102 protein-coding genes, 2 pseudogenes and 1 riboswitch (1 of these 105 running past the window's edge) are annotated in these 111,230 nt (G+C 67.3%); of the genes and pseudogenes, 44 read left to right on the top strand and 60 right to left on the bottom strand.

Annotated elements, in window-relative coordinates:
- Both maiA and AC5P99_RS14285 read right to left on the bottom strand, forming a co-directional pair.
- Nucleotides 1-165, bottom strand: partial view of a maleylacetoacetate isomerase gene (gene maiA, locus AC5P99_RS14290; RefSeq protein WP_005412156.1) — the 5' end (the start) only. It extends 504 nt beyond the left edge of the window; only the first 165 of its 669 coding nucleotides appear in the window; it begins with the start codon at nt 163-165; the stop codon falls past the left edge of the window.
- Between the two features lie 14 nt (nt 166-179).
- Nucleotides 180-1,169 carry a fumarylacetoacetate hydrolase family protein gene (locus AC5P99_RS14285; protein WP_043033907.1) on the bottom strand — a complete coding sequence of 330 codons (990 nt, stop codon included), beginning with the start codon at nt 1,167-1,169 and terminating at the stop codon, nt 180-182.
- A gap of 858 nt (nt 1,170-2,027) precedes the next feature.
- On the opposite strand from AC5P99_RS14285, the gene AC5P99_RS14280 reads away from it, so the two are divergent.
- Complete coding sequence (locus tag AC5P99_RS14280) at nt 2,028-3,443, top strand: DEAD/DEAH box helicase (protein WP_049450933.1); 1,416 nt, start codon at nt 2,028-2,030, stop codon at nt 3,441-3,443.
- A 530-nt stretch (nt 3,444-3,973) separates the two neighbouring features.
- Here AC5P99_RS14280 and AC5P99_RS14275 read toward each other — a convergent pair.
- Both AC5P99_RS14275 and AC5P99_RS14270 read right to left on the bottom strand, forming a co-directional pair.
- On the bottom strand, nt 3,974-6,568 hold the full coding sequence (locus tag AC5P99_RS14275) for a M14 family zinc carboxypeptidase (RefSeq protein ID WP_123958197.1): 2,595 nt from the start codon (nt 6,566-6,568) through the stop codon (nt 3,974-3,976).
- 73 nt (nt 6,569-6,641) lie between these two features.
- Nucleotides 6,642-9,281 (bottom strand): TonB-dependent receptor plug domain-containing protein, encoded by a 2,640-nt coding sequence (locus AC5P99_RS14270; protein WP_024957081.1) that lies wholly within the window; start codon nt 9,279-9,281, stop codon nt 6,642-6,644.
- A gap of 192 nt (nt 9,282-9,473) precedes the next feature.
- Between AC5P99_RS14270 and queD the strand changes: the two genes are divergently transcribed.
- Together queD and AC5P99_RS14260 are read left to right on the top strand one after the other, a co-directional pair.
- Nucleotides 9,474-9,836: a 6-carboxytetrahydropterin synthase QueD gene (gene queD / locus AC5P99_RS14265; RefSeq protein ID WP_005407953.1), complete on the top strand. Its 363-nt coding sequence runs from the start codon at nt 9,474-9,476 to the stop codon at nt 9,834-9,836.
- Nucleotides 9,837-9,953: 117 nt separating this feature from the next.
- Nucleotides 9,954-10,301, top strand: a complete 348-nt coding sequence (locus AC5P99_RS14260) for a phasin family protein (RefSeq protein WP_049450929.1) — start codon at nt 9,954-9,956, stop codon at nt 10,299-10,301.
- A gap of 766 nt (nt 10,302-11,067) precedes the next feature.
- Here AC5P99_RS14260 and asnB read toward each other — a convergent pair.
- Entirely contained in the window at nt 11,068-12,969 is a 1,902-nt protein-coding gene (asnB, locus tag AC5P99_RS14255) for an asparagine synthase (glutamine-hydrolyzing) (protein ID WP_088436423.1), read from the bottom strand.
- A gap of 350 nt (nt 12,970-13,319) precedes the next feature.
- On the opposite strand from asnB, the gene AC5P99_RS14250 reads away from it, so the two are divergent.
- On the top strand, nt 13,320-14,009 hold the full coding sequence (locus tag AC5P99_RS14250) for a winged helix-turn-helix domain-containing protein (protein WP_005407950.1): 690 nt from the start codon (nt 13,320-13,322) through the stop codon (nt 14,007-14,009).
- Nucleotides 14,006-15,353: pseudogene (locus AC5P99_RS14245) on the top strand (ATP-binding protein). The gene AC5P99_RS14250 and the pseudogene AC5P99_RS14245 overlap by 4 nt, the downstream one beginning before the upstream one ends.
- On the opposite strand, the gene AC5P99_RS14240 reads toward AC5P99_RS14245, so the two are convergent.
- Both AC5P99_RS14240 and AC5P99_RS14235 read right to left on the bottom strand, forming a co-directional pair.
- Nucleotides 15,350-16,819 (bottom strand): sensor histidine kinase, encoded by a 1,470-nt coding sequence (locus AC5P99_RS14240; protein ID WP_495213263.1) that lies wholly within the window; start codon nt 16,817-16,819, stop codon nt 15,350-15,352. The pseudogene AC5P99_RS14245 and the gene AC5P99_RS14240 overlap by 4 nt on opposite strands.
- Complete coding sequence (locus tag AC5P99_RS14235) at nt 16,816-17,535, bottom strand: response regulator transcription factor (RefSeq protein ID WP_005407947.1); 720 nt, start codon at nt 17,533-17,535, stop codon at nt 16,816-16,818. Before AC5P99_RS14235 ends, AC5P99_RS14240 begins: the two co-directional genes overlap by 4 nt.
- A gap of 144 nt (nt 17,536-17,679) precedes the next feature.
- Between AC5P99_RS14235 and msrB (AC5P99_RS14230) the strand changes: the two genes are divergently transcribed.
- The 4 genes from msrB (AC5P99_RS14230) to AC5P99_RS14215 all read left to right on the top strand — a co-directional run bounded on the left by msrB (AC5P99_RS14230) (nt 17,680) and on the right by AC5P99_RS14215 (nt 22,480).
- Nucleotides 17,680-18,255 carry a peptide-methionine (R)-S-oxide reductase MsrB gene (gene msrB / locus AC5P99_RS14230; protein ID WP_005407946.1) on the top strand — a complete coding sequence of 192 codons (576 nt, stop codon included), beginning with the start codon at nt 17,680-17,682 and terminating at the stop codon, nt 18,253-18,255.
- Nucleotides 18,256-18,257: 2 nt separating this feature from the next.
- Nucleotides 18,258-20,024: a cytochrome c biogenesis protein DipZ gene (locus AC5P99_RS14225; protein ID WP_242900192.1), complete on the top strand. Its 1,767-nt coding sequence runs from the start codon at nt 18,258-18,260 to the stop codon at nt 20,022-20,024.
- Nucleotides 20,025-20,038: 14 nt separating this feature from the next.
- Complete coding sequence (gene msrA, locus AC5P99_RS14220; RefSeq protein WP_005407944.1) at nt 20,039-20,776, top strand: peptide-methionine (S)-S-oxide reductase MsrA; 738 nt, start codon at nt 20,039-20,041, stop codon at nt 20,774-20,776.
- Nucleotides 20,777-21,031: 255 nt separating this feature from the next.
- Nucleotides 21,032-22,480, top strand: coding sequence for an aminotransferase-like domain-containing protein (locus tag AC5P99_RS14215; RefSeq protein ID WP_049448896.1), 1,449 nt, complete (start codon nt 21,032-21,034; stop codon nt 22,478-22,480).
- A gap of 74 nt (nt 22,481-22,554) precedes the next feature.
- Here AC5P99_RS14215 and bioD read toward each other — a convergent pair whose 3' ends face one another.
- On the bottom strand, nt 22,555-23,238 hold the full coding sequence (bioD, locus tag AC5P99_RS14210) for a dethiobiotin synthase (RefSeq protein WP_049448894.1): 684 nt from the start codon (nt 23,236-23,238) through the stop codon (nt 22,555-22,557).
- A 68-nt stretch (nt 23,239-23,306) separates the two neighbouring features.
- Between bioD and AC5P99_RS14205 the strand changes: the two genes are divergently transcribed.
- Nucleotides 23,307-23,789, top strand: a complete 483-nt coding sequence (locus AC5P99_RS14205; protein ID WP_049448892.1) for a GAF domain-containing protein — start codon at nt 23,307-23,309, stop codon at nt 23,787-23,789.
- Entirely contained in the window at nt 23,786-24,148 is a 363-nt protein-coding gene (locus AC5P99_RS14200) for a TfoX/Sxy family protein (RefSeq protein WP_049418785.1), read from the top strand. The genes AC5P99_RS14205 and AC5P99_RS14200 overlap by 4 nt, the downstream gene beginning before the upstream one ends.
- Nucleotides 24,149-24,239: 91 nt before the next feature.
- Here the strand turns inward: AC5P99_RS14200 and AC5P99_RS14195 are convergent, their stop codons facing one another.
- Nucleotides 24,240-24,818, bottom strand: coding sequence for a histidine phosphatase family protein (locus tag AC5P99_RS14195; RefSeq protein WP_049448888.1), 579 nt, complete (start codon nt 24,816-24,818; stop codon nt 24,240-24,242).
- A gap of 143 nt (nt 24,819-24,961) precedes the next feature.
- Nucleotides 24,962-25,184, top strand: a riboswitch (cobalamin riboswitch).
- Between the two features lie 115 nt (nt 25,185-25,299).
- Between AC5P99_RS14195 and btuB the strand changes: the two genes are divergently transcribed.
- Nucleotides 25,300-27,141, top strand: a complete 1,842-nt coding sequence (gene btuB, locus AC5P99_RS14190) for a TonB-dependent vitamin B12 receptor (RefSeq protein ID WP_088436419.1) — start codon at nt 25,300-25,302, stop codon at nt 27,139-27,141.
- Nucleotides 27,142-27,241: 100 nt separating this feature from the next.
- Here the strand turns inward: btuB and gph are convergent, their stop codons facing one another.
- The 3 genes from gph to AC5P99_RS14175 all read right to left on the bottom strand — a co-directional run bounded on the left by gph (nt 27,242) and on the right by AC5P99_RS14175 (nt 29,681).
- Complete coding sequence (gene gph / locus AC5P99_RS14185; protein ID WP_049448884.1) at nt 27,242-27,898, bottom strand: phosphoglycolate phosphatase; 657 nt, start codon at nt 27,896-27,898, stop codon at nt 27,242-27,244.
- A gap of 65 nt (nt 27,899-27,963) precedes the next feature.
- Nucleotides 27,964-28,755, bottom strand: a complete 792-nt coding sequence (locus AC5P99_RS14180) for a class I SAM-dependent methyltransferase (RefSeq protein WP_024957093.1) — start codon at nt 28,753-28,755, stop codon at nt 27,964-27,966.
- Complete coding sequence (locus AC5P99_RS14175; protein WP_005407934.1) at nt 28,752-29,681, bottom strand: LysR family transcriptional regulator; 930 nt, start codon at nt 29,679-29,681, stop codon at nt 28,752-28,754. Before AC5P99_RS14175 ends, AC5P99_RS14180 begins: the two co-directional genes overlap by 4 nt.
- 108 nt (nt 29,682-29,789) lie before the next feature.
- Between AC5P99_RS14175 and AC5P99_RS14170 the strand changes: the two genes are divergently transcribed.
- Both AC5P99_RS14170 and AC5P99_RS14165 read left to right on the top strand, forming a co-directional pair.
- Nucleotides 29,790-30,428 (top strand): NAD(P)-dependent oxidoreductase, encoded by a 639-nt coding sequence (locus AC5P99_RS14170; RefSeq protein ID WP_049448882.1) that lies wholly within the window; start codon nt 29,790-29,792, stop codon nt 30,426-30,428.
- A gap of 138 nt (nt 30,429-30,566) precedes the next feature.
- Entirely contained in the window at nt 30,567-31,478 is a 912-nt protein-coding gene (locus tag AC5P99_RS14165; protein WP_049448880.1) for an MBL fold metallo-hydrolase, read from the top strand.
- Between the two features lie 330 nt (nt 31,479-31,808).
- Here the strand turns inward: AC5P99_RS14165 and dinB are convergent, their stop codons facing one another.
- Nucleotides 31,809-32,879: a DNA polymerase IV gene (gene dinB / locus AC5P99_RS14160; RefSeq protein WP_049449763.1), complete on the bottom strand. Its 1,071-nt coding sequence runs from the start codon at nt 32,877-32,879 to the stop codon at nt 31,809-31,811.
- A 190-nt stretch (nt 32,880-33,069) separates the two neighbouring features.
- On the opposite strand from dinB, the gene fabA reads away from it, so the two are divergent.
- A complete protein-coding gene (gene fabA, locus AC5P99_RS14155; protein WP_005412134.1) occupies nt 33,070-33,585 on the top strand; it encodes a 3-hydroxyacyl-[acyl-carrier-protein] dehydratase FabA in 516 nt (171 codons plus the stop codon).
- On the top strand, nt 33,585-34,793 hold the full coding sequence (fabB, locus tag AC5P99_RS14150) for a beta-ketoacyl-ACP synthase I (RefSeq protein WP_049402681.1): 1,209 nt from the start codon (nt 33,585-33,587) through the stop codon (nt 34,791-34,793). Before fabA ends, fabB begins: the two co-directional genes overlap by 1 nt.
- Before the next feature lie 116 nt (nt 34,794-34,909).
- On the opposite strand, the gene AC5P99_RS14145 is transcribed toward fabB, so the two are convergent.
- From AC5P99_RS14145 to AC5P99_RS14135, 3 genes are read right to left on the bottom strand one after another with little or no spacing between them, the layout of a single operon-like run.
- Nucleotides 34,910-35,593, bottom strand: a complete 684-nt coding sequence (locus AC5P99_RS14145; protein WP_049449764.1) for an HAD family hydrolase — start codon at nt 35,591-35,593, stop codon at nt 34,910-34,912.
- Nucleotides 35,590-36,291, bottom strand: coding sequence for a pseudouridine synthase (locus tag AC5P99_RS14140; protein ID WP_005407927.1), 702 nt, complete (start codon nt 36,289-36,291; stop codon nt 35,590-35,592). The genes AC5P99_RS14145 and AC5P99_RS14140 overlap by 4 nt, the downstream gene beginning before the upstream one ends.
- Nucleotides 36,288-37,352, bottom strand: a complete 1,065-nt coding sequence (locus tag AC5P99_RS14135; protein ID WP_033833714.1) for a class I SAM-dependent methyltransferase — start codon at nt 37,350-37,352, stop codon at nt 36,288-36,290. Before AC5P99_RS14135 ends, AC5P99_RS14140 begins: the two co-directional genes overlap by 4 nt.
- Nucleotides 37,353-37,508: 156 nt before the next feature.
- On the opposite strand from AC5P99_RS14135, the gene AC5P99_RS14130 reads away from it, so the two are divergent.
- Nucleotides 37,509-37,772 carry a hypothetical protein gene (locus AC5P99_RS14130; protein ID WP_005407925.1) on the top strand — a complete coding sequence of 88 codons (264 nt, stop codon included), beginning with the start codon at nt 37,509-37,511 and terminating at the stop codon, nt 37,770-37,772.
- An 82-nt stretch (nt 37,773-37,854) separates the two neighbouring features.
- On the opposite strand, the gene AC5P99_RS14125 is transcribed toward AC5P99_RS14130, so the two are convergent.
- Together AC5P99_RS14125 and AC5P99_RS14120 are read right to left on the bottom strand one after the other, a co-directional pair.
- A complete protein-coding gene (locus tag AC5P99_RS14125; RefSeq protein ID WP_049449766.1) occupies nt 37,855-38,145 on the bottom strand; it encodes a DUF3247 family protein in 291 nt (96 codons plus the stop codon).
- A 43-nt stretch (nt 38,146-38,188) separates the two neighbouring features.
- Nucleotides 38,189-40,177, bottom strand: coding sequence for a hybrid sensor histidine kinase/response regulator (locus tag AC5P99_RS14120; RefSeq protein ID WP_049442177.1), 1,989 nt, complete (start codon nt 40,175-40,177; stop codon nt 38,189-38,191).
- 244 nt (nt 40,178-40,421) lie between these two features.
- Between AC5P99_RS14120 and AC5P99_RS14115 the strand changes: the two genes are divergently transcribed.
- Nucleotides 40,422-40,985: a DUF3016 domain-containing protein gene (locus tag AC5P99_RS14115; RefSeq protein ID WP_043033923.1), complete on the top strand. Its 564-nt coding sequence runs from the start codon at nt 40,422-40,424 to the stop codon at nt 40,983-40,985.
- A 180-nt stretch (nt 40,986-41,165) separates the two neighbouring features.
- Here AC5P99_RS14115 and alr read toward each other — a convergent pair whose 3' ends face one another.
- Both alr and AC5P99_RS14105 read right to left on the bottom strand, forming a co-directional pair.
- Nucleotides 41,166-42,233, bottom strand: coding sequence for an alanine racemase (alr, locus tag AC5P99_RS14110; protein WP_005412128.1), 1,068 nt, complete (start codon nt 42,231-42,233; stop codon nt 41,166-41,168).
- Nucleotides 42,212-43,516 (bottom strand): D-amino acid dehydrogenase, encoded by a 1,305-nt coding sequence (locus tag AC5P99_RS14105; RefSeq protein WP_005412127.1) that lies wholly within the window; start codon nt 43,514-43,516, stop codon nt 42,212-42,214. The genes alr and AC5P99_RS14105 overlap by 22 nt, the downstream gene beginning before the upstream one ends.
- Nucleotides 43,517-43,665: 149 nt before the next feature.
- On the opposite strand from AC5P99_RS14105, the gene AC5P99_RS14100 reads away from it, so the two are divergent.
- Nucleotides 43,666-44,145: an Lrp/AsnC ligand binding domain-containing protein gene (locus tag AC5P99_RS14100; protein WP_005407919.1), complete on the top strand. Its 480-nt coding sequence runs from the start codon at nt 43,666-43,668 to the stop codon at nt 44,143-44,145.
- A gap of 110 nt (nt 44,146-44,255) precedes the next feature.
- On the opposite strand, the gene AC5P99_RS14095 is transcribed toward AC5P99_RS14100, so the two are convergent.
- Nucleotides 44,256-44,432, bottom strand: coding sequence for a hypothetical protein (locus tag AC5P99_RS14095; protein ID WP_033833709.1), 177 nt, complete (start codon nt 44,430-44,432; stop codon nt 44,256-44,258).
- A 144-nt stretch (nt 44,433-44,576) separates the two neighbouring features.
- On the bottom strand, nt 44,577-44,954 hold the full coding sequence (locus AC5P99_RS14090; protein ID WP_049449767.1) for a hypothetical protein: 378 nt from the start codon (nt 44,952-44,954) through the stop codon (nt 44,577-44,579).
- Nucleotides 44,955-45,094: 140 nt separating this feature from the next.
- Between AC5P99_RS14090 and msrB (AC5P99_RS14085) the strand changes: the two genes are divergently transcribed.
- From msrB (AC5P99_RS14085) to AC5P99_RS14065, 5 genes are all read left to right on the top strand, one after another.
- Complete coding sequence (gene msrB, locus AC5P99_RS14085) at nt 45,095-45,562, top strand: peptide-methionine (R)-S-oxide reductase MsrB (RefSeq protein WP_049449768.1); 468 nt, start codon at nt 45,095-45,097, stop codon at nt 45,560-45,562.
- Between the two features lie 91 nt (nt 45,563-45,653).
- Nucleotides 45,654-46,508, top strand: coding sequence for a flagellar motor stator protein MotA (gene motA / locus AC5P99_RS14080; RefSeq protein ID WP_495213262.1), 855 nt, complete (start codon nt 45,654-45,656; stop codon nt 46,506-46,508).
- A 3-nt stretch (nt 46,509-46,511) separates the two neighbouring features.
- Nucleotides 46,512-47,450: a flagellar motor protein MotB gene (gene motB / locus AC5P99_RS14075; RefSeq protein ID WP_123958192.1), complete on the top strand. Its 939-nt coding sequence runs from the start codon at nt 46,512-46,514 to the stop codon at nt 47,448-47,450.
- Between the two features lie 127 nt (nt 47,451-47,577).
- A complete protein-coding gene (locus AC5P99_RS14070; RefSeq protein WP_049449770.1) occupies nt 47,578-48,066 on the top strand; it encodes a hypothetical protein in 489 nt (162 codons plus the stop codon).
- A 13-nt stretch (nt 48,067-48,079) separates the two neighbouring features.
- A complete protein-coding gene (locus AC5P99_RS14065; protein ID WP_005412122.1) occupies nt 48,080-48,355 on the top strand; it encodes a DUF4031 domain-containing protein in 276 nt (91 codons plus the stop codon).
- A gap of 219 nt (nt 48,356-48,574) precedes the next feature.
- Here the strand turns inward: AC5P99_RS14065 and AC5P99_RS14060 are convergent, their stop codons facing one another.
- Nucleotides 48,575-49,117 carry a DUF6630 family protein gene (locus tag AC5P99_RS14060; RefSeq protein ID WP_005407911.1) on the bottom strand — a complete coding sequence of 181 codons (543 nt, stop codon included), beginning with the start codon at nt 49,115-49,117 and terminating at the stop codon, nt 48,575-48,577.
- 90 nt (nt 49,118-49,207) lie between these two features.
- On the opposite strand from AC5P99_RS14060, the gene AC5P99_RS14055 reads away from it, so the two are divergent.
- Nucleotides 49,208-49,456, top strand: a complete 249-nt coding sequence (locus AC5P99_RS14055) for a DUF3297 family protein (RefSeq protein WP_005415112.1) — start codon at nt 49,208-49,210, stop codon at nt 49,454-49,456.
- Between the two features lie 99 nt (nt 49,457-49,555).
- On the opposite strand, the gene AC5P99_RS14050 is transcribed toward AC5P99_RS14055, so the two are convergent.
- The 3 genes from AC5P99_RS14050 to AC5P99_RS14040 form a co-directional block, all read right to left on the bottom strand.
- Nucleotides 49,556-51,205, bottom strand: coding sequence for a Na+/H+ antiporter (locus AC5P99_RS14050; protein ID WP_005407909.1), 1,650 nt, complete (start codon nt 51,203-51,205; stop codon nt 49,556-49,558).
- A 117-nt stretch (nt 51,206-51,322) separates the two neighbouring features.
- On the bottom strand, nt 51,323-52,111 hold the full coding sequence (locus tag AC5P99_RS14045; RefSeq protein ID WP_495213261.1) for a dioxygenase family protein: 789 nt from the start codon (nt 52,109-52,111) through the stop codon (nt 51,323-51,325).
- A 31-nt stretch (nt 52,112-52,142) separates the two neighbouring features.
- Complete coding sequence (locus tag AC5P99_RS14040) at nt 52,143-52,553, bottom strand: DoxX family protein (protein WP_005412120.1); 411 nt, start codon at nt 52,551-52,553, stop codon at nt 52,143-52,145.
- 96 nt (nt 52,554-52,649) lie between these two features.
- Between AC5P99_RS14040 and AC5P99_RS14035 the strand changes: the two genes are divergently transcribed.
- Complete coding sequence (locus tag AC5P99_RS14035) at nt 52,650-53,531, top strand: LysR family transcriptional regulator (protein ID WP_005412119.1); 882 nt, start codon at nt 52,650-52,652, stop codon at nt 53,529-53,531.
- A 94-nt stretch (nt 53,532-53,625) separates the two neighbouring features.
- Here AC5P99_RS14035 and AC5P99_RS14030 read toward each other — a convergent pair whose 3' ends face one another.
- Nucleotides 53,626-56,688, bottom strand: a complete 3,063-nt coding sequence (locus AC5P99_RS14030) for a bifunctional diguanylate cyclase/phosphodiesterase (RefSeq protein WP_049449774.1) — start codon at nt 56,686-56,688, stop codon at nt 53,626-53,628.
- Between the two features lie 176 nt (nt 56,689-56,864).
- Between AC5P99_RS14030 and AC5P99_RS14025 the strand changes: the two genes are divergently transcribed.
- On the top strand, nt 56,865-58,976 hold the full coding sequence (locus AC5P99_RS14025) for a M13 family metallopeptidase (protein ID WP_088435535.1): 2,112 nt from the start codon (nt 56,865-56,867) through the stop codon (nt 58,974-58,976).
- Between the two features lie 150 nt (nt 58,977-59,126).
- Here the strand turns inward: AC5P99_RS14025 and AC5P99_RS14020 are convergent, their stop codons facing one another.
- A complete protein-coding gene (locus AC5P99_RS14020) occupies nt 59,127-60,299 on the bottom strand; it encodes an MFS transporter (protein WP_495213260.1) in 1,173 nt (390 codons plus the stop codon).
- Nucleotides 60,296-61,510: an MFS transporter gene (locus AC5P99_RS14015; RefSeq protein WP_495213259.1), complete on the bottom strand. Its 1,215-nt coding sequence runs from the start codon at nt 61,508-61,510 to the stop codon at nt 60,296-60,298. The genes AC5P99_RS14020 and AC5P99_RS14015 overlap by 4 nt, the downstream gene beginning before the upstream one ends.
- Nucleotides 61,511-61,643: 133 nt before the next feature.
- Here AC5P99_RS14015 and AC5P99_RS14010 point away from each other — a divergent pair, with 133 nt between their 5' ends.
- Complete coding sequence (locus AC5P99_RS14010; protein WP_005407901.1) at nt 61,644-62,231, top strand: TetR/AcrR family transcriptional regulator; 588 nt, start codon at nt 61,644-61,646, stop codon at nt 62,229-62,231.
- 178 nt (nt 62,232-62,409) lie between these two features.
- Here the strand turns inward: AC5P99_RS14010 and AC5P99_RS14005 are convergent, their stop codons facing one another.
- Nucleotides 62,410-63,339 carry an oxygenase MpaB family protein gene (locus tag AC5P99_RS14005; RefSeq protein ID WP_495213258.1) on the bottom strand — a complete coding sequence of 310 codons (930 nt, stop codon included), beginning with the start codon at nt 63,337-63,339 and terminating at the stop codon, nt 62,410-62,412.
- 309 nt (nt 63,340-63,648) lie between these two features.
- Here AC5P99_RS14005 and AC5P99_RS14000 point away from each other — a divergent pair, with 309 nt between their 5' ends.
- Nucleotides 63,649-64,263, top strand: coding sequence for a hypothetical protein (locus tag AC5P99_RS14000; protein WP_005407899.1), 615 nt, complete (start codon nt 63,649-63,651; stop codon nt 64,261-64,263).
- 39 nt (nt 64,264-64,302) lie between these two features.
- On the opposite strand, the gene AC5P99_RS13995 is transcribed toward AC5P99_RS14000, so the two are convergent.
- The 13 genes from AC5P99_RS13995 to AC5P99_RS13935 all read right to left on the bottom strand — a co-directional run bounded on the left by AC5P99_RS13995 (nt 64,303) and on the right by AC5P99_RS13935 (nt 76,774).
- Entirely contained in the window at nt 64,303-64,647 is a 345-nt protein-coding gene (locus AC5P99_RS13995) for a hypothetical protein (protein ID WP_049449780.1), read from the bottom strand.
- A 34-nt stretch (nt 64,648-64,681) separates the two neighbouring features.
- Complete coding sequence (locus AC5P99_RS13990; RefSeq protein WP_049449781.1) at nt 64,682-65,452, bottom strand: LytR/AlgR family response regulator transcription factor; 771 nt, start codon at nt 65,450-65,452, stop codon at nt 64,682-64,684.
- Nucleotides 65,442-66,701 carry a sensor histidine kinase gene (locus AC5P99_RS13985; RefSeq protein WP_005407896.1) on the bottom strand — a complete coding sequence of 420 codons (1,260 nt, stop codon included), beginning with the start codon at nt 66,699-66,701 and terminating at the stop codon, nt 65,442-65,444. Before AC5P99_RS13985 ends, AC5P99_RS13990 begins: the two co-directional genes overlap by 11 nt.
- Nucleotides 66,702-66,913: 212 nt before the next feature.
- Nucleotides 66,914-68,563 (bottom strand): M28 family metallopeptidase, encoded by a 1,650-nt coding sequence (locus AC5P99_RS13980; protein WP_049449782.1) that lies wholly within the window; start codon nt 68,561-68,563, stop codon nt 66,914-66,916.
- 336 nt (nt 68,564-68,899) lie between these two features.
- A complete protein-coding gene (locus AC5P99_RS13975) occupies nt 68,900-70,546 on the bottom strand; it encodes a CsgG/HfaB family protein (RefSeq protein WP_495213257.1) in 1,647 nt (548 codons plus the stop codon).
- A gap of 16 nt (nt 70,547-70,562) precedes the next feature.
- Complete coding sequence (locus tag AC5P99_RS13970; protein WP_012479008.1) at nt 70,563-71,240, bottom strand: hypothetical protein; 678 nt, start codon at nt 71,238-71,240, stop codon at nt 70,563-70,565.
- A gap of 97 nt (nt 71,241-71,337) precedes the next feature.
- Nucleotides 71,338-72,438 (bottom strand): hypothetical protein, encoded by a 1,101-nt coding sequence (locus AC5P99_RS13965; RefSeq protein WP_005407892.1) that lies wholly within the window; start codon nt 72,436-72,438, stop codon nt 71,338-71,340.
- Nucleotides 72,429-73,625: a hypothetical protein gene (locus AC5P99_RS13960; protein WP_033833696.1), complete on the bottom strand. Its 1,197-nt coding sequence runs from the start codon at nt 73,623-73,625 to the stop codon at nt 72,429-72,431. Before AC5P99_RS13960 ends, AC5P99_RS13965 begins: the two co-directional genes overlap by 10 nt.
- Nucleotides 73,626-73,732: 107 nt before the next feature.
- Nucleotides 73,733-74,995, bottom strand: coding sequence for an RNA polymerase sigma factor (locus AC5P99_RS13955; protein ID WP_049449783.1), 1,263 nt, complete (start codon nt 74,993-74,995; stop codon nt 73,733-73,735).
- A 45-nt stretch (nt 74,996-75,040) separates the two neighbouring features.
- Nucleotides 75,041-75,397 (bottom strand): DUF1428 domain-containing protein, encoded by a 357-nt coding sequence (locus AC5P99_RS13950; protein WP_005407889.1) that lies wholly within the window; start codon nt 75,395-75,397, stop codon nt 75,041-75,043.
- 24 nt (nt 75,398-75,421) lie between these two features.
- Nucleotides 75,422-75,832, bottom strand: coding sequence for a VOC family protein (locus AC5P99_RS13945; RefSeq protein WP_049395630.1), 411 nt, complete (start codon nt 75,830-75,832; stop codon nt 75,422-75,424).
- Nucleotides 75,833-75,870: 38 nt separating this feature from the next.
- Nucleotides 75,871-76,293, bottom strand: a complete 423-nt coding sequence (locus AC5P99_RS13940; protein WP_005407887.1) for a VOC family protein — start codon at nt 76,291-76,293, stop codon at nt 75,871-75,873.
- 67 nt (nt 76,294-76,360) lie between these two features.
- Nucleotides 76,361-76,774 (bottom strand): YciI family protein, encoded by a 414-nt coding sequence (locus AC5P99_RS13935; protein WP_049449785.1) that lies wholly within the window; start codon nt 76,772-76,774, stop codon nt 76,361-76,363.
- A 716-nt stretch (nt 76,775-77,490) separates the two neighbouring features.
- On the opposite strand from AC5P99_RS13935, the gene AC5P99_RS13930 reads away from it, so the two are divergent.
- A complete protein-coding gene (locus AC5P99_RS13930) occupies nt 77,491-77,898 on the top strand; it encodes a YciI family protein (protein ID WP_010484148.1) in 408 nt (135 codons plus the stop codon).
- Here the strand turns inward: AC5P99_RS13930 and AC5P99_RS13925 are convergent.
- Entirely contained in the window at nt 77,876-79,957 is a 2,082-nt protein-coding gene (locus tag AC5P99_RS13925) for an NHL repeat-containing protein (RefSeq protein ID WP_123958186.1), read from the bottom strand. The genes AC5P99_RS13930 and AC5P99_RS13925 overlap by 23 nt on opposite strands.
- Nucleotides 79,958-80,122: 165 nt before the next feature.
- Between AC5P99_RS13925 and AC5P99_RS13920 the strand changes: the two genes are divergently transcribed.
- Entirely contained in the window at nt 80,123-81,643 is a 1,521-nt protein-coding gene (locus tag AC5P99_RS13920) for a tetratricopeptide repeat protein (RefSeq protein ID WP_108270576.1), read from the top strand.
- 48 nt (nt 81,644-81,691) lie between these two features.
- Here AC5P99_RS13920 and AC5P99_RS13915 read toward each other — a convergent pair whose 3' ends face one another.
- On the bottom strand, nt 81,692-82,468 hold the full coding sequence (locus AC5P99_RS13915) for a lytic transglycosylase domain-containing protein (protein ID WP_005407882.1): 777 nt from the start codon (nt 82,466-82,468) through the stop codon (nt 81,692-81,694).
- Nucleotides 82,469-82,680: 212 nt separating this feature from the next.
- Complete coding sequence (gene cycA / locus AC5P99_RS13910; protein WP_495213256.1) at nt 82,681-84,054, bottom strand: D-serine/D-alanine/glycine transporter; 1,374 nt, start codon at nt 84,052-84,054, stop codon at nt 82,681-82,683.
- Between the two features lie 230 nt (nt 84,055-84,284).
- Between cycA and AC5P99_RS13905 the strand changes: the two genes are divergently transcribed.
- The gene (locus tag AC5P99_RS13905; protein WP_005412097.1) at nt 84,285-85,901 is read left to right on the top strand and encodes an EAL domain-containing protein; all 1,617 of its coding nucleotides are present in this window, start codon (nt 84,285-84,287) and stop codon (nt 85,899-85,901) included.
- Nucleotides 85,902-86,222: 321 nt separating this feature from the next.
- Here AC5P99_RS13905 and AC5P99_RS13900 read toward each other — a convergent pair whose 3' ends face one another.
- Entirely contained in the window at nt 86,223-87,407 is a 1,185-nt protein-coding gene (locus tag AC5P99_RS13900; RefSeq protein ID WP_088435669.1) for an MFS transporter, read from the bottom strand.
- Nucleotides 87,404-88,582, bottom strand: a complete 1,179-nt coding sequence (locus tag AC5P99_RS13895) for a serine hydrolase domain-containing protein (RefSeq protein ID WP_262091229.1) — start codon at nt 88,580-88,582, stop codon at nt 87,404-87,406. The genes AC5P99_RS13900 and AC5P99_RS13895 overlap by 4 nt, the downstream gene beginning before the upstream one ends.
- 229 nt (nt 88,583-88,811) lie before the next feature.
- On the opposite strand from AC5P99_RS13895, the gene AC5P99_RS13890 reads away from it, so the two are divergent.
- Nucleotides 88,812-89,711 carry a LysR family transcriptional regulator gene (locus AC5P99_RS13890; RefSeq protein ID WP_005407877.1) on the top strand — a complete coding sequence of 300 codons (900 nt, stop codon included), beginning with the start codon at nt 88,812-88,814 and terminating at the stop codon, nt 89,709-89,711.
- 225 nt (nt 89,712-89,936) lie between these two features.
- The gene (locus AC5P99_RS13885; RefSeq protein ID WP_495213255.1) at nt 89,937-91,544 is read left to right on the top strand and encodes an ATP-binding cassette domain-containing protein; all 1,608 of its coding nucleotides are present in this window, start codon (nt 89,937-89,939) and stop codon (nt 91,542-91,544) included.
- A gap of 104 nt (nt 91,545-91,648) precedes the next feature.
- On the opposite strand, the gene AC5P99_RS13880 is transcribed toward AC5P99_RS13885, so the two are convergent.
- Entirely contained in the window at nt 91,649-92,974 is a 1,326-nt protein-coding gene (locus AC5P99_RS13880) for a GTP-binding protein (protein ID WP_495213254.1), read from the bottom strand.
- Between the two features lie 69 nt (nt 92,975-93,043).
- On the opposite strand from AC5P99_RS13880, the gene AC5P99_RS13875 reads away from it, so the two are divergent.
- Entirely contained in the window at nt 93,044-93,418 is a 375-nt protein-coding gene (locus AC5P99_RS13875; protein WP_049448807.1) for a MerC domain-containing protein, read from the top strand.
- Nucleotides 93,419-93,513: 95 nt separating this feature from the next.
- Here the strand turns inward: AC5P99_RS13875 and AC5P99_RS13870 are convergent, their stop codons facing one another.
- A complete protein-coding gene (locus tag AC5P99_RS13870) occupies nt 93,514-93,798 on the bottom strand; it encodes a metal-sensing transcriptional repressor (RefSeq protein WP_049448809.1) in 285 nt (94 codons plus the stop codon).
- Between the two features lie 48 nt (nt 93,799-93,846).
- Between AC5P99_RS13870 and dmeF the strand changes: the two genes are divergently transcribed.
- The gene (gene dmeF, locus AC5P99_RS13865; protein ID WP_099490180.1) at nt 93,847-94,821 is read left to right on the top strand and encodes a CDF family Co(II)/Ni(II) efflux transporter DmeF; all 975 of its coding nucleotides are present in this window, start codon (nt 93,847-93,849) and stop codon (nt 94,819-94,821) included.
- A gap of 88 nt (nt 94,822-94,909) precedes the next feature.
- Here the strand turns inward: dmeF and AC5P99_RS13860 are convergent, their stop codons facing one another.
- Nucleotides 94,910-95,194, bottom strand: coding sequence for a hypothetical protein (locus AC5P99_RS13860; protein ID WP_012478993.1), 285 nt, complete (start codon nt 95,192-95,194; stop codon nt 94,910-94,912).
- Nucleotides 95,195-95,284: 90 nt separating this feature from the next.
- Here AC5P99_RS13860 and AC5P99_RS13855 point away from each other — a divergent pair, with 90 nt between their 5' ends.
- The 3 genes from AC5P99_RS13855 (at nt 95,285) to AC5P99_RS13845 (ending at nt 97,064) form a co-directional block, all read left to right on the top strand.
- Nucleotides 95,285-95,701: a hypothetical protein gene (locus tag AC5P99_RS13855; protein ID WP_049448813.1), complete on the top strand. Its 417-nt coding sequence runs from the start codon at nt 95,285-95,287 to the stop codon at nt 95,699-95,701.
- Between the two features lie 69 nt (nt 95,702-95,770).
- On the top strand, nt 95,771-96,094 hold the full coding sequence (locus tag AC5P99_RS13850; RefSeq protein WP_495213253.1) for a hypothetical protein: 324 nt from the start codon (nt 95,771-95,773) through the stop codon (nt 96,092-96,094).
- 127 nt (nt 96,095-96,221) lie between these two features.
- Complete coding sequence (locus AC5P99_RS13845; protein WP_495213252.1) at nt 96,222-97,064, top strand: class I SAM-dependent methyltransferase; 843 nt, start codon at nt 96,222-96,224, stop codon at nt 97,062-97,064.
- A 3-nt stretch (nt 97,065-97,067) separates the two neighbouring features.
- Here the strand turns inward: AC5P99_RS13845 and AC5P99_RS13840 are convergent, their stop codons facing one another.
- Together AC5P99_RS13840 and AC5P99_RS13835 are read right to left on the bottom strand one after the other, a co-directional pair.
- Nucleotides 97,068-98,036, bottom strand: a complete 969-nt coding sequence (locus AC5P99_RS13840; protein WP_495213251.1) for a polysaccharide deacetylase family protein — start codon at nt 98,034-98,036, stop codon at nt 97,068-97,070.
- Between the two features lie 70 nt (nt 98,037-98,106).
- The gene (locus tag AC5P99_RS13835; RefSeq protein WP_043033956.1) at nt 98,107-98,766 is read right to left on the bottom strand and encodes a hypothetical protein; all 660 of its coding nucleotides are present in this window, start codon (nt 98,764-98,766) and stop codon (nt 98,107-98,109) included.
- Nucleotides 98,767-98,899: 133 nt separating this feature from the next.
- On the opposite strand from AC5P99_RS13835, the gene AC5P99_RS13830 reads away from it, so the two are divergent.
- Nucleotides 98,900-99,580, top strand: a complete 681-nt coding sequence (locus AC5P99_RS13830) for a hypothetical protein (protein WP_495213250.1) — start codon at nt 98,900-98,902, stop codon at nt 99,578-99,580.
- A gap of 91 nt (nt 99,581-99,671) precedes the next feature.
- On the opposite strand, the gene AC5P99_RS13825 is transcribed toward AC5P99_RS13830, so the two are convergent.
- Together AC5P99_RS13825 and AC5P99_RS13820 are read right to left on the bottom strand one after the other, a co-directional pair.
- Nucleotides 99,672-99,845, bottom strand: coding sequence for a hypothetical protein (locus tag AC5P99_RS13825; protein ID WP_187757522.1), 174 nt, complete (start codon nt 99,843-99,845; stop codon nt 99,672-99,674).
- 9 nt (nt 99,846-99,854) lie between these two features.
- Nucleotides 99,855-100,667 carry an alpha/beta fold hydrolase gene (locus AC5P99_RS13820; RefSeq protein ID WP_476471083.1) on the bottom strand — a complete coding sequence of 271 codons (813 nt, stop codon included), beginning with the start codon at nt 100,665-100,667 and terminating at the stop codon, nt 99,855-99,857.
- Between the two features lie 227 nt (nt 100,668-100,894).
- On the opposite strand from AC5P99_RS13820, the gene AC5P99_RS13815 reads away from it, so the two are divergent.
- On the top strand, nt 100,895-101,374 hold the full coding sequence (locus AC5P99_RS13815; protein WP_049448825.1) for a DUF4440 domain-containing protein: 480 nt from the start codon (nt 100,895-100,897) through the stop codon (nt 101,372-101,374).
- A 76-nt stretch (nt 101,375-101,450) separates the two neighbouring features.
- Nucleotides 101,451-101,843: an XVIPCD domain-containing protein gene (locus tag AC5P99_RS13810; RefSeq protein WP_049448862.1), complete on the top strand. Its 393-nt coding sequence runs from the start codon at nt 101,451-101,453 to the stop codon at nt 101,841-101,843.
- A 65-nt stretch (nt 101,844-101,908) separates the two neighbouring features.
- Here AC5P99_RS13810 and AC5P99_RS13805 read toward each other — a convergent pair whose 3' ends face one another.
- On the bottom strand, nt 101,909-103,054 hold the full coding sequence (locus AC5P99_RS13805) for a YncE family protein (protein ID WP_495213249.1): 1,146 nt from the start codon (nt 103,052-103,054) through the stop codon (nt 101,909-101,911).
- A 166-nt stretch (nt 103,055-103,220) separates the two neighbouring features.
- Entirely contained in the window at nt 103,221-104,147 is a 927-nt protein-coding gene (locus tag AC5P99_RS13800; protein WP_313208588.1) for an XVIPCD domain-containing protein, read from the bottom strand.
- 214 nt (nt 104,148-104,361) lie between these two features.
- Between AC5P99_RS13800 and AC5P99_RS13795 the strand changes: the two genes are divergently transcribed.
- Together AC5P99_RS13795 and AC5P99_RS13790 are read left to right on the top strand one after the other, a co-directional pair.
- On the top strand, nt 104,362-105,231 hold the full coding sequence (locus tag AC5P99_RS13795) for a hypothetical protein (protein WP_123958177.1): 870 nt from the start codon (nt 104,362-104,364) through the stop codon (nt 105,229-105,231).
- A 21-nt stretch (nt 105,232-105,252) separates the two neighbouring features.
- A complete protein-coding gene (locus AC5P99_RS13790) occupies nt 105,253-106,578 on the top strand; it encodes an XVIPCD domain-containing protein (protein ID WP_495213248.1) in 1,326 nt (441 codons plus the stop codon).
- Between the two features lie 120 nt (nt 106,579-106,698).
- On the opposite strand, the gene AC5P99_RS13785 is transcribed toward AC5P99_RS13790, so the two are convergent.
- The 3 genes and pseudogenes from AC5P99_RS13785 to AC5P99_RS13775 all read right to left on the bottom strand — a co-directional run.
- Nucleotides 106,699-110,115: an XVIPCD domain-containing protein gene (locus tag AC5P99_RS13785; protein ID WP_495213247.1), complete on the bottom strand. Its 3,417-nt coding sequence runs from the start codon at nt 110,113-110,115 to the stop codon at nt 106,699-106,701.
- Between the two features lie 38 nt (nt 110,116-110,153).
- Nucleotides 110,154-110,798: an imm11 family protein gene (locus AC5P99_RS13780; RefSeq protein WP_495213246.1), complete on the bottom strand. Its 645-nt coding sequence runs from the start codon at nt 110,796-110,798 to the stop codon at nt 110,154-110,156.
- Nucleotides 110,799-111,096: 298 nt separating this feature from the next.
- Nucleotides 111,097-111,230: pseudogene (locus AC5P99_RS13775) on the bottom strand (IS3 family transposase); the annotation flags it as partial.

Genomic DNA, 111,230 nt, shown 5'->3' with positions numbered 1-111,230 from the left:
CCTGCGATAGGCGTCCAGGTGTTGTTCGCCGCCGTCGCGCACCAGATGCACCGGCCGCGCCTCCCAGGCCAAGCCCTTCAGCTCCAGACCGATGCGCACGCGGTAGGCGGCGCTGGATCGCCAGTAGGTGTACAGCACGATGCCGTCGTCGACCGGAATCTCCATGGCCGCCTCCATGCTCAGGGCTTGGCGGCCTGTTCGATGCGCTGCTCGATCGCACCGAAGATGCTGTTACCGGCGGCATCGAGCATCTCGATGCGGACCACGTCGCCGAACGACATGAAGGGCGTGCTCGGCTTGCCGTCGCGCAGGGTTTCGACCACGCGCTGCTCGGCGAAGCACGACGCACCCTTGCTGGTGTCTTCATTGGCGATGGTGCCCGAGCCGACGATGGTGCCGGCGCCCAACGGACGGGTCTTGGCCGCATGCGCGACCAACTGGGCGAAATTGAACTGCATGTCCACGCCCGCTTCCGGTGCACCGAACCACTTGCCGTTGATGTGGGTCAGCAGCGGCAGGTGCACCTTGCTGTCCTGCCACGCAGCGCCCAGTTCGTCGGGGGTGACGAACACCGGCGACAGCGCCGAGCGCGGCTTGGACTGCAGGAAGCCGAAGCCCTTGGCCAGCTCGCCCGGAATCAGGTTGCGCAGCGAGACATCGTTGACCAGGCCGACCAGCTGGATGTGGCCCGCCGCCTGTTCCGGGGTGGCCGCCATCGGCACGTCGTCGGTGATCACCACGATCTCCGCTTCCAGGTCGATACCGTACTCCTCGCTGACCACCTTGACCGCATCGCGCGGGCCGTAGAAGCCGGCACTGGTGGCCTGGTACATCAGCGGATCGGTGTAGAAGCTCTCCGGCACCTCGGCGCCACGGGCGCGGCGCACGCGCTCGACGTGCGGCAGGTAGGCACTGCCGTCGACGAATTCATAGGCGCGCGGCATCGGCGCGGCCAGGGCCTGCGGGTCGAGGTCGAACACGCCGTCGGCGTCGCCGGCATTGAGCGATTCGTACAGGGCGTTCAGGCGCGGCGCGATGTGGCTCCAGTCTTCCAGAGCCTGCTGCAGGGTGGCGGCAATGCCGGTGGCGCGCACGCCGTGGCGCAGGTCACGCGAGACGACGATCAGGGTGCCGTCGCGGCCGCCTTCCTTCAAAGAACCAAGCTTCATGGGTGGGTGTCCGGAGTCGTGGGCAAACAAGTTTCAAGTGTAATCAAATCTGCGGCGACGCCAAGCTGCAGCGCGGCATCGGCCCACCCTACCGTAGTGGGGGGTTCGGCAGGGCTTGCAGCCCTGCACCTGCTCAATGCAACAGCAACGGCAACGTCAAAAGCGGCTCTGGCTTTCTGCTGGTTGGGCGGGGCGGTGTGGGCCGGCAGGACACGCCGTAAACCCGTCCATGGGGGCTCGATGGCGCCATCCATGGCGCCAACGGTCCTGCCCACCCACACCGCCCCACCCCCGACAGGTTCCCAATGACTGATCGAACATCCACATCATTCATCGTCGAGATCCGTCAGACACCGAAATTGATCGAATGAGATTCGACAGATCGCGGAAAACTGTCGAAGGCGGTGTGGGTCCGGTGACAGGGGCGTGAGCCGCATGGATGCGGCGACCGAGCTTACATGGACGTACTTGCAGCGCCCCCTGCCACCGGACCCACCCCGCCTCCCACAGGAACCCGGCCTTTGACGTTGCTTCAGCCTCTGCGGGTGCAGGGCGCAGCCCTGCAGAGAGAACCCCTACCTGAACAGGTCTTTTTGCGTGAAGTCTCAAACATCGTTTAGACTTGCACGGTCTGCAGCGGCCGTCCGTTTCCCTCCGGGATCGCCGGCGACCAGGGTCCGCCCTCTTCGCCCGCCCCCACTCCGACGCCGTTCGTCACGCATTCCAGCCTGCGCTTCGTGCCGGCTGCACCCAATTCTCGCAGCGCGGTTCACGGGAACGCTCCGAGTCAGCCGATCAGTTTGATCTGCCCCCGTCTGTCCGTTCGGACAGGCGTTTCTTGTACTTGGAGCAAACTCAATGTCTTTTGAATCGCTGGGCCTGGCGCCCTTCCTGCTGCGTGCGCTTGCCGAGCAGGGCTACGAAAACCCGACCCCGATCCAGCAGCAGGCGATCCCGCTGGCACTGGCCGGTCGTGACCTGCTGGCCGGCGCACAGACCGGCACCGGCAAGACCGCCGCCTTCGGCCTGCCGCTGCTGCAGCACCTGGGCACCGCCTCGCAGGAAGTGCGCAGCGGCCCGCGCAAGCCGCGCGCGCTGATCCTGGCCCCGACCCGCGAACTGGCCACCCAGGTGCACGACAGCCTGCGCGGCTACAGCAAGTACCTGCGCATTCCCAGCGCCTGTATCTACGGCGGCGTCGGCATGGGCAACCAGCTGGACATCCTGCGCCGTGGCGTGGACCTGCTGGTGGCCTGCCCGGGCCGCCTGATCGACCACCTGGAGCGCCGCAGCATCGACCTGTCCGGCATTGAACTGCTGGTGCTGGACGAAGCCGACCGCATGCTCGACATGGGCTTCCTGCCGTCGATCAAGCGCATCCTGGCCAAGCTGCCGAAGCAGAACCGGCAGACCCTGCTGTTCTCGGCCACGTTCGAGGACAACATCCGCCAGCTGGCGCTGGAGTTCATGCGCAACCCGGAACAGATCCAGGTGACGCCGAAGAACACCGTGGCCGAAACCATCACCCACCGCGTGCACCCGGTCGATGCCGGTCGCAAGCGCGACCTGCTGCTGCACCTGCTGGCGCAGGACAGCCGCGAGCAGACCCTGGTGTTCGCCCGCACCAAGCACGGCAGCGACAAGCTGGCCTCGTTCCTGGAAAAGTCGGGCATCAAGACCGCGGCGATCCACGGCAACAAGAGCCAGGGGCAGCGCCTGCGTGCACTGGGTGACTTCAAGGCCGGCCGCGTGACCGTGCTGGTGGCGACCGATATCGCTGCGCGCGGCATCGACATCAACGAGCTGCCGAAGGTGATCAACTTCGACCTGCCGATGGTGGCCGAGGACTACGTGCACCGCATCGGCCGTACCGGCCGCAACGGCGCGACCGGCCAGGCGATTTCGCTGGTGGCACAGGATGAAGTGAAGCTGCTGCGTGCCATCGTGCGCCTGCTGGGCCGCGACATGGACATCCGCGATGTACCGGGCTTCGAGCTGCAGGTGCCGATCCGCTGGGGCAACAGTGCACCGGGCAAGGCCGAGCACGATACTGGCGAGCGCGCACCGCGCAAGAGCCATGCGCGCCGTCCGCACGGTGATACGCCGCGCCACGCGCACGCAGGCCCGAAGAAGGCCGGCGGTGGCCGCCGCGAAGGCGGTGGCAATGGCCAGCAGCGTGCAGGTGCCGGCCAGGGCCAGCGCCGTGGTGGTGGCGGCAATGGTGGCGGCCGCGGTCGTGGCCAGGGTGGCAACGGCGGCGGTCGCGCCGGCTGATCCCAGCTGACATGGAGGGTGCTTCCCGCTGCGCGGGGGCTATCGAGGGACGGCGCTGACGCGCCGTCCTTTTTTGTTGCGGGCTACCGGGTGATAAAGCACGCGGTGGCAGTACCGAGGGCGAATGGGCATGGGGGCAGCGCAGAACACGCTGTAAATACGTCCATGTAAGCTCGATGGCGCCATCCATGGCGCCAACGGTTCTGCGCTGCCCCCATGCCCATCCGCTTCAAGCATTGCCTGCGCCTTCTTCTCCCGCCGGGTAGCCGGGAGAAGAAAAATCAAATTCAAATTCAAAGGCAAAAGCCGAAGTCGCAATTCCTGGCTTTGCTTTTGCTTTTGCCCTCGCTCCCGCCTTGGGGTCTGACGCGTCCGCGCCCGCTGGAATCTGTCTTGGGGAGGCCGGGCGGGCTGCGCAGGACCGTTGGCGCCATGGATGGCGCCATCGAGCCCCCAAGGACGGGTTTACGGCGTGTCCTGCGCAGCCCACCCGGCCTCCCCCACACGCATCAATCAAGGCGCGCAAACCCTCAACCCCGCGCTTTACTCGGATTCACCAGATTCCCGAAGAAGATCGCGTTGATCAGCAGTCGGTCCGTTCCGTGCCAGTACTTGCGGTGTGCCGGGTCATCGGCAAACAGCACCACGTTGCCCTGCCCCTGCGCCGACACCAGCAGCCACGCACTACCCGCCACCCGCGTGCGGTTGCGCTCGGACAAGTAACCGTTCACCCGCGGCGGCGTGTCGATGCGCACCACCGTGGAAAACGGGTTCGCGCTCGGCTGCAGCGTCACCGTGTTCTCCTTGTTGATCGCCAGCTGCCGGCGCGGCACGCCGAATGCCAGCGGATGGCTGGTATCCACGTCGGCACTGAGAATGTTGCCGCTGACCCGCTCGATCGCAGCGATGTCGCGCTGGTCGCCAAACGCGCGGCGGCTTGCATCAGCAGCGTCTTCTTCCTTGCCGAGCTTTTCGCCGTCGGCCAGCTTCTGCTCGATCGCCCACTTCGAGGCACTGCCGTAGGTCACCAGTGAACCTCCGGCCTGCACCCAGCGCTTCAGTGCAGCCACCGTCGTGGCATCGACGCCCGTGTAGGTGCCACCGGACAGCACGATCGTGGTGTAGCGGTCCAGCGGTACCTTGCCCAGCTGCTGCGGATCCAGCTTGCTGGCTGGCAACTGCAGCTGCTGGTCGAGCAGGAACCACGCCGATCCGATTTCGGTGGCGGCCACGCCCTCGCCCATCACCAGTGCCACCGCAGGCTTGCGCAGCGCCTTGACGCCGTCACTGCCGAGGTCGATGCCTTCGCGGCTGCGGCCGCTGGACAGCGCGTGGACCTGTACGCCCGCCTCGCGCGCGGCGGATGTCACTGTCTCGAGCAGCGCCGCGCCCTGCAGCGATTGCCCGGCAACCGGAATGACCAGGCTGCCGGCGGCGAAGCTGATGTCGCCCTGCGCGGTCGCGGTGGTGAACGGCTGGAATGCCGCGCGTGCATTCACGCCCTTGCCCTGCAGCGCGGCCAGCGCACGCCCGGCGTTGTAGTCGCGCCAGTCGATGGCGTAGGCGAATCCGGCCTCGCCGCCCAGCACCGCGCCCTGCTCCACCGGCAGCGCGGCCACGCGTGCGCCGCCTTCGATACGGCTGCGGCTGCCCGCAAAGGCCACGCCGTAGGCCGGTGCGATCGCATAGCTGGTGCTGCCGTAGAACACATCACCCTTGATCGGCGGCGTCTCGGCAAAGATCGAATGCACCAGCCGGAACTGCGCCTGCTGCACCGGCACCACGTAGGCGCTGCCGGCATCGAAGCGCTGCCCATCGACAGTGACGGCACGGTCCAGTGCGCGCACCTCGATCCGGTGCAACAGCAGCAGTTCCAGCAGGCGACGGGTCAGGGCCGGGTCATGCGCATCGCCGAACACGAAGCTCTTCACCGGCTGCTGCGCAGCCTGCTTCAGCGCGCTCTGGAAGAACTGCTTCTGCAGGTCGAACAGGCCGCTGCGCTCGGTCACCGCGCCACGCACCGTGCCCAGCCCGGTGGCGACCTGGTTGCGGATGGTGAAGGGGAAGGTCAGCAGGCCATTCACCGATTCCTGCACGCGGCCGCGCGAGCTGGCCTGCTCGACGGTAACGCCGACAGCGCCATGGAAGTCCGGATAGGTGGAACCGTACACCGGCGAGAAGTTGTCGAAATTCTCGCCGGTGTAGTACAGCGACCCCAGCGCATCCAGCGCCTGCGCGTGGTACTTGGCGAGGGTCTTGTTGAATTCATACGACGCCGCCGGAATCAGCGGACTGTGCATGCTCTTCGGCGAGGGCTCGAAGTAGTAGGTGCTGTCCTTGCCCATTTCGTGGAAGTCGATCTGCACGTTCGGGTACCACTGGTGGAACACCTCCACCTTCGGCCGTGAGTCCTGCTGGGTGAGGGCCAGCCAGTCGCGGTTGAGATCGGTGAAGTAGTGGTTGGTACGACCCTGCGGGAACGGCTCGACGTGTTCCTTGTCGGCGGGGTCGGCAGAAGCTGGGTCGGAGGCCCAGGCGTTGTGCCAGTTGGCAGCACGGTCACGACCATCCGGATTCTGCGCCGGATCGAACAGCACCACCGCCTGCTGCAGCCATTGCTGGGTTTCTGCGCTGTGGTTGGCCACCAGGTAGTACGCCGTCAGCATCGCTGCCTCGGCACTGGAGGTCTCGTTGCCGTGGACGCTGTAGCCCAGCCACACCACCACCGGGCTGTCACCGGCGGCGCTGCGCGGCTGCGCCGGATCGGCCAGGGTCGCGTGCTGCTGGCGGATCTGTTCCAGCCGCGCATGATTGCCTGCAGCGGTGACGGTGGCGATCAACAGCGGGCGGCCTTCATAGCTGCGGCCGATCTCGCGCACGCTGATCTTGTCCGAGCGTTTCGCCAGTTCCTGGAAGTACGCCACCAGCTGGTCGTGCCGGGTGTAACGGCTGCCGATCGGGTAGCCGAGGAACTGCTCCGGCGTCGGCACCGCTGCATCAAACGCCGCTGCGTCGGTGACCTGCGGAAAGAAGTACGCGCTCTGTGCCTGCGCCGGCTGCGGCGAGGACAGTGCGGTGGCGGTGGCAAGCAGCAACGGAAGAACGGCACGGCGATGCAAGGACACGGTGACTCCCTGGAACACAACGGCAGACGATCGCGCGACCGGTCCCCTCAGGTGACCGGCCGCGGCGGATGGATCAGAAGCGGTAATCGAAGCCCAGCGTGAAGTAGCGGCCACGCAGGTCGTACTGGCTGAAGTCGTACGGCGCGCGGATGCCCGGGAACGAGGCGTCATACGGCGGCGTCTTGTCGGCCAGGTTCTGCACCTTGGCATACACGGTCAGCTTGTCGATGCCGGTGTAGGCCAGGTACAGGTCGTACTGGCTGTAGCTGCCGACGCGCTGCTGCACGGCTTTGGCGGCGGTGCTGGCCTCCTGGCGGTAGCTGCTGGTGTAGTACCAGGTCACGGCTGCGTTGAAATCACCGTACTTCCAGTCCAGCGTGGTGGTGGCCTTGTCCTTGGGCAGGGTCGCGCCCAGGTTGCTGCCGGCGTAGTCGACCAGCGGCCCACCGACCACGGTCGGGCGACGGTAGTCGCGCACGTGGGTGTAGGCCGAGGACACGGTGAAGTCACCCAGTGCCGCGGTCGGGATGCGCTGGCGCAGCTCGACATCGATGCCCGAGGTCTTCAGCTCGCTCAGGTTCTGGTAGCGGTTGTAGACCGCCTGCAGCTTGCCACGCTCATCGCGCTGCACGGCGCCGGCCACGTTGTCGTTGACCAGGGTCTGGGTGTTGTTGGTGCCGACCAGGTTGTCCAGCTGGATGCGGTAGTAGTCCACGCTCAGGTTGGTGTTGGCCCACGGCGACAGCACCACACCGAAGTTGACGCTCCTGGTGCGCTCCGGCTTCAGTTCGTTGTTGCCGACGGTGAAGAAGGTGGGGTTCTGGCGCGAGCCCGGCACGTCCGGATCACGCGGGTCGACCACGCTGCCGTAGGCGATGCTGGTGCTGTTGGAGTTTTCCGACAGCGACGGTGCACGGAAGCCCTTCGACGCCGACGCACGCACCAGCAGGACATCCAGCGGCTGCCAGCGCAGGCCGATCTTCGGCGAGAACGCATCGCCGAAATCATCGTAGTGATCAGCGCGCGCGGCGGCGGACAGCTCCAGCGTCGAGGCCAGCGGCACGTTCACTTCGGCGTAGGCCGCGCTGACCTGGCGCTTGCCGTGCACTTCAGCAATGGCCGGGCGCACCTGCAGGCCGGCATCGATCTGCCACGGGTTGTTGGAGTCGAGCTTTTCGCGGCGCCACTCGGCACCCGCAGCGAAGCCGATCTCGCCGGCCCAGGTATGGCCCAGGCTGCCGGAAATCTTCGCATCGATGCCCTGCAGCTTGGATTCGGCCGGACGCAGCGTGGCGATGTTGATCGAATCACGCACCGACTGCGGCGTGGCTGCCGGGTTGAGCAGGTTGTAGCTGCCCGTGGCCAGCGCATCGGCCAGCGCCCAGCGGTTGGCGAAGCCACCGGACACGCTCTCGCGCTCGCTGCTGCGTGCACCGAACGCGGCCACTTCCCAGTCCCACGACGCGGTGGTGCCACGCAGGCCGAACACGCCGCGGTAGGCGGTGGAACGGTTGGTCTTGATCGTGCCGCCCAGGTCGAAGAAGGTGTACTCGATCGGGATCGCGCGGCCGTACGGGTTGTACGGATTGTTGGCCGGCAGCAGCGACGACACCGGCTCGGCCAGTCCGCTGTTCGCGTTCAGTGCGAAGCGGCCGCTCTCCAGGGTGAAGAACGGGCTGCTGCCGAACCACGCAGCACTCTTGATCTGGCTGTACAGCACTTCGCCGAACGCTTCGACGTTGTCGTTCAGGCGGAAGGTACCGTTGGCGTAGGCCTGGTAGCGCTTGGTCGAGGGGATCAGCGTGGTGAACGGTGCCTGGTTGAAGCCGCAGGTGTCGCCGGCCAGGCCGTCGATCGGTGCGCTGGCCACGCGGGTGGTGCCGGTCGGGCAGTTACCGTTGGCATCGAGCATCGGCACCGAGACGCCGTTGACCAGGTAGCGCGCGCCCTTGGCCGACCAGCCGTTCCAGCGGCCACCCGGCTTGTCGGTGTAGATGCCGCTCCTGGTCAGGTTGCGTTCGTCCTGGTCCAGGCGCTCGCGGTTGTACCCCTGCAGGCTGAAGAGGATGTTGTAGCCATCGGTGTCGAGATCACCCAGGCCGCCGACGAACTTCAGGTTCTGCTCGTGCAGGCCGCCCTGGTCGGCACCGCCGAAGCTGCCGCCGATCTCGGCGCCTTCGAAGTTCTGCCGGGTGATGATGTTGACCACGCCGGCCACGGCGTCGGAGCCGTACACCGCCGAGGCGCCGTCCTTGAGCACCTCAATGCGCTCGACCGCGACCAGCGGCAGCGCATTGAGATCGACGAAGGTGTCGGACAGGCCACCGGCCGGGAAGCCGTAGTTGGCCAGGCGACGGCCGTTGAGCAGCACCAGCGTGTTTTTCTGCGACAGGCCACGCAGGCCGATGCCGGCCGAGCCGGACGCCCAACCATTGTTGGTGGTTTCGTTGCTGGCGTTGCCGGTGTTGGCCGAGATCGAACGCAGCACATCGGCCACGGTGGCCTTGCCGGTCTGTTCCAACTGTTGGCGGCCGATCACCTGCACCGGGTTGGAGGCCTCGGTATCGGTGCGCTTGATGTTGGAACCGGTGACGCGCACGGCGGCCAGGGTACTGGCTTCGCCACTGGCATCGGCGGAGGTTTCGGCGGCGGCGGACAAAGGCGCGGCCAGAGCGACGGCCAGGGCCGCCACGAGCAGGGTGTGCTTGGGCATGACGATGTGGGGGAGGTGGAAAGGGCGACGTAGTTCCGCAGTAGTCCATGCCTGGCCGGGGTCCGGCCAATAACATCTCTTCATACGGATATAAGAGAAACTATCATCTCTTCATCCGGATGGAAAGAGTTACTTCACGAAAGCCCAACATCCGCTCAGGATGGCCGGCCACCTGCGGCGTACAATCGCGCCATGGAAATCTTCAAAGTCTTCATGCTCGAGGCGGCGCACCGCCTCCCCAACGTGCCGCCGGGGCACAAGTGCGCGCGCCTGCATGGCCACTCGTTCCGGGTGGAACTGAAGGTCGAGGGCGAGCCGGGGGCGCAGACCGGCTGGATCATGGACTTCGGCGACGTGAAGGCGGCCTTCCAGCCGATCTACGACCGCCTGGACCATCACTACCTCAATGACATCCCCGGCCTGGAGAACCCGACCAGCGAGAACCTGGCGGTGTGGATCTGGAACGAACTCAAGCCCAGCCTGCCGGCGCTGAGCGAGATCACCGTGCACGAAACCTGCACCTCCGGCTGCCGCTACCGCGGCCCGACGGCCTGATCAACCCATTGATCTGAAAGGTGTTTCAAAGGCGCCTTGGGCGCCTTTGTTATTTTTGTTGCATTGCCGCATCAACGGCGTATGCTGCAATGCATCAAGCCACTCCCTGATGCCCCCATGGCCGCCGCCTTCAGCGATCGCTTCAGTGATGCCACCCGCCAGCTCGCCGCCGCGGCAACGCGCGCGAACCGGTTGGCGTTGGAGAACGCGGAAAGCATGTTCGGCGTGCAGCTGAAGGCGATGGAGCGCAACCTGACCGCGACCGGCGGCTGGTTGGGTGAACTGGCCCGTAGTGACGACACGGCCGGGATGCTCAACAAGGGCGCACTGCTGTGGCAGGACAACCTGCAGCGGCTGGGCCAGGCCCATCAGGACGTGGTCGGTCTCGGCCTGCAGGCCGGCAAGGCCTGGTCCGAACTGGTGCAGGGCTACAACGAATCAACGGCGGACGCGAACAACCACTGACGCGACGCAACGCTCATTGCGTGGGTCCCTCCCCCCACGCAATCCGGACCCGGCAGATCCCTCCCTCTGCCGGGTCTTTTTTTGCCTCGCGTTTGGCTACCGAAGTGCGTCTTCGCCCGACGTCTCTGCGAGCTGAAGGGCCCCGTCGGGGCAGGCAGGGGCTTGGGCAAATGTCCCCCGGCGCCGGCCGTTGGCCGTCACCTCCTCCTTTACTTTGCCCAAACCCCTGCCCGCCCCGACGAGGCTCGGCCTGCGGTGAGGAAAGCGCAGCACGCGCGGCCGCCTTTCAAGGAAGCGCCGACAAACTCCGAACGCCGGGCGTAGGCCCTTGCGTACGAAGTAAAGGGGGAGGTGACGGCCAACGACCGGCGCCGGAGGACATTCGTACGCAAGGGCATCCGCCCGGCGCCACGCAGAATGAATCCGCCACACGCGTGTCTTCGTCCGATTCCCCGCGAACTGACGGGCCCCGCCGAGACAGGCATGGGCCTGGGCAAATGTCCCCCGGCGCCGGCCGTTGGCCGTCACCTCCTCCTTTACTTTGCCCAAACCCCTGCCCGCCCCGACGAGGCTCGGCTTGCGGCAGGAAAGGAAAAGCGCAGCGCTCGCGGCGCCTTTCAACGAGGCGTCGACGAACTCCGAACGCAGGGCGTAGGCCCTTGCGTACGAAGTAAAGGGGGAGGTGACGGCCAACGGCCGGCGCCGGAGGACATTCGTACGCAAGGGCCTACGCCCTGCGCCACGCAGAACAAACCGCGAAGGAATCTCAACGCCCGCGATTGACGTGCCAGTGCTGGTGCCACGCCTGGAACATCAGCACGTTCCACAGGTGCGTGTGCCACTTGCGTTCGCCACGCAGGAACGCTTCCCAGATGCCGCGCACGCGTGCCGCATCGAAGCAGCCCTGGTTGCGCAGCAGCTGCGGGTCCAGCAGTGCCTCCGCCCAATCGCGCAGCGGGCCCGCCAACCAGCGCGCCATCGGCGGTCCGAAGCCGCGCTTGGGGCGATACACCAGCGGCTCCGGCAGATAGCGTGCCAGCAGATGCTTGAGGATCCGCTTGTGCTCCCCATCGTGGTACTTCAGGTGCTGCGGCAGGCGCCAGGCCAACCGCACCACCTCCATGTCCAGCAGCGGCGCGCGCGTCTCCACGCCCGCCGCCATGCCCGCACGATCGACCTTGGCGAGAATGCCTTCGGCCAGGTCCATGCGGAAATCCAGCAGCTGGATGCGGGCCTCGGCCGGCAGCGCCGTGTCCTGCTGCTGGAAGATCGTCATCGGCTCGCGTGCACCCAGCACCACCTGCGCCGGCTGCCGCCAGCGCGTCACGCGCTGCAGGTAGTGACCTTCCACGTCGTTGGCGGCGACTTCCGCCACCAGTGCGCGCCAGCCGCCCAGGCGGCCGCGCTCGACATTCATGCGGTTGCCGCTGCGCCGCGCCAGATCACGCACCCAGTCCGGCAGGCCACCGCACAGGCGCGCATTGCGCAGCGCGCGGCCATAGCTGGGGTGGCCGAAGAACAGTTCATCGCCACCGTCGCCGGTGAGGGCCACCGGCTTGCGCGCGCCCAGCAGTTCACTGGCCAGCAGGGTCGGCAGCTGCGAGGCATCGGCGAACGGTTCGCACCAGACCTGCGGCAGCCGCTGCAGCAGATCCAGGCCTTGTCGCGCGTCCATCCGGTGCAGGTGGTGTTGCACGCCCAGATGCCGCGCGACCTGCGAGGCCCAATCGCTCTCGTCATGGCCGGGATCGTCGAAGCCAACCGTCCACGCTTCGATCGGAAGCGTCGACTGTGCCTGCATCATCGCCGTCACCAGCGAGGAATCGGTGCCGCCGGACAGGAACGCGCCGCAGGCCAGCGGCGAATGCATGCGTGCGGCGATGGCCTTCTGCAGCACAGCTTCCAGCTGGTCGGTCGCCTGCTCGAGGCTCGGCGCCGGCTGCAGCGGTTCCTGCAGTGCGCTCTGCATCGCATCGCGTGCGCACCAGTAGCGTGAACCACCCTGTGCGGCCTGGCTGGAGCCGCCAGCCGCATGGTCATTCAGATCGATGCGCAGCATCGCGCCTGCCACCAGCTTGTGGATGCCGCGGTAGATGGTGTGCGGTGCCGGCACGTAGTCATGGCGCAGCAGCAGGCTCAGCGCATCCTGGTCGATGCTCGGGGCGAAACCGGCAAAGGCCTGGAGTGCCTTCATTTCCGAGGCGAACAGGAACCGGCCCTGGTACCAGCCGTAGTACAGCGGCCGCTCGCCAACCGGGTCGCGGGCCAGCCACAGTTCGCGCGACTCGCGGTCCCATACGCTGAAACCGAACGCGCCCTCGATGCGGGAAAGCGCCCGTTCCACGCCCCATTCGATGATCGCCTGCAGCAGCAGCCGCGCATCGCTGCAGCTGCGTGGCAGATCGCGCAGCTGCGACTGCAGGTCGGCCCGGTTGTACAACCGGCCATCCAGGCACAGCACGTAACGGCCACAGTCCGAACTCAGGGGCTGCAACGGCGTATCGGTTGGCGCCCGGCAGTGGCCCAGCGCCAGGCCGGCCTCGGCGTCGGTCCAGTAGCCGATGCGCCCCCGGCCGCGCTGCTGAAGGGCGCGCAGCATTGGCGCCAGCTGCTGCAGCAGGTGTTCGTCCTCGGCGGGCGGCAGCCAGGCCCCGACCACGCCGCTCATCGGGCACCTCCGCAGCGGCAGCGGCGGGACGGGTTCAGCAGGCAGGCGGCGGCGGGCGACATGGGAGCGACACGCGGAGCGGAGGAGACTCCATGCTCGGCCCGCCCTCGGCCCTGCGTCAGTCGCTTTGCTGTCAGCGATGGTCACCGTGCGTATCACGAAGGTAACGTTTTGTAACAGCATCAGGCTATGCTGGACGCCAAGTTGTTGCCAGGCCTGAGGCCCGGCCCGTGCGCCAGCAACCCCGGCTGAATGGCGCCCGCCCCCGGGACCCGGGCGGCCCGAAGGCTGGGATAGCATCGCCGCGCTCGTGCCGTGGCGGTACGTGTGCGTCCACGGAGGCCTTGAAAATGCTGGATATCGTACTGGTCGAAGACGATGCCCGCCTGGGTACGATGGTCAGCGACTATCTGCAGCGGCATGGCTACCAGGTGGCCCACGAGCGCAGCGGTGAGCGTGCGGTGGCCCGGATCCTGGCCGACAAGCCCGCCCTGGTCCTGCTCGATGTCGGCCTGCCCGACCAGGATGGTTTCGAAGTGTGTCGGCAGATCCGCCCCCACTATGACGGCATCATCTGCGTGCTGACCGCCCGCACCGACAACATCGACCAGGTGCTGGGACTGGAACTGGGCGCCGATGATTACATCGGCAAGCCGATCGAACCACGGGTGCTGCTGGCCCGCCTGCGCGCCCACCTGCGCCGCCACCGCCGGGTCGAACCACGCGACGGCAGCCTCCGCTTCGGCGAGCTGAGCATCGACCCGTCCACCCGCAATGTGCACCTGCAGGGCGCGCTGCTGGAGCTCACCACTGCCGAGTTCGACCTGCTGTTCCTGCTGGCCAGCAATGCCGGCCAGATCCTGGACCGCGATGCGCTGCTGCGCGGCCTGCGCGGGATCGCCTTCGACGGCCTGGACCGTTCGATCGACGCCCGCATCTCACGCCTGCGCCGCAAGCTGGGCGACAACCCGGAGCAGCCGGAACGGATCAAGACCGTGCGGGGCCGCGGCTACCTGTTCAGCCGCTCGGCATGGGGATGAAGCGCACGCCCTCGGCGATGCGCGGCCACGCCTTCCACTTCCTGCGCTACGGCATCGGCTTCCTGGTTGCCCATCTGTTGCTGATCGTGCTGGGACTATGGGCCTGGGATGCGCTGCTGGAAGACCGCACCGAAGCCGGACTGCAGGCCGAAATGCGTGGCACCCATGCCCTGCTGCAGCACCGCTTCGCCGAAACCCCGCGCGAGCAGTGGCCGACGCTGGCGCGCGAACTGGACGCCGACTTCGCCTATGCCCTGCGCATGGTGCCGTTGGCAGAGGCGATGAAGGCGCTGCCGGCCAGCCAGCGCCCCCCCCTTCAGCAACGGCCGGGTGCAGATCGACCTGGAGCACATGCGCAGCCTGCAGCGGATCGGCGACAGCGACTACGCGGTGATGCTTGGGCCGTTGGACGAAGCGCTGCCTGACGAGGGCTGGCAGGACAGCGAAGTGTCAGGCGTGGCGATCCTGCTGCTGATCCTGATGGTGGCCGTGGCGCTGCCGATGTACGTGATGGTCTACCGCCTGTGGCGCGACGTCTCGCAGCTGGCACAGGCCGCCCGGCAGATGCGCGACGGACAGCTGGACACGCGCGCCCCGCGCGCCGGCACAGCGCTGGTGCGGCCGCTGGCCAATGCCTTCAATCACATGGCCGAGCAGCTGCAGCAGCTGCTGGAAAGCCAGCGCGTGCTGGCGCAGGCAGTGGCGCACGAAGTCCGCACGCCGCTGGCGCGGATGCGTTTCGGCCTGGCCGACCTGGAGGACACCGCGCTGGACGAGATCCAGCGCGATGCCTTGGGCGGCCTGCGCACTGATGTCGATCGGCTGCAGCACCTCACCGATGCCGGCGTCGAGTACGCCGCACTGGGCCGCTGCCATCAGCTGACCCGCCAGCGCCTGCAGCTGGCGGCACTGGTACGTGGCGTGGTGGCCCAGTTCGCACCGCTGCCGATGCCGGTACAGCAGGTGCTGTCGCCAGCGGGCCTGGTCAACGTCAACCGGCACATGCTGGAACTGGCATTGCGCAACCTGCTCGGCAATGCCCTGCGCTATGCGCGGCGGCAGATCCGTATCGCCAGCACGGTCAACGACGGCTGGCTGTGCCTGCAGGTGGAGGACGATGGCCCCGGCATCGCACCCGAACTGCGCGGCCAGGTGCTGCAACCCTATGTGCGGCTGGATCCGGGTAGCCCCGGTTTCGGCCTCGGACTGGCGCTGGTGCAGGTGGTGGCCGACAAGCATGGCGGCCAGGTCGAAGTAACCGATTCGGAGCTGGGTGGTGCCTGCATCCGACTGCACCTGCCGCTGGAAAGTGGCGCTGCCGTGGAGTGCGATGCGGCCTGCTAGGCCGCTGGTTCCGCACGCGGCAACGCAAACGCGAACAACGCGCCGCGCTCGCTGTCACGCAGTTCGATGCGACGGCCGTGCAACTGCACGATGCGCTGCACGATCAGCAGGCCCAACCCGCCGTTCTCTCCACGTCGCGCGCCCAGCGCGGCCGGTGCCTGGAACAGCTGCGTGCGCAGTGCAGGGGCAACACCAGGTCCATCATCGGCCACGCTCACCTCCACGCTGTCCGGCGTCGCACGCAGGCGCACATCGATCCGCCCGCCGTCGGGCGCATGCCGCAGCGCGTTGTCGAGCAGGTTGGTCAGCACCCGCTCGACCAGGCCCAGATCGGCGCGCACCAGCGGCAGGCCGGGCGGGAAGTCCGCGTGCAGGTACTGGTTGCGAGCCTGCGCCGCCAGCTCGAATTTCTGCAGCACGTCCTGCAGCAGCTCCGGCAATGCGAACACCTCCCACTCCAGGCGCACTTCGCCATGTTCCAGCCGCGCCAGCTCGAACAGCGCACGCGCAAGCCGGCCAACCTTGGCGCTCTGCGCCAGCGCGATACCGAGGTAGCGGCGGCGCTCGTCCGGCGACAGCGTGGCGTCCTTCAGCGCCAGCGTTTCCAGATAGCCATGCAGCGACGACAACGGCGTGCGCAGGTCATGCGAGATGTTGGCGACCAGCTCGCGGCGCTGCAGGTCCTGCTGGCGCAGCTGCTGCCACTGCTCGCCCAGCCGCTGCGCCATCTGCGCGTGTGCGTGCTCGAGGATCACCAGCTCGTCGCGCTCACCGGGGCGCAGCGGCTCCGGCGGCGCCAACGGCGTGGGTGCGTCGATGTCGAAGGCCTGGATGCGCCGGGTCAGCCGCCGCAGCGGGCGCGTCACCCAGTAGAAGGCCACCAGCCCGGCCAGCAGGCCCAGGCTGCCGACCAGCATCACCGACCACAGCGTGGTGTTCCACTGGCTGCCGGCGGCAAGGTCGTCGGACAGCATCTGACGGTGTTCGCCGACCAGCACCACGTACACATAACCGGCCTGGCGACCCTGCACGATCAGCGGCGCGGCACTGAACACCTTGCGGCCGTCCGTGCTGCGCGGGTCATCGCCCAGGATCGGCAACGGCGCACCGGCCAGCAGCCGGCGCAGCGGTGCCACGTCCACCCGGTTGCGCACCAGATGGCCTGTCGGCGCATCGTGGCCGAGGATGCGGCCCTGGTCGTCCAGCAGGTAGACCTCGACGCTGGGGTTGACCGCCATCAATTGGCCGAACAGCGCGCGCACCGCGGCATCACGCATGCCGCTGGTATCCATCAGTTCGCTGCGCTGGGCAATGTGCTCGGCCAGGCCCAGCGACAACCGCTGCACCACTTCCTGCTCGTGGCGAGTGTTGGCGCGCATCTGCAGCGCCAGCAACGCCATGCAGCACATCAGCATCAGCGCAGCGATCACCGCCGCCAGCTTCTGCCACAGGTTCGGCTTGATCATGCCGCCGCCCCGGCAGGATCGACCAGCTTGTAGCCACGGCCCCACACCGTCAGCAGCCGCCGTGGATTGGCCGGGTCCGGCTCGATCTTGCTGCGCAGGCGATTGATGTGAGTGTTGACCGTGTGCTCGTAGCCATCGTGCTGGTAGCCCCAGACCTGGTTGAGCAGTTCCATGCGCGCGAACACCTGGTCCGGATGACGGGCGAAGAACAGCAGCAGGTCGAACTCGCGCGGGGTCAGCTCCAGTGCGTTGCCATCCACCGAGGCGGTACGCGCGACCGGGTCCAGCTGCAGGCCGCCCAGCTCGATCGCGCCGGCATCGATGCGCGCGCTCTGCGCCATCGCCTCGGCCCGGCGCAGCAGCGCACGCACGCGGGCCACCAGTTCCGGCATCGAGAAGGGCTTGGCCAGGTAATCATCCGCACCCAGTTCCAGGCCGACGATGCGCTGCGTTTCGCTGCCACGCGCACTGATGATGATGATCGGCACATAGCGCGCCATCGCGCGTGCACGCTGGCACACCTGCAGGCCGTCCACGCCGGGCAGCATCACGTCCAGCACCAGCGCATCCCATGGCCCTTCCTGCTCCAGCAGGCGCAGGCCGGCATCGCCGCTGGCGGCATGGGCGACGTCGTAGCCCTCATCGCCCAGATGCATGCGCAGCAGGTCGGCGATGTGGGCATCGTCTTCAACGATCAGCACGCGTTTGGTGGACATCGGCAGCTCGGGGCCAGTGGGGAGGCTGGCTGCATTGTGGCGCGGGATGGACGCCGATACCTCACGAAAAATTGAATCCTGCGTGAGGATTCGTTGACCCGGGCGGGCGCAGCATGGCCCCGTCGCCCCTTCCCGGAGTCCGCCATGTCCCTTACCCGACGCCATCTGCTGGGCCTGGGCGGTGTTGCCACCGCCGCCGGCCTGCTCGGCCTGGGGGCCTGCAGCCGTGCCGCCCCGGCCGCCGCTGAAGCGCGCCCGTCGCGACAGTTCGAGGTCATGCGCAGCGATGCCGACTGGCGCCAGCGCCTGACCCCGGCGCAGTACGCAGTGCTGCGCCAGCAGGCGACCGAGCGCCCGTACAGCAGCCCGCTCAACAAGGAACACCGGCAGGGCACGTTTGCCTGCGCCGGCTGTGCGCTGCCGCTGTTCTCCTCCTCCACCAAGTTCGAGAGCGGCACCGGCTGGCCCAGCTTCTGGGCGCCGCTGCACAACGCCATCGGCGAAGACCGCGACGTCACCTTCGGCATGCTGCGGGTGGAGGTGCACTGCCGCCGCTGCGGTGGCCACCTCGGTCATGTGTTCAACGACGGGCCTCGCCCAACCGGACTTCGCTACTGCATGAACGGCGCAGCGATGGTGTTCGTTCCCGGTGCCGCTGAGGGCGGTACTGCCGATGGCTGGCGGGTGCCGGTCGGTTCTTCCCCTGCTTCCGGAGCCTGACGATGCTGCTGTTGCTGCTTGCCTACCTGGGGGGCGCGCTGACCCTGCTCAGTCCCTGCATCCTGCCGGTGCTGCCGTTCGTGTTCGCCCGTGCCGACCGCCCCTTCCTGCGCAGCACGCTGCCGCTGCTGCTGGGCATGGCACTCACCTTCACCGTGGTCGCCAGCCTGGCTGCGGTGGGCAGCCAATGGGTGGCACAGGCCAACCAGGTCGGACGCTGGATCGCCCTGCTGCTGATGGCGCTGTTCGCACTGGCATTGCTCTGGCCTCGACTGGCCGACCATCTGCTGGCGCCGTTCCAGCGCGTGGGTGCCCGCTTGAGCGCGCGTGCCGATGCGACCGACGCAGCGGGGCGTGGCGGTGCGTGGACCTCGCTGCTGATCGGCATCGCCACCGGCCTGCTGTGGGCGCCCTGCGCCGGGCCGATCCTCGGCCTGGTGCTGACCGGTGCCGCGCTGCACGGGGCCAGCGCCGGCACCAGCACGCTGCTGCTGGCCTACGCACTGGGCGCGATTACCGCACTGGCGCTGGCGGTATGGGTAGGTGGCCGCGTGTTCCGCGCGCTGCAGGCGCGGCTCGGCCTGGGCGATGTGCTGCGCAAGGTGCTGGGCGTGGCCGCCTTGCTGGCGGTGGTGGCGATCGGCCTGGGCTGGGATACCGGCCTGCTGACCCGCCTGTCCACGGTCAGCACCGCGCGCATCGAGCAGGGCCTGCTGGATGCCGTTCCCGGTGCGCAGCCGGCAGCACCGTCGATGATGATGGCGGGCCCCGATGCGGGTGCCAATGCACCGCTGCCAGTGGAAGGCACCCTGCCCGCGCTGGATGGTGCCACCGGCTGGCTCAACAGCCCGCCGCTGACGGCCCAGCAGCTGCGCGGCAAGGTGGTGCTGGTCGATTTCTGGACGTACTCGTGCATCAACTGCCTGCGCGCGATGCCGTTCGTGCACGAATGGGAGCGCCGTTATCGCGACCACGGCCTGGTGGTGATCGGCGTGCACACCCCGGAGTTCGCCTTCGAGCGTGACCCGCGCAACGTCATGAAGGCGGTGCAGCAGCTGAAGGTCGAGTACCCGGTGGCGCTGGACAACCAGTACACGATCTGGCGCGCGTTCAACAACCGCTACTGGCCGGCGCAGTACTTCGTCGATGCGCAGGGCAACATCCGCGGCCACCAGTTCGGCGAGGGCAACTATGCGCGTTCGGAACAGGTGATCCGCCGCTTGCTGACCGAGGCCGGCCAGACGAACCTGCCACCGCCGGCCGATCCGGCCGCCGCCGATCTGAAGGGCGTGGCTGCGCAGGCCGACATGGGCAATCTGCGCTCGCCGGAAACCTATCTGGGCCACGCCCGTGCCGAGCAGTTCGCCTCGCCCGGTGGGCAGCGCAGCGACGCCGCGTTCGACTACACGTTGCCGGCCACCCTGGCGTTGAACCAGTGGGGCCTGTCCGGACGCTGGACCGTTACCGACGAGGCTGCGCAGCTGCAGCAGGCCGGTGGCCGCATCGCCTTCCAGTTCCATGCGCGCGACCTGCACCTGGTGCTGGCACCGGGCCAGGAAGGAAAGCCGGTGCGCTTCCGCGTCCTGCTGGATGGCAAGCCATTGCCCGCCACCGATGCCGGCACTGATGTCGGCGTCGATGGCAGCGGCGTGGTCGACGAGCACCGCCTCTACCAGCTGGTGCGCCAACGCGGCACGGTCAGCCCGCACCGCTTCGAGATCGAATTCCTCGATGCGGGCGTGCAGGCCTATGCCTTCACCTTCGGTTGAACCGGGAGGACACGATGAAATTCTCCTTTGAACAGGGCATTGCCGCTGGCGTTGCCGGACTGGTGGCCACGGCACTCATCGCCGGCGTGCTGCTCGTTGACCATGGCGCCATCGCGGCACCGGTCGAAGCCAGCGCGCAGACCCAGGCACTCCCTGTACCCACGGGCGACGCTGCGTTCCGCGATGACGCCACCCACGCCAGCGTGGTGTTTGCCGGCGGTTGCTTCTGGGGCGTGCAGGGCGTGTTCCAGCATGTCAAAGGCGTGAGTAATGCGGTGTCCGGCTACATCGGTGGCAGCGCTGCCAATGCCCGCTATGAGCGGGTCAGCAGCGGTCAGACCGGTCATGCCGAAGCGGTGAAGGTCGACTACGACCCACGCCAGGTCAGCTATGGGCAGTTGATGCAGGTGTTCTTCTCGGTGGTGCACGACCCGACCCAACTCAACCGCCAGGGGCCCGACCACGGCAGCCAGTACCGGTCGGCGATCTTCACTGATGACGCCCGCCAGCAGGCAGCCAGCCGCGCCTACATCGCCCAGCTCGGCCAGGCCGGCAGCTACCGCGCACCGATCGTCACCCAGCTGGTCAGCGGCCAGCGCTTCTACCCGGCCGAGAGCTACCACCAGAACTACATGACCAACTACCCGCAGGCCGCCTACATCCGCTACTACGACGCGCCGAAGCTGGCCGCGCTGGGCAGGCAGTTCCCGGCGTTGTACCGGCGCGATGCGGTGCTGGTGCCGATGCGCTGACGGCATTTCCGTGGGGCCGGCTGGCGCTCGGTGACGCTCCTGCCAATGCGGTAACGCCCCGGGTAGTGCCGGCCGCTGGCCGGCTCCTGCGGTTCCAGGGATTGCCGGCCAGCGGCCGGCACTACCAAAAAAAGACGCACGGCCATCCAGCCGTGCGCTTGGAAAGTACCGGCCGTGCCCCGATCAGGCCCGGCCGACAACGACATGCTAGGCTCGCCGCCATCATGGGTACAGCACCAGGCGGTGGGAAATTCGATGGATACAGATGATCAGAGCGCGATGATCCCCCCCCGCTACCAACGGCTGTCCGACGAACTGGCCGAGGCCATCCATGGCGGCCGGCTTCCGGTAGGCAGCCGCCTGCCCTCGCTGCGGCAGATGGCCCTGCAGCGCCGGCTCAGCCTGAACACGGTGATCGCCGCCTACCGCCAGCTGGAAGACGCCGGTCTGGTCATTCCGCGGCCCAAGGCCGGCTTCGAGGTCGCGCCGCGGCTGTCGGTGCCGGAACGTTCGCTGCGCGACACACCTTCTGCGCCCACCGCGCCGCTGCAGCAGGTACTGATGGCCCGCGTGCTGGAAGCACAGCGCCGCCCCGGCGTGATCGACCTGGCCTTTGCCGGCCCGCGCGGTCGCCAGTTCTACCCCGGCGCGCAGCTGGCCAAGCACACGGCGCAGGTACTGCGCCATGGCCAGCAGACCGTGGAGACCTATGCACGCCCCAACGGCTCGCCACGGCTGCTGGCGCAGATCGTGCGCCGCGGCCCGCGCATGGGCCTGCATACCCACAGCGAACGCCTGCTGCTGACCCACGGTGCGATGGAAGGGCTGCAGCTGGCGCTACGCGCGGTCACCCAGCCCGGTGATGCGGTCGGCATCGAGGCGCCGTCCTACTTCAACCTCTACCCGTTGCTGGCCAACCTCGGCCTGCAGGCCATCGAACTGCCCACCCATCCGCAGTTCGGCCTGGATGTGGATGCGCTGGACGCGCTGCTGGAGCACACGCCGCTGGCCGCACTGGTGGTGATGCCGACCGTGCACAACCCGCTCGGCTGCACCATGCCGACCGCCGCCAAGCAACGCCTGGCCGAACTGGTCAACGCACGCCAGCTGCCGCTGATCGAAGATGCGGTGTATGCCGAGCTGCAGTTCTGCGAACCGCCGGCACCGCTCCTGAAGGCCTTCGATCGCGATGGCTGGGTGATGGTGGTCGGCGGCTTTTCCAAGACGCTGGCGCCGGATTACCGCATCGGCTGGCTCGATGGCGGCCGCTTCGCCGAGCGCATCGCGCTGCTGAAATTCCAGTCCACCGGCGGCGAGCCGCAGCTGCTGGGCGACGCGGTGGCGGCCTATCTGGAGGCGGGCAGCTACGAGCACCACCTGCATCGCATGCGCCGCCTGTACCGCGAACAGGTCGGACGGCTGCGCCAGCTGGTGGCCGAACACTTCCCGGCCGGCACCCGCGCCACCGAACCGCAGGGTGGCTTCCTGCTGTGGCTGGAACTGCCCGGCGTGGACACGCGCGAGCTGTTCGAGCGTGCCCTGCAGGAGGACATCGTTTTCATGCCCGGCCAGGTGTATTCACGCGGCGCGCGGTATCGCCATTGCCTGCGGCTGTCGTGCTGCCAGACGCTGGATGCACGCTTCATCGGCGCGGTGGAGCGGTTGGGTGCGATCGCGCGGGAGCTGGCGGCCGCAGCACGGTAGTGCCGGCCGCTGGCCGGCAACTGCATGGACGTGATTCATCGAGGTTGCCGGCCAGCGGCCGGCACTACCCCAGGTCAATCGAGCAGATGCGTGCTCAGGATCTGGCCATCCGCGCCCGGAAGGTGTGGCAGCCGGCCCCAGCACGGCATCGGCAGGCGCTGCTGCAGCGTTGCGATGTTCTCATCCTGGCGCTGCATCGCCGGGTCGATGTGGTTGCCGATCCAGCCCAGGCACTCCACGCCGCTGGCCTGCAGCGACTGCGCGGTCAGTCGCGCGTGGTTGACGCAGCCCAGCCGCATGCCCACCACCAGCAACACCGGCAACCGCAATGCGCGCACCAGGTCGAGCTGGTCGAGCGTGGCCGAGACTGGTGCCAGCCAACCGCCAACCCCCTCGACCACCACGACATCGGCCTGCGTGCGCAGCCGCTCGAACGCTGCCATGATTGGCGCCAGCTCCACCTGCACGCCGTCCTCGGCAGCGGCCAGCTCCGGTGCCAGCGGCTGGCGCAACGCATATGGGTTCAGATCGGCATAGTCCGGTACCGGCCAGCTGGCCGCCTGCAGCGCCAATGCGTCTTCGTTGCGCAGGCCCTGGCCCAGGTCTCCGCTGCCGCTGGCCACCGGCTTCATGCCCACCGCACGCAGGCCGCGCCGGCGCAGTGCGTGCAGCAGCGCGGTGCTGGCCGCGGTCTTGCCGATCTCGGTATCGGTGCCGGTGACGAACAGGGCGGGCGGCAGCGTGGCGGGCAACGGCATCGACGGGCTCCAACAGGGCAACAGTGTGTGCATTATCGCTGGCCCGGCACGCTTGCTAGACTGCTGGCATGTTCGCCAATGCCTCGCTCACCGGCAGCAAGCCGGAACAATACGCCCAGCTGCTGGAACAGGCCCGTGGCCTGGTCTACGCCGAGTCCGACCGCATCGCCAACGCGGCCAACCTCTCGGCCCTGGTCTACCACGCCCTGCCCGACCTGAACTGGGTGGGCTTCTACCTGTACGACGGCAAGGAACTGGTGGTCGGCCCGTTCCAGGGCCTGCCGGCCTGCGTGCGCATCCCGTTGGACAAGGGCGTGTGCGGTGCTGCCGCCAGCCAGCGCGTGACCCAGCGCGTAGAGGACGTCGACGCCTTCCCCGGCCACATCGCCTGCGATTCGGCCTCGCGCTCGGAACTGGTGGTGCCGCTGCTGCGCGGCGATGAACTGATCGGCGTGTTCGACTTCGACAGCCCGAAGGTGGGCCGCTTCGATGCCGACGATCAGGCTGGCCTGGAAGCCATCGCCCGCGTGTTCGTCGAGGCGCTGGGATGAGCGCACCGAAGCTGCGCAACATCGGCCCGAAAAGTGCGGCGTGGCTGCGCCAGGTCGGCCTGCGCAGCCGCGACGACCTGGTCGCGATCGGAGCCGTCGGCGCCTTCGTCAAGGTCAAGCGCGCCGGCTTCAAGCCCAGCCTGAACCTGCTGTACTCGCTGGAAGGCGCGTTGCTGGACTGCCATTGGCAGGAGCTGAGCGAGCCACAGCGTGAAGCACTGGTGCAGGATTACGAAGCACGCATCGCTGCGCATCCGCTGAAGGCAGCCGGCCCGGCGTCGGGCCCGGTGCATGAGCAGCGCTTCGATGCCGACGATGACGCTGAGGACAGCGTGCCCGAGGGCGCGGACGAGGATTGAGGCCTCCGCGTTCCTGGGGATGCCGGCCAGCGGCCGGCACTACCAGTGTGATGCGGGATCGGTAGCGCCGGGCCATGCCCGGCGAGTGCGCTCAGGGCTGCTGCAGCTCCAGCAGCTCACCCACCAGCCCGATCTCGCCGCGCTCCAGCCACACCCGCAGGCGCGTGCCGTGGTCGATACGCAGCGCCCAGCACAGCGACATGGGCAGGCCGCAGACCTGCGACAGCACCATGCGCAACGGGCCGCCATGGCTGACCACCAGCGTCGGCACCGGATCGTCATCATCGAGCAGGCGATCCAGCGCGCGCGCGATGCGCCGCTCGAAGTGGCCCCAGCTCTCGCCATTGGGCGGCGGGAACGCGTGCGGGTCGGCATGGAAGGCCGCCAGTGCATCCTCCGGCAGGTCGAACAGCGACCGCCCGTCCCAATCGCCGAAGTCCAGTTCTTCCCATTCCTCGTCCGCTTCCACGTCCAGTCCGCGCGGGGTGGCCAGGGCCATTGCCGTGTGCAGCGAACGCAGCCGCGGCGAACTGATCACCCGCTCCCAGCGTTGCCCGGCATAGGCCTCGACCAGTTCCTGCGGCAGGCGGGCCAGCTGCGGTGGATCGCTGCGGCCATCGAGGAACTCATCGCGACCGTTGCCGGCATGGCGGACCAGGTCGAGGATCATGCGCGCGTCCCGGACGGGCGACGCAGGTACAGCGGAAAACGGGCGGACATCGGCAACGGCACCACGGGATCGAGCAACCATTCTAAAGGCACAGCAAAGGCAGTCGCGCAGGCGCGACGCAACGGGACGGCCTGCGATGCCGTAGACTGCGCCCACTTCCAGGTGACCTGCGGCCATGGCCGGCAGGTTGAAACGGGAAGCCGGTGACGCGTGATTCCACGCCAGGCCGGCGCTGCCCCCGCAACGGTAAGCACGTCAGTTCCAGGCAACACCGCCACTGTGCCGCAGGCATGGGAAGGCGCCTGGACGGTGGCCTCGCGCCACCCGGCGGCAAGCCCGGAGACCGGCCCGGAAGCCTCAGGTCGCGATGCGGTGGGCATGGCGCTGGATGACCGTGGCGTGCGCTGCGGCATCGGCGCACGCCTGCCTTCGCGGCTCCTCCCCTTCGCCACGCGGGCGTGCGTGGCACCCGGAGTCCCCCATGAAGCTGCAGTCCCGAATGCTGTCCCTGGCCGTGCTGGCCGCCCTGCCCGCGCTGGCCCAGGCCGCCAATGACACCACCGCGCTCGACCAGATCCTGGTCACTGCCACCCGCACCCCGATCGCCCTGCAGGACAGCATCGCGCCGGCGCAGGTGATCGACCGCGCGCAGATCGAATCCAGCCAGGCCACGTCGCTGCAGGAGCTGCTGCGCGGCCGCGCCGGCATCAACCTGACCAATGCCGGCGGGCTCGGCAAGCAGAGCTCGCTGTTCCTGCGCGGCACCAATTCCGGCCACACCGTGGTGCTGGTCGATGGTGTGCGCATCAACAGCGCCGACCTCGGCCTGGCCATGTACCAGGACCTGCCGCTGGCGCAGATCGAGCGCGTCGAAATCGTGCGCGGCCCGCAGTCGAGCCTGTACGGCGCCGACGCCATCGGTGGCGTGATCCAGATCTTCACCCGCCGCAACCAGGGCGATTTCGCCCCGCACTTCCAGCTTGGCGGTGGCAGCAACGGCCTGCGTGAAGCCAGCGGTGGCATTGGCGGCGGTACCGAACGCGGCTGGTTCGGTGCGGATATCGCCTACCAGCATTCCGATGGCATCGATGCCTGCCGCGGCTCGGCCACGCTGTTCACCGGCTGCTTCGCCGACGAGCCCGACCGCGACGGCTACCGCAACCTGTCCAAGAGCCTGCGCGGTGGCTACACCTTCAACGACCAGTGGAACGTGGAAGGCAGCGCCCTGCGCGCCGACGGCAAGAACCATTACGACGGTTACTACAACTATTCGGAAACCCGCCAGCAGGTGCTGGCCGGCAAGGTGCGCTACACCCCCTCCGAGCGCCTGGCATTCACCGCCAACGTCGGCCGCAGTGACAACGAGTCGGACAACTTCGGCGACTTCGGTGCACGTGGCAGCGCACAGACCCACCGCGACAGCGCCTCCCTGCAGGGCGATTTCGGCGTGGCCGAGGGCCAGCTGCTGAGCGCAGGCGTGGACTGGAGCGAAGACAACCTGGATGGCAGCAGCGCGGGTTACCTGGTCGACAGCCGCCGCAACACCGGCGTGTTCGTGCAGTACCAGGGCCGCTTCGGCCGCCACCAGTTGCAGGCCAGCGCACGCAACGACGACAACCAGCAGTTCGGCAACCACGCCACCGGCAGCGTTGGCTGGGCGATGGAGCTGGGCCACGGCCTGCGCCTCAACGCCAGCTATGGCACGGCGTTCAAGGCACCGACCTTCAGCGATCTGTACGACCCGTGGAGCGGCGTGCCGACGTTGAAGCCGGAGAAGTCCAAGAGCGCCAACCTCGGCGTTTCGCAGCAGGGCCAGGGCTGGCACTGGGGCCTGGACGTGTATGAAACCCGCATCGATGACCTGATCACCTACGATGCGGCAACCTTCAAGATGCAGCAGGTGGAGAAGGCCCGCATCCGCGGTGCCGAGCTGACCGGTGGCGTGCTGCTGGCCGGCTTCGACATCAACGCGCAGCTGAGCTACACCGACCCGCGCAACCGCACCGGCGGCAGCACCCAGTTCGACAACTGGCTGCCACGCCGCGCGCAGCAGACCGCGCGCCTGGACATCGACCGTCGCTTCGGCGATTTCCGCGCAGGCCTGACTGTGCAGGGTGCCGGCAAGCGCTACGACGATGCCGTCAACGCGGTGAAGGTGGGAGGTTACGGCACGCTGGACCTGCGCGCTGAGTACGCACTGACGCCATCGTGGTCGCTGCTGGCACGTGCCGCCAACGTCTTCGACCGTCGCTACGAAACGGTGGCATGGTTCAACCAGCCCGGCCGCGAGTACCAGTTGAGCGTGCGTTACCAGCCGAAGTGAGCGCAACGTTCATGGTAGTGCCGGCCACTGGCCGGCAACATCATGACCTTCGGCAACGCATTCCGGGTTGCCGGCCAGCGGCCGGCACTACCCCTCTGCTTCAGCCCCGCAACCCCGGCAGTTCACGCAGGTCGTCGATCACCGCCACCGCATGCGCGGTGGCCAGGTCCAGGCCGCGCGGATAGCCGTAGCGCACCAGCGCGATCGGCATGCCGGCCTCTTCGGCGGCGCGGTAGTCGGTCAACGAATCACCCACCATCAGGCAGGACTCCACCGGCAGGCCGAAGTGCGCGGCGATGTGCCGCAGTGGCTCGCCACTGGGCTTGCGCTGCGGCAGCGAATCCCCCCCCAGTACCAGCGCGAATGCATCACCGATACCCAGGTGCTGCAGCAGCGGCGGCACCAGTGCTTCGGGCTTGTTGGTGCAGATCGCCAGCGGCACGTTGCGCGCACGCAGTTGCGCCAGCGCTTCGCCCACGCCGTCGAACAGGCGCGGGCTACGCAGCAGGCACTCACGGTAGTGCACCATGAACACCGGCATCACCTCGGCCAGGTCCACCTCGCTGCCGGCGGCCTGCACCGCCTGTTCGACCAGACGACGCACGCCGTCGCCGATCCAGCCCAGAACCGTGGCTTCCGGCACGCGCGCCAGGCCGATGTCTTCCAGCGTGCGGTTCAGTGCTTCGGCAATATCGGCAGCGCTGTCGACCAGCGTGCCATCGAGGTCGAACACGACCAGCGGATAGGGATACGACAAGGGAACGGCACCTGTGCGACGTGGGACCGTCCATTGTACGCCGCTGGTTTTTGCACCGATCCGCCTCAGCCGATCCGGCGCGCGCGGGTAGCCAGGAACGTGGGCAGGTAACGGTCGATCAGGAAGCGCGGCTGCGGCTGCCAGTCTTCCATGAAGCGATCGATCACGAAGCCGGCATCCAGCTGTCCACCGATCAGTTCTGTCAGGCTGTGGCCGAAGGTCAGCGCATCGCCCCGCGCCAGCTTCGCCTCGCGCTCGGCCGGTGGCAGGTCTTCCAGGTCCGAATAGGGAATGGCGTACTGCGGCCGGATCAGGCCCTGTGCATCAAGCTGCGGATCGCGCGCGCCGACGAACAGCACCGGGTTGTAGAAGCTGGCCATCAGCATGCCATCGCGCGCCAGCACGCGGCGGCATTCGGTCCACACCGGGCGCACGTCGGGCACATACAGGTTGGAGATCGGGTGGAACACCACATCGAAGCTGTCGTTGGCGAAGGCGTGCAGGTCGCGCATGTCGCCCTGCACCGTGCGCAGCCGCAGGCCGTCGCGCGCCGCCACGCTGCGGTCCTGTTCCAGCTGCCCATCGGACAGATCGAACACAGTGACGTCGGCCCCGGCCGCCGCCAGCACCGGTGCCTGCTGGCCACCGCCCGAGGCCAGGCACAGGACCCGGCGGCCGCGCACATCACCCAGCCAGTCCAGCGGCAGGGCGCGGGGCGTCAGGTGCACCTGCCAACGTCCTTCGCGCGCGGCGGCAACGGTTGAACTTTCCACCGGGCGCGACCATTCGCGCACTTCGCTGGCCTGGCGGTCCCAGGCAGCACGGTTGTGGTCGATCAAGGCCTGTCCGTGGTTCATGTGTTCTCCTTGCCCGGTGGGCGCCAATCCAGATCCTGGAAGGCCGGGCTGGCGAAACACTCGGCCAGGAAGTCCAGGAATCGCCGCATGATAGCGGGCTGCTGGCGCCGTGATGCGTACACGGCATGAATGCCGAGTTCGTCCAGACTGAACTCGGGCAACAACTCGATCAGCTCGCCACTGCGCAGCAGTGGCGCCACCTGGTAGGTCGGCAGCATCGCGATGCCGGCGCCCGCACGCACCGCTTCCAGCAACAGCGACGCTTCGTTGGCGCTGATGTTGCCGCCCACCGCCACCGACAGCGAACGGCCATCGCGGTGCAGCTGCCACAGGCTCTTGCCCACGTAGTGATGGGTCAGGCAGTTGTGCCCGGCCAGGTGTTCCGGGGCGGTAGGCGTACCGCGCGCCTGCAGGTACGACGGCGTCGCGCACAGCACCGAGCGGCAGGTGGCCAGCCGTCGTGCGATCAGGCTGGGATCGATCTGGCGGGCGATGCGCACGGCAAGGTCCACCCGCTCTTCCACCAGGTTCACCATGCGGTCGACCAGCAGCAGCTCGATGCGTGCCGCCGGATGGCGCGCAACAAAGCCGGCCACCGCCCGCGCCAGGTGGCTCTGCCCGAACGACACGCTGGCAGTCACCCGCAGCGTGCCATGCGGCTCCGGATCATCGCTGGCCAGCTCACCCTGCAGTTCCTCGCCGATGGCCAGCATCTGCCGGAAGCGCGCCAGCGCCGCCTCGCCGGGGCCGGTCAGGCTGACCCGGCGCGTGGTCCGGTGCAGCAGGCGCGCGCCCAGCCAAGCCTCGACCTCGGCCAGGTAGCGGCTGACCATCGCCCGCGACATGTCCAGCACCTCGGCGGCGGCGGTGAGGCTGCCGCGCTCGGCCACCTCGACGAATACGGTCATGGCGGTCAGTCGGTCCATATGCTCGATCCATGCAACAAACAAGCGCGTTATACGCTGTTTTTCGAGCGACTGCAGCGGCCTAGAGTGGCCCCATTCCCACCCCACGCCGCCCCACGGAGTCCTGCCATGAAGATCGCCCTCGTTGGTTCCACCGGCAACATCGGCCGCCAGATCGCCCGCCACGCGCTGGCCCACGGCCACGAACTCACTGTCATCGTGCGCAACGCGCAGGATCTTCCGGCCGAACTGGACGGCGCCCATCCGGTAGTCGCCCCGCTGGATGACCAGGACGCGCTGGTCGCCGCCATCGCCGGCCACGACGTGCTGGCCAGCGCCTACGGCCCGCGCCCGGGCGATGACATCGGCCGCGTCGGCGACGTGGCTGCACAGCTGGCCGCCGCCGTGCGCAAGGCCGGTGTACCGCGCCTGGTGGTGGTCGGTGGCGCCGGCAGCCTGGAAGTCGCGCCCGGCGTGCAGCTGGTCGATACCCCCACCTTCCCGGAGGCCTACAAGCCGTACGCGCTGGCCCATCGTGAAGCCTTCAATCGACTGCAGGCGGCGGACGATCTGGACTGGACCTTCTTCTCGCCGGCGGCCGAAATCGGCCCGGGTGAAGAGCGCGGCCAGTACCGCGTGCAGCCCAAGGCCTTCCTGGCCGACGCCAGCGGCCACAGCCGCATCAGCTATGCCGACTACGGCGCCGCGTTCGTCGCCGAGCTGGAAGCGCACCAGTACCCGAAGCAGATCATCACCGCGGCGTACTGATCGACGCGCGTGCCCTGTAGAGCCGAAGGCAACGGCAGGAGCCGTTGCCAACGTCGCTTGCGACGGCCCGCAGGGGCCCGGGCAAGGACGCCCGGCATAGCCCACGTTCGGCTCCCCATTCGACACAAGGAATTTCCCATGCGCACCGCTGCCCTGCTGCTTCCCCTCGCCCTGGCCGCCAGCTTCACCAGTGCGCCGCTGCTGGCCGCACCGGCCACCGCGGCGCCCGCGGCAGCGACAAAATCCCAGCTGCACCTGCAGACCTTCCATCCCGGTCCGCAGGCGATGTTCTCGGTGTCCTCGGTGCTGATCGAAGGCCGCCGCGATGCGATCCTGGTCAACGCGCAGTTCGGCGCCAGCGATGCGCGCAAGCTGGTCGAGCTGATCCGCGCCAGCGGCAAGCAGCTGACAACGATCTACATCAGCCACGGTGATCCGGACTACTACTTCGGCCTGGCAACCCTGCAGGACGCGTTCCCGCAGGCACGCATCGTTGCCACTGCGCAGACCGTTGCCCACATCCAGCAGACCCAGGCCGGCAAGCTGGCCTACTGGGGGCCGAAGATGGGTGCCGACGTGCCGTCGCGCATCGTGGTGCCGCAGGTGCTGGATGGCGATGCCCTGCAGCTGGAAGGCCAGCGCCTGCCGCTGATCGGCCTGGATGGCCCGACCCCGGACCGCACGGTGCTGTGGGTGCCGTCGCTGCGCGCGATCGTCGGCGGCATTCCGGTGGTGGCCGGTGAACACGTGTGGATGGCCGACACGCAGACGCCGAAGTCGCATGCCGACTGGCTGCAGACCCTGCAGCGGTTGCAGGCGCTGAAGCCGAAGGTGGTGGTGCCGGGGCATTACGCGCCGGGTGCCGCACTGGATGCCAGTGCGCTGGTGTTCACGGCGGACTACATCCGCGCGTTCGATGCCGAGACAGCCAAGGCCAAGGACAGTGCGGCGCTGGTGAAGGCGATGCAGGCGCGCTATCCGAAGCTGGCGGGCGTGGCGTCGCTGGAGCTGAGTGCGAAGGTGGCCAAGGGCGAGATGCACTGGCCGTGAGGTAGGGAGTTTTCTTTTTGCAGGGCTGCGCCCTGCACCCGCAGAGGCAACAGCAACAGCTGGCTATCCGTGGGATGGCGGGGTGGGTCCGGTTGCGGGGGACGCTGCAAGTACGTCCATGTAAGCTCGATCGCGGCTTGCTCGTGTGCGCTGTCCTGCGCACACGGCAAGACCGGGGTTGGGCGTCCTGCCCAACCCGCCCGAGGCATGCCTCGGGCCCATGCGGCTCACGCCCCCGCAACCGGACCCACCCCGCCTTCGACAGTTTCCTGCTGCTGATGGAACCTGCTGCTGTTGGTGGGTGCCGACCGTTGGTCGGCACGGCAATGATCAGTGCTCGAACAGTTCCCCCTGCACCACCGGCTCCTTTTCGCGGAAGCCACCCAGCCCGACGCCGACCAGGCGGTAACGCGTCTCGGCCGGCAGATCGACCCTCGCGCGCAGCGACAGGGCGATGTCACGCAGTTCTTCCATCGATTCCGGCGGGCGCTCTGGCGTGAAGCTGCGGGTGAGGATGCGGAACTGCGCGGTCTTCAGTTTCAGCACCACGGTGTGGCCGATGCGCTCGGTCTTGCGCGTGGCGTTCCAGGTCTTCCCGGCCAGCTGCACGATCGCCTCGGTCAGGTCTTCCAGCAGCAGGTCTTCGGCGAAGGTGTCCTCCGAGGAGATCGACTGCACCTGCTGGTCCGGTTCCACCGGCCGCTCGTCGATGCCACGTGCGCGGTTGTACAGGCTGCGGCCGAAGCTGCCGAATGCCTCTTCCAGATCGATCAAGGCCCACTGCCGCAGGTCGCCGCAGGTGGCGATGCCGCGCGCGGCCAGCTTGCCTTCCATGACCTTGCCGACGCCGGGCACGCGGTTCACCGGCAGCGGCGCCAGGAACGCATCCACGCGCTGCGGCGGAATCACGAACTGGCCGTCGGGCTTGCGCCAGTCCGAGGCGATCTTGGCCAGGAACTTGTTCGGCGCGATCCCGGCTGAAGCAGTCAGGTTCGTTTCCTCGCGGATCTGCGCGCGGATGGTGCGGGCGATGTCGGTGGCCAGTTCGATGCCACTCTTCGGCTCGGTCACGTCCAGGTAGGCCTCGTCCAGCGACAGCGGCTCGACCAGGTCGGTATGGCGCAGGAAGATCGCGCGTACCTGCTGTGACACCGCCTTGTAACGCGCGAAGTCCGGCGGCACGAAGATCGCGTCCGGGCACAGGCGCTCGGCACGCACGGCGGGCATCGCCGAACGCACGCCGAACACGCGCGCCTCGTAGGACGCCGCACACACCACCGAGCGGGCGCCACGCCATGCCACGACGACCGGCTTGCCGCGCAGTGACGGATCGTCGCGCTGCTCCACCGACGCGTAGAACGCGTCCATGTCAACGTGGATGATCTTGCGCAGTCGGGTCATGTCAGGTGGGAAAGGCGGGGCCGGGCCGGGTGGGCCACACGCCGAAGTATGGTCGTTGCACATCAACAGGATGCGCGTATTCCCTTGAAAACACTACGGTTGCGTACGGTTGAAATGTTTGATCGGCGCAGTTTCCACGGGCATTCTCGGGCGCTTGTTTCCCTGTTCTTCGCTTCCAGGATTGTGCTTCATGACCCGTCTCCACGCGTTCAACCGCGAACAGCTGCTGGCCAGCGCACGCGGTGAACTGTTCGGCACCGCTGCCGGCCGTCTGCCCAACGACCCGATGCTGATGTTCGACCGCATCACCGACATCCGCGAGGACGGCGGACCGCATGGCAAAGGCATGGTACGCGCCGAACTGGATATCCGCCCGGACCTGTGGTTCTTCGGCTGCCATTTCATCGGCGACCCGGTGATGCCCGGCTGCCTGGGCCTGGACGCCATGTGGCAGCTGACCGGCTTCTTCCTGACCTGGCTGGGCGCCCCCGGCAAGGGCCGCGCGCTGGGCTGTGGCGAAGTGAAGTTCACCGGCCAGGTGCTGCCGGAAGCCAGGCTCGTGCGTTACGAGATCGACATCAGCCGCGTCATCAACCGCAAGCTGGTGATGGCCCAGTCGGACGCCCGCATGTATGTGGATGACCGCGAAATCTACAGCGCGCGCGACCTGCGCGTCGGCCTGTTCACCGAAACCGGGAGCTTCTGATGCGTCGCGTCGTCATCACCGGCATGGGCATCACGTCCTGCCTCGGCAATGATCTGGATACCGTTTCGGCCGCGCTGCGCGAAGGGCGCTCGGGCATCACCGCCCTGGCCGACCACGCCGAAGCGGGCCTGCGCAGCCAGGTCGGCGGTCGTGTCGACCTCGATCTGGAGGCGCTGATCGACCGCAAGCAGAAGCGCTTCATGAGCGATGCAGCGGCCTTCGCCTATCTGGCCATGCGCGATGCCATCGCCGATGCCGGGCTCAGCGCCGAGCAGGTCAGCAGCCTGCGCACCGGCCTGATCGCCGGTTCCGGTGGCGGCTCCAGCGAATGGCAGATCGGCGCGGTCGACCTGCTGCGCGAACGTGGTGTGCGCAAGGTCGGCCCGTACATGGTGCCGCGCACGATGTGCTCGACGGTCTCGGCCTGCCTGGCCACGGCCTACCAGATCAAGGGCGTCAGCTATTCGCTGTCGGCCGCCTGCGCGACCTCGGCGCACTGCATCGGCGCGGCCGCGGACATGATCCGCCATGGCGCGCAGGACATCATGTTCGCCGGTGGCGGTGAAGACCTGCACTGGTCGATGAGCGTGATGTTCGATGCGATGGGCGCGCTGTCGACCAGCTTCAACGAAACCCCGGCCAGCGCCTCGCGTCCGTACGACAAGGACCGCGACGGCTTCGTCATCGCCGGTGGTGGCGGCATGCTGGTGCTGGAGGACTACGACCACGCCGTTGCGCGCGGCGCGCACATCCACGCCGAACTGATCGGCTATGGCGTGACCTCCGACGGCGCCGACATGGTCGCTCCGTCCGGCGAAGGCGCGGTGCGCTGCATGAAGATGGCGCTGCAGGGCGTCGACCGCCCGCTGGACTACCTCAATACCCACGGCACCTCCACGCCGCTGGGCGACGTCACCGAGCTCAACGCGATCCGCGAAGTGTTCGGCGATGCGGTGCCGCCGCTGTCCTCGACCAAGGCGCTGTCCGGCCATTCGCTCGGTGCGGCGAGCGTGCACGAGGCGATCTACTGCCTGCTGATGATGCGCGATGGCTTCGTTGCCGGTTCGGCCAACATCGGCGAGCTGGACCCGAAGGTGAAGAGCTTCCCGATCCTGCGCGAAAGCCGCGAGCAGAAGCTGGATACGGTGATGTCCAACAGCTTCGGCTTCGGTGGCACCAACGCCGCGCTGGTGTTCGGGCGGGTGTGAGGGGGACAGGTGTGCCGACCAACGGTCGGCACCCACCAGGGCAGTAAAGAGTGCCAACCAAGGTTGGCACCCACCGGGGCGTTGGGGTCTGCCGACCAACGGTCGGCACCTACCGGTTACCTCGGCAACAACGGCAGCAGGAGCGCGTGCGCGTCCACCAGCGAGCCGACGATGCGGTGGCCCAGTGCGCGCAGTTCTTCGTCAGGATGCACCAGGTCAGGCACCTGGATCACGGTCATGCCGGCCGCCAGCGCCGCACGCGTACCGGCCGGTGAGTCTTCCAGCGCCAGGCAGCGTTCCGGCGCCTGGCCCAGCCGCTGCGCGGCCAGCAGGTAGATATCCGGCGCCGGCTTCGGTCGCGCGACGTCGCCACTGGTGATCACCGCATCGAAGTACGGCAGCAGGCCGGCAGCGGCCAGCTTGCGGTTGGCGCGCGGCTGCCGCGTGGTGGTTGCCACCGCACGCGGTACCGCGTGCGCCTTCAACAGCTCCAGCAGCTCCAGGATGCCCGGACGCAGCGGCAGGCCGGTCTGTGTGCGTGCCTCGTACAGCTCATGGCAGCGTGCAGCCACCGCCTCGATCACGCTGTCCTCGATCCCCTGCGCACGCAGCAGCGCGTGCGTGTCGCGGTCACCGAGGCCGACCATGCGCAGGAACACCGCCTCGTCCAGGCCCAGCCCGAACGCGTCGGCCGCCTCGCTCCAGCAGGCCAGCGAGACCCGCTCGCTGTCGATCATCAGGCCGTCCATGTCGAAGATGACGGCGTCGGGGAGGAACGGCAGCGCAGCGATGGTGGTCATGGAGCGAACAGCGTATCCAGGTCGGTGGAGGTGAGCTGCCGCCATTGCCCTTCGTCCAGCCCCTGCAGATCCAGCCCGCCGACGCGGCTGCGGTGCAGGGCCTGCACGTGGTTGCCGGTGGCGGCGAACATGCGGCGTACCTGATGGTAGCGGCCTTCGTGCAGCACCAGGCGCGCGCGGCGCGCATCCAGCACTTCCAGTTCAGCCGGCAGCAGGGGCGTCTTCTCGGACTCCAGCATCAGCGTACCGCTGGCGAACAACGCTACCTCGTCGCCGCGCAGGTCGTCGCTCAACTCGACCTCATAGACTTTCGGCAGCTTCGACTTCGGCGAGATGATCCGGTGCAGCAGGCCGCCATCGTCGGTCAGCAGCAGCAGGCCACTGGTCTCGCGGTCGAGGCGGCCCACCGTGGACAGCACCGGATCGCGATCGCGGAAGCGCGGCGGCAGCAGATCGTAGATCAGGCGGCCGGTGTCCTTGGTCGAGCAGGTGTAGCCGGCCGGCTTGTGCAGCGCGATTGACAGGCCCACCGGCGGGTCCAGCGGCTCGCCGTCGACACGGATCGCCTCGTGCGGCACCTGGTCGTCGGCATACAGCACCTCGCCGTCGGCGTCGGTGACGCGGCCTTCGCGGAACATCCACTGCACCTGCTTGCGGCTGCCATAGCCCAGGTTGGCGATGAGCTTGACCAGCTTCACTTGCCCTTCCCCTTCACCGCTTCCACCAGCTTGAAGCCATCACGCTCGGCGATCACGCGCACCGCGCCAAAGCTCTCGTTGAGCGTGTACTCGTACGGCAGGTGGCGGTTGGCCACCACGTACAGGCGCCCGCCCGGGCGCAGCGCCTGCGCGGCCACGGCGATGAAGCGCTGGCCGATGTCCGGGCGATCGGCGCGCGACGGCGTGTGGAACGGCGGGTTGCTGATGATGACGTCGTAGCCCGGTTCGATACCCGCGGTGACGTCCTGCCACAGGAAGCGCAGCGGCAGCGGGCGCGGCGGCGGCGCCAGATTGAGTTCGGCCAGTGCCAGCGCGCGCTGCTCGGCTTCGTACAGGTCCAGCGCGGTGATCTTCGGGCAGCGTTCCAGCAGCTCGCGCGACAGGTAGCCGTAACCCGCGCCGAGGTCGGCGGCACGCCCGGCCAGGTCGGCCGGCAGGTGTTCGGCCAACAGCGCCGACGCCGGGTCGATGCGATCCCAGGCGAACACGCCCGGGCGGCTGAGGAAACGGCCGCCGACGATTGGCCGCACCGCATCCAGTGCCGACCAGCGCTTGGCCAGGTCGGCGTCGTGCTGGCCCTGCATCGGCGCGGTCCAGTACACGCGGCAGTGATTCTTGGTCAGGCTGCCGCCGAGGCCGGTCAGCTGCTTGAGGTCACCCTCGCCCGAGCGTGCGCCTTCGTTGTTGGACTGGCAGGCAACGATGCGGCCGCCGTCGGCGACCAGCGCCAGCGCGCGGGCGAACAGCGCGCGGGCTTCTTCACGCTGGCGCGGCGGCAGCACCAGCACCAGCGGGTAGCGGCCCTTGCCGGCCACATCATCCAGCTGGCCGCTGACGGTCCAGCCGGTGGCCTGCTGCAGCGGCTGCGCGAACGGGGCGAAGCTCTGCTCGCAATGCACCTCGCGGTTGCCGGCCACTTCGCGCAGCGGCCAGCCGTCGCGGGCCCGCAGGAAAGCCACGGGGCCTTCCGGCCAGCGCAGGGCGCCTTGGGAGAACGGCAGGAACAGGGTCTGCAGGGGGGCGTCGTCGCTGGAGGCCATCGGCGCGGGTACTTCAAGCGTGAGGGCCGTCCATTGTACCGGCTTGACCGGGCCGGCCCCGGCAGCCGCTTTGCGAAACCCGAACGGGGCCTTGATCTGCCAGCAACATTGGAACGTTCAGGGTAGAGGCTCCCCCGGAAACCCAGGAGAACCTGCATGCGAGCCTTGTTCGTCGGTGGCGTGGTCGACAACAGTGAAATGGACCTGGAAGGCAGCCATCCGCCCGTGCATTACCCCGAGGACACCGGCGGCGGCCACTCGCGCTACCGGCTGCACCAGGTCGGTCATGGTGCCGACGGCAGCGTGGCCTATGCGGTGTATGGCGCGCCGGACCTGGCCGATGACGAGGTGGCGAGGGTTGCGGAGGAGCGGGCGTATGCACGCCGGTTCGAGGCGACGCCGACTCTGTTCGAGCACTGAGCGCAGCAGCCACGCATGGCGTGGCTCTACTGCAACCTCTGGTAGATCCACGCCAAGCGGGGATGGGCCCGGCAGGTTGCCGTCAAACCCTCGGCGGCAACCTGCGGATGCTGGCGATTTCATCCAGCCACACATGGTGCTGCTGCACCGGCGTGTCGTAGTCATCCAGGCGCAGCTGGCCGTTGCTGCCTTCATCGCCAGCGACGTTGCGGTATTGCTGCACGGTTGGCCTCACGGCCACCGTGCCGAGCAGGCGGCGGCCATCGCGCAGATTCAGTTCCACCTGCGTTTCGCCATCCAGCTGCGGCAGCAGGGCTTCCAGGCGCGCGATCTGCGCCGGATCGGTGTGGATACGTGGAGCTATACGGGACATCGGCGACCTCCTGATTGCAGGGTCGCCGATCGGCCGTGAATGTTCAGTGCAGCGCGCTGTCCGCGCGCGGCACCTGCACCTTGCGTACGGCAGCCACCAGCTGCGCCACCGAGTATGGCTTGGCCACATGCTCCTGGAAGCCCGACGCCAGCGCGCGGCGGCGGTCATCGGCACGCGCCAGTGCAGTCACCGCCACCGCAGGCAAGGTTGCCGCGTCCACGCCCATGTCCTCGCGCAGCGTGCGCACCAGCCCATAGCCATCCATGCCCGGCATGCCGATGTCGGTCAGCATCACGTGGTACTGCAGATGGCCGGTGTCGGCCAGCAGTGCCAGTGCCTCGCCGGCCGAGCTGGCCGCCGACACGCTGGCGCCCTGCTCTTCCAGCATGCGCCGCAGGTACTCCAGCACCTCCGGCTGGTCTTCCACCGCCAGCACATGCATGCCCCGCAGCGGATACGGTTCGACGATCACCGGCTCCAGGATCGGCCCGCTGATGACTTCGCGCAGCGGCCGGCGCTCGGCATCCGGCAGGTGCTGGGGCAGGCGCACGGTGAACGTGGCGCCGTGGCCATGGCCTTCGCTGGCGGCGGCGACGGTGCCGCCGTGCAGTTCGACCAGCTGCTGCACGATCGCCAGGCCCAGGCCGAGGCCGCCATGGCGGCGCGTGGTGGTGCCATCGGCCTGGCGGAAGCGGCTGAACAGGTGGTTGAGGAACTCCGGTGCGATGCCATCGCCGGTATCGCGCACCGTAATCACCCAGTGGGTGCCGTCGGCCTGCAGCTGAACGTCGATGCGGCCCTCGGCCGGGGTGAACTTGATCGCATTCGAGAGCAGGTTCCAGAACACCTGCTGGAGGCGCGTGGCATCGCCCAATACCAGGCTGGGCTGCTCGGGCAGCTGCAGGTTCACGTCCAGCGCCTTGCCTTCGGCCACCAGTTCCTGCGCGCCGATGGCTTCGCCAAGCAGCGTGCGCAGGTCCAGCACTTCCACCTCCAGCTGTACCTTGCCCAGCAGCATGCTGCTGAGGTCGAGCATGTCCGAGATCAGCCGCTTCTGCGCACCGGCGCTGTTGGCGATCACGTTCAGGCCCTTGTACAGCGGGCTGGTGTTGTCCACGCGCTGCAGCAGCAGCTCGCTCCAACCGAGGATGGTGGTCAGCGGCGTGCGCAGCTCGTGCGACAGCGTGGCCAGGAACTCGTCCTTCAGCCGCGCCATGTTCTCGGCGGCGCTGCGCGCGGCGCGCTCGGACTGCAGCAGTTCCTCGCGTGCCAGTTCGATCTCGCGGCGCTCGGTCACGTCCGGACTGCTGCCAGCCAGGCCGATGAAGCGGCCCATGCGCGAGAAGCGCGGCCGCGCGTTCATCTCCAGCCAGCGCCACTGGCCGTCGGCGCGCCGCGCACGTACCAGCGCATGCATCGAACGCTGCGCCTTCAGTGCTTCCTGCAGCTCGTACTCGAATACGGACGCATCGTCTGGATGTACCAGGCCGCGCCAGACATCTTCCGGAACGCGCGTTTCGTCGCCACCGAAAAACTCGCTGAAGGCGCTGTTGACGAAGCGGGCGTGGCCGCGCTCGTCGAGCACCCATACCGGCATCGGCAGGCCATCGGCCAGTGCGCTGAAGCGGGCTTCGCTTTCGCCCAGCTCCACTTCCATCTGCTTGCGCGCGGTGATGTCGAAGAACAGGATGCCGACCTTGTCTTCGCCCGGACGACCAACGCGCACCGCATCAACCGCGAACGAGCGGCCCAGGGCGCGCGCTTCCATCTCGAACTGGGCGGGGCGACCACTGCGGGCCACTTCACCGTAGATGCGGAACCAGTCTTCCTCGTGGTTCGGTTCCAGCGCACTCATGCGCTGACCGCGTGCGTCCTTCAGGCCGGTATGGCGCTCGAAGGCGTCGTTGACCTCGATGAAACGATAGTCCACCGCGCGGTCGCCTTCGAACAGCACCTGGATCACGCAGAAACCGGCGTTGATGCGCTCAAGCACGCCATGATGCAGGTCGGGTTCGGGCGCCGGCACCATCATCGGTGGGCGCTCCACTAGGGGCGGCAGTGTGGACAAGGGCGTCTGGACGGGCCGGATTGGAGACACAGCATGTTCCAGAGAGCGTATTCACAGCGTCAAGCGCCGTCAGTCAGGGTTGACGACGATGAATTGGCGGTAACCCCCCTTGCATACGACGCAGCCGGCCATTGCAGTGACCCGGCCACAGGATCACACTCGATCCGTGATCAACATCGTCCCCAGCGCGGGGACGCAGGAGACCGTCATGAAACGCGCACTCGTGATTGCCCTGCTGGCAGGCGCCCTGGTGGTGAGCGGCGCCAACGCTGCAGCGCGCAACGTAACCGGTACGGACGCGCCGCGTGCGTTGCAGGCCAATGGCCCGGTCAGCGTGAAATGGGAGGATCCGGCCACGTTCACCGAGATCCGCCAGAGCACCAACCGCTTCGAGGCCGAACGCGGTGACTGGGTACAGCAGCTGGCCCGCTACCTGCAGACCACCGCTGCCAAGCCGCTGCAGCCTGGGCAGACCCTCGATGTCACTCTGGTGGACATCAAGCGTGCCGGTGACTACGAGCCGTGGCACGGCCCGCGTGCGCGCGACATCCGCGTGATGCGTGATATCTACCCGCCCCGCATCACCCTGCAGTACACGTTGAAGGACGCCGACGGCCGTATTGTGAGCGAAGGCGACGCCCGCCTGAGCGACTCCGGCTACCTGCAGGGCAGTGGGTTGCTGACCAACAGCGATCCGCTGCGCTACGAGAAGCGCCTGATTGATGACTGGGTGAAGCGCCAGCTGGCCAGCCAGGCCACCGCTGCGCGCTAGGCCCCTCGGCAGGTGTCGACCCTGGTCGACACGCATTCACCGCGCCGACCAAGGTCGGCCGCGACCAGAGCCGCGCATGGCGACCGCTGCGCGCCAGGCCCCCCGGTAGGTGTCGACCTTGGTCGACACGCATTAGCCAACCAAGGTCGGCCGCCACCGAAGCCGAGCGTGGGCTCGGCGTTACACGTACACCTTCGCCACGCGCTTGACCGCGCACGGCAGCTGGTACGCGCTCACGCCGCATCGCGGCGCCAGTTCCGCCAACGTCGGCGCACTGCCCCACAGTTCCACCACGCTGCCCACCGCGGCCTGCGGATGCGCCGTCAGGTCCACCGTCAGCATGTCCATCGACACGCGCCCGATCAGTGCGCCGGGCTGGCCATCGATCAATACCGGCGTGCCATTCGGGGCGAACTGCGGATAACCGTCGGCATAGCCCAGTGCAACCACACCCACGCGGGTGCGCGCCTTGGCCACGAAGCGCGCGCCATAACCCACCGGCTCACCCGCTTCGATCCAGCGTTCGGCGATCACTTTCGACTGCATCGTCATCACCGGGCGCAGGCGCTCGGTCAGCGTGGTGTCGTCCGGCAGCGGGTTCGCGCCATACAGCATCAGGCCCGGGCGCACCCAGTCACTGCGCACGTCCGGCCAGCCCAGCAGCGCCGGCGAGTTGCAGACGCTGGTCTCGCCGTGCAGGCCGTCGATGGCGCGCGCGAAGGTCGCCGCCTGTTCGTGGGTGCGTTCGCTGTCCAGCTCGTCGGCGCGCGCCAGGTGGGTCATCAGCACGATGCGCTCGACCTGCGGCAGCGCTGACAGGCGCGCGTGCGCCGCGCGGAAGCTGTCCACGTCCAGGCCGAGGCGATGCATGCCGCTGTCCAGCTTCAGCCACACCGTCAACGGGCGCGGGCTGTCGAAGGCGGCGACGGCCTCCAGCTGCCACGGCGAACCCACGGCGAACCAGAAATCATGCTCGGCCACCAACGCCATGTCGCTGGGTTCGAAGATGCCTTCCAGCAGCAGGATCGGCGCACGGATGCCGGCCTGGCGCAGTTCCAGCGCCTCTTCGATGGTGGCCACGCCGAAGCCATCGGCCTCGCCTTCAAGCGCCTGCGCACAGCGCACCGCGCCATGCCCATAGGCATCAGCCTTGATGATCGCCAGGGCCTTGCCACCGCCCAGTTCACGGGCGAGCCGGTAATTGCTGCGCAGGGCGCCCAGATCGATCAGCGCGCGGGCAGGACGCATGTGCGGTTCTCTTGTTGCGGCGCGTGACCGTACTGGCCGTAGCGGAAAATATCCAGGCCTTCGGTGCTGATCTGCGGCTGGCGCGCGCTCATCAGGTCAGCCAGGTAGCGGCCCGAGCCGCAGGCCATGGTCCAGCCCAGGGTGCCGTGGCCGGTGTTGAGGTACAGGTTGCGGAACGGCGTGGCGCCGATCACCGGCGTACCGTCCGGCGTGGCCGGGCGCAGGCCGGTCCAGAACTGCGCGCGCGACAGGTCGCCGCCCTTCGGGTAGAGGTCGCTGACCACCAGCTCCAGGGTCTCGCGGCGGCGCTGCGACAGCGACAGGTCGAAGCCGGCCACTTCGGCCATGCCACCGACGCGGATGCGGTCGTCGAAGCGGGTGACCGCCACCTTGTAGCTCTCGTCGAGGATGGTCGAGGTCGGCGCCATCGCCGGGTCGGTGATCGGCAGGGTCAGCGAATAGCCCTTCAGCGGGTACACCGGCAGGCGCATGCCCAGCGGTGCGACCAGCGCCGGCGAATAGCTGCCGAGCGCGACCACGAAGCGGTCGGCGGTTTCCAGCTTGCCGTCGATGCGCACGCCGGTGATGCGGTCGCCATCGAACTCCAGGCCGGTGATGTCCTGGTCGAAGCGGAACTCGACACCGGCATCCACGCACATCTGCGCCAGGCGACGGGTGAACAGCTGGCAGTCGCCGGTCTGGTCACGCGGCAGGCGCAGCGCGCCGACCAGGCCATCGACATGCGCCAGGGCCGGTTCCGCCTGGATGATGCCGGCGCGGTCCAGCACCTCGTACGGCACGCCGTACTGGGCCAGGATCTCGATGTCCTGCGCCGAGGCATCCAGCTGCTGCTGGGTGCGGAACAGCTGGGTGGTGCCCAGGTCGCGGCCTTCGAATTCGATGCCGATCTGCGCGCGCAGCTCGTTCAGACAGTCGCGGCTGTACTCGGACATGCGCACCATGCGCGCCTTGTTGATCGCATAACGCTCGTGGGTGCAGTTGCGCAGCATCTGCCACAGCCAGCGGTACTGGGCCAGGTCCATGCCCGGTTTGATCGCCAGCGGCGCGTGCTTCTCGAACAGCCAGCCGATGGCCTTCTTCGGCACGCCCGGGGCCGCCCACGGCGAGGTGTAGCCGAATGACAGCTGGCCGGCATTGGCGAAGCTGGTTTCCAGCGCCGGGCCGGGTTGGCGGTCGATGACCGTGACTTCAAACCCGGCCTGTCGCAGGTACCAGGCACTGGTGGTACCAATCACGCCGCTGCCGAGAACTAGGACTCGCATGGGACTTCTCCAACCCGATCATTCCCTGCACTGGAGCGCACAGGGACCATAATTGGGGAAGTATAGACAGCCATTCCCAGTTGATTTGCCTGTTTTGAAATCAACCGGCAGGATGTTCTCCTGCAATTCATTCCCCAAGGTTGACGACCATGGCCACCCGTACCCGCGAACTGGACAAGATCGACCGCAAGATCCTGCGCATCCTGCAGGCCGAGGGCCGTATTTCCTTCACCGAACTGGGCGAGCGGGTCGGCCTGTCGACCACGCCGTGCACGGAGCGCGTGCGCCGGTTGGAACGCGAAGGGGTGATCACCGGCTACCACGCCCACCTCGACCCGGCCGCAGTGAAGGCCAGCCTGCTGGTGTTTGTGGAAATCAGCCTGGCCTACAAGTCCGGCGACATTTTCGAGGAGTTCCGGCGCGCGGCGCTGAAGCTGCCCAACGTGCTGGAGTGCCATCTGGTGTCGGGCGACTTCGATTACCTGCTGAAAGCGCGGATCAGCGAAATGGCCTCCTACCGCAAGCTGCTCGGCAGCACGTTGCTGACACTGCCGCACGTGCGCGAGTCGAAAAGCTACATCGTGATGGAAGAAGTGAAGGAAACGCTGAGCTTGCCGATTCCCGATTGAGGCAGTTGCGATCGGGGTCAGAGCCCGCGTTGCGGGATCCGACCCCGGTCAGGATTCGGCAAGGGGTCGGATCCCGCGCAGCGGGCTCTGACCCCCGACCATGGTGACAGTCAACGCTGCTGTGGATGTTTCTGCGAGCGCTGTTCCTGCTGCTTGCCGCCCTTGTGCGGCTGCTGCGGGTCCATCTGCTGTTGCTGTTGCTGCTGCGGGTTGCGGCCCTGCGGTTCCTTGCCGGGATGACGGTTCTGCTGGTTTTTCATGATCGCGATCCAGTGGACAAAGGACATGCGGCGGCGAAATGCCGGCGCACGGTCACGTTGGTCCCGGAACGGTTAATCGAAGGCGAAAAAGCAGTGATCTGCAGCAGGTTGTTTTCGTGCGTTCAGCCCGCACAGCCCGCAGCCGCTGCCCACCTGGATTGGCATTGGAGGTCACCGCTTGATCTGCTGGCCATCGCCGGCCGGCACGCTGTCGTAATAGCGGCCGGTGCGCGAGTCGAACACGCGGTTCGGGCCGGCCGGGCGCACCCCGGGAACGATGCGGCCATTGCGGTCATAGACCTTGTCGGCAGGCTTCGGGACCGGCGCCGGCGCGACCTGGGCCGGACCGGTGGAGTTGATCGGCTGCGTCGGCTGTGGCGAGGGCAGTACCTGCGGCTGCGGGCGCGCGGCCTGTGGTGGCGGCACCACCGGCTGCGGTGCCACGGTGGTCGCACTACGGGTGGCGGTCGGGCTCGACGACGTCGGTACCTGGGCCTGCGCGACCAGCGGCAGCAGGGCCATCAACAACAGGGGAGGGATCGGTTTCATGGCACGCTCCGACGTGGATCGTCTTCACCATGCGCCAGCGCCTGTGTGCCGCCCATGAACGGCCATCACACTTGCAAGCGGGCGCCAGCACCCCCACGTTTTCCGGCATCCCCAGGCCATCGACCCCACGGAGTGCCGCCATGACCGCCTTCGATCTGACGCCCCCCACTGCCACCCAGACCGAGGCGCTGGTCGCCGGTCTCAGCAGCGAGGAACGCCGCGTGCTGCTGCAGCACGGCACCGAAGCACCGTTCTGCGGGGTATTCCTCGACAACAAACGCGAGGGTGTCTACTGCTGCCGCCTGTGCGCGCTGCCACTGTTCCGCTCCAGCACCAAGTTCGATTCCGGCACCGGCTGGCCCAGCTTCTTTGCTCCGTTCGACCCCGCACACGTACGCGAGATCCGCGATACCAGCCACGGCATGGTGCGCACCGAGATCACCTGCGCGCGCTGCGGCAGCCACCTCGGCCACGTATTCCCGGACGGTCCGCCGCCCACCTACGAGCGTCACTGCCTGAATTCCGTCTCACTTTCATTCACTGGCAATGGTGACCCGTGGCCCGATCCACTGCAGCGTGGCGGCGCAGAAAGCGGTGTGGCGGGCTGAAACACCCCGCTGACCGATTTCACAGAATTCCCTCTTCAGAAAACCGGGCGACGGGCCGACAAGGAGATATCCCCTCTCCCTGCGTCGCCCCATGCTCATCATCGTTGGATTCCTGGTCGTCATCATCAGCGTGATCGGGGGCTACCTCGGTGCCCACGGCCGCCTGGGTGCCCTCTGGCAGCCCTACGAGCTGGTCATCATCGGCGGCGCGGCGCTCGGCGCCTTCCTGGTCGGTACCCCGGCCAAGACCGTCAAGCAGACCCTGCAGGCCATGGTGGGCGTGCTCAAGGGCCCGCGCTACAAGCAGCAGGACTACATCGATGTGCTCAGCCTGCTCTATGAACTGCTCAACAAGGCGCGCCGCGAAGGCTTCATGGCGCTGGAAGACCATGTCGAGCGGCCGGCCGAGAGCGCGCTGTTCGGCAACTACCCCAAGGTGCAGGCCGACCACCACCTGATCGACTTCATCACCGACTGCCTGCGCCTGATGATCGGCAGCAACATCGAGCCGCACGAGCTGGAACCGCTGCTGGAACTGGAGCTGGAAAAGCACCATGCCGAAGCCATGGCGCCGTCGCAGGTGTTGACCAAGGTCGCCGACGGATTGCCCGGTTTCGGCATCGTGGCGGCGGTGCTGGGCATCGTCATCACCATGGGTTCGATCGGCGGCGACATCGTCGAAGTGGGCGGCCATGTGGCCGGTGCGCTGGTCGGTACCTTCCTCGGCATCCTGCTGGGCTACGGCTTCGTCGGCCCGATGGCGGCGGCGATGGAAGCCCGCGCCGAACAGGACAGCCGCATCTACGAATCGGTCAAGACCGCCCTGCTGGCCTGCCTGCGCGGCTACAACCCGAAGATCGCGCTGGAGTTTGCCCGCAAGACGCTGCCGTCGAACGTGCGCCCGGCCTTCTCCGATTTCGAGCAGCACCTGAAGACGGTCAAGTAAGCCATGGCCGAGAACAAGCCCACCGTCATCGTCCGCCGGGTCAAGAAGGCCGGCCACGCCGCCCACCACGGCGGCTCGTGGAAGGTGGCCTACGCCGACTTCGTGACCGCGATGATGGCGTTCTTCCTGGTGCTGTGGCTGATGGCCACCACCAACAAGAACGACCGTGCGGCCATTTCCGAGTACTTCCGCAACCCCAGCCCGCTGAGTGGGCAGAACGCCACGCCGGCGCCCGGCATGGCAGGCCCGGGCGGCGCCAGCACCTCGATGATCAAGCTGGGCGGTGCCACCGACATCTCGCGCGGCAACAGCAACGATCCCTTCCAGAACCAGAAGGAGGCTGTGCCGCAGCCGGTGGACCAGCAGCAGCGCGACAAGCAGCAGCTGGAAGCGCTGATGAAGGAGCTGCAGGAGGCGATCAGCAGGAGCCAGGCGCTGGAGCCGTTCAAGGACCAGCTGCTGCTGGACCTGACCCCGGAAGGCCTGCGCATCCAGATCGTGGACAAGCAGAACCGGCCCATGTTCGACCTTGGCAGCGCCACGCTGAAGCCGTACACGCAGCAGATCCTGCACGAACTGGCCGAGTACCTGAACCATGTGCCGAACCGGATCAGCCTGACCGGCCACACCGACATCACCGCCTATTCGGCCGCACGCGGCTATGGCAACTGGGAACTGAGCGCCGATCGTGCCAACGCCGCACGGCGCGCACTGGTGGACGGCGGCCTGGAGGACAGCAAGATCACCCGCGTGGTCGGCCTGTCCTCGTCGGTACTGTTCGACAAGACCGACCCGCAGAACCCGATCAACCGCCGCATCAGCATCGTGGTAATGACCAAGGCCGCGGAGGAGGCCGCCCTGGCCGGTGCCGGCCCGCAGGTGGGGCTGTCGGCGCCCACCGCCGACCCGGACGTGCAGGCCGCGCAGGGTAAGGCAAAGTAGACGGTGGGTGCGGACCCTGGTCCGCACATCCGGGAAAGCGTGCGGACCAGGGCCCGCACCCACCAGGGGCATCACCCGGCGCACCCGCTACAATGGCGGTCTTTCCGTTTCCAGGTGATCCCACCCCATGTCCCAGAACTCCAAGGCCAAGCGCGACAAGCGCAAGAAGCAGCAGGCCAAGCGCCCGTTCCTGCGCCTGAACGCACAGCAGCAGGTGCAGAACCATGCCGTGCTGACCAACGAAGACGGCCAGGTGGTCGCGGCCATCGGCCTGCAGGGCCGTGAGTGGCTGCTGGCCATCGGCGGCCAGACCATGGGCAACGCCGAGAATCCGGTACCGATGCTGGCCATGCTCAAGCACCTGTCCAACGTGCAGGAGAAGGAAGGCCGCAAGGTCAACCTGGAGTACTCCGAACTGCTGCAGAAGCTGCTGGACACCCTGGCGGCCGAATCCGAGCAGACCGCTGACGAGTACCTGGACAAGCTGGTCGCCGAGTTCGAAGGCGTCGACGCTGCTGAAGGCGAGGAAGGCGAAGCCGCCGAGGGCAACGTGGCCGAAGAAGCCGCTGCCGAGGCCGCTCCGGCCGCTGACAGCGACAGCAAGCCGCAGGCCTGAACCGGCCGCGGCGGTGACGGTCTACGTCGATGACGCGGTGCATCCCTGGCGCGGACAGCGCTGGGCGCACCTGATGGCCGACACCCTGGCCGAGCTGCACGCGATGGCGGCGCAGCTCGGCATTCCCCCGCGGGCCTTCCAGAACAAGGCCAGCGGTGCCCACTACGATGTCACTTCCGAGCTGCGCGCACAGGCGATCGCGCTCGGTGCGCGGGCGATCTCACGGCACACCGACCGTGAACTGGTCAAAACGGTGATTGCCAACGCCAGGGCGCAGTACCGGCCGTAGGCCACGTCGCGGGTTCGCCGGACACCAACCGGCACCGACCGGGTAGAGTCGACTGTCAGTCGACTGCTCTCCCATCCGGCCGCGAGAACCCCGCGCTGCGCGCGATAGTCGACTAACAGTCGACTCTACCCCGTCGGGTCGTCTCCAGCGGATCAACCCATCAGGCCGCGCCCAGCAGAACGTCCCCGCCGGGTCGTGCCGGGCGGATCGGCCCATCGCTCAGAACGGGTCGCTGCCCAGGCGGATTTCCACGTTCAGCAGCGAGCACAGCGCCAACATTGCGTCGTCGTCGCGGGTCAGCGCCATCACGCCGGTGAAGCCGTCGCTGCCGGCATCCACGCTCCACAGCGTGTAGTTGTGCTCGCGCAGGCGGTCGAAGGCGGTGGACATCAGCTGCACGCCGTCCAGGTCTTCGGCGAAGTCCTCGTCATCCAGGTCGCCGCCCCAGTCCAGCTGCAGGTTGAAGCGCGCCGACAGCTCGTTCACTGCCGACTGCAGCGATTCCAGATCATCACGCTCGACCTCGAAACCGGACTGCCAGGCGATGGCCGTGAACAGGGCCGGCAGCCAGTCGCTGTCCGCTTCCAGCGGCTGCCCGTCCTCGGCCAGGTGCTCGCGCCAGCGGTTGAACTGCTGCAGGGCCAGTTCCTCGTCGCCTGGGTTGATCAGCACCAGCAGGTTCCAGACCCGTGCCTCGAAGCCATCTTCGTCGAAGTCGTGGATGTCTTCCTCGAAGTCGAAATAGTCGCTGTTGTCGGGCATGGCGGAACTTCCTCTGGGGCAGGCCGGCATTCTACGGTTTATCCTGTGCCGCTGAAGCCGGCCTTGGTGGCCGTCACTGTGAATGAAGCGATGAGCGATACCCCTCCCGACCACCTGGCGATCAACCCGGCCAGCCCCTTCCATGATGCGCAGGCGCTGGAGCGCGGCGTCGGCGTGCGTTTCAACGACGTCGAGCGTGACAACGTCGAGGAATACTCGGTCAGCGAAGGCTGGATCCGCGTGCAGGCCGGCAAGGCCCGCGACCGCCGCGGCAACCCGATGACCATCAAGGTCAAGGGCAAGGTCGAGGTGTATTTCCTGGACCAGAAGCCGGAATAAGCACGGCTCCCGGATCCTGGGGTCAGATCCCTTTCCTGCGGAAAGGGATCTGACCCCGATCAACGCGGACCGAGGTCCGCACCCACCCGGGGTACACGGTCATTCGCGCTTGCGCGATTCCAGCAGGTCCAGGTTGCGGATCAGGCGCCGCGAGATCTCATCGGAGATCACCCCGCGCCGGGTCAACCGGAACAGCTCCTCGCGCTCGGCATTGAGGCCGGCGCTGCGCAGCTGGCGGTAGCCCATTTCCATGCGCCGTACCTTCTCCGGGTCAACGTCGGGCCCATCACTGTCGCGCTCCAGGTGCCGCTGGTAGAGCAGGCTCACCCGCGAGGCGGCGTCGTTGTACAGCTGCACGTTCTCGGTGTTCTGGTTCATCACCAGCTGCTGGCGCATGCGCTCGACCCCGGCCAGCGCGGCCTTCGACGACAGCCGGCGTGCCAGGTCCTCTTCCTTGCGCTCGCCCGAGTCAGCCGGCAGCTGCAGGCCCTTCAGCAGCTGTGGCAGCGCGATGCTGGCGCCCAGCAGCGAGAACAGGATCACCGATGCGGCCAGGAAGATCACCAGGTCACGCGCCGGGAACGCACTGCCGTCGGGCAGGAACAGCGGCAGGGTCAACACACCGGCCAGGGTGATCGCACCGCGCACGCCGGCCACCGAGGTCGCCACCACGATGCGCCAGTTCGGTGCCTCGCCCCGCTCCAGGCCGCGACGACGCGCGCGCAGCAGGTTCCAGCGCAGCGACAACCACACCCACAACAGGCGCAGCACGACCAGTGCCAGATTGATCACCACCACATACACCAGCAGCCACCACGCACTCTGGTGGCCGGTCTCGTTCATGGTGGTGGTGGCGCGTTCGACGATGCCCGGCAGCTGCTCGCCCAGCAGCACGAACATGATGCCGTTGAAGCTGAACTGCAGCATGTTCCAGACCCCGGCGCGCTGCACGCGCATGCTGCCGGAGACGCGACCGGTCAGCTCGACATAGCTCATCGCGATACCGGCGGCGACCGCGGCGAGGATGCCCGAGGCATGGATCTCTTCGGCCAGCAGGTAGGCCGCGAACGGAATGAGCAGGTTGACCAGCATCGCCGCGCCGGGCTCTTCGCCGAAGCGGCGCCACAGCCAGCGCTGGAAGGTGGACACACCCAGCGTCACCGCCACGCCCACCGCCAATCCCGCCACCGCCACCCACACGAAGGTCAGCGAGGCCGTGGCCAGCGAGAAGGTGCCGGTCATCACCGCCGCCACCGCGAAGCGGAAGCAGACCAGGCCCGAGGCATCGTTCAGCAGTGACTCGCCTTCCAGGATGTGCATCAGGCGCTTGGGAATCGGCGCCTTCGAAGCAATCGCGCCCACCGCCACCGGGTCGGTCGGCGAGACGATGGCCGCCAGCGCGAAGCACACCGCCAGCGGCATCACCGGAATCAACCAGTGGATCAGGAAGCCGGCGCCGATGACGGTGAACACCACCAGGCCGAATGCCAGTTCGAGGATCGCGCCCTTGTCGCGGAACAGGCCCTGCTTGGGGATGCGCCAGCCATCGAGGAACAGCAGTGGCGGCAGGAACAGCAGGAAGAACACTTCCGGCTCCAGCGCGTGGCCACGGTTGAACACCCCGGCGATGACCGCACCCAGGCCGATCTGCACCAGCGGCAGCGGCAACGAGAACGGCAGGACGCGAACCAGGTAGCCGCTGGCGACAACGGCCACCAGCATCGCCAGGACGACTTCAATGGTATGCATGCTTCTTCCAGGAAGCGGCGCGTGGGGAGGCTTGGAGGCCAGCGCCGGAAACCCGGAAAAAACTACCACATGCGGCCATGGCCGCGACGGCCGGGGCCGCCGCGCGTCAGCCCCGGCTCATGCCCCGTCGAAGCGGTACAGATCCATGGCAAGAAAGCCGGCATCGATGCCGGCATCGATGCGGCGTGCGCCGAAACCACCCTCGCCGGCCGCGCCCATTGCAAAGAACAGCGGCAGCAGGTGCTCGTCGGTCGGGTGCGCGCGTTCGGCGAACGGCGCCTGCCGGCGGTAATCCAGCAGGGCCTGGCGGTCATCAGCGGCCAGGCGCTGCTCCACCCATTCGATGAAGCGCCGCACGTACGGCGCTTCCTTGCCGTCCTGGTAGTCGCCCCAGTCGTGCAGGTTGTGGGTGATGCTGCCGGAGCCGACCAGCAGCACGCCCTGTTCGCGCAGCGGCGCCAGCGCACGGCCCAGCGCGAACTGATGCTCGGGGCCGAGCAGCGGCTGGATCGACACCGGCACCACCGGGATGTCCGCCTGAGGGCGCAACAGCCGCAGCGGTACCCACGCGCCGTGGTCGAGGCCACGCTGCGGGTCGATGGCCACTGGCAGGCCTGCGGCGGCGATGCGGCCGGCCACTTCTTCGGCCAGTGCCGGATCACCCGGTGCCGGGTACTGCAGTTCGAACAGCGCGCGCGGGAAGCCACCGAAGTCGTGGATGGTCGGCGGCTGTGGATGCGCGCCAACCAGCGGCTGCCGGCCCAGCCAGTGCGCCGAAGCCATCACGATGGCGCGCGGCGTCGGCAGATCGCGCGCCAGCTCGGCCAGGCGCACGCCAACCTGGCCCGGCTGCAGGGCAGTCATCGGCGAACCATGGGAGATGTACAGCGAAGGCAGGCGGGACATGGAATTCTCCAGTTGCAGGATCAGGCGGCGATCAGCGCGAACGCAGGGTCCACTTGCCATCGCCGAGCAGGAACAGCACCACCAGCGCCAATGCCCAGAACGCCGGGTATTCCCAGCCGCCGCCGGCATTGGCGAAACCGAAGCCGTTGGCGCCGTGCACGGTGACGATGGTGCCCAGCAGCAGCGGCACGCCGACCAGGCCCACCCAGCGTGCGTAGATGCCCAGCAGCAGCGCGACGGTGATCACCAGCTCGACGCCGATGGTGAGGTAGCCGAGCACACCGGGCAGGCCCAGAGACTCGAAGAACGCCGCCGTACCGGCCGGGGTGAACACCAGCAGCTTGGTCAGTGCGTGGACCAGGAACAGCACGCCCAGAGCCAGGCGCAGCAGGGTGGCGCCATACGGCGCCAGCGGCGAAACAGGAGCAGCGGTGGTGTGCATCGGAAAGCACCTTGAAGGGAGTGGACACAGGTTATTGCGCCTTCACGGGACGATAAATACGATCGTTTGACCGTATTTATTTCATAAGGCGCAACAATGGACACCCTGGAAGCGATGCGCGTGTTCGTGGCGGTGGTCGAGCGCAACGGCTTCAGTGCCGCCGCCCAGGCCCTGGACATGTCCACCGCCGGCGTCACGCGCCAGGTCGCGGCGCTGGAAAAGCGCCTGTCCACCCGCCTGCTCCACCGCACCACGCGCCGGGTCAGCCCGACCAGTGCCGGCGCCGCCTACTACGCCCAGTGCGTGCGCCTGCTGGCCGAATTCGACGCGCTGGAGGCCAGTATCGGCGCGCAGGCGCTGGAGCCTTCGGGCACGCTGCGCATCAACGCACCGGTGAGCTGGGGCATTGCCCGCCTCGGTCCGCTGCTGGCCAGTTATCGCCAGCGCTTCCCGCAGGTGGAGCTGGACCTGGCGCTGTCCGACCGACTGGTGGACATGGTCGAGGAAGGCTACGACGTGGCCATCCGCATCACCCGCGAGCCCGGTCCCACGCTGATCGCGCGCCGCCTGGGCGAATCGCGGGTGAGCCTGTGCGCCGCGCCGGCCTACCTGGCCGCACACGGCACGCCGCAGACCCCGCAGGAGCTGCAGGCACACGCATGCCTGAGCTACAGCTACTGGGCCGCCGGTGATCACTGGCCGCTGCAGGGACCCGGCGGTGAAGTGAAGGTGGCGGTAAGCAGCCTGCTGCACGCCAACAACGGCGACGTGCTGCGCGAAGCGGCGATCGCCGGCATGGGCGTGATCCTGCAGCCCGACTTCCTGCTGGAAGACGCACTGGCCGATGGCCGTCTGGTGCGCGTCCTGCCCGAGTGGGAAGCCGCGCCGATCGGCATCTTCGCGGTCTACACCAGCCGCAGCCACCTGGCACCGAAGGTGCGCAGCTTCATCGACCACCTGGTGGAGGCCGGGGTGTAGCCGAGCCTGGCGTTTGCGGTAGTGCCGGCCGCTGGCCGGCAATCAGACACCTCCCGGTCCTGGGCGAATGCCGGCCAGCGGCCGGCACTACCACTTAGGCGGCGACCTCATCCAGCGCGTCGATGATCCGTTCCAGCGGTGCCGGCCGTCCCAGCAGGTAGCCCTGCACCTGGTCACAGCCGTGCGCAGCCAGCCAGTCCAGCTGTCCCGGCGTCTCCACGCCTTCGGCGATGATGGTCAGGCCCATGCTGTGGCCCAGCGACAGCAGTGCGCGGCAGATCGAGGCGTTGCGTGGATTGGTTTCCACGTCCGCCACGAAGCTGCGGTCGATCTTCAGGATGTCCAGCGGCAGGTGCTGCAGGTAGGACATGCTGGAATAGCCGGTGCCGAAGTCATCCAGCGACACGCTGATGCCCTGCTCGTGCAGGCGCTGCATGGTCTGCATCGCCTGCCCCGGCTTGCGCATCAGGCTGCTCTCGGTCAGTTCCACATGCAGCGCACCCCGCGCCAACCCGAACTCCTGCTGGGCGCGGGTGAACTCGGCCACCAGGTCGCTGTTGAAGAACTGCACGGCCGAGACGTTGACCGCAATCGGCAGCTCGCCCCACCCGGCCTCGACCAACCGCCGCTGCGCCTTCGCTGCCGCTCGGATCACCCAGCGGCCAAGTGCCAGGATCAGCCCGGTGTCCTCGCACAGCTGGATGAACTCATTGGGCGGAATGAAGCTGCCATCAGCCTGCGGCCAGCGCAGCAATGCCTCCAATGCCGCCGGGCTGCCATCGCTGGCATGCCGGATCGGCTGGAAGTACAGCTGGAACTCGTTGTCGATGGCCGCATGGATGCGCCCGGCCAGGCGCAACCGGTCGGCCAGCCGCGTGGTCACCGCTGCGTCGAACCAGACCACCACGTTGCCCTCGGCACGCGCCGCGTGCGCCGCCTGCGCGGCCATGCCGATCACCTGTTCGGCGCTGTGGCCGTCACCGGCCACATGCACCGCCACGCCGATGCGCGGCTCGAACTGGTGCAGTGAATCCTTGCCACGCATCGGCGCCGACACGATCTGCAGCAGGTCGTCCAGCACGCGCTGGGTATCGTGCTCCGAACCGATGGCGAACACGAAGTCCTCCGCCGGCTGGAACGCCAGCGTGCCGCAGCGTGCGCCCAACCCGCCCAGGCGGGTCGCCATCGACTGCAGCACGGCATCACCGATCTCACGGCCCAGCGTATCGGCCACCAGCTGCAGTCCGCGCAGTTGCACGAAGGCGATGGTATAGCCCTCGCCCTGCTCATCCAGCTGGTCGGTCAATGCACGCACGTTGAGCAGGCCGGTGGCCGGGTTGTGCCGTGCCTGGTAGGCCAGGTCGCGCTCGTAGGCCAGCCGTTCGCTCACATCCTCGGCCAGCACCAGGCACGCGGGCTGTCCGTCGAAATCGAGTTTGGACAGGTGTGCGCGCACCTCGAACACACTGCCGTCCTTGCGCCGGTGCAGGCGCACGGTTGCGTCGGGGGGATCGCCCACCTGCGCGCGCTGGATGGCACCACGCACCTCGTCCCAGCCTTCGCGCGGGCGGATGTCGAGGATGCTCATCGCCAGGAACTCCTCGCGGCTGTAGCCGTACTGGCGCACCGCCGCGTCATTGACCTCGATGAAGCGCAGCGTGTCCGGGTCGAACACCCAGAATGGCGCCGGGTTGCGGTCGAACAGCAGGCGGAAGCGGCGTTCCACTTCGCTCATCTGCTCGCGCGCCTGGTAGCGTTCGCTCAGGTCGGTCAACGCGCCGATCATGCGTCGTTCGCTGTCGGCCACCTCCACCCGCTGTCCGCGCGCGCCCACCCAGCGCACTTCACCACCGGGCAGCACCAGGCGGAACACCTGGTCGAGCACTGCGCCGCCGGCAAAGGCCTGGTCGAAAGCCTGCTGCAGGCGCGCGGCATCATCGCGATGCACGCGAGCGAAGAAGTCGGCTACCGGCAGCGCATCGGTCTGCACGCCGAAGATCTCGCGCGCCAGGGGGGACCAGCGCAGCAGCGCGGCGTCCTCATCCACGTACCACGTGCAGACACGCCCGACCTGATGGGCCAGACGCAGCTCGGCATGGCCCGCCTTCAGTTCCTCGGCCATCGCCTGCTGGCTGCGGGTACTGCGGCGCACCGCATACAGCAGCACCAGCAGCACCACGATGTAGGCCAGCACGATCGCCACCGATGCCTGCAGGTACGGCCACCAGGGTGCCAGCACGTCTTCATCGGCCAGGCCGATCTGCACCGCCAGCGGGCTGCGGTCGAGCGTACTGATGGTCGTGATGCGCGGCACACCATCGACCACGCCGGGCAGGCTGCCGAGCTCGACCACCGCCTGCTTGCCGAGCAGGTCACGCCGCGGCAGGTCGTAGCGGCGACCGACCGTGCCATGCGGATCGGGCACGCGCGCCAGCATGTAACCCTCGGCGTCGGTGATCGAGACCAGCCCGTTGGGACCAACATCCAGGCCGCCGGCGATGCGCTGCAGTTCACCACAGCGCAGCCGCGCCAACAGCCAGCGTTCACCGGCCATCGGCAGTGCCAGCGGCACCACCCAGTCGCCATCGCTGGCCCGCTGCGGCGGGCCGATGTACAGGGCACTGCCCTGCCCCCGGCGCAGCGGGTCGGTCCACAGCGGCAGCTGCAGGTCGCCGCGCCCGCCGGTCAGCGCGCGCCCGTGGCGGTCCAGCACCACGATGCTGTGCAGTTCAGCGTGGCGGCGCAGCACGCCACCGATGGCCGCATCCAGCAGTACCGGGGCCTGTGACGGCACGCTGCGGAACAACTCACCGGCATCGCCGGCGATGCCGGTCATCGCCCGCTCCAGATTGCGCAGTTCCAGCGCCAGCAGGCGCTCGCTCCCCACCGCCAGCGCACGGCTCTGCCGCTGCGCCGCCTCCAGGCGGCGGTGATGGTCGTTGGCCAGCATGGTGGCCAATCCGGCCACCAGCAACAGGCCCAGCAGCACGCCGCCCCAGGTGATGGCGCGCAACGGACGGGCCAACGCCCGCTTCAACGCGGGCATCGGTCGATCTTCCTTGTGCAGTCGGCTGGCTTCATGCGCGAACGAATCCTCCACATCCCCGACCTCAACGGCCGGCGGACGCCATTCTTGACGCCTGACCCCGTCCTGCATGGCCACCTCCCCGTGTCCGCGCAGGGCTCCAGGGCCCAGCATGCACCACCCCGGTGACGGCGTGAAGATCGCTTCGGCGCGTTCAGCCAGATCCTGCACAGGACCGGCCAGCCACAGGGACGGCCAGCCGGGCTGCGGCGGATTAGACTTGGGGTTTTCCGCTGCAAGAGAAGTCCATGTCCAAGCTGCGCCGTCCCACCCTGGCACTGGCCATCGTTGCCAGCCTGTCCCTGGCTGCCTGCGACCGTCCGGCCGATCCGGCCGCTGGCACCGCCAAACCCGCCGAGGCTGCACCCGCTGCCGCCAAGCCGATGCTGGGCAGCTTCGGCTTCGATGCCAGCGGCATGGACCGCAGCATCGCGGCCGGCGATGACTTCTTCGGCTTCGCCAACGGCACCTGGGTGAAGAACACCGAGATTCCGGCCGACCGTTCGCGTTTCGGCAGCTTCAACGTCATCGCTGAAAAGACCCTGGCCGACACCCGCGCCATCCTCGAGGGTGCGGCCGGCAATGCGCAGGCCAGCGGTGACGACAAGCTGATCGGCGACTACTACGCTGCCTACATGGACGAAGCCGGCATCGAGCAGCACGGCATCGCCCCGGTGCAGCCGCAGCTGAAGGCCATCGAGACCATCGCCGACAAGGCTGGCCTGGCACGTGCCCTCGGCGGCGACATGCGCGCCGACGTCGACCTGCTCAATGCCACCAACTTCTACACCGACCGCCTGTTCGGCCTGTGGGTCTCGGTCGACATGCTGCAGCCGGACCGCACCGCGCCGTACCTCGTGCAGGGCGGCCTGGGCATGCCCGACCGCGACTTCTACCTGGGCGGCGGCCGCATGGCCGAACTGCGCAAGCAGTACCAGGGCTACATCGCGCAGATGCTGCAGCTGGCCGGCGTGGCCGACCCGGCCGGCAAGGCACAGCGCATCCTTGCGCTGGAGACGAAGATCGCGCAGGCGCATGCCACCCAGGAAGAAACCAACGACGTGACCAAGGGTGCCAATCCGTGGACCCAGGCCGATTTCAACGCCAAGGCACCGGGCATGGACTGGAACGCCTTCCTTGATGCGGCCGCGCTGGGCGAGCAGCAGGACTTCATCGTGTGGCAGCCCAAGGCCGTGGCCGGCCTGTCCAGGCTGGTCGCCACCGAGCCGCTGGAGGTGTGGAAGGACTACCTGGCCTTCCACGCACTGGACCGTGCCGCCGCCTACCTGCCGAAGAAGTTCGCCGACGCCCGCTTCGCCTTCCATGGCACCGCGCTGAGCGGCACGCCGCAACAGAGCGACCGCTGGAAGCGCGCCGTGGATGATGCCAACCACGCTGTCGGCGAGGCCATCGGCAAGCGCTATGTCGAGAAGCACTTCGACGCCAGGACCAAGGAGCGTGCGGACGAAATGGCGAAGAACATCATCGCCGCCTTCGCCAAGCGCATTGACGCACTGTCGTGGATGTCGCCGCAGACCAAGGCGCATGCCAAGGCCAAGGTCGCCGGCCTGACCGTGGGGATGGGCTACCCGGAGAAGTGGCGTGATTACACCGGCCTGGAGATCCGCCGCGATGACGCGCTCGGCAACGCACAGCGCGCCGAGCTGTTCGAATACCAGCGCAACATCGCCAAGCTGGGCAAGCCGGTCGACCACAGCGAGTGGGCGATGCTGCCGCAGACCATCAATGCGATGAACGTGCCGCTGGAAAACCGCCTGGTGTTCCCGGCCGCGATCCTGCAGCCGCCGTTCTTCGACGGTGCCGCCGACGACGCGGTGAACTATGGTGCGATCGGCGCGGTGATCGGCCATGAGATCAGCCACGGCTTCGACAATGCCGGCGCGCTGTTCGACGAGACCGGCAAGCTGCACAACTGGTGGACCGCCGAGGACCTGAAGCAGTTCAACGCCGCCGGTGATGCGCTGGCCGCGCAGTTCAGCAGCTACGAGCCGTTCCCGGGCGTGCATGTGAACGGCAAGCTGACCCTGGGCGAGAACATCGCCGACGTGGCCGGCCTGGGCACTGCCTACGATGCCTACCAGCTTTCGCTGCAGGGCAAGCCGGGCCAGACCCTGGAAGGCTTCACGCCGGACCAGCGCTTCTTCCTCGGCTTCGCCCAGGCGTGGCGCAGCAAGAGCCGCGAGCAGGCGCTGCGCAACTCGCTGCTGACCGATGTGCATGCGCCAGGCCAGTTCCGCGCACTCACCGTGCGCAACATCGACGCCTGGTATCCGGCGTTCGAAGTAAAGGAAGGCCAGAAGCTGTACCTGGCCCCGGACAAGCGGGTCAAGGTGTGGTGATGTAACCGGAACGGGCGCCGCGAGGCGCCCGTTTCATTTCCCGGTAGCTGCCAACCTTGGTTGGCAAATGCCCCGCTCGGGTGGATGCCGACGTTGGTCGGCATATCTACAGATCTACAGGACTACAAGCCATCCACGCATGGCGTGGATCTACCGGCGCGTTGTGGCAATCACCAGCGTGGCGACCATGGCAAGCCCGGCCGCGACCCACAGATTCGCATGCAGGCCCACGCCATCCAGCAGCCGTCCACCGCCCCACGCGCCCATTGCGATGCCGATATTGAACACACCGACATACAGCGCGGTGGCGATCTCCACCGCGTGCGGCACTGCCTTCATCATCCAGCTCATCAGGCCGACCGACACGCCGCCATAGGCCAGGCCCCACAGCAACAGCACCACAATGCCGCCGGAGGGTGTGCCGCCCAGCCACAGGAACAACAACGGCGTCAGCAGCAGGCCGCAAGAGATCGCCAGCAGCATTCCGCGCGGATGACGAGCGGCCAGTGGTCCGGCGATGAAGTTGCCCGCGATGCCCGCCATGCCATAGGCGAACAGCAGCGCGCTGATCCAAGCGGCATCCACGCCCGATCGCAGGGTCAGCAACGGGCGCACATAGGTGAACGCAATGAAGTGACCCGCTACCAGCAGCAGCGTCAGGCATAGGCCGCGCTGCAGGCCACGGTGGCCGAGCAGCTGCACGAACTGCGCCGGGCGCACCGACGCCACCACCGGCAACGCGGGAACCACCCACAGATGCAGCAGCATCACCGCCGCACTGAACAGCGCCATCGCTGCGAACGCGAAGCGCCAGCCCAGGGCGTCGCCGATCAGTGCACCCAGCGGCACCCCCAGAACCGATGCTGCGGCCACGCCCCCGAAGATGATCGAGGTGGCCATGCCGATGCGATGCGCCGGCACCAGGCGTGCTGCCAGCCCACCAGCGATGGCCCAGATCCCGCCCATGCAGAACCCCACCAGCGCGCGCGCGGCCAGCAGCCAGCCGATGCCCGGTGCCAGCGCCGAAGCAACGTTGGCGACCAGCAGCAGCCCCAGCAGCACGCACAGGATGCGACGACGATCGATGCCGCCGGCTGCGATCACCACCAGCGGTGCGAACAGGGCCGCCAGCAGGGCCGGCAGCGAGATCATCAGGCCGGCGGTGCCGGTGGACGCGCCGAGATCTTCGGCGACAGGGGTCAGCAGGCCCACCGGCAGCATTTCGGTGGTGACCACCGAGAAGATGGCGAGGCCAACCGCAGAAACCGCCCACCACGGATGGCGATGCACAGGCGCTGCATGCGCAGGCGATGAAGCGCTCACGGGATGATCCCTTCAGGGGAGGTGGATGCAGCAGACGGGCGCAAGGCACGTCGCGCGAGTACGGCCAACAGCAGCACGCCCCCGCCTGCCACCAGTGCAACGACAAAGCCGCTACGCACGCCCCCCGCATCGACGCTCTGCCCGGACAGCGCCGCGCCCAGCGCCACGCCGATGTTCAATCCGGCCAGCAGCCAGGTCATGCCCTCGGTCAGGCGCGATTCGGGCACGCGTTGTTCGACCAGCGACATCGCCACGATCATCGTCGGCGCGAAGCACACCCCGGCCAGCAGCACCGCCACGACCAGCCCGGGCAGGCTGCCGACCCACGGCAGCGGCAACGTGGTCAGTGCGGTGGCCACTGCGCCGGCCAGCAACAGGCGCCGCAACGGTGCCTGCAGCTTCAGTGCCCCGAACAGCAGGCCCGCCGCGCAGCTGCCCAGCGCATAGGCCGACAGCACCACGCTGGCGGCAAGCGGCTGCCCCCGCTGTTCGGCGAAGGCCACGCTGGTGATGTCGACCGTACCGACAATCACGCCCATCGCCAGCATCAGCAACGCCAGCAGGCGGATCTCCGTGTGCCGGAGCAGCGAGCCCGAGGGAGTTGCACCTTCGTGCTGCTGCAGCGGCGGCTCGGTGCCCCGCTGCAGCACCAATGCGGCGACGCCGACCACCAGCAACAGGGCGGCCGCCAGTACGCCGGCCTGTGGCCATACCGCCACCGACAGCCCCACTGACAACGGTGGACCGACGATGAAGGTCACCTCATCGAACACGGTTTCCAGCGAATACGCGGTCTGCAGCTGCGGGCGACCGCGATGGATCGCAGTCCAGCGTGCGCGCACCATTGCGGACACGCTGGGCATGCATCCAGCCAGCATGGCGGCGACGAAAAGCGCCCAGTCTGGCGCAGCCAGCAGCGTGCACGCGAGCAGCAGCAGCAACCCTGCCGCACTGGCCGCAGTAGCCCATGGCAGCACCCTGCCCTGCCCGCGCCGGTCGACCCAGCGCGATACCTGCGGCGACAGCAGCGCATAGGTCAGCACGAAGGTGGCAGACACCGCACCGGCCAAGGCATAGCTGCCGCGCAGCTGCGACAGCAGTGTGATGATGCCGATGCCGGTCATCGGCAGCGGCAGGCGGGCCAGCAGGCCGGCCAGGGCGAGGCCGGCGGTGCCAGGGGCGGCGAACAGGTCGCGGTAGGGGGTGGCCATCGGGATCTCCAGGGCAGCGGCTTGCCTGGCGCTACCGGCGCCACGACAATACATACAGAGCGTATGAATAAGAGCCTACATTCATACGCGTCGTATGTAAATAATCATGCACTGCGTATGTAAGGAGTTCCGGATGGTCCGTCGCACCCGCGCGGAGATGGAAGAAACCCGTGCCAGCCTGCTGGCCACCGCCCGCCGCGTGTTCAGCGAGCATGGCTATGCCGCCACCTCGATGGATGACCTGACCGCCCAGGCCGGCCTGACCCGGGGTGCGCTCTACCACCACTTCGGCGACAAGAAGGGCCTGCTGGCCGCGGTGGTCGCCCAGCTCGATGCCGAGACCGACCTGCGCCTGCAGGCGATCAGCGATGGCGCGGATGATGCCTGGGACGGTTTCGTACAGCGCTGCCGTGCCTATCTGGAGATGGCGCTGGAACCGGAGATCCAGCGCATCGTGCTGCGTGACGCGCGCGCGGTGCTGGGTGGCGCCTCACCGGAATCGCAGCGCCACTGCGTGCACTCGATGCAGCGCCTGATCGAACAGTTGATCGCGCAGGGCGTAGCGATGCCGGTGGATGCGCAGGCGCTGGCATCGCTGATCTACGGTAGCCTGGCCGAGGCCGCGTTCTGGATTGCAGAGGGCGAGGATGGCGACGCGCGCCTGCGGCAGGCGACGACGGCGCTGGAAATGCTGTTGCGTGGCTTGAAGTCGGCCGGGTGAGGCCCATCCACGCATGGCGTGGATCTACTGCGGCATCCGCTCTGGTGGAGGCCAACCTTGGTTGGCCCTTCTGCGGCATCGCGCGCAACGCGTGCCAACCAGAACCATGGCATCAGTAGATCCACGCCATGCGTGGATGAAGCTTTATCGCGCAGCGCGTGCCAACCAAGGTTGGCACCTACCGGGGAACGGTGGGCCACTCGCGCAGCACCGACACCGGCACGCCCATGCGCGCACAGGCGCGGCTGGCGAGGCCATCGGGCAGCGCACGGCGGAACAGCGGCGCCATGCCCTGCATCAGCTTCGCTGAAGCGGCCGCCTGCGCACGCTGGCGGCCGCTGCGTTCAAGCATGCCTTCGGCCCAGTCCGGCAGCAGTGCCGCACCGGCGCCAAGGAATACCTCGCGCGACAGCCCCGGCACCGGTACCGGCAGGCGCACGCCGGACAACACCTCCAGCACTTCACGCGAGCGCTCGTCCACACGCAGCTCCGGTTGCCGCGCGCAGAAGTACGCTGCCACCTCGGCTTCACTGCGCGGCACATCCACCGCACCCAGTGCTTCGGCCACGTGGCGGTACTCGTCGTAGTAGCGGTCGGCGATGTGCGCCGGCACCTCGCGCCCGTAGCGACGAAAGCCCTGCAGGAAACCAAACGCCTCAGTCACGTGCACCCATGTCAGCAGTTGTGGATCGTCCGCCGCGTAGGGCTCGCCCTGCGCGGTCTGGCCGCGGATCAGTGCATGGATGCGGCGCACCTTGGCCACCAGCGCCTCTACCTCCCCGCTGGGTGCATAGCTGGTACCGGCGACAAACGCGGTGGTGCGACGCAGGCGACCCACCAGGTCCTGACGGAAATTGGAGTGGTCGCAGACCCCGGCCAGCGCGCGCGGATGCAGGGTCTGCAGCATCAGCGCACACAGGCCCCCGGCCAGCATCGAGGGGAACTCCGCGTGCAGGCGCCAGGTCACGCTGTCAGGTCCAAACCAGCCCGGGTCACCCAGCGGCTGGTCGTAATCGATGCCGCTCTGGCCACGCGGGAAGGCCTCCAGTACCCAGCGCCGGATCGGCGCGGTGACGGGGCGGGAGAGTCGCTGCAGCAGAGCCGGCATCACAGGTCCAGGAAAAGCGAAAGAGTGGCCGCGAGTTGCGCGGTCGGCCCCGATTCTGGGCGATCACGACGCCGGCGGCGAGTCTTCGCACTCAGCCACGGTTTCATGTGCGGCCGCAGCACATTTCACCCTGCGACATCCTGTCGCAGGCTCCGGCCTCGATGCTGCGATGCAGCAACATTCACCGATTCAGAGAAGGCCCTTACGCGGCTTGGCATTGCGCCCATTGCACGGCTCGCTGGAAGTGCTAGAACTGGACTCGCCACACCGTCCAATGCTGATCGACGCACGTTCCACAAGGAGCCAGCCATGATTGCTTTGTTCAAGGGTTTGGGAATTCTGCTTCGCGACAACGAGCTCTACAGCAGCCCGTTCGATAAACAGGTTGCGCATTGGCGCAATCTCAGCGAGCAGCAGATCCGCGATGAAGTAGCCGTGCTGGCGCAGGCCAAGTGCCAATGGCTGATCGCCTCGATCGTCGGCTGGCAGGCAGCCTCGCTGCTGATTCTTGGCCTGATCGCCAACTACCTGTGGCGTGACGACTTCCATATCACGTTCACCCGCGTGGTAGTCGTGTTCGGCTCGTGGGTCTCGATCCTGTTCGTGATCTGGTTCATGGCCAACATGTTCGATCAGCAGGCCGGTTTCGAGCGCTGGATGAAGGCGTTCAACAGTCGCGCACGCATCAGCTCCAAGGCCGACAGCGTCGAGCACGTGGCCGAGGCCCTGGAACTGGCGGAGCATTACCCGGAAGTGCTCGATTACAAGCAGGCGGTCACCGCCAAGCGCGAGCTGCGCCACGAGGACATCCGCATCATGACCGAGATCGGGCGCATGAAGCAGCACTCCGAACTGGTCGGCCGCCTCAACCACGTGGGCGAGAACGAGCACCACCACGACCTGACACTGCAGCCTGCCTACTGACCCTTCAGGGAAGCGGGGGGACCCACAATGCCACCGTGATCACTCACGGTGGCATTGTTCTTTCCGATCCTCGCTGACGCACTGGGCGAAGCCCTTCGGCAGGTCCCTGAACTCCTGGGTGGTGCCGACCGCCAACGCAAACGACCGTATCGGCGCTTTCGCACACGCGGCGTCAGGACGACAGGCCGGGTCCAGCAGCAGGTAATGGCACTGACCGCTGCGGCTGGCCATGCACTCAAAACGCGCCACGCCGTCCACTATCGTGCGCTTGCTGTACAGCGTGTCCACGCCATTGGCAGTGGTGCGGGTGATCGCGGTTTCGGTGGACTTCTGGCAACCGGCAAGCGCCAGTGCAGCGAGGCCTGCAAGCAGGAAAGGACGCATGCAATGCTCCTGGTAGCGGAAAGGTGCGGTGCGGCTACATGCCGCGGAACAGGCTCATGAATGGTTGGCTGACCACCAGTGTTTCCGTCCGACCCCGCAGCCGCAGCACGCCGCGCCCGGTATCGTCGCGGCTGACCGCCGCCACCGCCTTCATGTTGACGATGGTCGAGCGGTGGATCTGGCGGAAGTGCTGCGGGTCGAGTACTTCCAGCAGTTCGCGCAATGGTGTGCGCAACAGGCTCTCGCCGGCAGCGGTGACCACGGTGGTGTACTTGTTGTCGGCACGGAAGTAGGCGACATCTTCCAGCATGATCAGCTGCGTCTCGCGGCCGTTGCTGGCGGTGATCCAGGCCAGCGGCGGGCGCTCGGCAGCACCCTGCGATGGACCCAGCCGCTGCAGCAGGCGTTCAAGCACGGCGTCATCCTGGCGCGTCGATGGCAGCCGCGACAGGATGCGCTCACGCGTCGCCAGCAGGCGTTCGTCACTGACCGGCTTCAGCAGGTAATCCATCGCGCCCTGCTCGAACGCGTCGATGGCGTACTGGTCATAGGCGGTGACGAACACCACCTGGGTGCGCGGGCTCAGCTCGGACAGCGAGCGCGCAACTTCGATGCCACTGATGCCGGGCATGCGGATGTCGAGGAACGCGATGTCCGGCTGCGTCTCGGCCAGCTGCTCCAGCGCACTGGCGCCGTCCTCGCACTCGGCCACCAGCTTCAGCTCCGGCCACAACCGGTGCAGCTGTTCCACCAGTGACTGCCGCAGCAGTTCCTCGTCTTCGGCAATGAGGGCTTCAAGCGGCATGGCTGCGCTCCTTGTGTGTCTGCGGCAAGGTCATGGTCGCGGCCACACCGCTGGGGAAGTTGGCAACGATCGCCACGCCGGCCTGCTCGCCACAGGTCAGGCGCAGGCGTTCGCGCAGGTTCTTCAGGCCGATGCCGGTGCCGCTGGTGCCCTGGCCGAAGCCGAGCCCGTCGTCGGCGACGGTCACGGTCACATGGTCATCGAAGCCACGCGCCAGGATCCAGATCGTGCCACCGCCGGGCTTGGGTTCCAGGCCGTGCTTGATCGCGTTCTCCACCAGCGTCTGCAGTGCCATCGCCGGCAGGTGCACGCCATGCAGCTCATTCGGTACCTGCACTTCCACCGCCAACCGTGCGCCCATGCGGATACGCAGGATCTCCAGGTAGGCGCGCGTGCGTTCCAGCTCCACGCCCAGTGTCGACACCGACTCGTCCACCTGCGGCAACGAGCTGCGCAGGTACTGGATAAGGTGGCCGAGCATCTGCTCGGCACGTGCCGGGTCGGTGCGGGTCAACACCTGCGCATTGGCCAGCGTGTTGTACAGGAAGTGCGGCTCCACCTGCGCATGCAGCAGGTTCAAGCGCGCGACCGACAGTTCCTTTTCCACCTGGGTCTGTTCGGCGGCGGCCTGCTCATCGCGGCGCTGGTCGGCCACGCGGCGGCTGATCGCGCGGGTGACCGCTTCGGCGTTCTCGAAGTTGCTGCCCTCATCCAGCGCCAGCAGATCGGCCCACCAGCCGGCATCCGGTTCGAACAGCAGAGTGACGGTACTGGTGCCCTGCCCCGGCGTGACCGTCGCCAGCACGCTGTTGCGCTTGATCGCCAGCCGCGCCGGCAGGTTCCAGCGCGAGGGCTGGCGGCCATTCCAGAGGTCGACCCGGCGCACGTAGGCGCGCACCTGCAGGCTGCCGGCCGAGCTTTCCACATCTTCCACGCGCGGAAGTTCGGCAATCGCCGCTTCCACCACGGCATAGGCCTGGCCGGCATCCATCGGCAGTTCCACCTGGCGGCGCTGGCGCCCGGACAACGTGGTCGAATCCAATCGGCCGGCCACCAGCCAGACCCGGCGCACATGGGTGATCGCGCTGCCCAGCGCGGAGATCATCAGGAACATCGCCAGCAGGCCGAACACCCAGCCCGGGCCATCGTTCATGCCGCTGAAGATGCCGCTCCAGACCATGCCGGCGACAACCAGCGCGGCGGCCCAGGCCAGCAGGTGGCGGATCAGGAGAGAGAGGCTGGCGAACACGGCGGCGCCTTGGAGGAAGGGGGTGAGCCGAGCATAGGGCGGCCCGCCGGGCAAACAAGCGGGCTGCGACGAAGGCCGGAAAAGTGGGGATGGAAAGCCATCTGGTAGTGCCGGCCGCTGGCCGGCTCCCCACCATCTCCGCATGCATCACAGGGATGCCGGCCAGCGGCCGGCACTACCCGGGAGGCGCCGGGCGAACCCGGCGCATGCCCTTACTTGCGCTGGTCGGCGCTGGCGTCACGCACGGCGCGGAACGATTCGTCCTTGCTCCAGTTCGGCCAGCTGCGCGTGTTGGCCAGCTGGTTGCCCAGCGTGTACAGCACTTCCAGGTCGCGGGCGGCACCGGCGAACACCCAGTCCGGCTGCCATTCGTCGCCCTGCTGGTGGTAGCGCTTGGCGGTGTAGTCCTCGGAGGCCTTCTTGCCTGCGGCCACGCCACCGTCCACCCAGTCCTGGCCGGCCGACCACGACAGTGCCGGAACGCCACGCTTGGCGAATGGGAAGTGATCGGAGCGGAAGAACAGGCCGGCTTCCGGCTTCGGGTCCGGCGTGTAGCGGATATCCCAGCCTTTGGCCACGTCCTTCAGCTGGTCCAGCAGCTCGAAACGCGCGGCACCGTAGATGCCGAAGTCACGCGACGGCCCGAACGGCGCCATGCCGTCCATGTTGATCACCGCCACGGTCTTTTCCAGCGGATACAGCGGATGGGTGGCGTAGTACTCCGAACCCAGCAAGCCCTTTTCCTCGGCGGTGACCGCCAGGAACAGCACTGACCTCTCCGGACGCTTGGCCTTGGCGAAGCCGCGGGCCAGTTCGATCAGCGAGGCGGTGCCGCTGGCGTTGTCCAGTGCGCCATTGAAGATGCGGTCGCCACGTGCGTCGGGCTCGCCCACGCCGATGTGGTCCCAGTGCGCGCTGTAGACGATGGTCTCGTCCGGGTGGCGGCTGCCTTCCAGGCGTGCGGCCACGTTGTGCGAGGTGATCACTTCGGTCTTCACCGCGTACTTCGCGTCCAGGCTGGCGCCGGTCAGCGGCACCGGGGTGAAGTCGCGCTGCTGCGCCTTCTTCTTCAGCGCCTCGAAATCCTGCCCGGCCGAGCGGAACAGCTCCACGGCCAGGTCGCGCTGGATCCAGCCTTCCAGCAGCGGGTGGCTGTCGGCCGGGTTGTCGCGCACCACATCGAACATGGTGTTGGTGTTGGAGCCGGCCACGGTGGCCCAGCCATACGACGCCGGTGCAGTCTCGTGCACGATCAGCACGCCCAGCGCGCCCTGGCGGGCGCCTTCTTCGTACTTGTAGGTCCAACGGCCGTAGTAGGTCATGCCCTTGCCGTCGAAGTCACCCTGGCCGGTCTCGAAGTCCGGGTCGTTGATCAGCACGACGGCGATCTTGCCCTTCAGGTCCACGCCCTTGAAGTCGTCCCAGTTGCGCTCCGGGGCCTTCACGCCGTAACCGAGGAACACCAGCGGGGCCTTGCTGATGTCGACGTTGCTGGCCCCGTTCATGGCGGCGCGCACGGCAATCTGCTTGCCCTGTTCCAGCGGCAGGGTCTTGCCGCCCTGGTGCAATGCCAACTGCGGCGCGCCGACGATGTCCCCCTTGCGCAGCGGCACGGCCTGGGTCCACAGGCGCTTGCCGTCCTTGAGGTCACCGCCCGGCTGCAGGCCGGCGTCGGCGAACTGCTTGCTGAGGAAGGCGATGGTCTTTTCTTCGCCGGCGGTGGCCGGGGAGCGGCCTTCGTAGGCGTCGGAGGCCAGTTCCTTGACGTCGGCGGAGATCCGCGCGCCATCGAATTTCGGGGTCGCCGCCATCAGTGCGCTCGACACCGACAGGGCCAGCAGGCCCAGTGCTACTCGTTTCATTGCTCTCTCCAGCAGGAAATCCTTCTGGAGTGTAATGGGATTCGGCAGGGCTGCGCCCTGCACCTGCCGATGCCAGAGCAACAGCAGAAGCAGGCATTCGGTGGGACGGCGGGGTGGGTCCGGTTGCGGGGGACGCCGTAAACCCGTCCTTGGGGGCTTGGCCGCGGCATCCATGCCGCGGACACCCCCGCAACCGGACCCACCCCGCCTTCGACAGCTTCCCGGTGCTGTTGGTAGGTGTCGACCTTGGTCGACACGCATGGAAAACACGAAGGGGTCAGATCCCTTTCCCGGCGGGAAAGGGCTCTGACCCCATCGGTGTGTTGCTTGAGCCTGTTACCAGTTCGGGTCTTCGGCCGGCGCGGCAGCGGGCTTGGGCTTCGGCTTGGCGGCCGGGCGTGCGGCAGCTGCGGGAGCGGCCGAGGCAGTCGCGCCTGCGGCGGCGGCAGCCGGCTTGCTGCCCAGCTTCTGGCGCAGCTCGATCTGGCCCGGACGGAAACCGCCGCGCATCGCGTCGACGCCGTCTTCGATGGTGCCGTACGAGGTCTGTGCAGCGACGCGGTCGATGCGGATGGTGCAGCACGGGTGTTCGCTGCGGCCCAGCGAGCGGCCGGTCTGCGGGTCCTTCAGTTCTTCGCCCAGGCGCACGGCCTGCCAGCGCTGGCCGGCCTGCACGGTGTCACCGCCCTGGCTCAGCACCACCTGGTCACCGTCCACCGAGACCACCGACACCGGAAACAGCGTGGTGACGATGCTGGTGCCGATCTGGCCCGACAGCGATTCCATCATCGCCGCGGCCATGTTGCGGCCGTTGACCACGCGCGGCAGGGTGCTGGGGCCGGTCGAGGCCAGCTGGTGGTCGAAGCTGTCGGACATCACCACCTGGCCGGTGGTGGCGTTGATCAGGCGCAGGGTGATGCGGCCGCCACCGGAGTACGAGGTCACCTGGCGGTCGGACATGCGCAGGTTGCGCACGCTGCGCGGGTACTCGAAGCGTTCGATGGTCGGTATCAGGATCAGATCGGTCGCCAGCTGCTGGCCCACGCGCGCGGTGTCCTGCAGGCGCACGTTGCCGCTGTTGATGTGGTTGATCTCGGCCTGCAGTTCGTCGCCGAACTCGCGGTCCAGCACGATGAAGCGCTGGGTCTGGGTCAGCGTGTCGGACAGGCGCGCACGGATCGCGTCGGCCACTTCATCGGCATCCACGCGGCCATCGCCTACGGCGTAGCTGCCGGCCTTGGTGCGCGGCAGTGCAACCACGATCTTCGGCTTGCCCTGCTCGTCCGGTGCGCGGTACTGGGCGATCTGTGCACGCACGCGCACCTTCCAGTAGCTGCGCATGCTGCGGTGGGTCACGTCGGAATCGAACGAGCTTGCACCACGCTTGGCATCGACGCTGACCTTCTCGTCGTAGCTTTCCCTGACGCTGGCCGAGGCCGAACCGCTCTTGGCCGAGGCTTCGCCGGACGCAGTGGCCGACGCCGAGCCCTTGAAGCTCCAGCCTTCATCGCTGGCGCGCACGCGGGCGATGGTTTCCTCGTCCAGCTGCCGCACTTCATCCTGCGACAGGATTTCATAGCCCAGCACCGCGCCCTGCGAGCCGGCGATCATCTGCTGGGTGAACGCGTCGGCGCGGATATCGCCGACGTGTTCGCCATCCACATCCACATGCAGGCCTGCGCGCAGGCCCTGCATCTGGCTGGCCACGCGTACGCCGTTGACCTGCGCCACGGCCGACTGCAGCGCCGCCAGCACCGCCAGTTCCGGGGTGCTGCCGATGCCGTCGGCTTCGCGCGCGACCTGGGTGGTGCCGCCGAAATCCGGCGTGCCACGCAGGGGCGCTGCTTCCACTGGCGCATTGCTGGCCAGTGCACTGGTTGCCTTGTCCTTGGCGGGCGCGGCGGCCGGGGTGTCCTGCTTGCCGCAGGCTGCAAGCAGCGCGGCGGCCAGGCCCAGGCCGATCAAACGGGTTGTCATACGCATGGAGATTCGCCTCGGATCAGATCGAGTCGAGCATCGAGTCGGCGTTGGACGGCACCTTCACCTTGCTCTTCCTGGCGAAGGTCACGGCCGACTTGGTCGAACCGTACAAGCCCTGGATGAAGCCCGGCGATTCCTTGGCCACCCATGCGCCCGCTGCCAGCTTGCGGCCAACGGTGGCCAGCTGGGTCGCGCCCAGGTTCTTCATGCCGGCGGTGAAGCTGCTGGCTTCGCCGCCCAGCTTCTGTGCTTCGGCTGCCGACGCCAGCAGCGAGACCAGGCCTTCGGCGTAGTGCTGCTTGGATTCAGCGTTCAGTTCCGGCTGAGCGGCCTGGCGCTCGTTGATCGCGGCCTGCGCAGCTTCGCTGACCGACACCGACTTCTTCATCGCATCGACGCTGACCGAACCCGACGACAGCGCCTGGCGCTCGGCTTCCAGCAGCTGCACCTGCTCGGCCAGGCCGAAGGCACGGGCGAACGAGGTCTGTGCCTGCAGCGAGTGCGACTGCGAGCTGACGAAACGACGCACCAGCGCTTCCTGCGCGGCTTCGTCCGGAGCGGCGGCGCTGGAGGCGCTGCTGCTGGAGGTGCCGGTGGCGGCACCGGCCAGGTCCTTCAGCTTGCCCAGGCCCGCGTGGGCCGGCATCGACAGGGTGGCGGCAGCGATGGCCACGACAAGAGCGGTATTGCGGATCATATGAGGGTCCTTTGGGAGAGACGGCCGCGAAGCGGCACGTGGGAATCGGCAACCCCAGCGCGATGCCGAGCGAGCTCGGCACCCACCGGGTGGCGGATCAGCGGACTGCCTTGACGTTCAGTTCGTTGATCATCTGCTGGGCGGCCTTCTCGGCAGCCAGCTGCAGGGCATTGGTACGGGCCACGGTTTCATTCGGGCCGGTGCCGGAGAACTGCACCGGGCCCACCGACGACACGGTGCGCGGGAAACGACCGGTCACGTCCAGCACCTTGCCGGTGACCGTGACGAACACGCGGGTGTTGCCGCTGGCCGGATCGCGGTCGCGCATGCCGACGTCGAGGGTACCGACGGCGATGTAAGGTATGTTGGCCGCACGGATGCCGTTGGCGGTATCGCGCAGGGTGGCGGCAGACAGGTCGTTGCCGGTGCTGAAGTCCTTGCGGATGCGCTCGATGCTCAGCAGGCCGCGCGATTCGCCTTCCACGTACTCGGCTTCAACCACTTCGTAGCCGGCGGCGCTGAAGGCACCGGTCATCGCGGTGTTCACTTCAGCGGCGTTGGCCACCTTCCAGCTGATGTTGTCGCTGCGCTGGGTGGTGCTGCCACCGCTGGTGACCGACACCGAACCGTTCTGGTTGATGCTGCCGTTGGTGCTGACCGAGTTGCCGCGGAAGCTGTCGCCTTCACGGGTGTTCTCGCTGTAGCTGCTGCTGGCGTCGACGCGGCGGTATTCCTTGTCCTGGAACGACTGCACGGTGTCCTGCGAGCGTGCCATGAACAGGAAGGTCAGCAGCGAACGCTGCGCGGCGGTGGCACCGGCCACGGCCGAACCTGCATCCAGCTTGGTCTGCAGCAGCGTGGTGTTGATCTCGGCGCGGACGGTGACGGTGTAGGTCTTGGCCTTCTTGTCTTCGGTGTCCGACAGCGGCACGGCGCTGAGCACATAACGGTCGATCTCGCCGATGAACTCGGCGCGGCGGGCTTCGAACAGGCGCAGCTTGGCCGCACCGGTTTCAGCGATGTACGCCTCCAGTGCATTGACCTTGGCCTTGTTCAGGGCCTGGGCGCGGGTGTCGGCGCTCAGGCGCAGGCCGTAGCTGGCCGAACCGGTACCGCGCGAACTCGCGGTCTGCGCGGCGACCGGCGAGGCCACCACCAGCGCGATGAGGATGAGCAGGATGGTACGCATCAACGACATGACTTGATCAACTCCTGGAGGGCTTGGGTCTGCTGCTGCAACGGGCGGCCGCCCGGCTTCTGTTCGTCCAGCCATGCGCGCGAATCGGCACGCTTGGCGGCGGCGCCGGCGAAGGCATCGAAGCCGGCCAGCAGGGTTTCGTAGCTGGCCGACCACTGGTCGACCTGCCACTGCGTCACCGGCACCACCTTGGTGGCGCCCTTGCGCAGCGGCTGTTCGAAATAGACCTTGCCGGAGAACGGTTCGGTCACTTTGGCGGTGAAGAATGCGCCGAACAGCATCGTCTTCATCGCCGGGGTTTCATTGATGACGCCATTCTTCAGCGCATCGACCTGCACAGTGATGACGTAGTCCGGCTCGGGGATCTTCAGCTGGTAGACCTTGCCGTCGGCAAAGCGGGCGGCCATCGCACCACCGATCGCCTGGCCCGAGGCCGGCGGCAGCAGGCCGACGCCGGTATTGGACGACAGCGTCTTGGACAGTTCATGGGCCAGCGTGGCGCGCAGCGGGGTTTCCCACTTCGGGTCGGGCAGCTTGGCGCGGACCGCGTCGGACAGGGTTACGCCACCGACCTGCAGGCGACGCACGGCGGCATCGGGCAGCTTGGCCTGGGCGAGACTGGCGGCCAGCACCTGCGACAGGCTGGTATCGGCGCTGCCGTACAGCAGATCGGCGACGATCGCGTCGATATCGTCGTTGTCCGGCCGGTAATCCTGCACGTCGATGCGCTGCAGGGTCAGCGGATAGGACGCGATCACCTGGCGCTCGCGGAAATCGAAGAACAGTGCCTGCAGGGCCACTTCCACCAGCACTTTGTACTGGTTGCCGATCGGCTCGACCGAGACCAGTTCGCGGTCCAGTGCGGCGGCCAGCACCGTCGCGCTGGTGGTGCCGTCGAGCATCGCCACCGGCTGGTCGATCAGCTCCAGGTTCGCCGGCGGCCGGCGCTTGAGCGCCTGCGCCAGGGTCTGGTTCAGCGGGATCAGGCCGCGCTTTTCCAGCACGGCATGCGCATGCGGCGTGGTCGCCTGCACGGCAGCGGCATCCGCGGTATAGGCAAAACCGGCCCAGTAGGCCTGCTGCGATTTGTCAGCCGCCTGCGCAGCCATCGGCCACACGGCCAGGCACAGGGCACAGGCAAGCAGGCGCGCAAAAGCGCGCGATGCGCTCTTCGTCCTTGAATACATCCAACCGCTCCTCGGTCAATACGCACGGAATGCGGACGCTGATGCGTCCGCTGGGCGCGAAACATAGCCGCTCAGGCGCCTGCCGACAAGTGCTGCGTTCGTCGCAGTCACTCCTGGGGCGGCAGTCCGGCCCGTTGGCGCAGCAGGCCCCGCTCCGCCTGGTTCTGGCTGAGTCTGGCGGCTTCGGCAAAAGCCTGACGTGCGTCGAGGTCGCGCCCCAGCGCCTGTAGTATCTCCGCGCGGACGACCTCCAGAGGGGCATAGTCGCGCAGGCGTGCATCCACCAGCAGCGGCTGCAGTTGTGCCCACGCAGCGAACGCGCCCTCGCTGCGCAGCACCGCCACGACCCGATTCAAAGCGACAACCGGCGAAGGCATCACCTGCAGCAACCGGGTATAGAGCGAAGCGATACGTGGCCAGTCGGTGGCTTCAGCCCGACGCGCAGCCGCATGGCAGGCGGCGATGCGCGCCTGCAGTACATAGGGATCATCAGCACCACCGGCGGCCAGCGCGCGGGCCAGCACCTGCTGCCCGCGTTCGATCTGCAGCCAGTCCCAGCGCGCGCGGTTCTGCTGGTCCAGCAGCACCGGCGCGCCCTGCGCGTCGGTCCGTGCCGCAGCACGCGATGCCTGCAGTTCCATCAGTGCCAGCAGACCCAGCACCGGCGGCACCGGCAGCCGGTGCGCCAGGATGCGCGCGAGCCGCAGTGCCTCCTCGCACAGCGCCGGACGCATCCAGTCATCGCCGGCGCTGGCCGCGTAACCTTCATTGAAGACCAGGTAGATCGCCTCCAGCACCGAAGCCAGTCGCTCGGGCATCGCGTCCGCGCGCGGCACCTCATAGGGCACCTGCTTCTGCGCCAAGGTGCGCTTGGCGCGCACGATGCGCTGGGCGATGGTCGGCTCGGGCTGCAGGAACGCACGTGCGATCTCGACGGTGGTCAGGCCACCGAGCAGGCGCAGGGTCAGTGCCACCCGCGCATCGGCCGGCAGCACCGGATGGCAGGCCACGAACATCAACCGCAGCAGATCGTCACCCAGGTCATCCTCCAGCGCCTGGCTGTCATCCGGTGCCGGCAGCGCCGCTGGGTGCAGTTCCTCGCCCCACTGCGCATGCTGCTGCGCCACCCGCTGGTGCTGGCGCAGCACATCAATGGCACGGTTGCGCGCAGTGGTCATCAGCCAGGCTCCGGGGTTGTCCGGGATGCCCTGTTCCGGCCAGCGCTCCAGCGCGGCCAGCCAGGTGTCCTGGGCCAGCTCCTCGGCACGGCCGACATCGCCCCCGAGCAGCCGCGCCAGGCGCGCGATCAACACCGGCGATTCCATCCGCCAGAGGGTTTCCAGACGCTGCGTCAGTGCGGGATCGGGCATGCGCCGATCACAGCACGCACGCCCGGCCCGCACAAGCGCCGCAGCTCACGCTTCAACAATCGGCTTGAAGCCACCCCAGAACATGCGCCTGGTATCGAACGGCATGTCCTTCGGGCCCAGCGACGCCAGCCGCGGGTCGGCCATTACCCTGGCGTTGATGCGGTCGCGCGCCGCGCGCGAACGGAACACCACGAAGGCGACGATCACCGTTTCGCCGGGCTTTGCCTTGACCGCACGCGGGAACGAGGTGCTCTTGCCCGGTTCCACATCGTCAGCCACGCATTCCATGTACTGCAGCGCGCCATGGTCCTTCCACACCGCACCGGCCTTGCGGGCAAGGCGGCGGTAGGCCGCCACCTTGTCCTGTGGGCACGGCAGCACGTAAGCATCCACGTAAGCCATGAGGGTTCTCCCTTGCGGCGGCCGTCAGCCCGGCTCGCCGTCCATGTGTGCGATTTCCCAGAGATGGCCATCCAGGTCCTGGAAGCCGCGCTGGTACATGAAGCCGTAGTCGCGCGCCGGCTGCGGTTCGCTGGCCCCCGCCGCAAGCGCCTTGTCCACCATCACGTCCACCGCCTTGCGGCTGTCGGCCGACAGGCAGGTGATCACCTCGGTGTGGCTGTGCGCATCGGCAATCGCCTTGTTGGTGAACTGCTTGAAGAACGGCTGGGTCAGCAGCATCACGAAGATGCTCTCGCTGATGACCATGCAGGCCGCATCGTCATTGGTGAAGGTCGGGTTGAAGCTGTAGCCCAGCGCGGCGAAGAAGGCCTTGGATGCGTTGAGATCCTGCACAGGCAGGTTGACGAAGATCATCTGCGGTTGCGGTGCACTCATCGGTGAAGCTCCTTGTGGATGAAAGAGAGAGAGAGGAATCAGGGTTGCTTCATGCAGTTGACCATCCACGGCTTGCCGTAGCGGTCGATCAGCATGCCCCAGCGGTGCGCCCAGAACGTTTCAGCGATCGGCATCTGCACCTGGCCACCTTCGGCCAGCGCCGCGAACACGCGCTCGGCTTCCTCGATGCTGTCGACGTCGACATTGATGGTGGTCGAACCACCCTCGCCACCGCCGGGACCGTCGGCCGCCATCACGATGGCGCTGCCGATTTCCAGCTGGCTGTGCGCGACGTGGTCCAGGGTTTCCGGCGGCATCTCGTTGCAGCCGGGCGACCCATCGGAGGGCGGCATGTCGCGGTACTTCATTTCCGAGGTGACCTGGCCACCCAGTGCCTTGGCGTAGAACGCCATCGCCTCATGGGCCTGGCCGCTGAAGCCGAGGAAGGGAATCAGTTTCATGGCAATACTCCGTTGTGCGGTTCAGGGCAGTAGTGCCGGGTCGGGCCCGGCAGGGAGATGAATCGGGTCAACCTTCCAGCTGTGCACGCAGACGCTGTTCCTGCTGCTGTAAGTCGGGGGTGAAGGCTTCACCGAAGTCTTCGGCTGAAATCAGCGGACGCAGCTCCAGCGTGCCGCCACTGTTGAACGGCGCACGGCTGGCCCATTCAACGGCCTCCTCCAGCGAGCGCACGTCCCACAGCCAGAAGCCGGCGATCTGGTCGCCGGCGGGGCCGAACGGACCGGCCTCGACCCTGGGTGCGCCGCTGCCGAAGTGAATGCGGCGACCGCGCTGGGTGGCGTGCAGGCCTTCACCGGCGAGCATGATGCCGGCGGCCACGAGTTGCTCGTTGAAGGCGCCCATTTCGGACAGTTCCTGTTCGCTGGGCATGCGGCCGGCTTCGGAGTCGGCGTTGGCCTTCACGATCACCATCACTTTCATTGCGGTCTCCCGTGGGGACGCGTGGTGCGTGCCCTTCACTGGGTACAACGAACCAGGGGGCTGGGAATCGACACGTCTGTTGGAAATTTTTTTCTTGCGCGGAAAGCGTGCCTTCGGCGAGGGTCGGCGAACGGCGGAGCCCCTCCGTGGTGGGGTTGGGTTGGTCGCTGAAAGCTCGGGTTCATGGGTTTGGCCGGGTGGGGAGGCAGGGCAGGGGACGCTGCAAGTACGTCCATGTAAGCTCGGTCGCCGCATCCATGCGGCTCACGCCCCTGCCCTGCCTCCCCACCCGGCCTTGGACAGTTTCCTGCCTCCGGCACGCACCACGGGAAGATCAAGAAAAAAGGCAAAAGCAAAAGCAAAAACAACGGCGATTGGCTGGCGGCCTCGGCTTTGCGAGCGAAGCGACCCGCTTTTGCTCTTGTTTGTGATTTTCCGTGGTGGATCAGCTGCAGAGATCTGTCCAAGGCCGGGTGGGTAGGCGGGGCGGGGGTGTCCGCGGCATGGATGCCGCGGCCAAGCCCCCATGGACGGGTTTACGGCGTCCCCCGACCCGCCTACCCACCCGGCCAAGCCCAAGAATCACGCTGTAGCGCCACCACGGAGGGGCTCCGCCGTTCGCCGATCCCCGCCGAAGGCGCCGCCTCCCGCGCTGCAACATGCCCACGCGCAAACCTGCGCGATCATGGACACTCCGCCCCCGCCAGGACCGTGCCATGCAGCAGTACCTGCTTCTGATCTACATCGAGCCTGCCCTGCTGCAGGCCCTACCCATCGAAGAATTCAATGCGCTGATGCGCGACTGCCTGGCCCACGCAGACAAACTGCAGGCCGAGGGCACGCTGCTGGCCGCGCAGAAACTGCAGCCGGTCGACACCGCGCAGACCCTGCGCGTGCGTGATGGCCACAGCCGTGTACTGGATGGCCCGTTCGCCGAAACCCGTGAACTGCTGGCCGGCTTCAACCTGATCGTCGCCCGCGACCGCGACGAAGCCATGCGCATCGCCCGCGACTTCCCGTGGGCGCGCTTCGGCAGCATCGAGGTGCGGCCGCTGGAAGACATGGACGCCGAGCGCGAGCGCTGCGGCGCCCCGGCTGCGGCTATGGCAGCAGCCGTACCCTGAGCTCGCGCGGGCCCACGCCTTCGTTACCGCTGTAGTCGCGCACGCTGGCGCGCACGATGTACTCGCCCGGCGGCAGCGCCGCCGGCTGCCAGCGCCCGGTCTCCATCAGGCCATCACGCACGGTGTTGGTGGCCAGGTAACGGAACCGGGTCACCGCACTGCCATGCACCGTGATACCGCTGTCCGGTGCGTAGGCCACGCGCACCGCTTCCTTCTGCGGCGGCATGCGGTTGAACACGATGTTCCAGCGCGGCTGCTCGTAACCCTGCAGCGGCTGTCCGCCGGCATCGAGGATCTGGTAGCCCACCTGGTACATGCCCAGGCGACGACGCGGCAGGTTGTTGTCGACCTGGTCCCAGGCCTCGATCACGATCTGCACGCCGCGGCCCTGGCGCGCCACCATCACCACGCCATCGCTGCCGGCGGCCATCGGCTGGTCGTTGTCGTCCAGCAGCGCCACATCGGTGATGCGCGGTGCGAAGTGGTCGGCGTAGTTGTGGAAGCCCAGCGCCACGGCATTGGTCTCGAAACCACCGGTGCCCACGGCCAGGTGCACGTGCGCCTGGTTGTTGATGCTGCCCAGGCGGTCGCCGACGTGGATGCGCATGCCGCGGCGCACGCGCATCCGCTCCAGCTTGCCCTGCTCGTCATACAACGCCTGCCAGCGCGCATCGTAGGGCTCATCGCGCGGGGTGCGGCCGACCCGCATGTGGATGTACTTGAGGCGGTCCACGGCCAGGCCCTCGGCCTGCTCGCCCAGGTTCCAGGCGGCCACCGGGCTGCTGATCTTGCCCTCGGCAATCGCCAGTACGGTCTGGCCCACATCACCGCGCACGTCGAAACCGCCATGCAGGTGGTGGCGGCTCTCGCCGGTGAAGTTGCCGCGCACCTCACCCAACGTACCGACCACTTCATGCCAACCGTCCTGCGGTGCCAGCGGCCAGCGACCGCCCGTCTCCGGCAACGCCGCATCGGCAGCCGGGCCGACCAGTGCCGGTGCCGGCAGTTCGCCCACCGGCAGCGGGCGCAGGCGATGCAGGCGGTAGCTGGCGGCGTCGGCCACCAGCACGCTGCCATCGGCATCCAGCGCCAACCCGCTCGGGCGGGCCAGGCGCGGCAGGCGGCCATTGCCGACCAGCGCGATCTGGTGGCCCTGCGGCGTCACCTGCACGATGCGGCCATCAAGATCGCCCACGTACAGCACACCGTCGTGCGTGGTGGCCAGCGACAGCGGCCCATTGATCACGCCACCGGCGGCGACCACGGTGCTCACCGTGCCGTCGGCGCCTACGCGGCGCACCGCGTTGTTGAAAAGGTCGGCCACCAGCAGCGCGCCCTGCGCATCGAAGGCCAGCGCCACCGGCGTATCGAAGCGCGCAGTGGCGCCCGTGCCATCGGCCAGGCCGGGCCGATCGCCGCCGGCCAGGGTGCGCACGTTGCCATCAGTACCGATCACCCGGATGCGGTCATTGAAGGTATCGGCCACGTAGACCTGGCCCTGCGCATCCACTGCGATGCCCATCGGCGCATCGAAGCGTGCCTGCGCGGCAGGGCCATCGGCGTGGCCCTGTTCACCACCGGCCAGCGTGGTCACCTGGCCATCGATGCCGATGCGGCGGATGGCATGGTTGCCGGTGTCGGCCACATACAGGTTGCCCTGCGCGTCGGCGGCAATGCCCGAAGGCGTATTGAAACTGGCCTGCAGTGCCGGGCCATCAACGCGTCCCTCGCCCTGCCCGGCCACCGTTTCAACGCGGCCATCGGGCAAGCGGCGGCGGATCCGGTTGTTGTCACCGGCATCGGTGAAATAGACGCTGCCATCGGCACTGCGCAGCAACGCGTACGGATCGGCGAAACGTGCCTGCGCGGACGCGCCATCGCGGTCACCCGGGTGGCCATCGCCGGCCAGCGGTTCGATCTGCGCGGTCCACGCCAGCGGCGTTGGAACCGGACCCGCCGGTTCACCCAGCGTATGCAGCGGTGTCTCCCACCAGGTTGCGGCCAATGCCACTACCGTCGCCAATGCTACGCCTGCCGCCATCCATTGCCACCGTGCCATCGTGCTGCGCTGCCTGCCTGCTGTCTGAAGAGGCACCGACAATAGTCGCTGAACGCACGATCCGCCATGGCCAATCGTGCGGTCAAACGCCAGAGTTCCATCCATCGCGCTTGTTCTCGCTGGCTGCAGCGGGTTCAATGCGGTTCCCACGGATGGAAATCCTCCATGCCCCGCATCCTCACCGTCGCCGCCCTGCTGTTTGCCGCATTGGCCAGCACATCCGCCACTGCTTCGATCACGGTGGTGCCGCAGAAGCCGTCCGTCACCGCCGATGCGATGCACCAGGCCTATGCCACGCGATGGGATGAAGCCATCCAGCAGTCGCGCAGTGGCAACACGCTGGGTGCGCTGATCGCGATGGAACGGCTGATGGAAGATCCGATGCTGGATGACTTCGATGCCGAACACCGCGGCCGCGCCGCGCAGGTGGCCGGCTGGACCGCAATGGTGCAGAAGAAGCCGGACCAGGCGCGCCGCTACCTGCAGCGCGCACAGGAAGCACTGCCGGACGACGCGCAGATCCTGCTGACCCTGGTCTCGGTGGAACTGTCCGAGAACCAACCGGCACCTGCCACGAAGCACCTGGTGCAGGCGCTGAAGCATGCCGACGCGCCGTTGCCGGTGGACCACCACGCGATCAACTACCTGCAGTTCCGCCTGCGGGACCAGCCCCAGCAGCGCATGGAACTGCTGCAGGCGCTGTTCGACAACGGCTGGAAGAGCGGCGGCCTGGAACCCACCGGGCTGTGGCTGGCGCTGGCCACGCTGCAGGCCGACAACGGCCGTGGCGACAGGATTCCCGCCACGCTGGCGCGCATCACCGGCCCCGCCGAGATCATCCGCCTGCGCAGTGACAAGCGGTTTGATCGCTATGTCGACCGCGCCGATGCCCGCTTCGATCCGGTGCAGGCTGCACAGAAACACCTCGACGAACTGCGGGTCTCCGGCCTGCTCGACCGGGCGCTGGACGCACGCATGGCCGAGTTCAGCAGTACGCTGCTGATGCTGGACCGCAACGAGGAAGTGCTGGCACTGACCGATGGCATGGCCGGTGCGGCGGCCGAAGGTGAGTCGCCCTCGGCGACGGAAGCCGAATGGGTGGCATGGCTGCTCAACAGCCGGCTTACGGCGCTGCGCCGGTTGGGCCGTACCGACGATGCGCTGGCCACAGCCAGGCTGGCCGCACGCATCGGTGCGCTGGGCCCGGATGGTGCCGAGCACCAGTTCAACGTCGGCTTCGTGCTCAGTTCGCTGGGCCGCATGCAGGACGCTGCTGCCGCAGTGAATGACATGCCAGGCCTGGCCGGTTACGGCAAGGCGGCCCAGGCACTGCTGCAGTTCGCTGCCGCCCGCGAACGCGGCGATGCCCAGGCAGTGGAAGCCGCCCGCTCGGTGATCCTTGCCCAGCGCGACGACGCACGCCTGTTCCATCGCGAGATGCTGCTGGACGAAGGCAACCTGGACGGCGCAGCCGCAGTGCTGATCGAACAGCTGCGCTCCCCCACCGACCGTGGCGAGGCGCTGGCCTCCCTGCAGGACATGCGCACCTACCCCTCGCTGCCCGGTGACGTGAAGATCGATGCGGCCTGGCGTGCGCTGAAGCAGCGCGCCGACGTGCAGGCCGAGGTGGCACGCGTCGGCCGCATTGAGCGCTACGACCTGGTCAGCGCTTCCACTTCGCGCTGAGCCGATTTTCTGTGGCGCCGAGCGTGGGCTCGGCACTACACCTTCCGCCTAGCGGGCTGGCACCTCGGTACGGATGCCCATCGCTTCGCGGTAGCGTGCATACAGGGCCATCACCTTGTCCACATAGGCCAGGGTTTCGGCGTAGGGCGGCACGCCCTTGTAGCGGGTGACTGCACCGATGCCCGCGTTGTAGGCGGCCGCCGCCAACGGGCGATCGCCGTTGTAGCGGCGCAGCAGCGCGCGCATGTAGCGCGCGCCGCCCTCGATCGACTGCTGCGGCGAGAACGGATCGCGCACGCCATATTCCTGTGCGGTCTCCGGCATCAACTGCATCACGCCCTGTGCGCCCTTGGTCGAGACCGCCAGCGCATCGAAGTTGCTTTCGGCATGGGCAATCGCGCGCAGCCATGCGTCATCGACACCCGTGGCCTTGGCCGCGGCCTTGAACTGCTTGGCGTGCTGCGCCAACTGCGGCTTGCCGACCTTGCCCAGGCCTTCGTGGGCAGGTTCGCCCGGCGGCGTGGCCACTGTGAACTTCAGGAACACCCGCGAGCCGGGCAGGTTGCGGGTGGAGTAGACCAGCGCGCCATCCTGCTCGCGCTCGTACAGCACGCCGCTGAATACGCCCATGTTGCCCCACAGGTTCGGGGTCTGGATGGCGTTGTCGTCGATTTCCTTCGGGGTGCAGCGTGAACCGGGTTCCGGCGCGGTGGCCAGGCTGACGGTGTTGCCCTGCACGCAGCGGTAGACGGTGCGCGCGGCGGCCAGCCCGGGCCACAGGCTGGGCAGCAGCAACAGCGCAAGCAGGAGAGGGTGACGGGGCATGGCGGTCGGATCATCCGGCCGCGCCCGCTAATGTTGGGTGAATGGGGGCCGGCAGGGCTGCACCCGCGCCGGCGCCGGCGCCGGTAGAGTCGACTGTCAGTCGACTATCGCGCGCAGCGCGGGGTTTTCCGGAAGCCCACGGGAGAGCAGTCGACTAACAGTCGACGCTTCCGACGTTCCCGATTTCGGCCTTGCCGCCCCCGCATCCCCGGTCATTTCGCGGTCCTGCGGCGCACCCAATACCCCACGCCCAGCAGCACGAACCACGCCGGGCTGGCGATCAACGCCTGGCGGGTGTCGTCCTGCAGGCTCAGCAGCACCAGCACGGCGGCGAAGAACACCAGGCAGGCCCAGCACATGGCAACACCGCCGGGCATCTTGAAGATCGAGGCAGCGTGACGCTCCGGGTAGCGACGGCGATAGGCCATGTAGGCCACCAGAATCAGCGACCAGACGAAGATGAACAGCACCGTGGCCAGCGTCGTCACCAGGGTGAAGGCGGTCACCAGGTTCGGAATCAGGTAGATCAGCAGCGTGCCACCGAGCAGGCACAGGCACGAGAACAGCAGGCCACGGGCGGGCACGGCGGCGCGTGACAACTTCGACAACCCGCGCGGGGCGTGGCCCTCTTCGGCCAGGCCGTACAGCATGCGGCTGGTGGAGAAGATGCCGCTGTTGGCCGAGGACGTGGCCGAGGTCAGCACCACGAAATTGATCAGGCTGGCGGCGGCAGGGATGCCGGCGAGCACGAACAGCTGCACGAACGGGCTCTTGTCCGGCACCACCTGGCGCCACGGGGTGACGGCCATGATCGCGATCAGCGCCAGCACGTAGAAGATGATGATGCGCACCGGGATCGAGTTGATCGCCTTGGGCAGGTTGCGCTCGGGGTCGGCGGTTTCGGCGGCGGTGGTGCCGACCAGCTCGATGCCGACGAAGGCGAACACCGCAATCTGGAAGCCGGCGAAGAAACCGACCAGGCCCATCGGGAACATGCCGCCGTCATTCCACAGGTTCGACAGCGACGCGGTGTGGCCGCTGGGTGAAGTGAAGCCCCACGCCACCAGCCCGGCGCCGGTAATGATCAGCGCGCAGATCGCCACGATCTTGATCAGCGCGAACCAGAATTCCATCTCGCCGAACAGCTTCACCGTCACCAGGTTCAGCGACAGCAGCAGCATCACGCACGCGAGCGCCGGTTTCCAGGCGTCAAGCCCGGGGAACCAGAACTGCGCGTAGGCGGCAATGGCGATCACATCGGCGATGGCGGTGACGATCCAGCAGAACCAGTACGTCCATCCACAGAAGAAGCCGGCCCAGGGGCCGAGCAGGTCGGTGGAGAAATCGATGAAGGATTTGTACTGCAGGTTGGACAGCAGCAGCTCGCCCATCGCGCGCATCACGAAGAACAGCATCGCGCCGATGATCAGGTAAACGAAGACGATGGACGGGCCGGCCAGGCTGATGGTCTTGCCCGACCCCATGAACAGGCCGGTACCGATGGCACCGCCGATGGCGATCAGTTGCAGGTGGCGGTTGGACAGGCTGCGGCGCAGGTGCTCGGGGGGCGTTGCGGGCTCGGTCATGGGCGCGGGCAAAAGGGCGGGCGAAGCGTTCGACGGTAGTCCTCCGCAGGCCGGAGCGCCAGCGTCGGATGGGCCAATCCCGTCAAACTTGGCCGCTTTCATCACAATGTGACCGAATACCGGATTCATCCCATTCCGCCCGGCCCGGCGCCATGCTCAGATAGCCACACCTGCCCAAGGATCGGCCCGACCATGCGCCCTGCCCTGCCCGCCCCGCTGGAGCCCCGGCCATGAGCCGGCTGCGCGTGATCATCGGCGGCACCGCACTGGCGCTGCTGGCCGCAGCCGTGCCGATCGCGGTGATGGCCTATGCCACCTGGGACCGTGCGGTCAGTGTCGAGCAGCAGCGCCTGCGCGACATCGCCGGCCGCACCCTGCGCCGCGCCGACCAGTCCTACCTGGAAGCGCTGGCCGCGTTGAAGTCCGCCGAGGCCGGCGCCTACGATCCGTGCGGGCCGGACCACATCCGGCGCATGCAGACGCTGGTGATGACCTCGCCGTCGGTCGACCAGATGGGCTACTTCGAGGGTGGCAAGCTGCGCTGCACGTCGTGGGGCCCGTTCCTGTCCGACGTCAACCAGCCCAGGTCCGACCACGTCACCAGTGATGGCGCCGGCATCGCCGTGGATGTGCGCCCCGAGGCAAGCGGACGGCGCCAGGTCCTGTCGATCCTGTATGGCAACTACGACGTGCTGGTCGATCCGCGCCGCTTCGTCGATGTCATCGCCGACCCGAACGTGCGCCTTGCCCTGGCCAGCCCGGACGGCCGCCTCCTGGCCAGGCAGGACGGCATGGATCCGGCATTGCTGGAGACCCTGCTGCGCGCGCCCGGTGAGGGCCTGGACCACAACACCCTGTACGCCACCGCGCGCAACGAAGAGTGGCTGGCGATCGCAACCACGCCGCGTACCGCGCTTGCCGCGACCTTCCGCCAGCAGGCCTGGCTGTTCGTGCCGATCGGCGTTCTGCTGGCCGCCATCGGTGCCGGCCTGGTGATCTGGCTGTCGCGTCGCCGCCTGTCCCTGCGCGGCGAGCTGGCCACGGCGATCCGCCGCCGCGAGCTGTACCTGCACTATCAACCCATCATCGAACTGGATACCGGCATCTGCGTCGGCGCCGAGGCGCTGGTACGCTGGCAGCGCCCGGATGGCACCCAGGTGCGGCCGGACCTGTTCATTCCGCTGGCCGAAGAGGCCGGCATGATCGCCGCAGTCACCGATCTGGTGATCGAGAACGTGGTGCGCGACATGCGCGAACTGCTGGTGGCCGACCGCAGCGCGCACATTGCGATCAACCTGGCCGCCGAAGACATCAGCAGCGGCCGTGCGCTGAAGATGATCTCCAAGCACATGGCCGGCAGCGGCATCCTGCCGCAGCAGATCTGGATGGAAGCCACCGAACGCGGTTTCCTCGATCTGGACCGCGCCCGCACGATGCTGGCACAGGCACGTCGGGCCGGGCACAGCGTGGCCATTGATGATTTCGGCGTCGGCTTCTCCAGCCTGCAGTACCTGGAGCAGCTGCCACTGGATGCGCTGAAGATCGACAAGTCGTTCATCGATGCGATCGGCACCGAGAGCGCGACCAGCCCGGTGACGCCGCACATCATCGACATGGCCAAGGAGCTGGGCCTGTGGGTGGTGGCCGAGGGCGTGGAAACCGAGGCACAGCTGGCGTACCTGCATACCCGGAAGGTCGAGTTCGCGCAGGGCTGGCTGTTCTCGCGGCCGCTGCCACGGGATGAGTTCGTGGCGTTCCATCACAAGCGGCAGCAGCGCTATGGCGCGGCGCGGGAGCACATGCAGAATCCGCGCAGCGTGCCGATCGAGCGTGAGGGAGTGGAGTAGGACGGCGAACGGCGGAGCCCCTCGTGGCGGGTCGCGTATTGCTATCCCAGGGCTGGCCGGGACGGTCGGGTTCGCGGGGGACGCCGTAAACCCGTCCGTGGGGGCTTGGCCGCGGCATCCATGCCGCGGGCACCCCCGCGAACCCGACCGTCCCGGCCTCTGACAGGTTCCGGCGGCGTCCCGCCACGGAATCAACGGAAGAAGGCAAAAGCAAAGGCAAACGCGGGTCGCTGCGCTCGGTGGATCCACGCCATGCGTGGATGGCGGGGACCACGGTAGTGCCGGCCGCTGGCCGGCACCTCCGTAACGTTTGCTCTGGGCCTACGCCCAGGCCTTCGGCCGTGCCAGCAGCCACGCCACGCTCAGCGCCAGCAGCAGCAACGGCAGCCATCCCAACTGGTTCGGGCCGCCCGCCTGCAGCAGCACACCCCCTGCAACGCCTCCGGCGGCGATGGCGAGGTTCCAGCCGGTCACCAGCATCGACTGCGCCAGATCCGCGGCGGCACCCGCACGCCGTGCCAATGCGGTCTGGAACAACGTAGGCACCGCACCGAAGGCCACGCCCCACAGGATCGTGGCCAGCAGCAGCGCGGTCGCGTCGCCCGGCCACAGCAGCAGCGCCAGCACCGGCACGATGAAGCCGATCACCGCCGCCCACACCAGCGTGCGCAGATGACGGTCCACGCCCCAGCCGGCAATGCCGATGCCGGCGATGGCGGCCACGCCAAAGGCCAGCAGCAGGCGGTCCAGCCACGGGCCGGCGCCGGCCTCCACCGCCAGCGGTTCGATGTAGGTGTAGAGCACGTTGTGCGCCAGCACGTACAGCACCATCACCAGCAGTGCACTGCGCACGCCCGGCATGCGCCACACCGTGCCCAGCGGTATGCGCCGGCCAGCACCGGCGGCGGGCAAGGCCGGCAGTGCCCAACGCGCATACGCCAGCAGCCCCACGCCCAGCACGCTCATCAGCGCGAACGCCCAACGCCAGCCGATCTGCTGGCCCAGCAAGGTGCCCGCCGGTACGCCCAGTGACAGCGCCAACGGCGATCCGACCATCGCCACCGCGATTGCCCGGCCCTGCAGCGACGGCACCACCATGCGCGCGGCGTAACCGGCCACCAGCGACCACAGCAGGCCACCACTCACGCCGGCCAGGAAACGCGCGGCCAGGATCAGCGGATAGCTGCTGCTCAGTGCGGTCAGCGTGTTGACCAGCACGAAGCCGGCAATCGCAGCGAGCAGCAAGGGGCGTCGCGGCAGGCGCTGGGTCAGCGCGGTCATCGGCAAGGCGGCCATCACCGAGCCCAGTGCGTACACGCTGACCAGCTGGCCGACCGCCGCATCACTCACACCGAGGCTGTCGCCCATCGGCCGCAGTACACCGGCCGGCAGGGTCTCGGTCAGCAGAGTGATGAAGCCGCCACCGGCCAATGCCAGCAGGCCGGCCCACGGCAGGCGCGTGGCTTCACCGGCGGGGCTGGCTGCATCGATGGCATGGCCGCTCATCGCACGGTCCCCACATCGGCATACACCGCATCGCGCAGTTGATCGACGAAGGCACCGTCCATGCCTTCGTACAGGGTGTTGGTCAGCGCCACCACGCTCAGCCCACGCACAGGATCGACAAACCAGCTGTGCCCGTAGGCACCGCCCCAACGCCATGTACCTGCGTTCTGCGGCGTGCCGCTTGCGGCCGCATCGCGCAGCACCGCAAAGCCCAGGCCGAAGCCCCAGCCGGCCGGTTCCGGCGGTCCCTGCTCGCCGACCTGCGGGCTGGTCATCTCCGCTGCCAGTGCGGGCGGCAGCAGGCCTGAACGCTGCACATCACGCAAGGCTTCCAGCACCGCCATCACGTCATCGGCGGTACCGACCAGGCCGGCCCCGGCCGAGGGGAAACGGCTGGCATCGGTGGCGCGCGCGAGGCTGTATTCGATGCCGACCGTACCCTCGAACGGAGCGACCACCTCGCCTTCCTGCAGGCGATGCGGCTGCGGCGCGTCGCTTACATAGGGGGTGGCCAAGCGTGCCGCGTTGCGCGCAGCAAAGGCGGTGTCGCGCAGGCCCAGCGGTGCGGCCAGCAAGCGCTCGTACAGTGCCTGCAGCGTTTCACCCGTCGCTGCTTCGGCAACGGCACCGGCAACGTCCACGCCCAGCGAGTAGAGCCATTGGCTGCCCGGCGCGAACAGCAGTGGCGCCTGCGCGATGCGGCGCACGTTGTCGGCCAGGGAGAGCGGGTTCGCATCCAGGCCATCGCTGACCCCAGCGCGCGCATACGGGCCGTCGGCATCGGCTTCGAGGAAGCGATAGCCCAACCCGCTACTGTGGCTGAGCAGTTGGCGCAGGCTGATCGGCGGCGTGCTGCCGTCGGCCAGTGCCGGGCGGAAGTCCGGCAGCCAGCGCTGCACCGGCATATCGAGGTCGAGCACGCCCTCTGCTACCAGGCGCAGGATCACCGTGGTCAGCAGCGGCTTGCTGACCGATGCCAGCCGGAACAACTGGTCGCGCTGCATCGGCGTGGCCGTCTCGCGATCGGCCAGCCCGGTCGCGCTGGCGTGGCGCAGCACACCGTGCTCGCGCACCAGCACCACCGCACCGACCAGGCGCTGCGGGTGCACCTGCTGCAGCAGCCGCTGCACCGATGGCAGTGTCGGCGTGGGTTCAAGGGAAGGAGCGGCATTCATCGCGGGAATCCGTGGGGGAGAGGCCCGCCACGTTAGGCAGCACGGCGCAGCGCAAAAAGCCGGTTGCCGCTCCGGGCATCATGGACCGTGCAGTCCGCAATCGGCATGATGGCCGGAACTGCAAGGCCGCAACGGTCCCAACGCCACCCCGCACCACAGTGTTGCGATGGCGGAGCCGTCCACTACGGCCGCGCCGACCTACCCTGCCGCTTTCATCGCCCACACGCCCATGTCAGTCCTGGACAACCTCGCCAACCTGCAGACCTTCGTGCACGCGGCCGATACCCGCAGCTTCGTCGAGACCGGGCGCCTGCAGGGCATCTCGGCCTCGGCCGCTGGCAAATGCGTTGCCCGCCTGGAGCATGCGCTGGGCGTGCGCCTGTTCCACCGCAGCACGCGCAGCATCACCCTCACCGCCGAGGGCCAGCTGTTCCTGGCGCGCTGCCGGCGCATCCTCGACGAGCGCGATGCCGCACGCACCGAGCTGGCACAGCCGCACGCCACGCCTCGCGGCACGCTGCGCATCGGCCTGCCGTTGGTGGGCGACCTGACCCTGCCGCTGATGGCCGAGTTCATGGCGGCCTATCCCGATATCCGCCTCGACCTCGATTTCAGCGATCGGCTGGTCGACGTCATCGAGGAAGGATTCGATGCCGTGCTGCGCGTCGGCGAGCCCAGCGACTCACGCATGAACGCACGACGCCTGGGCGTATTTCCACGCCGCATCGTCGCCTCACCCGCCTACCTGCAGCGGCGTGGCACGCCGCGCACACCGGCCGATCTGATGCAGCACACGCTGCTGCACTATCGCTTCCCCAGTACCGGCAAGCTGGAACTGTGGCCGATCCACTGGCCCGACCATGAAACACCGCAGGAGCTGCCGGTGCACATGGTGGCCAACACCATCGAAGCGCGCGTGGCATTGGCCCTGCGTGACATCGGCCTGGCCTTCGTGCCCGTGCACTCGGTGCGCGATGCACTGGCCGACGGCCGGCTGGTCACCGTTCTGGACGAGCACGTGCACTCCTGCGGCATCTTCCACCTGCTGTGGCCCTCCGGCCGCCACGTGCTTCCGAAGCTGCGGGTGTTCATCGACTTCGTCAGCGCGCGCCTGGAAACCGTGCCGTAGGAGATCGATCCACCCCATGCCCGGCCCACAGTAGTTCCACGCCATGCGTGGATGCCTTTGTAGAGTCGCGCCATCAAACCATTCAGCCAGCCCCGCTATACTGGCCGCTCATTCCTCCCAGAGGCTCGCGACCAATGCGCCATTGATGCCGCCGTCTTCCCACCAGACGGCCTGACTCTTCCCGCCCCTGCGCGCAGGGGAGAACCCGGCATCCATGGAGGTCGCATGACCCCGCATTCCCTCACGCTCGATCGCGTGTCGTATCGATTGGCCGACGGCCGCCCGCTGTTTTCCGATCTGACGTTTTCCTTCGAACCGGTCGCCACCGGCCTGGTCGGTGCCAATGGCGCCGGCAAGAGCGTGCTCGCACGCCTGCTGGTCGGACGGTTGCTGCCCGACACTGGCCAGGTGCGCGGCAGTGGCCGCGTGTTCCTGTTGCCGACGCCCGGCTATCCGCCCGCCGGCACGGTCGGTGAACTGGCCGGCGTCGGCGCGGAACTGGCTGCACTGCAACGCATCGAAGCCGGCAGCGTGGACGAGGCCGACTTCGCCTGCGTCGGCGACCGCTGGGATCTGCGCGAACGCCTGCAGCAGCAATGGCAGGCGCTTCGACTGCCCGACGATCTCGATCCCGCCCAGCCGGCCGCGCGCCTCAGTGGTGGCCAGGCCATGCAGGTCGCGCTGTCCGGTGCCTGGGCCAGCGGTGCCGATTGGCTGATCCTGGACGAACCCAGCAACCACCTCGATGCACGCCATCGCCAACAGCTGTACGAGCAGTTGCAGCAGTGGCGCGGTGGCCTGCTGGTGATCAGTCATGATCGCGAGCTGCTGGCGCACATGCAGCAGATCGTCGAACTCGATGGGCGCGGGCTGCATCGTTACGGCGGACCGTGGCAGCACTATGCCGATGCGCGCGCCGCCGAGCGCGAAGCTGCCGCCGCCCAGCTCGATCATGCGCGCGCCCAGCACCGCCAGCAGCAACGCAGCGCGCGCGAACAGCACGAACGGCAACAACAACGCCAGGCGCGTGGCAACCGCGATGCGAAGCAGGCCAACCAGGCCCCGATCCTGCTCGGCCGGCAGAAGCAGCGCGCCGAGGCCAGCCACGGCCGCGCACAACAGGTGCAGGCCGAACGCCTGCAGGCCCGCGCAGAGCATCTGCGCGCAGCGGCATCGGCGGTGCACGCGGCGCCGGAACTGGCACTGTTCGCCGGTGCGGGTGACCGTGGCAGCATGCGCCTGCTACAGGCCGAGGCGCTGGTGCTGCCACATGGCTGCAGTGCACCGTTGCAGCTGGAGATCCGCCGCGGCCAGCGCATCGCCGTGGTCGGTGACAACGGCAGCGGCAAATCGACCCTGCTGCGTGTGCTGGCCGGCCAGCTGCCTGCACGCAGTGGCGCCGTGCAACGGCATGCGCCACTGGCCCTGCTCGACCAGCAGCTGCTGGGGCTGTCCGGCGAGCGCAGCATCCTCGACACCGTGCAGGCCGCCAACCCGGGCGCGGACCCAGGCGAGCTGCGCACGCGGCTGGCCCTGCTCGGGCTGGATGCACAGCGCATCCAGCGGGCAGCCCACAGCCTCAGCGATGGCGAACGCGTGAAAGGTGCGCTGGCCAGCGTGCTGTACGCCGATCCCGCGCCCCAGCTGTTGCTGTTGGACGAACCCGGCAATGCGCTGGATCTGAGCGCATTGCAGGCATTGGAGGAACTGCTTGCGGCGTGGCCGGGCGCGCTGGTGATGGTGAGCCACGACCGGCACCTGCTGCAGGCATTGCGACCGACGCAGGTGTTGCAGGTCACCGCCAACCACTGGCAATGGCGCGACAGTCCGTAGAGTCAAGCCATGCTCGACTCCGCCATGCATCCATCCACGCATGACGTATCGACCAGGGGTAGTGCCGGCCGCTGGCCGGCAACCCATGGATCCTCAATGCACCGTCAACGCTTCCACACCGGGAACGCCTGCGGCAACTGCTGCCACAGCAATGGCCCCGCACGCAGCTCCTGGTCGTTGAGCAGGCACGCATCCAACTCCGCACGCACCGCGCGCTCATCCATGTGCACGCCAATCACCACCAGTTCCTGGCGACGGTCGCCCCACAAGGGATGCCACAGCCGTTGCATCGCCGCGTGCGCGGCCGAATCCGGGAATTCTTCCGGCCCCGGCGGCGGCGCGCTCCAGCAGTCGGCCTGCTGCCGCGCCCATCCCAGGTCGCTGTAAGGCAGCGGTGTCCGCGGCAACAGCGGTGTGGTGTCCTCGATGCCCGCACGCACGCGATCGCGCGCGGCGTACCAGAAGCCCGCCGCCTGCGTCCGCGTCGCGGCACCCACGGTGTTCAGCTCACCCACCCAGTCCATGCGGTTGGCCAGCCAGAACCAGCCTTTGCTGCGGATCACGCCGGGCATGCCGGACTGCAGCGCGCGGGCGAAGCGCGCCGGGTGGAACGGACGTCGCGAGCGGTAGACGAAGCTGCCGATGCCGTACTCCTCGGTTTCCGGTGTGTGCTCGCCCCGCAGTTCCTTCACCCAGCCCGGCGCACGTTGCGCACGCTCCATGTCGAAGCGACCGGTATCCAGCAGCTCGGCCAGCGGCACATCGCCGAAGCTGGACAGCAGCAGCTTCGCGTCGCGGTTCAGGCCACGCAGCACGGCCAGCGTGTCCTGCAACACTTCGTCATCCACCTGGTCCACCTTGCTGACCACGATCACGTCGGCGAACTCGACCTGCTCGCATAGCAGGTCAACCACACCTCGATCATCCTCCGGGCCGGCCTGCTGGCCGCGCTCTGCCAGTCGCGACGTCGATCCGAAGTCGGCAAGGAACGCGCTGCCGTCGACCACCGTCACCATCGTGTCCAGCCGCGCGATATCGCTCAGGCTGAAGCCATGTTCGTCGCGCACCGCGAAGGTGGCCGCCACCGGCATCGGCTCGCCGATGCCCGTCGATTCGATCAGCAGGTAGTCATAGCGACCCGCATCGGCCAGGCGCCGCACTTCCTGCAGCAGATCATCGCGCAGCGTGCAGCAGATGCAGCCGTTGCTGAATTCCACCAGCGTCTCTTCGGTGCGGCGCAGCTCGGCGCCACCTTCGCGCACCAGCTGCGCATCGATGTTGACCTCGCTCATGTCATTGACGATGACCGCCACGCGCAGGCCTTCGCGGTTGCGCAGGATCTGGTTGAGCAGGGTGGTCTTGCCGGCCCCGAGGAAGCCGGACAGCACGGTGACCGGAAGGCGACGGTCGGCGCGGGAAACAGTGTTCATGTCGGAGCGGGTTGGCTGCGGAACGGAAATGTTACTGTATAACATTTGTTGCGCAAGGAACCTCCCCCGATGAAGTCGCCTTCTGCCGCCCTGCTTGATGCCGGCGCGGTCGCCCTGTCCAGCCTGTGCCTGCTGCATTGCCTGGCGCTGCCCCTGCTGGCCGCCGCGCTTCCCCTGTTCGGCACCTGGGCCGAGGCGGAATGGGTGCACCTGCTGTTCGTGGCCATCGCCCTGCCACTGACCGGCTACGCGCTATGGCGCGCCGAGCGCCGTCACCCGCTGCCGGTGCTGGCCTGGGCCGCCGCTGGCGTCGGTCTGGGCCTGTTGCTGGCCGGCGCGCTTGCGCTGCCCTCACATGACTGGGAAACGCCGATGACGGTCACCGGCAGCCTGCTGCTGGCCGCAACGCATATCTGGAACGCGCGGCACCGGCACGCGGGGTAGAGTCGACTGTTAGTCGACTGCTCTTCGCTCGGGCTGCATAGAACCCCGCGCTTCGCGCGATAGTCGACTAACAGTCGACTCTACCGCCCCCCGGCCTATTTGCCGTAGCGGCGCAGCAGCTCCACCAGCACTTCGGCCTCGTCCGCCCGCTGCTGCGGGTCATCGGCACCCACCACGTGTTCCTGCAGGTGCTCGTGCAGCAGCTCCATCAGCAGGCTGTGGGCGGCGCCGCGCACGGCGGCAACCTGCACCAGCACGTCCGCACAGTCGCCGGCTTCACCCTCGGGCTGGTCCAGCGCCTGCTCCAACGCCGCCACCTGGCCCGCCATGCGGCGCACCCGGGTCAGCAGCTGCTTTCGATTCCTGTGTACATGCGCCATGGCCGGATCATATACCCTATGGGGGTATCCACTCCAGCTCCCGCCACCATGCACTTGGACGCCCTCGCCGCCGCCCGTCGCCACGAACACCGCTTCGACGACGGCAACCCGCTGGCCGAACGCAATACCCGCCGCGCCCTGTGGCTGACCGTCGGCATGATGCTGGTGGAGATCGTCGGCGGCTGGTGGTTCAACTCCATGGCCGTGCTCGCCGACGGCTGGCACATGAGTTCGCACGCGCTGGCGCTGGGCCTGGCGGTGTTCGCCTACCGCTGCGCGCGCCGCTACGCGCACGACCCGCGCTTCGCCTTCGGCACCTGGAAGATCGAGATCCTGGCCGGCTACACCAGCGCCATCGCCCTGCTCGGCGTCGCCGCGCTGATGGCCGTGCAGTCACTGCAGCGGCTGTGGGTACCGGCGCCGATCCACTACAACGAAGCCATCGCCATCGCTGCGGTCGGCCTGGGCGTGAACCTGCTCTGCGCATGGTGGCTGCACGACAGCCCGGGCCACGCGCATCACCACCACGGGCATGACCATGGCGATCATCACGGGCATGACCACCAACACCACGATCACGGCCATGCGCACGGTCACGACCTCAATCTGCGCTCGGCCTACGTGCACGTGCTGGCCGACGCCGCCACCTCGGTGCTGGCCATCGTCGCCCTGCTCGGCGGCAAGCTGCTGGGCCTGACCTGGCTGGACCCGGTGATGGGCCTGGTCGGCGCCGTGCTGGTGACGGTGTGGGCGGTGGGCCTGCTGCGCGACAGTGGCCGCATCCTGCTCGACGCGCAGATGGACGCACCGGTGGTGGCCGAAGTTCGCGAAGTGATCGAACAGGGCCCCTGGCCGGCGCGCCTGGCCGACCTGCACGTCTGGCAGGTCGGTCGCGGCAAGTACGCGGTCAGCGCCAGCGTGGTTACCAGCGACGCCCGCCTGGATGCGGATACCGTGCGCAACGCACTGGCGATCCATGAAGAGCTGGTGCATGTCACCGTGGAGATCCACCGCAGCGCGTGATCCACGCCGGGTAGTGCCGGCCGCTGGCCGGCAACCTCATGGGCTCCGGAAACAATCCAGCGGTGCCGGCCAGCGGCCGGCACTACCGCTAGAGCTTCAACATCATCCGCAGCAGGTACATCAGCAGCGGCAGCGCGCTCAGCACCGCACCACCGATGCCGATCCACGGCCAGCGCTCGCCGCGCACGCGCGAGGCCACCGCCAGGCCGCAGCCCACCAGTGCCGCGCCCAGCACGCCCACGCCCAATCCCGCAGCCATGCCATTGCCGCCTGCGGCCACCGCCGCCTGCGCCGCCAATGTGCCGGCTCCCCAACCCACAGCGATCCCCAGCCAACTGGCCATGCCGCACCACGGTGCCTTGCCCTGCGCCATCCGAAAACCCCTTTGTTCTTGCCGAATTTCTGTACGGACCACGCCCGTGTGCTGCCTACACTAGCCCCACCTGCCCTGTAGGGACATCCCATGCGCATGCTCCGCCTGCTGCTGCCCGGTGCCGTCCTGCTGCTCACCGCCTGCAGTGGCGATGCCGGGCTTCCTTTCAGCGCCGATCCGTTGCAGGGCTGCTTCGCCACCGGCGCGCGCAAACCGGCCGACTTCCGCATCGACAAGGAAGGCGGCCAGTACTTCGTCTCCTTCAGCCGCGGCGACCAGTGGCAGCGCGAGCCGAATGCCCTGCATAAGGCCACCCGCAGCGAGATCAGCCGCTACTTCCGCGATGACGCCGAGCAGATCGACAGCGCGTTGATCCGCATGGCGGGCGGCTTCGGCATCTTCCACTTCAACAAGGACGCGACGTTGAAGGGCAAGGCCAGCGATAGTGACTACATGGCGTTGATGCTGATCGGTGCTGGGCCGGTGTATGCGGTGAAGTGCCCGTAAGAGGCAATGATTCTGATGGCGGCTCAGGGCACTATGGGCGCATCCTGTCTTCTTTGAGGAGCGATGCCAATGCTGCTGTTTCTGCTGCTTGCGGTAAGCGCGCCGAAGACCGAGGGGGCCTATGACGAAGTCCGGCAGCTGCCCGATGGCCAGACCCTGGTCATGCGCACCCTGGACTGGGATCTCGGTGATGGTCGCCACGAACGCGTTACCGTGCATTGGCTGCTGCAGGAAGACGGCAGCCTGCGCTACGACTTTGATCGGCAGACACCGGAAACCCAGGACGTCCATCGTCGGTCGTGCGCGCTGCAGGGCATGCAGCCCTCACGCGGCGTCAACATGATTTCAGGAGAAGGAGCCACGCACGGCTTCAGCTACACCAGCCAGCGGTAGCGCCGAGCCCACGCTCGGCTCCACCCGTCTACATCCACGCATGGCGTGGATCTACTGCAGCGGCCACAAGTGGCCCCGGCAACAGCTGCGGTACCATGCCCTCCCCCGAACCGCCCCGGTACCCGCCGTGCCCCATTACACCGGCCCCCTGCTGACCCGCGACAGCGCCGACACCCTGCGCCGTGCCCATGACAAGGGCGCTGCCGACTGGCAGGGCTCGCTCGACCTCGGTCGCAGCGAGGACAGCGTGGCGCTGGACGCCGACGGCTTCCACTTCCGTGGCCAGCCCTACCCGTGGCCGGGCAAGCTGAAGGACCGCACGCTGTACTACTGGGACGGCGAGGACTTCGCGCCGATCTCGCGCTACAGCGGTTCGCTGATCAAACTGGTGCCGACCGAATGGGGCGCACCGACCTTCGAGATCGACGGCATCAAGATGCTGCCGACGTCCAAGCTGTCACCATTCGAGGATGCACGCCGCAAGGTGGAGCTGGTCGCCCCGGCCGGCAAGGTCATCCTCGATACCTGCGGCGGCCTCGGCTACTTCGCCGCCTGCGCGCTGGAGGCCGGTGTCGGCCAGATCCGCTCGTTCGAGAAGAACGCCGACGTGATGTGGCTGCGCACGCTCAACCCGTGGTCGCCGGATCCGGACTCGGCCGCGGCCGGTGACCGCCTGCAGTTCAGCCACGGCGATGTCTCGCAGCAGATCGAACAGGTGGCCAGCAACAGCGTCGACGCCATCCTGCACGACCCGCCGCGCTTCGGCATCGCCGGCGAACTGTATTCACAGGTGTTCTACGACCACCTCGCCCGCGTCATCCGCAAAGGCGGGCGCCTGTTCCACTACACCGGTGCGCCGAACAAGCTGACCAGCGGCCGCGACGTGCCGCGTGAAGTGGCCAAGCGCCTGGAAAAGGCGGGGTTCAAGGCCGAACTGGCGCTTGACGGCGTGCTGGCCGTCAAGCGCTGAGCCTCATTCCGAGTCCACCTTCGCCAGCTTCATCACCCACTTCGGCACTTCCGGTTCACCGGCGTAGAAGTCCTTCGGTTTCTTCTCCGCCATCGCCCAGCGGTGCAGCCAGCTCGGGCCGTAGCGACCGCTGTAGCCCTCGGCGCCCCGCGCATAGGCCGGGTCACGCATCGCTTCGTCCAGCGAAATGAAGCGATAGCCGCGCCGCTTCGTCGCCGCCACCAGTTCGGCGAACGTGGCTGCATTGAGTTCGTTCGCATGCATCAGCCAGACCTGCGGCAGCGCGTAGCCCAGCAGCGCCTGGGACTGCTTCTCGTAGTAGTCCAGCTTGTTCAGCATGTACGGCACATAGCCCTTGCGCAGCTGCGCCAGCGTCGCCTCGCGCGCCGGGGAATCCGGCTGCTCGTTCATTACGTTGGCATAAGCGAACGCCCACACCCACTCGCCGTTGTCGACCGTCACCGGTGCCACGCGGTAGCCATGCTGCCTGAAGAACACGTCCATCTGCGCGCGTTCTTCCGGCGTGCGCCCGGCACGCAGATAGGGGTGACGCATCCACTGCGGCTTCAGCCCGCGCTCGGCCAGCAACGGCCGCAGCACCGTCTCGCCACGCAGGAAATCCTGCTGGAACGCCGGCACGCCCTTGGCGTTCAGGTCCATGTGCGAGTAGGTATGGTTGCCCAGCACATAGCCGGCCTCCAGCCAGTCGCGCAGCATCTGCACCCGCGCCGGCTGCACCTGCCCTTCGATCTCAAGCTTGTTCTCGTTGACGAAGCCGACCACCGGCACGTCTGCCTGATGCAGCTGCGCCATCAGCGCTTCGTGCCGCGACTGAAGATCCGGCGGAACGATCTCGTCCACCCGCGCCCAGGGCAGGTCGTCGATGGTCACCGCGATCCGGCGATCCACTTCAGCGGCGTGTACCGCCAACGAACACAGCAGCAATGGCACAGCACGCAGCAACCAACGCATCAGCACATCCTTGCAGGAGCGAAGCGCAGACTGTAGCGCGATTGCGGGCGCGTGGTCGGTCACACACCCGTTATGGGCTGGGCGACTGCACCTGACGTTCGCGCACGATCGCCCGCCACAGCATGAATCCTGCAGCCATTGCCACCAGCATCAACGCGACCAGCACCAGGGCAAGGTCATCGGGATTGCGCAGCAGCGGCGCATGCTCATGGGTGAGGATCTCGAACACCACCTGCTGCGCCTGTGCCAGCGGTAGCCGGCCCTGCTCGCCCAGTTCAACCAAGCATGCGGCCGGAGACAGCTTGGCCACGCTGGTCCATGCCATGTCGTACAGATGCAATGCCCTGAGCGCCAGCGCCAGGATCGCGGCGTGCAGGGCCATCACCCCCCAGTTGGCGCGTCGCAGGCGTTCGGACAGACGCCCCAGACGGTAGACGCTGATCGACATCGCGCCCAGCAACGCCAGTACCACGCCTGCCATCGGAATCCACTGCAACGGTTGCCATGGTGCAAGCGCAGCGGACCGCGCCAGCAGCTGTTCTGCCACCTGCATGCGCGCGACAGGATCAGGCCCACCGCATGCGTCATCCACCGGCTCCAGCAGCAATCCCACGCGGTAGTGGAAGAAGCCGGCTGCAAGGGCTACCGCCAGCAGCGCCACCACCTGCAGTGCCAGCAGAATCGGGCCAGGACCACAGATACGACAGAAGCGGGCAGCAGCAGAGACCATCGGTTCATCCGTGACAACAAAGGACCATCCTAACCAAGCGCCCTGTGCTTGTCGGCTGGCGGATACGACAACCGCCGCGTGGTCCCGGTAGGATGTGGATGAGCATGGATGGTCGCATGTAGAGGTGTTGTGGATGGTCACGCTGTATCTGTGGGTGCGAACGCTGCTTCCGCTGCTGGCGTTCGTGATCGCGTGGATGCTGCTGTCGCGCCTGATCAAGGCCCGCGTGGCGCGCCTTCCACGGGTGCCCTTGAACCTGCCCGAGCACAGCAGCAGCCCGCGCAGGAAGGACCGGCGCATCTACGCGCGCAAGCTGCGGCGCAGACCGGGCCTGCGCACCGCAACGCGCCCGGCCACCGCGCCGCGCAGCTGGAACCTCGCGGCGGTGTTCGTTTCGTTCTCTGCGTTGATCGCCGCCGTGCTGGTCATGCCGGATGGCGCGCGCTTCCAGGTGCTGGTCGAGAGCCTTACAGGCTACCCGGCCACGATTGCTGAAGTACATGTTCCCGCTGCCGGGCAGCCCCTCGTGCTGCAGGCGTGGCAGCCCGCACTGGCGCAGCTGTCACGGCCGGTAACAATGCGCTACCCGATCGGGCGCACCGGCGGCCAGCATGACGCGCACGCCACGCTACCGGTGCAGGTGAGACATCAGGGTAATCGGCTGCAGGTGGCTACGGCCGTGCCGGTGGATTCCGAACTGCTGCGTTCAGACCTAGCGCGCTTGGCTGGGCTGCCGACGGCGGCAATCAACGTCCGCCAGCGCGAGATCTCACCCTGGCTGGAACCCGGCTGGAAGCCGCTGGACGGCATATAGATGCCGGACCAGGCCAGGCTGCTGTTGCAGTAGATCCACGCCATGCGTGGATGGGCACCGTGCGGGGTCGAGCACGGCTCGATCCTACAGATCAGGACCCGCGCGGCAGCTTCGTGGCCCACATGTTGTCCACCAGATTCGGATAACGCCGCCCATTCTCTTCCGCCCGCTGCCGCGCCGCCTCTTTCTGCGCAGGCGACAGCGGCTGCGAGGTCTGGCCCTTGGGGTTGGGCTTCTTCCACGGGGGTGTCTTGGTCTGGCGCATGGCTGCAGCTTACCGCTTCAGGAAGTTCAGCAGCGCCAGATTGAAGCGGTCCGCATGGCTGGTATTGCACCCATGTGGTGCGCCTTCCAGGATCACCACTTCGCTGCCCGGAATGGCCCGGTGCGTGCGCTGGCCCGAGCCTTCAAACGGCACGATGGCATCGCTGTCACCGTGCAGGATCAGGGTTGGCACTGTGATCTTCTTCAGATCGTCGCGGAAGTCGGTAGTGGCAAACGCCTGCATGCAACCCAGCGCCGCCGTCTGGTCGGATTGATGGCACAGCGCGATGGCCGCCTGACGCGTCTCTTCGGTCACCATCAGCTGGCCATTGGCGCTGAAGAAATCGCGGGTGAAGCCATCGAAGAACGCCTCGCGATCTTTCTCCAGACCGCTGCGCATTTCGTCAGCCTTGTCCTGGGTCAGCGGGCCTTCCGGGTTGTCGTCGCTGCGTAGCAGGAACGGCGGCACCGCCGCAGCGAACACCACGCTGTGCAGACGATCCTGTCCATGGTTGGCCACGTATCGGGCCACCTCGCCACCGCCCATCGAGAAGCCGACCAGGGTGACGTCGCGCAGGTCACGTTCCTCGATCACCCCGGCCAGATCCGCCGCCAGCGTGTCGTAGTCGTAGCCCTCGGCGGGCTTGTCGGAACGGCCGAAGCCGCGCCGGTCGTAGCTGATCACCCGGTGTTGGGCGTCGCGGAGGATCGACACCTGCGTCTTCCATGCATCGGCGGACAGCGGCCAACCGTGAATCAGAATGACCGGGCGGCCGTCGCCACCGGTGTCTTCAACGTGCAGGCGGATGCGGGAAGCAGGCATGGAACCTCCTGTGGAAGGGGAGGATTTCAGGCTACGGGCCGGCCCCTATCGCGACCGTGATGGAATCGCCGGTTGCCATGACATCCCCTGCACAGACGGCAGCCCTGGCGCTGGAGCCGAGCCGCCAATGCGGGCATTCACTCCGTGGAAGGGCCGTTTCGTCGGACGCCGGCTGCAGCGCCCCGAACGCCATGCGAGCCTGCGTGAACCCTCCCTGGAGACTCGCCATGCTGCTGCTCACCCTGCCCCTGCTGGCCGCCGGCCTCGCCGCCGCCCCCGCGCCCTCCGATGACCTGCGCGGGCAGATCCGCCAGGCCGACACCCAGCTGTTTGCCGCCGCCTTCGAGGCCTGCGATGCCGACAAGGCCGCCGCGATGACCACCCAGGACATGGAGTTCTTCCATGACAAGGATGGCAAGTCGGCCAGCAGCCGCGAAGACTTCCGCCGCAGCGTGGCCACCATGTGCAGCAATGCGCGCAAGGGCGGCTGGAGCCTGCGCCGCGAGCGGGTGGAGCCTTCGTTGCAGGTGTTCCCGCTACACGAGGAGCGGGCGCTGGAGATCGGCGACCACCGCTTCCATGAACGCGGCAAGGACGGCGTGGAGCGCTGGGTGGGCCAGGCCCGCTTCATCCAAGTCTGGCGTCGCGTGGACGGGCGCTGGTTGGCCGAGCGGGTGATCAGCTACGACCATCGGCCGGCAGACTGACCCCTCGGGCGCGCTTCACGGGTCGGATCTATACTTGGGGGGTTCACCCACGACCCACCGCTACCGTTCGATGGCCATGGCAGAGATCACCCCCAACCACCCCGACTACGGCCTCAACCAGCAGATCCGCCAGGGCGTGGCCGCACTGGATGCCCAGCACGGCCGTGCGTTCGACCAGACCAGCGAACGCCTCACCGCCAGCCTGACCGTGCTGGCCCGCGAGCAGGGCCTGCAGCAGGTCGACCACGTGCTGGTCAGCAACGCCACGGCCAATCATCCGGCCGGGCACAACGTCTTCGTCGTGCAGGGCGACCCGGCCAATCCGGCGCACCTGCGCGCGATGATGCCGACGGCTATGGCGGCGCAGACGCCGGTGGAGCAATCGATGCAGAAGCTGGGGCTGGGTGTGCAGCCGCAGGTCGAGGTGCAGGCGCAGGAAATGCAGAATCCTGCGCCGCGGATGGGATAAGCGCTGCAGCTTGAAAAGGGGGCAGCGCATCGGGGCTGCCCCCGCGTCTACAGCCTGGGCACCGCTTACAGCTGGATGCGCGCGACGCTCTCGTCAGCGCCCTTGTCATCCTTCTCGCCGTTCTTGATGCTCACGAACAGCACGTTGTTCTTCGCATCCAGCGCCAGGCTGTTCGGGTGGGTCGGCACCTTGTAGGTCGCCACCTTCTGGTAGGTGTCACTGTTGTACGCCGTCACCGTACCCGCTTCGCGATTGGTCACGTACAGGCGCTTGCGCGGTGCATCCAGCAGGATGCCCAGCGGGCCGGCACCGGTCGGGATGCTGGCCAGTTCCTTGCCGGTACTGCGGTCCAGCACCAGCACGCGCTGGCCCGGATGCTTGCTGACCAGGCCGCTGCTCTTGGCCTGGTAGCCACGCAGGAATTCCGAGCCCTGGTCGGTCACGAACAGGCGCTTGCCGGCCGGGTCCAGCGCGATGTTCATCGGCTGCTCGGCGGCGATCCTGTGCTGCGCCACCACCTTGTTCGAATCGGTGCCCACCACCACCAGGTCGGCCAGCAGGTTGCTGGTGTAGACGCGCTTGTTGGCCGCATCCAGTGCGAGGCCCGGCGCCTTGGCATTGCCCAGGCCGTCGATGGTGTTGATCACCTTCAGCGTGGTGGTATCGATCACGAACAGCACGCTGCTCACGTCCGGCTGGCTGCTGTGGCCGGTCACGTACAGGCGGTTGGCCACGCTGTCGACCACCAGCTCGCGCAGGTCGTGGGTGTAGGCGGCCTTGCCGTCCTTGCCGGTCTTCTTCTCCATCAACTGGATGGTGCCGACGGCCTTGTTCTGTGCGGTGTCGACCACGGTCACCGACAGGTCCACGGTGTTGCCCACGTACAGGCGGTTGTGGGCGTCATCCAGCACCACGCCGAACGCCTTGCGCTCCAGCGGGATGCGGGTTTCCACGGCCAGCGTGGTCGGGTTCAGGCGCAGCACCTGGGCCGGGTCGGCGTCATCGCCGAAGCCGCCGGAGGAGGCCACGAACACGGCGTTCTGCTTCGGGCTGTAGGCCAGCTCGTACAGGCCCTTGGCCACGGCCTGGCGCTGCACAGCGGCGGTGGCACTGGCGGCGGGAGCGTTGTCGGCGAACGCCGAGGGCGCGCCGAGGCTGAGCGAAACGGCAACGGCCAGGGCGGCCGAGCGGAAGAGAGGATTACGGAACATGCGAGCGTCCTTGAATGGGCACGGGAAGGTGTCCTGGCTCGCTGGGCCGTACTGCGACGGCCCGCCCCGCATCTGTCTGCGCGGGGTGGGCTGGCTGGGGTTGCGGGGGAATGGTAGCAGGTGGGGGGCGTGACGTGCGCCGGCGCGCGTATGACAGACGCGCGGGTTACTGCTCCTTCAACCGCAGCGAATCGGCCACATCGGTCTTGGCTGCCACTTCAGTGGCGATGCTGGCGCGGCGGTGCCCCGGGTCGTTGCGGTCGCCCTGCACGATGAAGATGCTCTCCGCCGCATGGCTGCTCTTCGTCGGCTGGCTGAGCAGCACGTGGTCCACGCGCGAGAGATTGTTCTGCTTGGCCAGCACCAGCAGGCTGGCGCTGATGCGCTGGCTGGCCGCATCGAACGGGCGGCCGTGCGCGGCATCCAGTTCGGCCACTTTCTGGATCAGCTGCGAGAACAGGCGATGATCTGGATGCGAAGGGTCCAGCAGCGTGCCGGCCACTTCAATAGGCGTCGGCGGCGGCTCATCGCTGGCACGGTCGCCCTGGCGATGATGCTCGGCCTCGCGCTCGGGCATCGCGTGGTGGGTTTCGGCATTCAGATCACTGCCCGGGAACGGCGCGGCGATGCACTGGATCTCCGGCAGGTTGAACAGCACCGCGAACTCGCCCAGGTTGCTGCCGCCATCCAGCGGCGCCGGCAGCGGATGCAGGCCCGCATAGTGCAGCGCCGCCCAGACGAAATCGCTGCAGCGGTTGATGGTGGCCGGGCGATCCACATCGAATTCGAACTCGGCCGGCTCCTCGGCGAAATCACGCAGGCAGCCGTAGTGCTCCTCGGAGATTTCCAGGGTGCGGCTGTAGTACGGGTCCAGATGTTCGTCGGCATCATCGTGGCGCACCTGCGCGTACTGCACGCCGGTGCGGGCTTCGCCCGGCGCGTGGCGCGGTGGCGCGAAGCCGTAGCTGTGGGCCTCGTCGCCCGCGGCCACCTGCAGGTACATATGGCCGCGCGGCGAGATGCCACCACTTTTCAGCGGGGTGCCGGGCGCGGCCAGGTACAGCGTTGCGGTGTAGCGTGTTGCCTGCTCCATGCCTGTTCAGCCTTGATGGGTGCTGCGGTCCTGGCCGGATGATGGCATAGGTGGGATGGGGGGTAGGTGGAGGAATAGAGGACGCCGATCGCGACTTGCTGAATATGTGAGCCAGCATGCAGTAATGACCCCGCGGTGGCCGCGGTCCCGGCTGCGACTGGAGCTTGCCATCCCACCGTTCTATAGTCGTTTCGATCATGCAAGGGAATCGCCCATGAGCAGAGCACCGGCTTGCCGGCTTGCCTCCTTCGCCCTGGTGGCCGTGCTGAGCACCACCGCCTGCGCGAAGGCCCCATCCACGGAAAAGGACCCGAACGGAACCCCCATGTCCGAAACCGCAACCAGCCCACGTACGGTGGGCGGACAGACCTACACAATGCAGCCGGTGGAAGCTCGGCTTGGCCCGCACCGCTTCATGTTCCCGGCCAACCTCTACTACAACCAGACGGGCCCCTTGGCCGATGGGGGCGTCATGCTCACTGTGTTCTGGCCTGATTTCGATGCAGCGCCTCCTGGTGATCGCCCGGTGCGCAGCACGCAGGACAGCCGGCGGCAGGTACTGGTCGAGCTTAGGTACATCGATCGCGTTCCCATCCAGAACTATCTGGCACGTCGGTCCAGCAGTGAGGCCACCAGCGCGCCGGGGTCGCTGGAGCGAAGAGACCCGGTAGAGAATCTTGCGCTACGCGTTGCACAACCCGAGCGATGGGGCCTGACGCCCTATTCGATCGACCCATCGTTGATGAAAGCCTATGCAAAGGAGTCAGAGGCTGCGCTGGGCAGGCCTTACGTGCACAACCCGGGGATGGAGCCAGACTGGTATGTGGCCCGCTCGGCGGAGGGGCAACTGACAACGTTCATCAGCTGCGACCCGGCAGATCGCATTCCTGACGGACTTGTAGCTCAGGGAAAGACACTTGAACGCGTCGGAGAAGGCCAGATCGCAATGTGCCGCCATTCCATCGTGGATGTGGGCGACAGCATCGCCATCGAGATGAACTATGCACGCGTCATGCTGAGCGACTGGCAGCGTCTGGAAACCAGCGTGCGTGATCTTCTGAGTCGCTATCGCGTTCAGCCGTAAACCGCATCTCAAGGATGAATCATGAGCGGACTTACCGATAAGGATATTCGTGTCCTGTCCTCCTACGCGAAGGAGGGAAATCGCGAGCTGTATTGGAACTATCTCGCGCAGCTTCCCGACAATGATGGCTACGGCCTGCTTGCATTGGGTGTTGTGCGCAACGACAGCCTCCCCGGCCGGGTGGCCAACAGCTTTGCAACCGCCGTTGCCGAACAACAGGCCACGCTGTTCGGCAACGAGAAGAACGTAGCGTTCACCGAGCGCAGGCAAGAAGCCTTTGGCCAGGATCTGATCAGGAACGACCTGGCGGAGCGCAGAAGTTGGATGGAGGCCGGCAGGCCCGATCTGGCACTCAACCTGCCCTACACCAGCACGCTCAAATCCCACGATGTTTCGTTCGAAAAGAACGACCTCAATGTGAACTGCTGGACGCCACGCTTGCTGCTGGTGTCCACGGAGCACAAACGCGGCGAGCAGGCAGCCGAAAAGGTCTGGCAGAACATGCTCGACAACAGCGCTGCCGGCGCATTCCGTGCTGGCAAGACGGCCGTCAGCGTGCACCTGGATATGCCGCAGCCCGCTGGGCATTTCTACTTCGTTGAGCTGAGCAAGTTCGAGGGCGCAGCGCTCCTGCAGCGCGACGCCGTAGATCCGAACGTGATTGGTACCAAGTTCGACTATCACAGCTACGACGCCAAAGACGGCAGCTGGAACCGCACAGTGGGCGTTCCCCCGCTCGATAGAACAACCAAAGAGACCGATCCCGCCGAGATTTCCGCGTTGAACGAGACCCGCGAAGTTCGCCTGGAGCGCGAGGTCAAGGCGAAGCAGTTTCATCCTGAAGATCCCTACAGAGAGATCGCCAAGAGCCCACGCGTGGTTTCTACGCAGGAGCCCGAGCCTCTCTTTACGGAAGGGCGCCGAATCGCAGCGATAGAACCTGGCAGCCCGGACTACGCGCTGCATCAGCAGATTCGCCAAGGCGTCGCTGCACTGGACGAGAAGCACGGCCGCCCCTTCGACGCGACCAGTGAGAACCTCGCCGCCAGCCTGACAGTGAGGGCACGCGAGCAGGGTCTGGAACAGGTGGACCATGTGGTGCTGAGCAACGCCACAGCCAATCAGGCGGCGGGTCACACCATCTTTGTTGTACAAGGCGACCTATCTGACCCTGCCCACCTGCGTGCAGGCATGCCCACTGCCGTGGCTGCACAAACGCCGGTGGCTGAGTCGCTGCAGCAACTGGCTGTGGTGGGCGATCAGCGCGAGCTCGCCCGCCAGAATGAGCAGCAGGCGCTGGATGCACGTACGCAGGAACAGCAGAACCACGCCATGCGCATGGGCTGATCGCCCCAGGTTGAGGCGGCCTCCCTCGGCGCTAGAGATTGCAGTCCCTGAGACCTTCCCAGGCCTGGGGTGCGTGTGAGCTTCGTGCCCACAACTGAAGCATCCTGGTTTGGGAGCGCCTCACATACTGGCCGCACGAATCTGGATGTCGTGCTGCACCCGCTGATCTTCCAGCTGCTGATCCATCTGATTCGCAAGCGCTCGCTGATGCGCTTCACGGCTGACAGAGTCGAACTGCCGCAGTGAGTCCTCCACCGACGTCTGCGCCGCCAGCTCGGTCGGCATCGCAGCGCGCTGATGGGCCGGATTGCTTGGCTCGCCCTGCACCACGAACAGCGTGTGCCCAGCCGGGTGTTCACGCGTGGCGTTGCTCACCAGCACATGGTCCACCCGGTCCAGGTCGTTGTCCTTGGCCAGTACCAGAAGGCTGGCCGTCATGCGTTCGCTGACTTCATCGAAGCTGCGGCCGTGCTTGGCGTCCAGCGCTTCCACGCCCTCGCGGATCTGCTGATACAGCGCGTGATCGGGGTGGCCGGGCTGCGTGGGGTCCTGCAGCGCCAGGTTCGGGGCCGATGCCTCATCCGGTGCGGGGGCGGCTGGCTCAGGGCTTGGGGCTATCGCGGGCTCGGCAGGAACAGTGAAAGCCGCAGTGACGAGCTGAAGGTCATCCAATGGAGCCGGTTCGGGCTCTGGCACGTGTTGTGCCGCTTCCTGCTCCAAAGGCCATGGATCGCGCGCAGGCTCAGCAGGCAGCGGCTCCTTGAAGGGCACCGGTTCCACCTCCTGCACTGCCATGTCCTGCTTTGGAGTGGGAGCAACCGCAGGCACCGGGGCCATCCGCTCCGGCTCCGATGCCTGCTCTGTGCGCTGTGTGGGCGCCGCCTGCATCGCCGCTGCCAAAGGCGTGGCAACGTGTGGCGTCGCGCGCTCAGGTGCGGCCGGGTGCGCCTGCATCGGCCCAGCCGGCTCCGGCGTCAGTGAGGCGGTACGGTTATCGGTGGGCGCCTCACTGTTTGGATGGGACTGAGGTTGGGGCTCCGCCTCACGCCGCGGCGGATCGCGCTGCTCGGCATGCCGCTGAGGCGCGGGCTTGTCCTGTGCGGCGGGCGTAGGCGGTGGCGTGACCGCCTTCGCGGGCGGCGCCGCCACAACCGTCGCAGGCGCGATGGGCTGCGCAGTGGCCGACTCTTCAGGCCGCACTTCCACGTTCCCATCCTGCTCGGATGGCTTGTCGCCATGTGCCACCTGCGCGGCCGCTCGTGCAGCCTGTCCTGCATCCACCTGCGCAGCACCCAGCCGATTGGCCTCCTGCATTGCCTGCCGGTACGCCTCCTGCTCACCCGCCGACAGCGCGGCAATGCGTAGCTCGGGCGAGTCCGGCACCGGCGCCTGCTCATTGGCACGCGCCCGCACCTCATTCCATGCCGCCTGCAGCTCCAGCGTGCTGGTGGTCGCGACGGCGCGCGCAACGCCATCCCCGCCTACCTGGTAATGGGTGATGGGCCTAGAGGCGCCCGCGTTGCCCTCTGCTGCAGGCCCCAGCTCCTGCAGCGTGGCCCCGGTTATGCCGTGCTGCTCGCGCGTGCGCGCCGTGGCCAGCGCAATGGCCTGCTCCCACGCCGGGGTCAGCGCGACGCCCGCAGCGTAGTAGCTGTGGCGCAGCTCGTTCTGGTTCACTTCCGCCGCAGACGGCAACGGTCGCGCGTCCAATGCGGCAATGGTCTGGTTGAACTGATCGAGCGACGGCTGCTGGATGGTGCGGGTCAGCTCCAACTCCAGCGCCATGTTCCCCTGCGCGATCTGCCCAGCGTGCTGCCATTGCCCTGCTTCGTCGCGCTGGTAGAGCTGATTGTCCGAGCCCTGGACGGCGTCGGGCCTGGCACGCGCCTGCTCCACCGCTTCCGGCACCAGCGGCACGAAGTCGCTGGCGCGGGTAGCGGCGTAGGTCTCCAGGTAGTTGGCGGCAATGGCGGCCTTGCCGTTGGCGATGTTGTTCTCGATGCGCTGCACCGCCTCGCGATTCAACTCGTTGGCGCGCTCGGGGCTGGCGGTCTGCGTCTCATACACACCCCGGTCGTTGGCGCCGGACACACCGATCTTGACCTGCCGGGTCCACTGCTCGGTCTGCGCATCGCGGTGCCAGTTGGGATTGTCCAGACGGCCCTCGCCGTCCTTCGCCGGGATGCTGAAAGGATCCTGCGGCGGCGGCGCCTTGCCCAGCGCCAGCTCTACCGCTTTTACGTGGGCGTATGCGCCCAGCTCGCGGGCCTTCTCGTAACTGGCGCCCACACTGCGCTCAGCCGGATTGCCCAGGCCGTCGCCCGCGCTGTCCATGACCGCCTGGCGCTGCCAGTTCAGGCCATTGAACTGCCATGTGACATCGGCCTTGTCGGTCTGCCGGTAGACGGCGCGGTTGTCGAGCAGATCGGCACCCTTGTCGAACGCCTTGCTCATCAGCAGCGCATCGCCCGCGACGATGGCGGCAGGTACGAAGCTGGAGGTGCCGATCACCGACGCAGTGGCCATGCCACCGATCCAGCCACCGCCGTTTCGCGCCAGGGCATGAGTAAGCTCGGACTGAGCGGCGGTGCCGTTGCCCTCTTCCAGCAGCTGTGAGGTGCGGCGGGCGGTGATAACGGCGTCGGCGCCGGAGGCGAGCAGGCCGCCGGAGCGGATCAGTTGGCTGGTGGAGGCTTCGCCGAGGAGCATTTCCGTGGTGGCAAAGCCGCGCTGCGAGACGGGCTTGTAATGGCTGGGCGATGCCTCAGCAAGATCATAGATTCCTTCTCGAGCCTTGCCGATGGCTGGAAGATCGTCAAGCAGAGTCTGTCGGACGCGAGCAGTAGTCGCATCGGACAGCGTCAATCGCCCAGCCTGCTCTGCCTCCGAGACCGCCAAACGCATCTCCATCCTGCCAGCGACTTCGCGCGCAAAGGCGTCGCGCTCCCCGGGGCCGGCGACTAGGTTCTTGGGGTTACTCTGAATCTCCTCAATGACGCGAGCAACACGCGGATCAGAATGAATGATTGCTGCCCATTCCGACTCCACAGGCCCCATCGCCCGTAGCGCCTTGAACTGTTCCGCGTGGTCCATACGGTATTGCGCATGGCTAGATATCGTACGTCGATTGCTTGCATTCGCATCCTCTGCGGTCATCCCATCGGGCGTGGTAGCAAACGCATCTCCATTGATAAGAGCAAGCTTGACTGTGTCGCGAAAATCAATCACTTGTTCTGCAACAATGCGCAGCGCGGCGGCATCCTTCTTCCTTATTGCAGCAGTGCCTGCTGGACTATCCTGAATGTCATTCAGGACATAATTTATTTCTTTAGTATAGGAACTTCTCGTCCGGCCTCGATGTGGAGAAGTGTCGAGGTCCTCCGCGAGCCCACCTCCAAACGGAAGGTAGAGACGATTGAGCGACTCATCCTTAGCCAGGTATCCCGCCTCGACAAGCCTCTTGACGAGAGGATGATCCCTGAACACTACCTGCTCAAAGACATGATGACTTTGTAGAATTACGCTTTCTGCGGGCATAGGATTCCATTCCCAAGAGGGCGAAGAGTGCTGTTGAACTAGTAGCCTGCAGCGTCTTCAATCCACACGCCGCGCGGATTGATCACCGTTCCAAATCCATGCTCGATGAGCGCGTCGCGAAGCACTCTGTCACAGTAGACACGGCTGCCCGAATGGATATCCATGAACACATGCGCATCAGCCACTTCCGTTTCTTTGAAGGACAACCTGCCGCCACCGGAGAGGCTGTAGTACTTGCCGTTCTGGTAGCCATCCAGAACTTTCACGCTCGATGCATTCTCGTCAATCGCGTCCAGAATTCTTATCACCTCACACAAATAGTGAGGCTCACCTTCTGAGCCGTCCTCGAGCTGAAAGGCACACTTCGCAAAGGCAAAACCTTCGGCATCGATGTTCTCCATTAAATCCTTTAGGGGTTGAGAAACCAGCCAATAGCCGTTGAATCCGCCTTGCAGATCCAAAGGCATATCACCAACCTGGCTATCGAAGCGAAGCTTGGGAACAACCCTCAGTGATGCAAGCCCGCCCACCTCAGAAGGCTCACTCATGTAGGTCGGCCAAGGGATTTCCTCTTCATTGTCCAATTCGACCCCATGACCACGACCAGGCGCACCCATATCGGGGCTAAGCACGTAGAAGCGACCTTTAGGGGGGGCAACTTTATTCATGCCGGCCTCACTCATTCTTGTTATCCACTGGTGTCAGCGAGCTCAGGCGAACATTGTTCGGAGCGCACAGATCGAACAGCCCGACGTTGTCTTCACTAGCAGCCATGGCTTTCTCCCGCTGTTGGCGTGATGCATCCGCTGGCCTCCGTTCTACCCGGAACATCAACAGCAAGCAATCAGAAGCCTATGAATCCGCTCACAGGATGGGACGCCCTTCCGCCCCCATGAGACGCCCCCGTCCTCCTCCTACGACCAGTATCGACACGGCGTGACTGGAAGCCATGTACAAAGAGCGTCTCAATCTGGGGGGGTTCTACCCCGAAATCACGGACGGTTGTAAAAGGGCTGAGAACTTCTGGTCTTGCCTGGCGACCCTTCGTCGCATCCTCGGGTTGTGGAACCGCTCGATGTATTCGAACACATCCGCCCTCGCGGCATCGAGCGTTG

The sequence above is a fragment of the Stenotrophomonas sp. YJH_SMC_80 genome (assembly GCF_059372495.1).
This window is presented reverse-complemented; position numbering and strand designations above follow the sequence as displayed.

Bases quoted from the DNA above. Each gene is read 5' to 3' on its own strand.
- AC5P99_RS14285 (WP_043033907.1), bottom strand. From the start codon at position 1,169: ATGAAGCTTGGTTCTTTGAAGGAAGGCGGCCGCGACGGCACCCTGATC.
- AC5P99_RS14280 (WP_049450933.1), top strand. From the start codon at position 2,028: ATGTCTTTTGAATCGCTGGGCCTGGCGCCCTTCCTGCTGCGTGCGCTT.
- AC5P99_RS14270 (WP_024957081.1), bottom strand. From the start codon at position 9,281: ATGCCCAAGCACACCCTGCTCGTGGCGGCCCTGGCCGTCGCTCTGGCC.
- queD (WP_005407953.1), top strand. From the start codon at position 9,474: ATGGAAATCTTCAAAGTCTTCATGCTCGAGGCGGCGCACCGCCTCCCC.
- AC5P99_RS14260 (WP_049450929.1), top strand. From the start codon at position 9,954: ATGGCCGCCGCCTTCAGCGATCGCTTCAGTGATGCCACCCGCCAGCTC.
- asnB (WP_088436423.1), bottom strand. From the start codon at position 12,969: ATGAGCGGCGTGGTCGGGGCCTGGCTGCCGCCCGCCGAGGACGAACAC.
- AC5P99_RS14250 (WP_005407950.1), top strand. From the start codon at position 13,320: ATGCTGGATATCGTACTGGTCGAAGACGATGCCCGCCTGGGTACGATG.
- AC5P99_RS14240 (WP_495213263.1), bottom strand. From the start codon at position 16,819: ATGATCAAGCCGAACCTGTGGCAGAAGCTGGCGGCGGTGATCGCTGCG.
- AC5P99_RS14235 (WP_005407947.1), bottom strand. From the start codon at position 17,535: ATGTCCACCAAACGCGTGCTGATCGTTGAAGACGATGCCCACATCGCC.
- msrB (WP_005407946.1), top strand. From the start codon at position 17,680: ATGTCCCTTACCCGACGCCATCTGCTGGGCCTGGGCGGTGTTGCCACC.
- AC5P99_RS14225 (WP_242900192.1), top strand. From the start codon at position 18,258: ATGCTGCTGTTGCTGCTTGCCTACCTGGGGGGCGCGCTGACCCTGCTC.
- msrA (WP_005407944.1), top strand. From the start codon at position 20,039: ATGAAATTCTCCTTTGAACAGGGCATTGCCGCTGGCGTTGCCGGACTG.
- AC5P99_RS14215 (WP_049448896.1), top strand. From the start codon at position 21,032: ATGGATACAGATGATCAGAGCGCGATGATCCCCCCCCGCTACCAACGG.
- bioD (WP_049448894.1), bottom strand. From the start codon at position 23,238: ATGCCGTTGCCCGCCACGCTGCCGCCCGCCCTGTTCGTCACCGGCACC.
- AC5P99_RS14205 (WP_049448892.1), top strand. From the start codon at position 23,307: ATGTTCGCCAATGCCTCGCTCACCGGCAGCAAGCCGGAACAATACGCC.
- AC5P99_RS14200 (WP_049418785.1), top strand. From the start codon at position 23,786: ATGAGCGCACCGAAGCTGCGCAACATCGGCCCGAAAAGTGCGGCGTGG.
- AC5P99_RS14195 (WP_049448888.1), bottom strand. From the start codon at position 24,818: ATGATCCTCGACCTGGTCCGCCATGCCGGCAACGGTCGCGATGAGTTC.
- btuB (WP_088436419.1), top strand. From the start codon at position 25,300: ATGAAGCTGCAGTCCCGAATGCTGTCCCTGGCCGTGCTGGCCGCCCTG.
- AC5P99_RS14180 (WP_024957093.1), bottom strand. From the start codon at position 28,755: ATGAACCACGGACAGGCCTTGATCGACCACAACCGTGCTGCCTGGGAC.
- AC5P99_RS14175 (WP_005407934.1), bottom strand. From the start codon at position 29,681: ATGGACCGACTGACCGCCATGACCGTATTCGTCGAGGTGGCCGAGCGC.
- AC5P99_RS14170 (WP_049448882.1), top strand. From the start codon at position 29,790: ATGAAGATCGCCCTCGTTGGTTCCACCGGCAACATCGGCCGCCAGATC.
- AC5P99_RS14165 (WP_049448880.1), top strand. From the start codon at position 30,567: ATGCGCACCGCTGCCCTGCTGCTTCCCCTCGCCCTGGCCGCCAGCTTC.
- dinB (WP_049449763.1), bottom strand. From the start codon at position 32,879: ATGACCCGACTGCGCAAGATCATCCACGTTGACATGGACGCGTTCTAC.
- fabA (WP_005412134.1), top strand. From the start codon at position 33,070: ATGACCCGTCTCCACGCGTTCAACCGCGAACAGCTGCTGGCCAGCGCA.
- fabB (WP_049402681.1), top strand. From the start codon at position 33,585: ATGCGTCGCGTCGTCATCACCGGCATGGGCATCACGTCCTGCCTCGGC.
- AC5P99_RS14145 (WP_049449764.1), bottom strand. From the start codon at position 35,593: ATGACCACCATCGCTGCGCTGCCGTTCCTCCCCGACGCCGTCATCTTC.
- AC5P99_RS14135 (WP_033833714.1), bottom strand. From the start codon at position 37,352: ATGGCCTCCAGCGACGACGCCCCCCTGCAGACCCTGTTCCTGCCGTTC.
- AC5P99_RS14130 (WP_005407925.1), top strand. From the start codon at position 37,509: ATGCGAGCCTTGTTCGTCGGTGGCGTGGTCGACAACAGTGAAATGGAC.
- AC5P99_RS14125 (WP_049449766.1), bottom strand. From the start codon at position 38,145: ATGTCCCGTATAGCTCCACGTATCCACACCGATCCGGCGCAGATCGCG.
- AC5P99_RS14120 (WP_049442177.1), bottom strand. From the start codon at position 40,177: ATGATGGTGCCGGCGCCCGAACCCGACCTGCATCATGGCGTGCTTGAG.
- AC5P99_RS14115 (WP_043033923.1), top strand. From the start codon at position 40,422: ATGAAACGCGCACTCGTGATTGCCCTGCTGGCAGGCGCCCTGGTGGTG.
- alr (WP_005412128.1), bottom strand. From the start codon at position 42,233: ATGCGTCCTGCCCGCGCGCTGATCGATCTGGGCGCCCTGCGCAGCAAT.
- AC5P99_RS14105 (WP_005412127.1), bottom strand. From the start codon at position 43,516: ATGCGAGTCCTAGTTCTCGGCAGCGGCGTGATTGGTACCACCAGTGCC.
- AC5P99_RS14100 (WP_005407919.1), top strand. From the start codon at position 43,666: ATGGCCACCCGTACCCGCGAACTGGACAAGATCGACCGCAAGATCCTG.
- AC5P99_RS14095 (WP_033833709.1), bottom strand. From the start codon at position 44,432: ATGTCCTTTGTCCACTGGATCGCGATCATGAAAAACCAGCAGAACCGT.
- AC5P99_RS14090 (WP_049449767.1), bottom strand. From the start codon at position 44,954: ATGAAACCGATCCCTCCCCTGTTGTTGATGGCCCTGCTGCCGCTGGTC.
- msrB (WP_049449768.1), top strand. From the start codon at position 45,095: ATGACCGCCTTCGATCTGACGCCCCCCACTGCCACCCAGACCGAGGCG.
- motA (WP_495213262.1), top strand. From the start codon at position 45,654: ATGCTCATCATCGTTGGATTCCTGGTCGTCATCATCAGCGTGATCGGG.
- motB (WP_123958192.1), top strand. From the start codon at position 46,512: ATGGCCGAGAACAAGCCCACCGTCATCGTCCGCCGGGTCAAGAAGGCC.
- AC5P99_RS14070 (WP_049449770.1), top strand. From the start codon at position 47,578: ATGTCCCAGAACTCCAAGGCCAAGCGCGACAAGCGCAAGAAGCAGCAG.
- AC5P99_RS14060 (WP_005407911.1), bottom strand. From the start codon at position 49,117: ATGCCCGACAACAGCGACTATTTCGACTTCGAGGAAGACATCCACGAC.
- AC5P99_RS14055 (WP_005415112.1), top strand. From the start codon at position 49,208: ATGAGCGATACCCCTCCCGACCACCTGGCGATCAACCCGGCCAGCCCC.
- AC5P99_RS14050 (WP_005407909.1), bottom strand. From the start codon at position 51,205: ATGCATACCATTGAAGTCGTCCTGGCGATGCTGGTGGCCGTTGTCGCC.
- AC5P99_RS14045 (WP_495213261.1), bottom strand. From the start codon at position 52,111: ATGTCCCGCCTGCCTTCGCTGTACATCTCCCATGGTTCGCCGATGACT.
- AC5P99_RS14040 (WP_005412120.1), bottom strand. From the start codon at position 52,553: ATGCACACCACCGCTGCTCCTGTTTCGCCGCTGGCGCCGTATGGCGCC.
- AC5P99_RS14035 (WP_005412119.1), top strand. From the start codon at position 52,650: ATGGACACCCTGGAAGCGATGCGCGTGTTCGTGGCGGTGGTCGAGCGC.
- AC5P99_RS14030 (WP_049449774.1), bottom strand. From the start codon at position 56,688: ATGCAGGACGGGGTCAGGCGTCAAGAATGGCGTCCGCCGGCCGTTGAG.
- AC5P99_RS14025 (WP_088435535.1), top strand. From the start codon at position 56,865: ATGTCCAAGCTGCGCCGTCCCACCCTGGCACTGGCCATCGTTGCCAGC.
- AC5P99_RS14015 (WP_495213259.1), bottom strand. From the start codon at position 61,510: ATGGCCACCCCCTACCGCGACCTGTTCGCCGCCCCTGGCACCGCCGGC.
- AC5P99_RS14010 (WP_005407901.1), top strand. From the start codon at position 61,644: ATGGTCCGTCGCACCCGCGCGGAGATGGAAGAAACCCGTGCCAGCCTG.
- AC5P99_RS14005 (WP_495213258.1), bottom strand. From the start codon at position 63,339: ATGCCGGCTCTGCTGCAGCGACTCTCCCGCCCCGTCACCGCGCCGATC.
- AC5P99_RS14000 (WP_005407899.1), top strand. From the start codon at position 63,649: ATGATTGCTTTGTTCAAGGGTTTGGGAATTCTGCTTCGCGACAACGAG.
- AC5P99_RS13995 (WP_049449780.1), bottom strand. From the start codon at position 64,647: ATGCGTCCTTTCCTGCTTGCAGGCCTCGCTGCACTGGCGCTTGCCGGT.
- AC5P99_RS13990 (WP_049449781.1), bottom strand. From the start codon at position 65,452: ATGCCGCTTGAAGCCCTCATTGCCGAAGACGAGGAACTGCTGCGGCAG.
- AC5P99_RS13980 (WP_049449782.1), bottom strand. From the start codon at position 68,563: ATGAAACGAGTAGCACTGGGCCTGCTGGCCCTGTCGGTGTCGAGCGCA.
- AC5P99_RS13975 (WP_495213257.1), bottom strand. From the start codon at position 70,546: ATGCGTATGACAACCCGTTTGATCGGCCTGGGCCTGGCCGCCGCGCTG.
- AC5P99_RS13970 (WP_012479008.1), bottom strand. From the start codon at position 71,240: ATGATCCGCAATACCGCTCTTGTCGTGGCCATCGCTGCCGCCACCCTG.
- AC5P99_RS13965 (WP_005407892.1), bottom strand. From the start codon at position 72,438: ATGTCGTTGATGCGTACCATCCTGCTCATCCTCATCGCGCTGGTGGTG.
- AC5P99_RS13960 (WP_033833696.1), bottom strand. From the start codon at position 73,625: ATGTATTCAAGGACGAAGAGCGCATCGCGCGCTTTTGCGCGCCTGCTT.
- AC5P99_RS13955 (WP_049449783.1), bottom strand. From the start codon at position 74,995: ATGCCCGATCCCGCACTGACGCAGCGTCTGGAAACCCTCTGGCGGATG.
- AC5P99_RS13950 (WP_005407889.1), bottom strand. From the start codon at position 75,397: ATGGCTTACGTGGATGCTTACGTGCTGCCGTGCCCACAGGACAAGGTG.
- AC5P99_RS13945 (WP_049395630.1), bottom strand. From the start codon at position 75,832: ATGAGTGCACCGCAACCGCAGATGATCTTCGTCAACCTGCCTGTGCAG.
- AC5P99_RS13940 (WP_005407887.1), bottom strand. From the start codon at position 76,293: ATGAAACTGATTCCCTTCCTCGGCTTCAGCGGCCAGGCCCATGAGGCG.
- AC5P99_RS13935 (WP_049449785.1), bottom strand. From the start codon at position 76,774: ATGAAAGTGATGGTGATCGTGAAGGCCAACGCCGACTCCGAAGCCGGC.
- AC5P99_RS13930 (WP_010484148.1), top strand. From the start codon at position 77,491: ATGCAGCAGTACCTGCTTCTGATCTACATCGAGCCTGCCCTGCTGCAG.
- AC5P99_RS13925 (WP_123958186.1), bottom strand. From the start codon at position 79,957: ATGGCACGGTGGCAATGGATGGCGGCAGGCGTAGCATTGGCGACGGTA.
- AC5P99_RS13920 (WP_108270576.1), top strand. From the start codon at position 80,123: ATGCCCCGCATCCTCACCGTCGCCGCCCTGCTGTTTGCCGCATTGGCC.
- AC5P99_RS13915 (WP_005407882.1), bottom strand. From the start codon at position 82,468: ATGCCCCGTCACCCTCTCCTGCTTGCGCTGTTGCTGCTGCCCAGCCTG.
- cycA (WP_495213256.1), bottom strand. From the start codon at position 84,054: ATGACCGAGCCCGCAACGCCCCCCGAGCACCTGCGCCGCAGCCTGTCC.
- AC5P99_RS13905 (WP_005412097.1), top strand. From the start codon at position 84,285: ATGAGCCGGCTGCGCGTGATCATCGGCGGCACCGCACTGGCGCTGCTG.
- AC5P99_RS13900 (WP_088435669.1), bottom strand. From the start codon at position 87,407: ATGAGCGGCCATGCCATCGATGCAGCCAGCCCCGCCGGTGAAGCCACG.
- AC5P99_RS13895 (WP_262091229.1), bottom strand. From the start codon at position 88,582: ATGAATGCCGCTCCTTCCCTTGAACCCACGCCGACACTGCCATCGGTG.
- AC5P99_RS13890 (WP_005407877.1), top strand. From the start codon at position 88,812: ATGTCAGTCCTGGACAACCTCGCCAACCTGCAGACCTTCGTGCACGCG.
- AC5P99_RS13885 (WP_495213255.1), top strand. From the start codon at position 89,937: ATGACCCCGCATTCCCTCACGCTCGATCGCGTGTCGTATCGATTGGCC.
- AC5P99_RS13880 (WP_495213254.1), bottom strand. From the start codon at position 92,974: ATGAACACTGTTTCCCGCGCCGACCGTCGCCTTCCGGTCACCGTGCTG.
- AC5P99_RS13875 (WP_049448807.1), top strand. From the start codon at position 93,044: ATGAAGTCGCCTTCTGCCGCCCTGCTTGATGCCGGCGCGGTCGCCCTG.
- AC5P99_RS13870 (WP_049448809.1), bottom strand. From the start codon at position 93,798: ATGGCGCATGTACACAGGAATCGAAAGCAGCTGCTGACCCGGGTGCGC.
- dmeF (WP_099490180.1), top strand. From the start codon at position 93,847: ATGCACTTGGACGCCCTCGCCGCCGCCCGTCGCCACGAACACCGCTTC.
- AC5P99_RS13860 (WP_012478993.1), bottom strand. From the start codon at position 95,194: ATGGCGCAGGGCAAGGCACCGTGGTGCGGCATGGCCAGTTGGCTGGGG.
- AC5P99_RS13855 (WP_049448813.1), top strand. From the start codon at position 95,285: ATGCGCATGCTCCGCCTGCTGCTGCCCGGTGCCGTCCTGCTGCTCACC.
- AC5P99_RS13850 (WP_495213253.1), top strand. From the start codon at position 95,771: ATGCTGCTGTTTCTGCTGCTTGCGGTAAGCGCGCCGAAGACCGAGGGG.
- AC5P99_RS13840 (WP_495213251.1), bottom strand. From the start codon at position 98,036: ATGCGTTGGTTGCTGCGTGCTGTGCCATTGCTGCTGTGTTCGTTGGCG.
- AC5P99_RS13835 (WP_043033956.1), bottom strand. From the start codon at position 98,766: ATGGTCTCTGCTGCTGCCCGCTTCTGTCGTATCTGTGGTCCTGGCCCG.
- AC5P99_RS13830 (WP_495213250.1), top strand. From the start codon at position 98,900: ATGGTCACGCTGTATCTGTGGGTGCGAACGCTGCTTCCGCTGCTGGCG.
- AC5P99_RS13825 (WP_187757522.1), bottom strand. From the start codon at position 99,845: ATGCGCCAGACCAAGACACCCCCGTGGAAGAAGCCCAACCCCAAGGGC.
- AC5P99_RS13820 (WP_476471083.1), bottom strand. From the start codon at position 100,667: ATGCCTGCTTCCCGCATCCGCCTGCACGTTGAAGACACCGGTGGCGAC.
- AC5P99_RS13815 (WP_049448825.1), top strand. From the start codon at position 100,895: ATGCTGCTGCTCACCCTGCCCCTGCTGGCCGCCGGCCTCGCCGCCGCC.
- AC5P99_RS13810 (WP_049448862.1), top strand. From the start codon at position 101,451: ATGGCAGAGATCACCCCCAACCACCCCGACTACGGCCTCAACCAGCAG.
- AC5P99_RS13805 (WP_495213249.1), bottom strand. From the start codon at position 103,054: ATGTTCCGTAATCCTCTCTTCCGCTCGGCCGCCCTGGCCGTTGCCGTT.
- AC5P99_RS13800 (WP_313208588.1), bottom strand. From the start codon at position 104,147: ATGGAGCAGGCAACACGCTACACCGCAACGCTGTACCTGGCCGCGCCC.
- AC5P99_RS13795 (WP_123958177.1), top strand. From the start codon at position 104,362: ATGAGCAGAGCACCGGCTTGCCGGCTTGCCTCCTTCGCCCTGGTGGCC.
- AC5P99_RS13790 (WP_495213248.1), top strand. From the start codon at position 105,253: ATGAGCGGACTTACCGATAAGGATATTCGTGTCCTGTCCTCCTACGCG.
- AC5P99_RS13785 (WP_495213247.1), bottom strand. From the start codon at position 110,115: ATGCCCGCAGAAAGCGTAATTCTACAAAGTCATCATGTCTTTGAGCAG.
- AC5P99_RS13780 (WP_495213246.1), bottom strand. From the start codon at position 110,798: ATGAGTGAGGCCGGCATGAATAAAGTTGCCCCCCCTAAAGGTCGCTTC.